The 99,599-nt window shown below is 52.5% G+C and carries 92 protein-coding genes, 2 tRNA genes and 1 riboswitch (1 of these 95 only partly in view); of the genes, 50 read left to right on the top strand and 44 right to left on the bottom strand.

Features of this window, described 5'->3' with window-relative positions:
- The first annotated feature begins 293 nt into the window (after positions 1-293).
- Both JWJ90_RS05750 and JWJ90_RS23900 read left to right on the top strand, forming a co-directional pair.
- Complete coding sequence (locus JWJ90_RS05750) at positions 294-1,019, top strand: SIMPL domain-containing protein (RefSeq protein ID WP_205226246.1); 726 nt, start codon at positions 294-296, stop codon at positions 1,017-1,019.
- 203 nt (positions 1,020-1,222) lie between these two features.
- A complete protein-coding gene (locus tag JWJ90_RS23900; RefSeq protein WP_205226245.1) occupies positions 1,223-1,807 on the top strand; it encodes a metal-dependent hydrolase in 585 nt (194 codons plus the stop codon).
- 166 nt (positions 1,808-1,973) lie between these two features.
- On the opposite strand, the gene JWJ90_RS05740 is transcribed toward JWJ90_RS23900, so the two are convergent.
- On the bottom strand, positions 1,974-2,954 hold the full coding sequence (locus JWJ90_RS05740) for a hydrolase (protein WP_205226244.1): 981 nt from the start codon (positions 2,952-2,954) through the stop codon (positions 1,974-1,976).
- Positions 2,955-3,115: 161 nt separating this feature from the next.
- Here JWJ90_RS05740 and JWJ90_RS05735 point away from each other — a divergent pair, with 161 nt between their 5' ends.
- On the top strand, positions 3,116-3,466 hold the full coding sequence (locus JWJ90_RS05735) for a DsrE family protein (RefSeq protein WP_205226243.1): 351 nt from the start codon (positions 3,116-3,118) through the stop codon (positions 3,464-3,466).
- 246 nt (positions 3,467-3,712) lie between these two features.
- On the opposite strand, the gene JWJ90_RS05730 is transcribed toward JWJ90_RS05735, so the two are convergent.
- The gene (locus JWJ90_RS05730) at positions 3,713-4,177 is read right to left on the bottom strand and encodes a CBS domain-containing protein (protein WP_205226242.1); all 465 of its coding nucleotides are present in this window, start codon (positions 4,175-4,177) and stop codon (positions 3,713-3,715) included.
- A 672-nt stretch (positions 4,178-4,849) separates the two neighbouring features.
- Here JWJ90_RS05730 and JWJ90_RS05725 point away from each other — a divergent pair.
- The 17 genes from JWJ90_RS05725 (at position 4,850) to JWJ90_RS05645 (ending at position 23,944) form a co-directional block, all read left to right on the top strand.
- On the top strand, positions 4,850-5,245 hold the full coding sequence (locus JWJ90_RS05725) for an OadG family transporter subunit (RefSeq protein ID WP_205226241.1): 396 nt from the start codon (positions 4,850-4,852) through the stop codon (positions 5,243-5,245).
- 35 nt (positions 5,246-5,280) lie between these two features.
- A complete protein-coding gene (locus JWJ90_RS05720; RefSeq protein ID WP_205226240.1) occupies positions 5,281-6,408 on the top strand; it encodes a sodium ion-translocating decarboxylase subunit beta in 1,128 nt (375 codons plus the stop codon).
- Between the two features lie 359 nt (positions 6,409-6,767).
- The gene (locus JWJ90_RS05715) at positions 6,768-8,321 is read left to right on the top strand and encodes an acyl-CoA carboxylase subunit beta (protein ID WP_240194764.1); all 1,554 of its coding nucleotides are present in this window, start codon (positions 6,768-6,770) and stop codon (positions 8,319-8,321) included.
- Positions 8,322-8,329: 8 nt separating this feature from the next.
- Positions 8,330-10,342, top strand: a complete 2,013-nt coding sequence (gene accC / locus JWJ90_RS05710; RefSeq protein WP_205226239.1) for an acetyl-CoA carboxylase biotin carboxylase subunit — start codon at positions 8,330-8,332, stop codon at positions 10,340-10,342.
- A gap of 189 nt (positions 10,343-10,531) precedes the next feature.
- Positions 10,532-10,714: riboswitch (cobalamin riboswitch) on the top strand.
- Between the two features lie 171 nt (positions 10,715-10,885).
- Entirely contained in the window at positions 10,886-11,785 is a 900-nt protein-coding gene (locus JWJ90_RS05705; RefSeq protein WP_205226238.1) for a sirohydrochlorin cobaltochelatase, read from the top strand.
- On the top strand, positions 11,785-12,825 hold the full coding sequence (locus JWJ90_RS05700; RefSeq protein ID WP_205226237.1) for a FecCD family ABC transporter permease: 1,041 nt from the start codon (positions 11,785-11,787) through the stop codon (positions 12,823-12,825). The genes JWJ90_RS05705 and JWJ90_RS05700 overlap by 1 nt, the downstream gene beginning before the upstream one ends.
- A complete protein-coding gene (locus tag JWJ90_RS05695; protein WP_338032292.1) occupies positions 12,815-13,621 on the top strand; it encodes a heme ABC transporter ATP-binding protein in 807 nt (268 codons plus the stop codon). The genes JWJ90_RS05700 and JWJ90_RS05695 overlap by 11 nt, the downstream gene beginning before the upstream one ends.
- A gap of 12 nt (positions 13,622-13,633) precedes the next feature.
- Positions 13,634-14,557: an ABC transporter substrate-binding protein gene (locus JWJ90_RS05690; protein ID WP_205226235.1), complete on the top strand. Its 924-nt coding sequence runs from the start codon at positions 13,634-13,636 to the stop codon at positions 14,555-14,557.
- Complete coding sequence (locus JWJ90_RS05685) at positions 14,554-15,897, top strand: cobyrinic acid a,c-diamide synthase CobB (protein ID WP_205226234.1); 1,344 nt, start codon at positions 14,554-14,556, stop codon at positions 15,895-15,897. The genes JWJ90_RS05690 and JWJ90_RS05685 overlap by 4 nt, the downstream gene beginning before the upstream one ends.
- A gap of 8 nt (positions 15,898-15,905) precedes the next feature.
- The gene (locus JWJ90_RS05680; protein ID WP_205226233.1) at positions 15,906-16,526 is read left to right on the top strand and encodes a precorrin-8X methylmutase; all 621 of its coding nucleotides are present in this window, start codon (positions 15,906-15,908) and stop codon (positions 16,524-16,526) included.
- Between the two features lie 7 nt (positions 16,527-16,533).
- Positions 16,534-17,622: a cobalt-precorrin-5B (C(1))-methyltransferase CbiD gene (gene cbiD, locus JWJ90_RS05675; protein ID WP_205226232.1), complete on the top strand. Its 1,089-nt coding sequence runs from the start codon at positions 16,534-16,536 to the stop codon at positions 17,620-17,622.
- Complete coding sequence (cbiE, locus tag JWJ90_RS05670) at positions 17,609-18,820, top strand: precorrin-6y C5,15-methyltransferase (decarboxylating) subunit CbiE (RefSeq protein ID WP_205226231.1); 1,212 nt, start codon at positions 17,609-17,611, stop codon at positions 18,818-18,820. The genes cbiD and cbiE overlap by 14 nt, the downstream gene beginning before the upstream one ends.
- Positions 18,817-19,605: a precorrin-2 C(20)-methyltransferase gene (gene cobI / locus JWJ90_RS05665; protein WP_205226230.1), complete on the top strand. Its 789-nt coding sequence runs from the start codon at positions 18,817-18,819 to the stop codon at positions 19,603-19,605. Before cbiE ends, cobI begins: the two co-directional genes overlap by 4 nt.
- Entirely contained in the window at positions 19,580-20,359 is a 780-nt protein-coding gene (gene cobM / locus JWJ90_RS05660; protein WP_205226229.1) for a precorrin-4 C(11)-methyltransferase, read from the top strand. Before cobI ends, cobM begins: the two co-directional genes overlap by 26 nt.
- The gene (locus tag JWJ90_RS05655) at positions 20,331-21,350 is read left to right on the top strand and encodes a cobalt-precorrin 5A hydrolase (protein WP_205226228.1); all 1,020 of its coding nucleotides are present in this window, start codon (positions 20,331-20,333) and stop codon (positions 21,348-21,350) included. Before cobM ends, JWJ90_RS05655 begins: the two co-directional genes overlap by 29 nt.
- A gap of 28 nt (positions 21,351-21,378) precedes the next feature.
- Positions 21,379-22,149 (top strand): precorrin-3B C(17)-methyltransferase, encoded by a 771-nt coding sequence (gene cobJ / locus JWJ90_RS05650; protein ID WP_205226227.1) that lies wholly within the window; start codon positions 21,379-21,381, stop codon positions 22,147-22,149.
- Between the two features lie 487 nt (positions 22,150-22,636).
- A complete protein-coding gene (locus JWJ90_RS05645) occupies positions 22,637-23,944 on the top strand; it encodes a helix-turn-helix domain-containing protein (protein ID WP_205226226.1) in 1,308 nt (435 codons plus the stop codon).
- Between the two features lie 84 nt (positions 23,945-24,028).
- On the opposite strand, the gene JWJ90_RS05640 is transcribed toward JWJ90_RS05645, so the two are convergent.
- The 3 genes from JWJ90_RS05640 to JWJ90_RS05630 all read right to left on the bottom strand — a co-directional run bounded on the left by JWJ90_RS05640 (position 24,029) and on the right by JWJ90_RS05630 (position 26,836).
- Entirely contained in the window at positions 24,029-25,666 is a 1,638-nt protein-coding gene (locus tag JWJ90_RS05640) for a glutamate synthase-related protein (protein WP_205226225.1), read from the bottom strand.
- Positions 25,667-25,865: 199 nt separating this feature from the next.
- Complete coding sequence (locus JWJ90_RS05635; RefSeq protein WP_205226224.1) at positions 25,866-26,597, bottom strand: GAF and ANTAR domain-containing protein; 732 nt, start codon at positions 26,595-26,597, stop codon at positions 25,866-25,868.
- Entirely contained in the window at positions 26,594-26,836 is a 243-nt protein-coding gene (locus tag JWJ90_RS05630; RefSeq protein WP_205226223.1) for a hypothetical protein, read from the bottom strand. The genes JWJ90_RS05635 and JWJ90_RS05630 overlap by 4 nt, the downstream gene beginning before the upstream one ends.
- Before the next feature lie 758 nt (positions 26,837-27,594).
- On the opposite strand from JWJ90_RS05630, the gene JWJ90_RS05625 reads away from it, so the two are divergent.
- The 5 genes from JWJ90_RS05625 to JWJ90_RS05605 all read left to right on the top strand — a co-directional run bounded on the left by JWJ90_RS05625 (position 27,595) and on the right by JWJ90_RS05605 (position 30,606).
- On the top strand, positions 27,595-28,356 hold the full coding sequence (locus JWJ90_RS05625; protein WP_205226222.1) for a DUF1538 domain-containing protein: 762 nt from the start codon (positions 27,595-27,597) through the stop codon (positions 28,354-28,356).
- A gap of 133 nt (positions 28,357-28,489) precedes the next feature.
- Entirely contained in the window at positions 28,490-29,287 is a 798-nt protein-coding gene (locus JWJ90_RS05620) for a DUF1538 domain-containing protein (RefSeq protein ID WP_205226221.1), read from the top strand.
- Complete coding sequence (locus tag JWJ90_RS05615) at positions 29,277-29,624, top strand: P-II family nitrogen regulator (RefSeq protein WP_205226220.1); 348 nt, start codon at positions 29,277-29,279, stop codon at positions 29,622-29,624. The genes JWJ90_RS05620 and JWJ90_RS05615 overlap by 11 nt, the downstream gene beginning before the upstream one ends.
- Positions 29,625-29,688: 64 nt before the next feature.
- Positions 29,689-30,096 (top strand): CBS domain-containing protein, encoded by a 408-nt coding sequence (locus JWJ90_RS05610; protein ID WP_205226219.1) that lies wholly within the window; start codon positions 29,689-29,691, stop codon positions 30,094-30,096.
- A gap of 162 nt (positions 30,097-30,258) precedes the next feature.
- Positions 30,259-30,606, top strand: coding sequence for a cupin domain-containing protein (locus JWJ90_RS05605; protein ID WP_205226218.1), 348 nt, complete (start codon positions 30,259-30,261; stop codon positions 30,604-30,606).
- A 201-nt stretch (positions 30,607-30,807) separates the two neighbouring features.
- On the opposite strand, the gene JWJ90_RS05600 is transcribed toward JWJ90_RS05605, so the two are convergent.
- The 28 genes from JWJ90_RS05600 to JWJ90_RS05465 all read right to left on the bottom strand — a co-directional run bounded on the left by JWJ90_RS05600 (position 30,808) and on the right by JWJ90_RS05465 (position 54,969).
- The gene (locus JWJ90_RS05600; RefSeq protein ID WP_205226217.1) at positions 30,808-32,010 is read right to left on the bottom strand and encodes an MFS transporter; all 1,203 of its coding nucleotides are present in this window, start codon (positions 32,008-32,010) and stop codon (positions 30,808-30,810) included.
- Positions 32,011-32,367: 357 nt separating this feature from the next.
- Complete coding sequence (locus JWJ90_RS05595) at positions 32,368-32,793, bottom strand: EutP/PduV family microcompartment system protein (RefSeq protein WP_205226216.1); 426 nt, start codon at positions 32,791-32,793, stop codon at positions 32,368-32,370.
- The gene (locus JWJ90_RS05590) at positions 32,793-33,347 is read right to left on the bottom strand and encodes a BMC domain-containing protein (protein ID WP_205226215.1); all 555 of its coding nucleotides are present in this window, start codon (positions 33,345-33,347) and stop codon (positions 32,793-32,795) included. Before JWJ90_RS05590 ends, JWJ90_RS05595 begins: the two co-directional genes overlap by 1 nt.
- Positions 33,348-33,362: 15 nt before the next feature.
- Positions 33,363-34,682, bottom strand: coding sequence for a 4Fe-4S dicluster domain-containing protein (locus JWJ90_RS05585; protein WP_205226214.1), 1,320 nt, complete (start codon positions 34,680-34,682; stop codon positions 33,363-33,365).
- Between the two features lie 56 nt (positions 34,683-34,738).
- A complete protein-coding gene (locus JWJ90_RS05580; RefSeq protein WP_205226213.1) occupies positions 34,739-35,206 on the bottom strand; it encodes a cupin domain-containing protein in 468 nt (155 codons plus the stop codon).
- The gene (locus JWJ90_RS05575; protein WP_205226212.1) at positions 35,206-35,574 is read right to left on the bottom strand and encodes a hypothetical protein; all 369 of its coding nucleotides are present in this window, start codon (positions 35,572-35,574) and stop codon (positions 35,206-35,208) included. The genes JWJ90_RS05580 and JWJ90_RS05575 overlap by 1 nt, the downstream gene beginning before the upstream one ends.
- An 18-nt stretch (positions 35,575-35,592) precedes the next feature.
- Positions 35,593-36,180, bottom strand: coding sequence for a BMC domain-containing protein (locus JWJ90_RS05570; protein ID WP_205226211.1), 588 nt, complete (start codon positions 36,178-36,180; stop codon positions 35,593-35,595).
- 17 nt (positions 36,181-36,197) lie between these two features.
- The gene (locus tag JWJ90_RS05565) at positions 36,198-36,464 is read right to left on the bottom strand and encodes a EutN/CcmL family microcompartment protein (RefSeq protein ID WP_205226210.1); all 267 of its coding nucleotides are present in this window, start codon (positions 36,462-36,464) and stop codon (positions 36,198-36,200) included.
- A 384-nt stretch (positions 36,465-36,848) separates the two neighbouring features.
- Positions 36,849-37,466, bottom strand: coding sequence for a hypothetical protein (locus JWJ90_RS05560; protein ID WP_205226209.1), 618 nt, complete (start codon positions 37,464-37,466; stop codon positions 36,849-36,851).
- Positions 37,444-38,148, bottom strand: a complete 705-nt coding sequence (pduL, locus tag JWJ90_RS05555) for a phosphate propanoyltransferase (RefSeq protein WP_205226208.1) — start codon at positions 38,146-38,148, stop codon at positions 37,444-37,446. Before pduL ends, JWJ90_RS05560 begins: the two co-directional genes overlap by 23 nt.
- Before the next feature lie 7 nt (positions 38,149-38,155).
- Positions 38,156-38,938, bottom strand: a complete 783-nt coding sequence (locus JWJ90_RS05550; RefSeq protein WP_205226207.1) for a hypothetical protein — start codon at positions 38,936-38,938, stop codon at positions 38,156-38,158.
- Between the two features lie 4 nt (positions 38,939-38,942).
- Positions 38,943-39,227, bottom strand: coding sequence for a BMC domain-containing protein (locus JWJ90_RS05545; protein WP_205226206.1), 285 nt, complete (start codon positions 39,225-39,227; stop codon positions 38,943-38,945).
- Between the two features lie 69 nt (positions 39,228-39,296).
- Entirely contained in the window at positions 39,297-40,745 is a 1,449-nt protein-coding gene (locus JWJ90_RS05540; protein WP_205226205.1) for an acetaldehyde dehydrogenase (acetylating), read from the bottom strand.
- Positions 40,746-40,883: 138 nt separating this feature from the next.
- Positions 40,884-41,423 carry a BMC domain-containing protein gene (locus tag JWJ90_RS05535; protein ID WP_240194763.1) on the bottom strand — a complete coding sequence of 180 codons (540 nt, stop codon included), beginning with the start codon at positions 41,421-41,423 and terminating at the stop codon, positions 40,884-40,886.
- Positions 41,413-42,066, bottom strand: coding sequence for an ethanolamine utilization microcompartment protein EutL (eutL, locus tag JWJ90_RS05530; RefSeq protein ID WP_205226204.1), 654 nt, complete (start codon positions 42,064-42,066; stop codon positions 41,413-41,415). Before eutL ends, JWJ90_RS05535 begins: the two co-directional genes overlap by 11 nt.
- A 9-nt stretch (positions 42,067-42,075) precedes the next feature.
- Entirely contained in the window at positions 42,076-42,996 is a 921-nt protein-coding gene (gene eutC / locus JWJ90_RS05525; RefSeq protein ID WP_205226203.1) for an ethanolamine ammonia-lyase subunit EutC, read from the bottom strand.
- 48 nt (positions 42,997-43,044) lie between these two features.
- Entirely contained in the window at positions 43,045-44,409 is a 1,365-nt protein-coding gene (locus JWJ90_RS05520; RefSeq protein ID WP_205226202.1) for an ethanolamine ammonia-lyase subunit EutB, read from the bottom strand.
- 107 nt (positions 44,410-44,516) lie between these two features.
- A complete protein-coding gene (gene eutA / locus JWJ90_RS05515; protein WP_205226201.1) occupies positions 44,517-45,956 on the bottom strand; it encodes an ethanolamine ammonia-lyase reactivating factor EutA in 1,440 nt (479 codons plus the stop codon).
- A gap of 211 nt (positions 45,957-46,167) precedes the next feature.
- Positions 46,168-47,628, bottom strand: a complete 1,461-nt coding sequence (locus JWJ90_RS05510; RefSeq protein ID WP_205226200.1) for a sensor histidine kinase — start codon at positions 47,626-47,628, stop codon at positions 46,168-46,170.
- A 4-nt stretch (positions 47,629-47,632) separates the two neighbouring features.
- Positions 47,633-48,205 carry an ANTAR domain-containing response regulator gene (locus JWJ90_RS05505; RefSeq protein ID WP_205226199.1) on the bottom strand — a complete coding sequence of 191 codons (573 nt, stop codon included), beginning with the start codon at positions 48,203-48,205 and terminating at the stop codon, positions 47,633-47,635.
- Positions 48,206-48,232: 27 nt separating this feature from the next.
- The gene (locus tag JWJ90_RS05500; RefSeq protein ID WP_205226198.1) at positions 48,233-48,574 is read right to left on the bottom strand and encodes a BMC domain-containing protein; all 342 of its coding nucleotides are present in this window, start codon (positions 48,572-48,574) and stop codon (positions 48,233-48,235) included.
- Positions 48,575-48,883: 309 nt separating this feature from the next.
- A complete protein-coding gene (gene eat / locus JWJ90_RS05495) occupies positions 48,884-50,386 on the bottom strand; it encodes an ethanolamine permease (protein ID WP_205226197.1) in 1,503 nt (500 codons plus the stop codon).
- Between the two features lie 460 nt (positions 50,387-50,846).
- Positions 50,847-50,932, bottom strand: a tRNA-Leu gene (locus JWJ90_RS05490).
- A 16-nt stretch (positions 50,933-50,948) separates the two neighbouring features.
- Positions 50,949-51,305 carry a preprotein translocase subunit SecG gene (secG, locus tag JWJ90_RS05485; protein ID WP_205226196.1) on the bottom strand — a complete coding sequence of 119 codons (357 nt, stop codon included), beginning with the start codon at positions 51,303-51,305 and terminating at the stop codon, positions 50,949-50,951.
- The gene (gene tpiA / locus JWJ90_RS05480) at positions 51,302-52,057 is read right to left on the bottom strand and encodes a triose-phosphate isomerase (RefSeq protein ID WP_205226195.1); all 756 of its coding nucleotides are present in this window, start codon (positions 52,055-52,057) and stop codon (positions 51,302-51,304) included. The genes secG and tpiA overlap by 4 nt, the downstream gene beginning before the upstream one ends.
- Before the next feature lie 66 nt (positions 52,058-52,123).
- On the bottom strand, positions 52,124-53,299 hold the full coding sequence (locus JWJ90_RS05475; RefSeq protein WP_205226194.1) for a phosphoglycerate kinase: 1,176 nt from the start codon (positions 53,297-53,299) through the stop codon (positions 52,124-52,126).
- Entirely contained in the window at positions 53,286-53,768 is a 483-nt protein-coding gene (gene rimI, locus JWJ90_RS05470; protein ID WP_205226193.1) for a ribosomal protein S18-alanine N-acetyltransferase, read from the bottom strand. Before rimI ends, JWJ90_RS05475 begins: the two co-directional genes overlap by 14 nt.
- The gene (locus tag JWJ90_RS05465; protein WP_205226192.1) at positions 53,749-54,969 is read right to left on the bottom strand and encodes a glyceraldehyde 3-phosphate dehydrogenase NAD-binding domain-containing protein; all 1,221 of its coding nucleotides are present in this window, start codon (positions 54,967-54,969) and stop codon (positions 53,749-53,751) included. The genes rimI and JWJ90_RS05465 overlap by 20 nt, the downstream gene beginning before the upstream one ends.
- Positions 54,970-55,284: 315 nt before the next feature.
- Here JWJ90_RS05465 and sfsA point away from each other — a divergent pair, with 315 nt between their 5' ends.
- Positions 55,285-55,983: a DNA/RNA nuclease SfsA gene (sfsA, locus tag JWJ90_RS05460; protein WP_205226191.1), complete on the top strand. Its 699-nt coding sequence runs from the start codon at positions 55,285-55,287 to the stop codon at positions 55,981-55,983.
- 10 nt (positions 55,984-55,993) lie between these two features.
- A complete protein-coding gene (queC, locus tag JWJ90_RS05455) occupies positions 55,994-56,689 on the top strand; it encodes a 7-cyano-7-deazaguanine synthase QueC (RefSeq protein ID WP_205226190.1) in 696 nt (231 codons plus the stop codon).
- A 220-nt stretch (positions 56,690-56,909) separates the two neighbouring features.
- Here the strand turns inward: queC and JWJ90_RS05450 are convergent, their stop codons facing one another.
- The 3 genes from JWJ90_RS05450 to lepB all read right to left on the bottom strand — a co-directional run bounded on the left by JWJ90_RS05450 (position 56,910) and on the right by lepB (position 59,904).
- The gene (locus tag JWJ90_RS05450; RefSeq protein ID WP_205226189.1) at positions 56,910-58,184 is read right to left on the bottom strand and encodes a dihydroorotase; all 1,275 of its coding nucleotides are present in this window, start codon (positions 58,182-58,184) and stop codon (positions 56,910-56,912) included.
- Positions 58,185-58,306: 122 nt separating this feature from the next.
- Positions 58,307-59,239, bottom strand: coding sequence for an aspartate carbamoyltransferase catalytic subunit (locus tag JWJ90_RS05445; protein ID WP_205226188.1), 933 nt, complete (start codon positions 59,237-59,239; stop codon positions 58,307-58,309).
- A gap of 14 nt (positions 59,240-59,253) precedes the next feature.
- The gene (lepB, locus tag JWJ90_RS05440; protein ID WP_338032291.1) at positions 59,254-59,904 is read right to left on the bottom strand and encodes a signal peptidase I; all 651 of its coding nucleotides are present in this window, start codon (positions 59,902-59,904) and stop codon (positions 59,254-59,256) included.
- Between the two features lie 371 nt (positions 59,905-60,275).
- Between lepB and JWJ90_RS05435 the strand changes: the two genes are divergently transcribed.
- Positions 60,276-62,168, top strand: coding sequence for a bifunctional metallophosphatase/5'-nucleotidase (locus tag JWJ90_RS05435; RefSeq protein ID WP_205226186.1), 1,893 nt, complete (start codon positions 60,276-60,278; stop codon positions 62,166-62,168).
- A 303-nt stretch (positions 62,169-62,471) separates the two neighbouring features.
- A complete protein-coding gene (locus JWJ90_RS05430; RefSeq protein ID WP_205226185.1) occupies positions 62,472-62,753 on the top strand; it encodes an integration host factor subunit alpha in 282 nt (93 codons plus the stop codon).
- 88 nt (positions 62,754-62,841) lie between these two features.
- Here JWJ90_RS05430 and JWJ90_RS05425 read toward each other — a convergent pair whose 3' ends face one another.
- A complete protein-coding gene (locus tag JWJ90_RS05425) occupies positions 62,842-63,276 on the bottom strand; it encodes a PilZ domain-containing protein (protein ID WP_205226184.1) in 435 nt (144 codons plus the stop codon).
- 419 nt (positions 63,277-63,695) lie between these two features.
- Here JWJ90_RS05425 and JWJ90_RS05420 point away from each other — a divergent pair, with 419 nt between their 5' ends.
- The 3 genes from JWJ90_RS05420 to JWJ90_RS05410 are packed head-to-tail and all read left to right on the top strand — an operon-like array spanning position 63,696 to position 68,872.
- Positions 63,696-64,595 (top strand): ABC transporter substrate-binding protein, encoded by a 900-nt coding sequence (locus tag JWJ90_RS05420; RefSeq protein ID WP_205226183.1) that lies wholly within the window; start codon positions 63,696-63,698, stop codon positions 64,593-64,595.
- A 30-nt stretch (positions 64,596-64,625) separates the two neighbouring features.
- Positions 64,626-67,925, top strand: a complete 3,300-nt coding sequence (locus tag JWJ90_RS05415) for a PAS domain-containing sensor histidine kinase (RefSeq protein WP_205226182.1) — start codon at positions 64,626-64,628, stop codon at positions 67,923-67,925.
- Positions 67,926-67,930: 5 nt separating this feature from the next.
- On the top strand, positions 67,931-68,872 hold the full coding sequence (locus tag JWJ90_RS05410) for a response regulator (protein ID WP_205226181.1): 942 nt from the start codon (positions 67,931-67,933) through the stop codon (positions 68,870-68,872).
- A gap of 264 nt (positions 68,873-69,136) precedes the next feature.
- Here the strand turns inward: JWJ90_RS05410 and JWJ90_RS05405 are convergent.
- Positions 69,137-69,234, bottom strand: a tRNA-Sec gene (locus JWJ90_RS05405).
- 207 nt (positions 69,235-69,441) lie between these two features.
- On the opposite strand from JWJ90_RS05405, the gene JWJ90_RS05400 reads away from it, so the two are divergent.
- A complete protein-coding gene (locus tag JWJ90_RS05400; RefSeq protein ID WP_205226180.1) occupies positions 69,442-69,801 on the top strand; it encodes a hypothetical protein in 360 nt (119 codons plus the stop codon).
- Positions 69,802-69,849: 48 nt separating this feature from the next.
- The gene (locus JWJ90_RS05395; RefSeq protein ID WP_205226179.1) at positions 69,850-70,767 is read left to right on the top strand and encodes an ABC transporter substrate-binding protein; all 918 of its coding nucleotides are present in this window, start codon (positions 69,850-69,852) and stop codon (positions 70,765-70,767) included.
- A gap of 146 nt (positions 70,768-70,913) precedes the next feature.
- Here JWJ90_RS05395 and JWJ90_RS05390 read toward each other — a convergent pair whose 3' ends face one another.
- Together JWJ90_RS05390 and JWJ90_RS05385 are read right to left on the bottom strand one after the other, a co-directional pair.
- A complete protein-coding gene (locus JWJ90_RS05390) occupies positions 70,914-71,858 on the bottom strand; it encodes an SPFH domain-containing protein (protein ID WP_205226178.1) in 945 nt (314 codons plus the stop codon).
- Positions 71,858-72,325, bottom strand: coding sequence for an NfeD family protein (locus JWJ90_RS05385; protein WP_240194762.1), 468 nt, complete (start codon positions 72,323-72,325; stop codon positions 71,858-71,860). Before JWJ90_RS05385 ends, JWJ90_RS05390 begins: the two co-directional genes overlap by 1 nt.
- Positions 72,326-72,965: 640 nt before the next feature.
- On the opposite strand from JWJ90_RS05385, the gene JWJ90_RS05380 reads away from it, so the two are divergent.
- From JWJ90_RS05380 to JWJ90_RS05350, 7 genes are all read left to right on the top strand, one after another.
- On the top strand, positions 72,966-74,801 hold the full coding sequence (locus tag JWJ90_RS05380) for a L,D-transpeptidase family protein (RefSeq protein ID WP_205226177.1): 1,836 nt from the start codon (positions 72,966-72,968) through the stop codon (positions 74,799-74,801).
- On the top strand, positions 74,782-74,979 hold the full coding sequence (locus JWJ90_RS05375; RefSeq protein ID WP_205226176.1) for a hypothetical protein: 198 nt from the start codon (positions 74,782-74,784) through the stop codon (positions 74,977-74,979). The genes JWJ90_RS05380 and JWJ90_RS05375 overlap by 20 nt, the downstream gene beginning before the upstream one ends.
- Before the next feature lie 80 nt (positions 74,980-75,059).
- Positions 75,060-76,013, top strand: coding sequence for a metal ABC transporter substrate-binding protein (locus tag JWJ90_RS05370; protein WP_205226175.1), 954 nt, complete (start codon positions 75,060-75,062; stop codon positions 76,011-76,013).
- A complete protein-coding gene (locus tag JWJ90_RS05365; RefSeq protein WP_205226174.1) occupies positions 76,000-76,827 on the top strand; it encodes a metal ABC transporter ATP-binding protein in 828 nt (275 codons plus the stop codon). Before JWJ90_RS05370 ends, JWJ90_RS05365 begins: the two co-directional genes overlap by 14 nt.
- The gene (locus tag JWJ90_RS05360) at positions 76,820-77,686 is read left to right on the top strand and encodes a metal ABC transporter permease (RefSeq protein WP_205226173.1); all 867 of its coding nucleotides are present in this window, start codon (positions 76,820-76,822) and stop codon (positions 77,684-77,686) included. The genes JWJ90_RS05365 and JWJ90_RS05360 overlap by 8 nt, the downstream gene beginning before the upstream one ends.
- A 319-nt stretch (positions 77,687-78,005) precedes the next feature.
- Positions 78,006-80,003 (top strand): methyl-accepting chemotaxis protein, encoded by a 1,998-nt coding sequence (locus tag JWJ90_RS05355; protein ID WP_205226172.1) that lies wholly within the window; start codon positions 78,006-78,008, stop codon positions 80,001-80,003.
- 31 nt (positions 80,004-80,034) lie between these two features.
- Positions 80,035-81,087 carry a DUF4424 family protein gene (locus JWJ90_RS05350; RefSeq protein ID WP_205226171.1) on the top strand — a complete coding sequence of 351 codons (1,053 nt, stop codon included), beginning with the start codon at positions 80,035-80,037 and terminating at the stop codon, positions 81,085-81,087.
- A gap of 147 nt (positions 81,088-81,234) precedes the next feature.
- Here JWJ90_RS05350 and JWJ90_RS05345 read toward each other — a convergent pair whose 3' ends face one another.
- The gene (locus tag JWJ90_RS05345) at positions 81,235-84,156 is read right to left on the bottom strand and encodes an ATP-binding protein (RefSeq protein WP_205226170.1); all 2,922 of its coding nucleotides are present in this window, start codon (positions 84,154-84,156) and stop codon (positions 81,235-81,237) included.
- Positions 84,157-84,790: 634 nt separating this feature from the next.
- Between JWJ90_RS05345 and JWJ90_RS05340 the strand changes: the two genes are divergently transcribed.
- The 9 genes from JWJ90_RS05340 (at position 84,791) to JWJ90_RS05300 (ending at position 96,543) form a co-directional block, all read left to right on the top strand.
- Positions 84,791-87,985 carry a hypothetical protein gene (locus JWJ90_RS05340; RefSeq protein WP_205226169.1) on the top strand — a complete coding sequence of 1,065 codons (3,195 nt, stop codon included), beginning with the start codon at positions 84,791-84,793 and terminating at the stop codon, positions 87,983-87,985.
- A 781-nt stretch (positions 87,986-88,766) separates the two neighbouring features.
- A complete protein-coding gene (locus tag JWJ90_RS05335; protein ID WP_205226168.1) occupies positions 88,767-89,249 on the top strand; it encodes an RrF2 family transcriptional regulator in 483 nt (160 codons plus the stop codon).
- A complete protein-coding gene (locus tag JWJ90_RS05330; protein ID WP_205226167.1) occupies positions 89,246-89,521 on the top strand; it encodes a DUF4492 domain-containing protein in 276 nt (91 codons plus the stop codon). Before JWJ90_RS05335 ends, JWJ90_RS05330 begins: the two co-directional genes overlap by 4 nt.
- A complete protein-coding gene (locus JWJ90_RS05325) occupies positions 89,518-91,056 on the top strand; it encodes a cytochrome ubiquinol oxidase subunit I (RefSeq protein ID WP_205226166.1) in 1,539 nt (512 codons plus the stop codon). The genes JWJ90_RS05330 and JWJ90_RS05325 overlap by 4 nt, the downstream gene beginning before the upstream one ends.
- A gap of 1 nt (position 91,057) precedes the next feature.
- Entirely contained in the window at positions 91,058-92,206 is a 1,149-nt protein-coding gene (locus JWJ90_RS05320; protein ID WP_205226165.1) for a cytochrome d ubiquinol oxidase subunit II, read from the top strand.
- Positions 92,207-92,743: 537 nt separating this feature from the next.
- Positions 92,744-93,967 carry a 3-deoxy-D-manno-octulosonic acid transferase gene (locus JWJ90_RS05315; protein ID WP_205226164.1) on the top strand — a complete coding sequence of 408 codons (1,224 nt, stop codon included), beginning with the start codon at positions 92,744-92,746 and terminating at the stop codon, positions 93,965-93,967.
- Complete coding sequence (kdsB, locus tag JWJ90_RS05310; RefSeq protein WP_205226163.1) at positions 93,964-94,707, top strand: 3-deoxy-manno-octulosonate cytidylyltransferase; 744 nt, start codon at positions 93,964-93,966, stop codon at positions 94,705-94,707. Before JWJ90_RS05315 ends, kdsB begins: the two co-directional genes overlap by 4 nt.
- 19 nt (positions 94,708-94,726) lie before the next feature.
- Complete coding sequence (locus tag JWJ90_RS05305) at positions 94,727-96,121, top strand: TolC family protein (RefSeq protein ID WP_205226162.1); 1,395 nt, start codon at positions 94,727-94,729, stop codon at positions 96,119-96,121.
- Positions 96,118-96,543 carry an acyl-CoA thioesterase gene (locus tag JWJ90_RS05300; protein ID WP_205226161.1) on the top strand — a complete coding sequence of 142 codons (426 nt, stop codon included), beginning with the start codon at positions 96,118-96,120 and terminating at the stop codon, positions 96,541-96,543. Before JWJ90_RS05305 ends, JWJ90_RS05300 begins: the two co-directional genes overlap by 4 nt.
- Positions 96,544-96,595: 52 nt before the next feature.
- On the opposite strand, the gene JWJ90_RS05295 is transcribed toward JWJ90_RS05300, so the two are convergent.
- The 3 genes from JWJ90_RS05295 to JWJ90_RS05285 all read right to left on the bottom strand — a co-directional run.
- On the bottom strand, positions 96,596-97,093 hold the full coding sequence (locus JWJ90_RS05295) for a TlpA disulfide reductase family protein (protein ID WP_205226160.1): 498 nt from the start codon (positions 97,091-97,093) through the stop codon (positions 96,596-96,598).
- A 75-nt stretch (positions 97,094-97,168) separates the two neighbouring features.
- Positions 97,169-97,870 carry a cytochrome c biogenesis protein CcdA gene (locus JWJ90_RS05290; RefSeq protein WP_205226159.1) on the bottom strand — a complete coding sequence of 234 codons (702 nt, stop codon included), beginning with the start codon at positions 97,868-97,870 and terminating at the stop codon, positions 97,169-97,171.
- Between the two features lie 260 nt (positions 97,871-98,130).
- Positions 98,131-99,599: the 3' portion of a hydantoinase/oxoprolinase family protein gene (locus JWJ90_RS05285; protein ID WP_205226158.1), read on the bottom strand. 166 nt of this gene lie beyond the right edge of the window; 1,469 of the gene's 1,635 nt are visible here — the last part of the coding sequence; its start codon lies off the right edge, out of view; it ends in the stop codon at positions 98,131-98,133.

The following is a 99,599-nucleotide window of genomic DNA, read 5'->3' as shown; positions in this document are numbered from 1 at the left end:
GCATAAGCAAGTTCCGTTATCAAGGTAACGGGGCAATTATATTTTCAAAGATCAGGTTTCTTGTCTGAAAAATGCGGGCAAGAACGGATGGATAAATGCGCCTAAAAAATACGATTTTTCGTTAATAATCCCAGAAAATGACCCGTTTGCTTCTGTTGCCGCATACTCATCATGAATTTGAGGCGATTTACGGACTACAAAGCAGCTTCCTGTGCCATTAGAGTGGGGCTCCGGGAATGGCTGGCCCGGAACCTAATTCAGGGCAGTAAAATAAAATTCATAGAGAGAAAATCATGAACAAAGAAACTCAAGGTGGTCTATTCTTTCTCGGCCTATTTGTAGCAATTGGGCTAGCGGTTTCTGGTTACTTTATTGGACAAACATTATACAACTCCAAGGTTGCTCTCAACACAGCCGAGGTTAAAGGATTAGCTGAAAGAAGAGTTAAAGCAGATAGAGTCAATTGGACAATAGCTTACACCGTATCTGGCAGCAAAAAAGAAGAGATACCAAACTTATACGAAAAAGCAGAAAAACATAAAGTAACAATTAAGAATCTACTTAAAGAAAATGGTTTCACGGAAGATGAGATTCAATCAGGAGTATTAAGGTATGAGTTTTTAGAATATCGAGATGAGAATCAAAAATTGGTAGATGAAACCCATAAATTAACGGGTACTATTAGCGTGGAATCAAATAATGTTGAACAAGTCAGTAAAGTACGAAGCAATGTTAACAAACTGATTTCAGAAGGAATCGATATTGAAAACAGAGATCCTCTCTATCATTTCACCAAATTAAATACAATAAAACCAGAAATGCTCAGCGAGGCTACCAAAAACGCACGTATTGCCGCCAACGAGTTTGCCAAAAACGCTAACGTCACTGTTGGTAAAATTAGAAGTGCGCGGCAAGGAAACTTTTTTGTACGTGACGCCGGAGAACAATATGGAGATACAGCCAAAATAGAAAAAGATGTCCGAGTTGTCACAACCATAACTTTCTATTTAAATGATTAATAAACATACATAATCAAGCGTTCGAGCTGACAAATACCACTGGCGGCAATCCTTACCATTGAAAGTTTGTCGGAATCTTCAAGTGGTACTTTGCCGCTCAACTTATCGCTATCCCGTTGCCACAGTAGGATGCGGGATCCCACGAGTATTGCATGAGATGACCACATGCTGCCCCTTTATGGATATTGAGAAGAAGGAAGATTATGTCGTCATTCGTCAGTCATTCAATAACGGGAGCCGCCATAGCGTTTCATGATCGTCAGCCGTTTACGCGGCCACTCCTCTGGTCGTGTTGGCTGATCGTGCTGGCCTGTTTCCCCGATAGCGAATACGGGGTACTCTGGCTGTTTGGAATCAATTTTTTCATACGGTTCACGCATTCCGTCGTCTTCTGTTCGCTTCTTCCGGCATGCACGCTTTTCTATCTTCTTCGATATACTCCTCGTCAGGGGCGCACAGAACGGATCATTCAGGTGTTTGGAGCCGCCTATTCTCACCTGGTTCTCGATCTCCTGGTTGGCGTGTATCCTCTTCCGCTGCTCTGGCCATTCACGGATGTCGGCATGACGCTTCCGTTTGGGGTTCTCCCAAGTGCTGGTAGACTGGTGTTGACTAATTATTACCTGTATCGCAACCTTTTCATTGAACTCGGTATTCTTCTCCCACTCTATTCGTTTTTGCTCTTTCGGCGCACGATCTGGGAGCATCGCTTGCGAATATGGCTCCTTGGAGGTCATCTTCTCATTTGGCTCCCCTGCCTTGCCTGGGGATTGCTGCTGGAGCGATAGACTCATAAGGAGGGAGGGGTGGCGTCTTTTAGGAAAAGAAAAACGTTACAGTCCATCATAGCTGTAGCAAACGCTCCATAAAGAAGAGATAGGAGGTGTTGTGGTAGGAGGGGAAAAGGACCAGACCACATATTTCACCGTCCCATTTTTCACGCGCGGCAAGTCATCACAAATTTCTCTGAAAAAACGCCGGGGCCAAGCGATCTATCAAACATTCCTTTGCTCCCGGCCTAGCCCCCTCGATAAAGCCGACATGCCCTCCATGCGCTTGAATGGCCAACTCTACCCCCGGTCCGACCTGTTCCTGCGTCGGGACGTTGTGCGGGTACATGAAGGGATCGTCCTGGCTGTGTAAAATCAGGGTGGGGACGGTGATATCTTTGAGATAGTGAATCGAGCTGCACTGGTGATAATAATCATCGGCCCCTTGAAACCCATTCAGCGGCGCGGTTATCTGCTCGTCATATTGCCAGAGCGTGTGAATTTTTTCCAAATCGACCTGAATGGGTGAAGGCGTCTCGGCAAATTTGCGCAGATACGAACGTTTCAATCGGTTCATCAGATAGCGCTGATATATGCGCGACGGCCCTTTTTCCAACCGCTTTGCCGCATCGCCCAGCACAAAGGGAACAGAGACCGCCATGGCTACCTGAACAAGTGCCTCAGATCCGTGTATCCCCAGATAACGCAGCAAAAGATTCCCCCCTAGAGAAAATCCCAGTGCGGCAAAAACAGGTCGGCCACTTGCCGCAAGTAAGGCCAGGACCTCAGCCAAATCCTCTGCTGCTCCGGAATGATACGTGCGAGAGAGACGATTGGGCTCGCCGCTGCATCCACGCAGAAACATAAAGACAGGTTGAAAACCGGCTTCGGCCAGGGTGGAGAGTACCGGTCGGGCATAATGGGAGCGCAGATTCCCCTCCAGGCCGTGTAGCATGAGAACGATGGGGCCTGTCGCCCTTTCAACCCAGGCAAGATCGATAAAGTCTCCATCCGCAAGCTCCAGCCGTTCCTCTCTAAACTCCAGCTGCGGAATTCGGCGAAAAAATTTTGGCCAGAGGGTTTGCAGGTGCGGGCTTTGCAGCCACCAGGGGGGAGAGAGCTGTCGTGGACGCTCCAGTCCTTCAATGTGGTCTTTGTGGCTCATCGTTCTGTTCTTCTTATATTTTTCACGTTGCCGAGCGGTATTATTCCTGTTTATTATCATAGGGTAATCACGGATACACCCGTGCAATTTATCCACGGACAGGCAATCCCCTTTCAGCCTGCCCATTTCCATAGGTTGAATGATCAGGAGGAGATACCAGCATGGCAAATTTTCTTTTTGTGTTGCGCGATAACCATTTCGAGAAAGCGACCCGTTGCTTTCAGTTCGCCAAAATCGCCCACTCCAAGGGGCATACCGTGAATCTCTTTTTCATCGACAGCGGTGTTGACTGGGCCATGAAAGATAAGGACGGTAGCGAAAAAACCGTGACCGGCGACTGTGTCAACGATTACCTGCCCTACCTGATCGAAAACGAAGTTCAGACCGGTATCTGTACCCCCTGCGCTAAAAATCGCCAGCTGGACGAAGCCAAATTTCACACCAACATGGCTCTGGACGGTGGTCCCCACCTGATTGATATGGCAGCGGAGGCCAAGGTCTTCAATTTTTAAGGGCTCTGTTGCTCAGTGCCGCACCATCACAAAGGATAAAAAAAAGCCGAAGACCTCATCTTGGTCTTCGGCTTTTTTTTATCCTTTTTTTGCGAAAAAGCTCTCCTTTCCCAACCCATTACCCGAATCCGTGACGGCGGGTGGTCACTGAACAACGCATCTTTTTAATAAGACAACGTATTTTTGCAAATTCATGTATTGTTCAGTTGCACCTGGCTCACTGATGAATGCTCACGGATTCAGGCCTTATTCAGCAAAGAGATGATAAAAAATATCCGACATATAAATCACGCCAACCAGGCGGCCATTATCCACTACGGAAATACGGCGGAGGTTATTTTTGATCAACCGGTCCAGCACCGACATAACAGGCTCATCCGGGGATACGCTCATTAAGTTGTCGTTCATGATATGCACCACTTTTTTGTGCTTGATCTCTTCGACGAACTTATCAAGGTCACCCCCCCAGTTTAAATCGTATCCGTCCACACCGTAATTCAAGTAGGAGGGGCGAAGGTGGTAGAGGATATAATACATGCTGGTGGTGCCCACCAATCCGTTGTCATAATCAACCACCATGAGGCTAACTGTTTTATGACCGGTTGGCCGCACCTTGGCGCTGAGAATTCGTTTAATCGCCTGCTCCACAGGAGCATCCATGTAAATGGTATCAAAATTTTTCGTCATAATGTCGCGGGCGAATAATTGCATGCATTCTCTCCTTTTACGAAAACGGATGGATAACTGGCAGATCTCTTTCTGCCCTCTTCAAAGCCGTAACCAGTGAAAACTCAACAAATAACTCAACAACACAGGCATAGCGGACAGGGCAATGTTCCCCTTTTATGCAAAGGAGAGGATATGCGCTCTACCACCACAAAACTTTCCAGGTTTCCGGCTACCTGAACGTAAACAGGCCGATACACCGCAGATTCGGTGCCTCGTGATCGCTTACAACTCTCCTGGTTTCCGCCTCGGCGAAGGGGTGGCTTTCTGTACCACATGTTCCCTATAGATTACTATGTTAAAGCGGAGAATTTGTAAAAAATCAATACCTCCCCTTCCTGGCTGTAAAGTCGCTGTTGTTTTCCTCTTGCATACCTTCTGCCATGCCCAATTTTCACAATCCCCCCAACGATTGAGGGTCAGGATGTTCCCCTTTTTCCGCTCTCATTCCATCCCCCTTCGAATTACAACATTTTACTCTGGAGCACCTGATATATAAGGGTAAGTCACAGTAAGCACAGAAGCATACCAATAACTAACAATTTGACTTTAGCTTAATTTTGTGTAATTAGAGGGTGCTGAATTCTCATCAGTGTTCTCAAATTCCTTGGCGTTCGCCGAGACCTAGAATAAATATTTGGCTGAAGGAGGTTTCAATTGATCGGGTTCGAAGCGATTTCACACCACAACGGCTGGGTCGCTGCTGCGACTGGTGCCTGTATCGTTTTTAGCGGCTTGATAACGTTATCCATTATCATATCTCAGCTGCATAAGCTGGTTGCCCTGCTTGACCGCCCCAAAACGAAAGTCGAGGTGGTTTCGGAAGAAAAACCGGTTCAACCCCAGTTGCCCGACTGTCCCACTGATGTGTCCCTGATTATTACCCGTTTTATGCCTCTTATCGAGGAATTAGATCCTGAATTTGAGCTGGCAGAGCTCTATATTCTTGCCAAGAAGTACCACGTCCCCCACCCCCACCTCTCGATTCGATCGCTTATCGAATCCGGCAAACTGCACCCCTTGGGTGACGGCATTTTCCGCTATAACGACTAAACTCGACCATTATTTAGAGAAAGGGGGTACTTTCCATGGATCTATTTTTTCAATTTCTCCACAATACCGGGTTCGGCCTTGCCGATTACCGCAACCTGATCATGATTGTGGTCGGTATTGTTCTTGTGTATCTTGCCATTGCCAAAAAATACGAGCCGCTGCTGCTCCTGCCCATTGGTTTTGGCGTTATTTTAGGCAACATTCCTTTTTTCAAGGGATTTGGTATTGGTATCTATGAGGCAAACTCTGTCTTGCACTACCTCTACTTTGGTGTGACCAGCGGGGTCTACCCCTCGATTATCTTCCTGGGGCTGGGCGCCATGACCGACTTTTCCTTTTTGCTGGCCAATCCCAAGTTGATGCTCTTGGGTGCTGCGGCCCAGATGGGTGTCTTTTTCACCTACCTCAGCGCATTGGGGCTGGGTTTTGATCCCTTTGAAGCCTCTTCCATCGCCATTATCGGTGGTGCCGACGGCCCTACCTCCATCTTCCTGACCGCTAAACTGGCTCCGCATCTCATTGGTCCGATCGCCATCGCTGCCTACTCCTACATGGCGCTGATTCCGATCATTCAGCCTCCGATCATGAAGCTCTTGGTTTCCAAAAAGGAAATGAGAATCAAGATGCCGGACATGCGCGAAGTCTCCAAAAAAGAACTGATCATCTTCCCGGTTGTCGGCATGATACTCTGTACCTTTCTTGCACCGGCCTCAATCCCGCTGCTTGGCCCCTTCTTCTTTGGAAACATCATGAAGGAGAGTGGTGTGGTTGATCGGTTGGCCAATACCGCACGAACGGCCATTATCGACACCGCCACTATTCTCGTTGGCCTGACAGTGGGTGCCTCCACTCAGGGGGATGTCTTCCTCAACCACAAATCGATCCTTATTTTTGCACTTGGCGCCGTAGCCTTCAGCATCGCCACGACCTCGGGGCTCTTGTTTGCAAAACTTATGAACCTCTTTCTCAAAGAAAAAATCAACCCGCTGCTCGGTGCCTCCGGTGTTTCCGCCGTTCCCGGCTCTGCCCGTGAGGTGCATCTGATGGGGCTTAAAGCCGATCCAAGCAACTACCTTTTGATGCATGCCATGGCCTGTAACTCCTCAGGTGTCATCGGCTCCGCCCTCTGCGCCGGTATTTTGTGGAGTTTTCTCATGGGGTGATATCCCCTGTGCTCGTCACAAGCTGGACGCATACTCCAATGGTCTGCCGGCTTTGATTTTTTTTGAGAGGCTGAGTTTTCTTATCCCCTAAACTTTTCGTCGTTCCCTAAAGGTTAACAGGAGCCATTCCTGTTAACCTTTATTTTTTTAGAGACTCCCCCTTTCCATCTGTGCTAGATTAATTATCTTGTGATCAACGGGTGCCTCCGCGCACATCTGCGGTTCATCCAACCGGGGAAATCGACCACCGACTCCATCCGTCGGGCCTGAGGTCGACGGACTATAGATACAAATCAGAGAATCTGACCGGTCTCTCTCCTGAGACAGGGGAAGATTCCGCCACCAGGTAACGGGATTATATGGATACACAATACCAGGCAACCTTGGAAACCCTAGAGCGGCTGCGGGCGGAATCCGTTTCCGCCGGCGGGGAAAAACAACTGGAAATGCAGCACAAGAAAGGCAAGCTGACTGCCAGGGAACGGCTCAACCTGCTGCTTGACGATGGCTCCTTTGAAGAGTTCGACGTACTCAAAATCAGTCGGGGTTCCAGTCTTGGCGGGGAAAAGAGTTACCTTGGTGACGGCGTCGTTACTGGCCATGGCTCCATTGATGGCCGCGAGGTTTTTGTTTTCAGCCAGGATTTCACTGTTCTCGGCGGGTCATTGGGCGAGGCCCATGCCCAGAAAATATGCAAGGTCATGGACCTGGCCATGAAGGTGGGGGCGCCCATCATTGGCCTGAGCGACTCGGGTGGTGCCCGCATTCAAGAAGGTGTGGATGCCCTGGGCTCTTACGGTGAAATCTTTCATCGCAACGTCCGCTCCTCCGGTGTCATCCCGCAGATCTCTTGCATCATGGGGCCCTGTGCCGGTGGTGCTGTCTACAGCCCCTCGATCACCGACTTTGTTTTCATGGTGGAAGACTCCTCCTACATGTTCGTCACCGGGCCAAGCGTGGTCAAGACCGTCACCCACCAGGACATCACCTCCGAGGATCTCGGTGGTGCCAGTGTCCATGCCTCCAAAAGCGGTGTGGCCCATTTCACGGTGCATAACGATGTCCTGGCCCTGCGCGAGGTGCGACGGCTGATCAGCTACCTGCCCTCAAACAATAAACTGCGCTCTCCCATCCTTGATTTGAGCGACGCCCCGGATCGTACCGACCCGGCCCTGGATTTCCTGGTACCGACCAACTCGACCCAGTCCTACGACATGAACGTCCTGATCCACTCCATCCTTGATGGGGCGGAGTTCATGGAGGTGCATGCCGGTTTTGCCCGCAACATCATCTGCGGCTTTGGTCGTCTTGGCGGTCACACAGTCGGTCTGGTGGCCAATCAGCCCGCAGTACTCGCCGGTGTGCTGGACAACGACGCCTCCTACAAAGCGGGACGTTTCGTCCGCTTCTGCGATGCCTTCAACATCCCCCTGATCACCCTGGTCGATGTCCCCGGCTTTATGCCCGGCCCGGATCAGGAGCACGGCGGTATCATCCGCCACGGCGCCAAGCTGCTCTACGCCTTTACCGAGGCCACAGTCCCGCGCATCTCGGTCATCATCCGCAAGGCCTACGGCGGCGCCTACCTGGTTATGAACTCCAAGCACATCCACTGCGATGTCAACTACGCCTGGCCCACCGCCGAAATCGCGGTCATGGGGCCCAAAGGGGCGGCCGAGGTTATCCACAGAAAAGAAATCGCTTCTGCCGATGACCCGGAAACCGTGCTGAACGAAAAGATGGAAGAGTACAAGCAAACCTTTGCCAACCCCTTCCTGGCAGCCAAACGGGGCTATATCGACGATGTTATCTTTCCCCGGGACACCCGCTCGCATCTTATTCGCACCCTGCAGATGCTGGACTCCAAAAAAGTCCAAGGCCCGGATCGTAAACACGGAAATATTCCCCTCTGAGGTAGGCTATGTTTGATAAAATTCTTATCGCCAACCGTGGCGAAATCGCTGTTCGTATCATCCGTACCTGTAACCGGTTGGGGATCAATACGGTTGCCGTCTATTCCGATGCGGATAGCCGCAGTCTCCACCGGCACCTGGCAGACGAGGCAGTGCATATCGGAGCATCCCAGTCGCAAAAATCCTATCTGGATATCGACAAACTCATCGCTGCCGCCAAGAAAACAGGCGCCCAGGCCATTCACCCGGGTTATGGCTTCCTCTCGGAAAAGGCTGACTTTGCCAAGGCCATTGAGCAAGCAGGCCTGGTCTTGATTGGCCCCTCCGCTGAGGCCATCGACGTCATGGGAGACAAGATCACCTCCAAGGAACTGGCCAAGAACGCAGGCGTTCCGGTCATTCCCGGACACATCGACGCGGTCAAGGACGAGGAAGAAGCCATCAGGCTGGCCGATGAAATCGGTTACCCGATCCTGCTCAAACCCGCAGCCGGTGGTGGCGGTAAAGGCATGCGCATTGTCCGCCAAGCCGAAGACATGAAAGATGCCCTGGCCGCCAGCCGCAAGGAAACCCAAAAGGCTTTTAACGATACCCGGGTCTTTGTCGAGCGCTATATCGAGCAGCCACGCCATATCGAAATCCAGGTTCTGGCCGACAGCCACGGTAATGTGGTGCATCTGGGAGAGCGTGAATGCTCTATCCAGCGCCGTTACCAGAAGGTGATTGAAGAATCACCCTCGCCTGCGGTTTCAACGGAACTGCGCGCACGCATGGGGCAGGCCGCCTGTGATCTTGCCCGCAAGGCAGGCTATTACAACGCAGGGACCGTGGAATTTGTGCTCGATACCCACCAGAACTTTTATTTTCTGGAGATGAACACCCGCCTGCAGGTTGAGCACCCGGTGACCGAGTTGGTCACGGGCATGGATTTGGTGGAATGGCAGCTGCGCATCGCCAGCGGCGAGATCCTCCCCTTTAAGCAGGAAAACATCCGCTTCAACGGCTGGGCCATTGAGGCTCGTATCTGTGCCGAAGATCCAGGCCGGGGTTTCATCCCTTCAACCGGCATGATCACCCGCTATTATGCACCGCGCGGCACCGGTACCCGGGTTGATTCGGGCGTCAACATCGGCTCGAAGATTGATGTCTATTACGACTCCATGCTAGCCAAGGTCATCTGCCACGGCAAAACCCGCGAAGATGCGCGGCGCAGTCTGATCGAGGCGCTGAACGGGTATCATATTGAAGGCGTATCCACCAATATTGACTTTGCCACCAGTGTGCTCTGTCTGCCCGAGTTTGCCGAGGGCAACATGTCCACCGGTTTCATTGAGCAGCATTTTGATGGAGGTGTCTCCAAACGTTCACCAGCGGTGCACTCCATGCGCCTGGCAGCACTGGTCGCCGGGTTGATTTACCATACCCGTGAGGTCGCGGTCCGTGAATCCATGCGCCATATGGTCTCCAACATTGGTGGTGAGAGAAAACTTGACCACCAGCCCCAGTATATGATCCGCTGCGAGGAGGATAACTTTGAAGTTGTCCTCGAAGAACCGCCGGTCTCGGGAAAGACCTGCTCTATCCGGGTGGACGGCAATCTCTATGAGGTCGAAATTCCCCATTTCGAGTTTTTCCGCAGGCGGCTGAAACTGGTGATCAACGGTCAGGTCTACCGATTCCGCATCCAGCTGGACACATCCTTTCTCTGGGTTTCCTTTAACGGTATGTCCCGCCTGTTTGAGGTCTACACACCTAAAGAGTGGGCCATGATGAGCTTTATGCCACATAAGGCATCCGCTGCGCTCAACAATGTTCTGCTCTGCCCCATGCCGGGGCTGGTTGTTGATGCCCTGGTCCAGAAGGGCGATCGCGTTTTCCGGGGGCAGAACCTGGTTATCCTGGAATCCATGAAGATGGAAAGTGGTGTCGGCTCACCCATTGATGGCGTTATTGCCGAGGTCTGCGTGGAAAAAGGCCAGGCGGTCGAGGCAGACCAGGTCCTGGTGAAATTTGAGAAATAGGTGTGCTCTACAAACAACAGATAGCTCAACCGGCTCCAAGCCCTTCAAATACCGTCCCGGTATTTGAAGGGCTTGTGCTTTTTCCCTCCCCCCCTCCAGTCCTTTCCTTCTTTCTCCTTGCTCTCTGCCCTGTTTTCCTGAAGAGCGGTGAATCACGGCTTGACTTCACCGAATGCGGCAGGTACCATATCGCCGCACAAGAGTTTAGGTGTCCGTTGATTCGGATGAAAAGGGAATCCGGTTTATAAGCCGGAACGGGCCCACCGCTGTAGCCGGGGACGAATTCCGCTCAAACGCCACTGTTTTTTACGGGAAGGCGCGGAAGGAGGGGGAACCGGGAGTCAGAAGACCTGCCTGAACACAGTACCTGATCCAGTTCGGCAACTCGATCAGGAACCGATTCCAGTGGTAAACAAGGGACATCCTGGATCATGAACATGATCCGGGATTTTTTGTTTACGGATCAGGCGGGTATGGTATCCGGTACCTATACAGGGCCGCAGGGCAGAGTTCTCCCCCATCTCACTCACTGGAGGCATGCAGGTGCAGCGTAACAAGACAGCAATCGTTCTGGCCATGTTCGGGACCACGGTAGAATCGGCCCTGCAGGATCTTTTGGCCATCCATAGGGAGGTGAAAGCGACTTATCCGCAACCTCCTGTTAAAATAGCCTTTACCTCGAATCAGATTCGGCGCAAATGGCATAAACGGGCAGCGGATTCCTCCTACCTCGCAGCCCACCCCGAAATTCCAGAGGAAATTCTCCAAGTCCAGGGCATACTCGCCACCATTGCCAATCTTCAGGACCAGGGCTATCTTTGCCAGGTGGTCCAGCCGACCCATATCGCTCCAGCCGAAGAATTCCATGACCTTGCAGCCTACGTACGCGGGCTCTGCTCCATTCGCACCATGAAACCCCGCTGGCAGCCCTTTGAAACCATTGGACTGGGCCGCCCCCTACTGGGGACCTACAGCCTCAAATACAGTTATGCTGATGATATCCGTCGTACGGCCAAGGCGCTGGCGGCAGACGCGGCGCTGGCAAAACGACATGACGCGGCCCTTGTCTACATGGGCCACGGCAACGAGCATTTCCCCTCCGGTGGGCTCTACCTGGAGTTTGCCGCCCAGATGCGAAGCCTCTACCCCGATGTGCTCACCCTGATCGGTACGGTCGAGGGCTTTCCCAGCCTTGACGATGTTATCGAAAATTTACGCCAGCACAATATCAACAAAGTCCTTCTCAAGCCCTTTCTTATTGTCGCTGGCGATCATGCCATCAATGATCTGGTCGGCGAGGAAGAAGACTCCTGGATATCGATTCTGCGGGCGCAGGGATTTCAAGTCAGCGCCGAAATCAAGGGGCTTGGCCCCCAGGTGGCTTCACTCTTTGTGGAACATCTTGCCCAGGCTGCTGCCGAGGCGGGAGTGGAGCTGCCCTGATGATGTTGCCCCGCCGATCCGTGCTCTTTCTGCCTCTGATCGCAACTCTGATTTTTGCCATTGCCCTCTCGGCAACGCTTGGCTTTCTTCAGGTTTCCATCCCTGATGTTTTTACCATTATCTGGTTCAAGCTGATCGGCCAGTCGCAGCCCGAAAGTGTTGACGCCGTCGCAGCCACGGTGGTTGCCGATGTGCGCATGCCCCGTATCCTCTGCTCGGTTTTGGTGGGGGGGTTGCTCGGTGTCAGTGGCGCTATCTTTCAGGCAATATTGCTCAACCCGCTTGCTGACTCGTATACGCTGGGGATTTCCACCGGAGCTGCCTTTGGCGCATCCCTGGTGATTGTGTTGCAGATCTTTGGGCTCAACCTGCCCACCGGCGCCTCGATTCCGGTCTTTGCCTTTTTTGGGGGCGCGGCCACATTGGGTGTGGTCTTGTACCTGGCGGCAGGTGACCGACGCCTTTCCTCAACCAGCCTTATTCTCGCAGGTGTTATTGTTTCGGCAATTCTCTCTGCAGCCATCGGCTTTCTCAAATTTCTCGCTGATGAACAGGTGGGCCTGATTATCTTCTGGCTCATGGGCAGCCTGGCCGGTTCCTCCTGGAGCAGCCTGGCCCTGCTGGTACCCACCGCACTTTTCGGGACTCTGGTCGGTGTCTATTACAGCCGGGATCTCAACATTATGGCAACCGGTGACCGAGCCGCCACCTCACTGGGGATTAACACCGTTCGCCTGCGCACAATTTTACTGACCGTCTCCACCCTTATGACGGCTCTTGCGGTCTCGGTTTCGGGGATCATCGGGTTTGTCGGCCTCATTGTGCCCCACATGCTCCGCCATATGGTGGGGCCGGATAACCGCTTGCTTATCCCCCTCTCATTTTTTACCGGTGGCCTCTTGCTGCTCGTTGCCGATACCCTGACTCGGGCTATCTTGCCTGTCGAGGTCCCCATCGGCGTGTTGACCGCCCTGCTTGGCGGCCCCTTTTTCTGTATCCTTTTTAAAAAACGGCAACAGGATGGCAAGAGTGATTTCTGAAAATCAGGATATTCTCTGGCGGCTTACAGACGTTGCCTTCGGCTACAACGGCACATCTGTGCTGGAGACAATCAATCTTGAGCTCCGACGAGGTTACAGTTACGGCATCCTCGGTCCCAATGGCAGCGGCAAGACCACCCTGCTCGACCTCATGGGGGGATTACTCACACCAGACAGGGGAACAATTGACTTTTTGGACCAACCGCTTCCATCCTGGACCAAAAAAAAATTGGCCCAAAAGCTGGCCCTGGTACCTCAGGAATTTACGGTCCGCTTTGGCTATCCGGTGCGGGAAGTGGTGGAGATGGGGCTGCATCCGCACCTCCATCGTTTTGCCGCCCCCAACGAGCAAGATCAAACAATCATCGATGAGGCTCTGCGCCTCACAGGAATCAGCCATTTGGCCAAACGACCGGTCACCCGCCTCTCCGGTGGGGAAAAGCAACGCGTGGCCGTGGCCCGGGCACTCGCGCAAAAGCCCCAGGTCCTTCTGCTGGATGAGGCAACCTCCAACCTGGATATCCACCATAGCCTGGAAATCCTCCACCTGATCCGTTCCCGCTTTGAGAAGCAGGGCTTGCAGGTGGTGGCTGTGATGCACGATCTCAACCTGGCCTCGTTCTTCTGTGATCAGCTGATTTTTTTGAAACAAGGCAAAATCATCTGCCAGGGACCGACGAGAGAGGTGCTGACTCCAGAAAACATTAAGCAAGTCTACGGCGTTGAAGCCGAGGTCCGCCCCAACCCCTTTACCAACTGTCGGCAGGTCAGCTTTCGCCTGCCCATGACCCCCTGATATAGAGTACGTATGCGTCTTTCATCTTTTGCATCCTGCCTTTGCCTGTCCCTGCTGCTTGTTGCCCAGCTCGCGACCGCGGCATCAATTACCGACACTGAAAACCGGACTATTGTTTTTAATCAACCGTTCAAACGCATCATCTCTCTCTATTCGGCCCACACCACCAACCTGCTGCAACTGGGTCTGAAAAAAGAAATCATCGGCTGCAGCCCCAGTGACCACCAGTTACCCGGCTGCCCTAAGGTCCGCTTCCAGGACGACCCGGAACGCCTCCTGGCCCTCTCACCTGATCTGGTATTGATTCGGCCCATGATCAGTCGCGCCTACCCCAATCTGGTGCGTATCTTGGAAAGGCATAATGTACGCGTGGTTTCCCTGCAACCCACCCAGGCTAAGGAGCTCTACCAGTACTGGCGCGACCTGGGCATCCTGACCGGCCATGAACAACAGGCCGAGGCCATGGTCACCACCTTTACCGATCGCTTGAAAGCGCTCCAGAGCCAACTGCGCCTCATCCCCAAAAATCGGCGCAAACATGTGTATTTTGAGTCGATGCATAGCCAAATGAAGACCTTTGCCCCCACCTCCATGGCCATCTTTGTCCTGGAATCTGCCGGCGGCGTCAACGTGGCAACGGATGCCGATCGAATGCGGCAGACCAATATTGCAGCCTACGGCAAAGAACGCATCCTGGCCAAAGCCAACGACATTGATCTCTACCTGGCCCAGACCGGCCGAATGAACCCGGTCCGCGTGGATGACATTATCCATGAGCCAGGGTTCTCGGTGATCAAGGCGGTTCGTGATGGCCAGGTTTTTCTGGTCGCCGAGGAGATGGTCTCCCGCCCGACCCTGGAATTACTTGACGGCATTGCTTTCGTCAAATCGCTGCTCTATCCCGATTACGCCCAAAAGGGGATTATACGCCTATGAGCTTTCCTGCCCTGCTCATCGCCGGAACCCACTCTGGTTGCGGCAAGACCACCCTGACCCTGGGTGTGATGGCGGCGCTTGCCCGCCGGGGCCTTGCGGTCCAACCGTTTAAGTGCGGCCCGGATTTCATTGATCCCAGCCTCCACCAGATGGTGACCGGTCAGATCTCACGTAACCTGGATGTGCGTATGTGCGGTGCTGATTTTGTCCGCCGCAGCTTTGCTAAAAATGGGACCGGTTGTGACTGTGCGGTGATTGAAGGGGTCATGGGACTCTTCGATGGAGGTGAAGGCTCAGCTGCGCACCTAGCCAAGACCTTGGAGCTGCCCGTCTTTCTGGTGATTGATGTCCGCTCTGCGGCGGAAAGCGTGGCCGCGGTCGCCCATGGTTTCGCCACCCTTGATCCCAACCTGCGACTGGCTGGTGTCATCTGTAACCGGGTGGGCTCAGACAAACACCGTAAGATGATCGCTGATGCCATTGAAACCTACTGCGATGTGCCGGTGCTGGGTTTTCTGCCCCGCAACGAGTCGGTCTCCATCCCATCCCGCCACCTTGGTCTGCACATGGGCGAAGAACATCCGCTCAAAGGTGAGGGGCTTGAACAGTTAGTCAGTCTCATCGAGGAGCATGTGGATCTGGATCAGATGCTCAACATTGCCAGGGAGCGACCAAAAAAAGTTCAAAGTGATTCTCACGGCCCCCTGGTGAAGCGAGGGACACCGGTGCGGATTGGCGTGGCCCGGGATGCAGCCTTCTGTTTCTACTATGAGGATAATCTTGATCTGCTCAGGGAGGCCGGAGCTGAGCTCATCTTTTTCAGCCCCCTGCAAGATGAATGCTTCCCCCCAGATATCCAGGGACTCTATCTTGGCGGCGGATATCCAGAGCTGCATGCGGATACAATCAGTAAAAATGTGCAGCTACGCGAAAAAATACTGGCCTTTGCCCGGGCTGGCAATCCTGTATACGCCGAGTGTGGCGGATTCATGTACTTGTGCAAGTCGATCACAAACCAGGAGGGGGCTGAATTTCCCATGGTCGGGCTCTACCCTTTCAGCGCCCGCATGCAGCCAAGGCTCCGCAGCCTGGGGTACCGGCAACCCATGGTCGAAGCAGACTGCCTGCTTGCACCACGAGGAACGATCCTCCATGGGCATGAATTTCATTACTCCACCATCGAAGAAGGAGCTTCCGCTCCGGTGGCCTACCATCTGGCCGATGGCCGTGGTGAGGGCTTTCTTATAGACAACACTCTGGCAGGTTACATCCATCTGCACTGGGGGCGAACGCCGCAAGCCGCCGCCCGCTTTGTCCAGGCCTGCCGCCAACCACGCTGAGAACACCTATGGTTACCCTGCAAAAAGTCGCACCACTAGAGATCGAGGCCGAGAGTTTTCGCATCATCGAGCGGGAACTCGGCCCCACCAGCTTTTCCCCCGAAGAGTTCGCCCTTGTCCGCCGCTCTATCCACGCCACCGGCGACTTCAGTTTTGCCGAAAATATTCGCTTTCATCCCAAAGCGATAGAAGCTGGCCTGCAAGCCCTTCGCAGTGGCAAAAACATCCTCATCGACGTCAATATGGGGGCCAGTGGTATCTCCAAAGGTTTGCTCGCCAAATTTGGCGGCAAGGTCATCTGCAAGGTGGCGGAAGAGGCAACAATAGCCAAGGCCAAGGCAGAAGGCACCACCCGATCCGATGCGGCCATGGCATTGAGCGTCAACGACAACATCGGTATCGTTGCGGTGGGCAATGCGCCCACGGCCCTGTTAAAGATCATGGAGCTGATCGAACAGGGCAGTTTTGCACCAGATCTGGTCATCGGGGTTCCGGTTGGCTTTGTCAATGCTGCAGAGTCCAAAGACATTCTGATCGAAAAGGACTTCCCTTACATCACCGCTCTTGGCCGCAAAGGCGGCACCCCTGTAGCGGTGGCCATGGTGAATGCCCTGCTGCGACTGGCCTGACATCGTCATGGCTCCCCCACGTGAAAAACCGCTTCGCAGCGGCTTCACCACCGGTGCCTGTGCCGCAGCCGCGGCCAAGGCCGCAGTGCGCTGCCTGCTTGGCCATAAGGACGATTCGGTCGAGATTCTCTTTCCCGATGAATCCCGCCACAGCTTTGCGCTCTGCCGCCTGCAGCGCACAGAAGGTGGCGGCGCCATGGCCACGGTGGTCAAGGATGCAGGGGATGATCCCGATGTCACCAATGGCGCTGAAATTGGGGCGCAAGTCCGCTGGAGCGATGATGGGAGCAAAGAAAGCATATACCTGGTGAACGGCCCGGGCGTTGGCCGGGTAACCAAACCTGGCCTGCCGATTGCAGTGGGTGAACCGGCAATTAACCCGGTCCCCCGCAAAATGATTATCGAGGCCGTTGCCGAGGCTCTTGAGGAATGTCCTCAAGAGCCCAGACCGCTTGAAGTGCAGATTTTTGTCCGCGACGGTGAAATCCTGGCGGAAAAAACGCTTAACCGTCGTCTCGGTGTTTTAGGCGGCATCTCCATTCTGGGAACCACCGGCATTGTCCGCCCCATCTCGGCCAAGGCCTGGACAGACACTATTGACGCATCCATGCAGGTCGCGCGGGCCGCTGGCTTGGATGAGGTCATTCTCGCCACCGGCCGTACCTCTGAGGCTGCCGTCCAATCCTACCTGGGGCTTGCCGAAGAATCCCAGGTCATGATGGGAGATTATCTTAAGTATGCCCTGAAGGCTGCCGGCCGCCATGGCTTTCGGAAAATCCATTTGGCCGAAATGTGGGCAAAGCTGGTCAAAGCTGCCCTGGGTGTTCCCCAAACCCATGTCCGAAATGGCGCACTGGAAACCCATCATGCGGCTGATCTGCTTGCCTCGCTGGGGCTGGAAGAAGAAACAAGCAAAAAACTCCACACGGCCAATACTGCCCGTGAAATCTATGATTATCTACTCAAAATGAAGCGTAACGACCTCATCGCGGCAGTCAGCCAGCAGGCAAAAATCCAGGCCGAACAGTGGTCCGGGCTCCCTGTATCGGTCTATCTTGTGAGTTCTGAAGAGGGAGTCGTCCATGTCACGCATTGAACTCATCGGGGTCAGCGGCCAGTCACTCACGGCTGAACAGTGGCCAATTCTGCGCCGCTGCGCGACCATCATCCTCTCCAGACGCCACCGCCCCCTGGTCAACGGACTGATTTGTCCCATGATTGATATCTCTCCGGTGGCCGAGATGATTCCCAAATTGGCCGAGGCCCTCAAAGGCGGTGATGTTGCGCTGCTCGCCAGTGGTGACCCCCTTTTCTATGGCATCGGCCGCACCCTTATCAGGGAATTTGGCCCGGAGCGCATTCGCATTCACCCTGCGCTCTCGGCAGTCCAGCTTGCCTGCGCCCGCTTTCGGACCACTTGGGACGACCTCACCATTATCAGCCTGCACGGACGCAACCTTCGGGATATTCCCGGTCGTCTGCTGCAACACCAGCGGGTTCTGCTCTTCACCGACAACAAAAACAGTCCCGATTCCATTGCGGCCAGCATTCTGGCTACCCTGGAGGCCTGTGATGATCAGGAGCGTATCGCAGGCATTACCCTGCGGGTTGCGGAAAACTTAGGTCTTTCTGAAGAGTATATTACCCAAGGAAGCCTGGCTGAAATTGCCGGAAAACAGTTTGCCCCACTGAACATGATGCTCATGGAACAGACCTCGATGGTCCGCCATGATTGTGTCTTTGGACTCCGGGAAGAGGAAATCCAACACTCTCGGGGCCTGATCACCAAAAGTGAAGTCCGGGCAGCAACCCTCCACCAGCTCCGCTTGCCGCCCGAGGGGGTGCTTTGGGATATTGGCGGAGGCTCGGGCTCGGTCTCCCTGGAGGCCGCACGGCTCTGCCCGGAACTTTCGATCTATACCATCGAGAAAAAGGAAGAAGAGCAGGCTAACATTCGGGCAAATATCCGCACCTTTGGTACCTACACCATGCATCTGGTCAGCGGTGAGGCCCCCGAGGCAATCGCTGACTTACCCACGCCGGATCGCATCTTTATCGGTGGCAGCGGCAAACGGCTCCCCGCCATTATCGAAGCAGCGGTTGAGCGTCTCCCCCAAGGAGGCCGCATTGTCATCAACGCAGTGCTTGAACAGACCCGCAGCACCGCCCTGCGTTGCCTCGCGCAACAGGGCCTTACGCTCACAACCAGTACCCTGGCAGTGACGCGCAGCTCTTCTGCGGACAGCGAACCTCAAACTTTTAACCCCATAACCCTTATAACAGGCGACAAATGAACAGCGAATCTCCCACCTCATCAACCGGGCACCTTTATCTGGTCGGCGTTGGTCCCGGCGACCCGGAACTGATGACCTACAAAGCTGTCCGTATACTCACCAAGGCCAAGGTTTGGGCTGTGCCCACAGCCAAAAAAAATGGGCCGAGCAGTGCCCAGCGAATCGCGGAACAGATCGTTCCCGAGGGGGAACGCACTATCCTTCCTCTCCACTTCATCATGAAAAAGGTCTATCTGGGCCAGGAAACAGACGATCAGCAGCTCAGTGCCTGGCAGCAGGCTGCCGATGATGTGATCGTACAGCTTGACCAGGGGAAAGATGTCGCCTTTCCCACCCTGGGCGATGCCACCCTCTACTCCACCGCCTTTTATCTGCTGGCGATCATTCAGGAACAACGACCGGACATTGGGGTCACCGTTGTACCAGGCATCACCGCCATGGCCGCCTGCGCCGCTTCCCAGTCCTACCCGCTGGCTCTGGGTAACGACGTGCTGGCCGTGGTCCCGGCTGCCTTTGAAGATAATCGCTTACGCGAGATTCTCACCACTCTGGATGCAGTGGTGTTAATGAAAGTCCACAAGCGTATTGATGCGCTGGTTGACCTGATTGAAGAGTTGGGCCTGCTTGACGCAGCTATACTGATCGAGCGTTCCGGCATGCCTGAAGAACGAGTATTTACCGATATCCGTGAAACCCGGGGGCAGAAGCTGCACTACTTCTCCACCATGGTTATCCGCAAAAAAAAGGTACAGGTGTCCCATGCAAACAGCGCAATCGCAGCCTGAGTCCGGCTGTCATTCAGTCGTCTTTCTTGGCGCCGGCCCCGGTGATCCGGAGCTGATAACACTGAAAGGTCGTCGCCTTCTCGATGAGGCCGATGTGATCGTCTACGCCGGGAGTCTGGTCAATGTGGCCCTGCTTGATGGCGTCAAGGCGGCCTGCCACGACTCCGCAAGCCTTGATCTGGAGGGCATCATGGCCCTGCTTGCCGAGGGCTACAAACAGGGCAAGAAAGTCGTCCGTCTCCACACCGGCGACCCAGCCATCTACGGAGCCATTCGCGAGCAGATGCAGTGGCTCGATGCACGCCAGATCCCCTATGAGGTGATTCCCGGTGTGAGTTCCGCCTTTGCCAGTGCAGCAGCCCTGCAGGTAGAGCTGACAGTTCCCGAGGTCACCCAGACGGTTATTTTCACCCGCCAGGCCGGACGAACCCCGGTGCCGGAACGGGAATCGCTGCAAAAACTGGCCGCTATCCAGGCCAGTATGTGTATCTTCTTAAGTGTCTCGCTGATCGAGACCGTGGTCAACGACCTGATCGCCGGTGGTTACGCCCCTGAAACGCCTATCGCCGTTGTGGAAAAGGCGAGCTGGCCGGATCAGCAGATCGTGCGGGGCAGGCTCAATACGATCGCTGCTCTCATCCAAGAATCAGCCATTCGAAAAACCGCGATGATTGTGGTGGGACCTGCCCTTGGAGAAGACTCCACCATCGCCTCCAAACTCTACGATGCCGCCTTCAGCCACGAGTACCGCTGATTCCATCGGTGCGCCCTCTCCTCGCCTGGCCATTCTAGCCCTCAGCCAGGGAGGCTGCAGACTGGGCCAGGAACTTGCCTCGAAGCTCGGTGGTGATTTTTTTGCCTGCAAAGGGCGTCTGGCCAAACAGATGGGAACAGTCTGGAAGGAATACGATCAGATCATCTGTATTATGGCCACCGGCATTGTGGTGCGCACCATTGCGCCGCTGATCAAGGACAAATACCAGGATCCTGCCATCGTGGTCTGTGACGAGCTGGGCCGCTTTGCCATCTCGTTGATCTCCGGGCACCTGGGTGGGGCAAACGCCTTGGCCGAGCAGGTAGCTGCAGCCACGGGTGGGCAACCAGTCCTAACCACCGCCTCGGATGTGCTGGGAAAAACCGCGCTTGATCTCTGGTGCCGGGACCGAGGCTTCCTGGTCGCCGATAAAGCACTCTTCACACGCGCCATGGGAAAACTGGTCGACCGGGGTGTTCTCCATGTCTGGAGCCCCTATCCTCTGGGGACTCTGCCCAAAGATCTGCACCGGGTGGAGGAACCTGCTCAGGCAGATCTCATAATTGATTGCCGGGCAGAATATGGAACAAGCAAGGCCCTGCTCATCCCCAAAACGCTGGTGGTCGGCACGGGTTGCAACCGGGGCACACCCGCAGAGTTGATCATTCAGGTCATCCATAAATCCTGTGAAGAGCATGGACTCCTGCCCCAGGCCATTGCTCGCCTTGCCTCCATTGATCTCAAGCAGGATGAAATCGGTCTTCTTGCCGCTGCCCGGGAGTTGGGCCTGGAGATTGATTTTTACAGCAAAGACCAGCTCAACGGCGTGGAAGAGGTCTCCACTTCGGCAGCGGTACTCAAAGCGACCGGAGCCAAGGGAGTGGCCGAACCGGCGGCTCTGCTCAGCGCCGGAGACGGAGCCCACCTGCTGGTCCCGAAAATGAAATGGGTTGATGCCACCACCGCCATCGCGGAGCGGGCTACCCTCTGACGATAACTTTACAAGGAAATCAAATACCATGACAACAGGACAGGAGAGTGGAACCGGTTCTCTGATAGTGGTCGGGCTTGGCCCCGGCGCAAACGATCTCATGGCACCGCGGGCTCTGCGGGCATTGACCGACGCAGAGATCGTGCTCGGTTATCGCACCTATCTCGACTTGGTTCGCGATTGCCTGGGGCCAGAGACCGAGGTTATTTCCTCCTCCATGATGCAGGAGATCGATCGCTGCCGCAAGGCCCTGGAGCTGGCCCAAACCGGTAAGCGAGTGGCCCTGGTTTGTGGCGGCGACCCTGGCATCTATGCCATGGCCGGGCTCGTCTATGAGCTGGCCAAAACAGAAGAGGCCACCGTCCCCATCGATATCATTCCCGGCATCGCCGCGCTCAACTCCTGCGCAGCCATTCTGGGAGCCCCTTTGATGCATGACTTTGCCGCCATCAGCCTCTCGGACCTAATGACCCCCTGGGAGCTGATCGAAAAACGACTGGAGGCGGTTGCCCCGGCTGATTTTGTGGTGGTGATCTACAACCCCAAGTCCAAGAAACGTACCGACCAGATTGTCCGCGCCCGTGAGATCATGCTGGCAAGCCGCTCTCCCCAAACTCCGGTTGGTATCGTCAGTGGCGCAACCCGCGAGCACGAACAGGTACGCCTGACAACCCTGGAAAAGATGCTCGATGAAGAAATCGGCATGCAGACCACGGTTATCATCGGCAACTCCCAGACCTTTGTCTGGAAAGACAAGATGATCACACCCCGCGGCTACAGCAAAAAGTACGGGTTATAAACACCGCCGCATTATCTTTTTTGCGCCCAACACAGGGACACAGGGGCAAGCTCTTCCCGGTGTCCCTGGGCTGTCCCAGTTTCGTCCTATTTCTTCCAGTTTTCCCGTACAACCCGATCCGAACAAAAAGGGTGTTGCCAACGCCTTGCGGGTCTCTTCTTGTTTTTTTCACTCAAGCTCAGTAAACATCAAGCGCCATGAGATTGGGAGAAAAAGAAACTCTTCAACTTTCCCTGCTCCCAGGCAGAATACATCGCTGCCAGAGCAGCGGCTCTAGCTGATCATCAAGCCCCCTCAAAATACTGGCTCGTCCCCTTGCATATGCGACGCAATCTGTGTTTATAAAAGGAATTGCTCTGGGGGAACGAGATTCTACTAAACTTCTAGCCCCCTCTTGTTTGGGAAAGCCCAACAGTACTTTTTACATTGTCTTCCCAAAAGCACGACAGGCACTCGCTCTCCCCTTTTTACCGGAACACGTACAAGCATGGACCAAATAAAAAAACGGGTCTCCTCCGGGGTAGACCAGCTCGACAAGCTGCTCGGCAATCTGTTCATCGGCGATAATGTCCTCTGGTACGAGGATGCAGGCAGTTTTTCCTCAGCCTTCTGCTTGCATTTCATTCGCCAGTCATTGGCAGAAAAAAAGCCGGTGATCTATGTCAGCTTCGATCGCTCCCCTAAAAACGTGGTGACCTTTCTCGGATCTCTGGCTGAAAATCAAAACTTTACCATTCTCGACTGCTTTACCAACGGTAAGGGCGACAACTCAGAGGTCTTCAATAAATTCTATGAAAAGGATGGGGCGCAGTGGCCGTATCAGGTGGTCAAGGTCAATGCCCCAGACCATCCGACCCAGGTGAGTGAGGCGATCTACGGTTTACACTCCACGCTTTCCGGGGATACCCGTTTCATTCTCGACAGTCTGACCGGCATGCAGGACCTCTGGGGCGGTGAGGAGCAGGTCACGAAATTCTACGCCCGCACCTGTCCCCGGCTGTACGAGTTGGACACCATCGCCTATTGGATTGTTGAAAAAAGTGCCCACTCGAATCGTCTTAAGGCCAACATTAATAAAATTGCCCAGGTTGTGATTGATTTATCCGTCAAAAACGACAAATCACTGTTCAAAATACTCAAGGCGGAGAAACGCACCTCTCCGTTCATCAACAAGGCACAGGCCTTTACCTGTGAACAAGGCGAGATCAACTTTGACATATCGCGTGATTTTCCGGACCGGTTTGACCTGGGCGGACGAATCAGGGCTGTACGACAGCAACAGGGATTGTCACAAAAAGAGCTGGCAAAGAGGGCAAGCATGACCCCCAGCAGTATCTCCCAGATTGAAAAGAACCTGATATCGCCCTCTATTCCCGCCCTCTTCCGCCTGGCGGAAGGTCTGGCAGTCAGCATCACTACATTTTTTGAGGGAGCGTCTCCCCAGCAGGGAAACTGTGTATTTTCCGGAAACGATGGGGTGGGAGTGGCCTTTGCCAAGGGAATCAAGGGAACGATCACCGGGCAACGGTTGCTGCCACCGGATATTGGCGATACGGTTGCCGATCCCTACCTCCTCCGGATTGAGCCGGGACGAAAACTCACCGGGCATTTCTTCAATCACAAGGGTGAGGAGGCTGGATATCTCCTCCAAGGATCGCTGGCGCTTTTGGTCGACGGGCAATCTCGGGAGGCGCATGCCGGGGATCTGATTTACCTGCGCAAAGATATGCCGGAACAGTGGGAGAATATTGGAGAGACGACGGTAGAACTTCTGTGGATAAAGCTGCGGGGATGATGACTCCGGCGGGCGGGAAAAATTCTGCCCGCCGGAAACTAAGTGCTCCTGTCGAAAGAGAGGGAGCACAGGAAGACGACGCTCTCAGGTCATCAAGATCTTCCTTGCGCTCTCGTCTCGTGAATCGGTCATGTAGGTGATACCGGTTTCACGTGCGGTTTCTCGGTTTCCGGCAAAGATGTCGCCGCGACCGATCGTGCTCAACTGAAACTTTCTCGCCCCCGCCATGAGCTGCTGCAGACCGCAGGCGAGCTTGTCCGCCATGGTCCACATCGCAATCGCGCCATAGGGGATATTTTTCATCTCCTCGCGACCGACCTTCTTCTCCAGATCATAATAGGAGGCAAAGATGGCCTCGGGTGAAGTGCCCATGGCGCTGATGCTCGTCGGCAGTTTGTCCCAATTGCCGTTCAGGCGCTCCCGACGCTCGGGATGCAACGCCCCCTCGATGTTGGCTCCGAGGAAACCAGGGATCATGAGACCGCGTCCCATGCAGATCAGCTTGGTAAATGGCGCCCCCATGGCCAATCCTTTGAAAATCGAATCCTCCAAGGCAAATCCACCGGCAAAGGAGAGATCCACCACACGTTTTCCCTGAGCGGCAAGAAAGGAAGCATACTCATAGGCCTTGGAATGAAGATGTATTGAAGGTACGCCCCAACTCTGCATCATGTTCCAGGGGCTCATGCCGGTGCCGCCGCCAGAACCGTCTATGGTCAGCAGGTCAAGACCGGCCTCTGAGGCGAACTTAATCGCCATGGCCAGCTCCTCCATACCGTAGGATCCGGTTTTAAGAGAAATCCGCTTGAATCCGATCTTGCGCAGGTAATCCACCGACTTCATAAAATCTTCACGCACGAGATCAACCGTTGCCAGATCGGTTCCCCCGAGGCGACTGTGACGGGCAAAGGATTTGATCGCGCCTTTTTCAAAGGCCATCTGCACTTCCGGCAGGGTAGGATCAGGGTCAACGATGTAGCCGCGGTTCTTGAGAAACTGGGCGTAGTTGATACTCGCGACCTGAATTTCGCCACCGATATCTTTGGCCCCCTGCCCCCACTTCAACTCAACGATACAACGCTCACCGTATTTTTCGACCACATACTCGGCGACACCGTTGCGGGTGTCCTCCACGTTCAGTTGAACGATAATCGCACCGTAGCCATCAAAATAACGCAAATAAGTATCGATACGACGGTCCAACTCAGGCGCTTTGATAATGCGTCCGTTCTTGATCTCAGCGGCTTTATCCACACCGACCACGTTCTCGCCGACCACGATCGGGATCCCGACCAACGAACCGCCGACCGCAAAAGAATCCCAATATTTTGCCGCGATAAAGGTCGACCCGAGCGCTCCGGTCATCAAAGGAAGACGGCTCTTGGTTTTGACCGTATTGCCGAATTCGGTGGTTAAATCAACATTGGGAAAAATACAGTTATTGGGATTGCTGGAAAGCCCCTGCGCCATACCGTGGGCTCCGTAGGCATAGCCCTGGATGCGCAACGAATTATAGGAAACGCCAACATGAGTAGTGTTGTTGGCCCCGGCGGTCACCACACCAAAATCCCGGGGGTAGAGCAATTTCCGCCCGACCAGGCTGGATTTCCAGGTCTCGCATTGCCCTTTGCAATCAGCTCGGCACAGTGTGCACAGGCCGGATTCCGCAGGATTCCCTCTATTGATGGTACCAAGGACATCATTATTTTTTGAAAATCGCATAGTTCTCCCTCATCTGATACTTGAAGAGTGCTTCGGCAAAAAAAAAACGCCTATCCCCTTGAAAACCAGGGGACAGACGCCATTGTCCGAATATTCGTCACCATATGCTGGACACGCCGTTGTGGCCAACACACGAGAGGAAATTTATTATAAATTAATCAATGCGTCAATAAATAATTTTCACTGAAAATATTACTTGTCAGCCACACAGTTCTATGGAGAGCAGAACAGCCTCTGCGATCTCAAGGACGCTTCGCCTTCCATCCATACTCTGCTTCCGCAGCCAGCGATAGGCCTCGTCTCCATTGACGTTCAACCGCTCCATAACGATTTCTTTTGCGCGCTCAATAGTCTTGCGAGACTTAAGTTCCTCCTCGATCAAACGGGTACGGACAACAAGTTCACTGGTATGGATGGCCAGAGCCGCCTGGTTGGCAACAGCCGATAACAGGTTGAGATCCGTGGAAGAAAACTCATGGGCCTTTGACGTGAAGCAGTTGAGTACGCCGACCACCTTGCGTTTTTTCCCAAGCAACGGCACCCCGGCCATGGACACCAGCCCCAGCTTCTTGGCCATTTTCTTTTCTTTGAAAATTTCGCATTGAAGTACATCGGCAATGACCAGCGGCTGGCTGGTGGAGTTCACATGACCTACCACCCCCTCACCCATTCCCAAGGTCCGATCAATCATGTATTCCGCTTCAATGGCCTGGGTGGCCTTGAGGCGCAGTACCGGTGGCTGAACATCCTCATCGATCAACCATAACGAGCAGATATCCACCCCGGTGACCCGTGCCACCACCATCACCATCAATTTAAACACGTCTTCTAAAAACAGATCCGAAGTAACGGCCCTGCTGATATCGGTCAACGCTTTTATATAGTGATCATAACTTGGCAAATCGTATTCTATTTCCTGGGGTGCACTCATTGCACTTCAGCCTGCTTGAGGTACTCCATACCCTTGCGAGTAATAAGGCAAAGGCGATGCTCCATGTTACTTTGGATCACCCCCATATCATTCATCACCTTAATCAGGAGCACGGTTTCCGGCATACTTATCTGCAACCGATGGGCGATGGCATCAGAACGCACCGGTTCTGGTTGGGGATTGCGGAGATTCAGCGAGAGCATCTGGAGAATTTGCAACTTTTTGCGACCAAGAGACATGGGAAACCTCAGAGATGGATTTACCTGTACAGGAGAGACGTTTCTCAGATAGAAGCCTGGTACCGCCGCTCACCAATGGACAGCTTTTCTCTTAGCGATTCACAGTTCTCTTTGCAAGAAAAATTTATTCTAAATTAATCATTGTGCAAATAAATTATTTTAAATAAATAACCGGCTTGTAAAAAACTTCACCAAGGCCTCACACGCCACTTTGGATGACTCCGCAGTGGCCCGGCCCCGAGCGGTCCCCTGTTGGCGTCAACACCAAGGCATGGCAGATTTGCCAAGAACAACACTCATGCCACCGACTTTGTTTGCAAAAATTCACAAAACCTGTACAATGACATCCCGTAACAGAATGACATGTTTCGTCCTCCTCCGGTTCAATTTTCCTCAACGAGAGCGTTCCGCTCCGGTTGCTTTTTTTGTGCCAGGCAACAGAGGCGCCTTGAATAGTTGCTTTTACTGCCAAGCTCTCTCGGCCTCGCCGGGCAGGCTCACCTTGGCCGCATAAGCCATTCTTCAAGCCATCCTCGACAGCGCTTGGCGTTTTAGAATAAAGGGAATCTTAAATAATTGCTTTTTCTTCCAATCCCGGCGTCACGCTTAAAATTTTATCCTCGGAATATCACATATATGCCTGCGGTAAAATTTTGCGCAATCCTTGGCCTTGATTGAAAAATCTAATTATTCAAGACACCCTAAAAAGAAGCCACTACTCCGTTTTTTTCGCCCCTTTGAACCGTTCTGCCCTAGCGATGCAATTAAAAGCCCACAAAATTTTTCTCGCCAACGCAGCCTATATCACCAAAAAACTGCGAGCAGCCTCTGCCGATCTGCTGCCCATTGTCTTGGTCATAGGCCTGTTCCAGTTTGTCATTATCCGTAAACCACTCCCCAACCTGGGGGACATTCTCATGGGAACCGGACTGGTCGTTATTGGTCTGAGTATGTTTATTGAAGGGCTGGAAAGGGCTCTCTTTCCCCTGGGCGAGGGCATGGCCCATGCACTTACCCGCAAAGGCAGCCTGTTCTGGCTCTTGATTTTCAGTTTTGCCATCGGCTTCTCAACCACCGTTGCCGAACCGGCCCTCATAGCCATTGCCAAAGAGGCGGCCGACATTGCCGTTACCGGGGGCCTGCTTGAAGATACGCCCAAGACCAAAAATCTCTACAGCCTGGGGCTTCGCATGACGGTCGCCTTTTCAGTCGGCTTTGCCATCCTCCTAGGCGTAATGCGCATTTTGAAAAACTGGCCGCTGCATTATCTGATTATAGGCGGCTACTGCGTGGTCATGGCACTGACCTTAGTTGCCCCCGAGGAAATCATCGGCATTGCCTACGACTCCGGCGGAGTGACCACCTCAACGATCACCGTCCCCCTGGTCACCGCACTGGGCGTTGGCCTGGCCACCGTTATCCGTGGACGCAATCCTCTCACCGACGGGTTTGGTATGATCGCCTTTGCCTCCCTTTTGCCTATGATGTTTGTCATGGGCTATGGGTTGGTCGTCTTTTAACCTCGGTCCACTGCAACCGGTGCATCCGATAGAGCCCCTCGGATTCTGGCCTGCATTGTACTCATCCCCATGACAGACATTTTGTTACAGCCTCACCACCTGATTGCACCGTGGTTGCAGGCGGAGATTTAGCATGGACTATCTGCATCATTTTGGAAAAGACTTTCTTTCGACCTGCCGGGACCTGCTGCCCATTGTCCTCTTATTCGGTTTTTTCCAGACAGTTGTCATCAAAAAGCCCATTCCCCATCTACGCAATATTTTGGTTGGGACGCTCTATGTGGTCATCGGCTTGACCTTTTTCCTGCTTGGTCTGGAAAAAGCGCTCTTTCCCCTGGGAAAAATCATGGCAAGCCAGTTGGCCGACCCGACCTTTCTCCAAGGCAGTCAAGCAAGCATCGACCTCACTGATTGGACTAACTACGGCTGGATCTATCTTTTTGCAGCCCTGATTGGTTTTGCCACCACCATTGCCGAGCCTTCGCTCATTGCCATTGCCCTGAAAGCGGCCGAGGTCTCCAGCGGCGGCATTAATGCCTGGGCTCTGCGCATATCCGTTGCCGTTGGCGTCGCCGTGGGGATCAGCCTGGGCACCTTGCGGATAGTCACCGGCACGCCCCTTTACTTGTATATCCTGGCCGGGTATATCGTGGTATTATTCCAGACCTGTTTTGCTCCCAAATCAATTCTGGCCATTGCCTATGATTCCGGCGGCGTTACCACGTCCACGGTGACCGTCCCCATTGTCGCGGCTCTTGGCCTCGGGCTGGCGGCAATGGTTCCCGGCAGAAATCCGGCCATTGACGGCTTTGGTCTTATTGCCTTTGCCAGCCTTTTTCCGATCATAGCCGTTCTGGGCTACGGCCAGTATGCCCTGTGGATGGTCTCACGAACCAAGAAACACTACCAGGAGCCAACTCATGAAGTTTAAAATCATCCTCGCCTCGGTCAAAACAGATATCACCGACGCCGTGGTCGATGCCGCCAAGGATGCCGGTGCCACCGGGGCAACCATCATCCCGGCACGCGGCACCGGAATGCGTGAGGCCAAGACCTTCTTCGGTCTTACTCTGGAGGCACCAACGGATATCATCTTGTTACTGCTTGAAGAACATATTGTCCGCCCCGTGCTGGATGCCATCTCCACGGCAGGACAATTTGACAAGCCCGGCACGGGTATTGCTTTTGTTCTTCCGGTCGAGTCGGTCATTGGCCTGGAAAGCCAACTGGAAAAATTTAAGGAAGAGGTGCGAAAGCAGTACTTTTAGGCAAACGACAGGGCGGGCAACCGCAGACCAAACCTTTTTTTATCAATTCCATAAGAGAACAGCCATGACAGCAACAGAGAAGATCATTCGTGGACGTGATGTGATGAACCCCAACATCATCGCCATTGACGGTATGGCCACGGTCAAAGAGGCCGCAGCCATGATGCGTGATGCCAGGGTGCATAGCCTCTTGGTCAAAAAACGCAACGAAGATGATGCCTGGGGCCTACTCTCCGTCCAGGACATTATCAACGGCGTCCTTATTCCCGGCAAAAAAGCAGACGAGGTCAATGTCTACGAGATCATGGCCAAACCAGCTTTGTCGGTCCCCGCGGACATGGACATTCGCTACATTGCCCGCCTGCTGCACCGTGTAGGCATGCGCCGGGCGCCGGTTGAAGACAAGGGAGAGTTGGTGGGCATGGTGACCCTCAGCTCCCTGGTCCTCGATTGCGATCTGTTCCTTCGCTAACACACTCGTTTATACACAGTCTGCCATTGTAGTACTTTTTCTTCACTTGGGAGAGGGAGAGAAACATCGCAACGCCATCATGGCACTGGCAACAAAAGGACGGAGACCATCTGTACCAATGTACGATCCCCCTCCATGGTTGGTCGCAGCAGAAAAAGCTCTATGCGTGAAAAAGAATATTTTTTTGAGGAAGGCTGCTTCATAACGGAGCTGCACAACTCTCTGGACGATCCCCAGGTCTCTGTGGCCCGGGCGCGGGTTCGCCCCGGAGAGACAACCCGCTGGCATCGACTCGAGGGAATTTGCGAGCGCTATCTGATTCTTGAAGGGATAGGCCAAGCTGAAATCGGTAATGCGTCACCACAACAGGTCATGCCCGGAGAGACTATCCACATCCCACCGGGAGCCCGGCAACGCATCACCAACACGGGAACGAGTGATCTTATCTTTCTTGCGGTGTGTACGCCTCGTTTTGTTCCGGAGGCGTATAAAGATCTTGAAGTAGATTAAAGGGAATCTTGAATAATTGCTTTTTCTGCCAATCTCTGCGTCATACTCAAAATTTTATCCTCGGAATATCAACTATATGCCTGCGGTAAAATTTTTCACAATCCTTGACCTTGATTGAAAAATCTAATTACTCAAGACACCCTAAAGTGTGAGCGCTCACTTCTCAGCAGTCAATATTTCGTTTCAAAATGGCTAGTTACTCTATATCTCATTATAACGAGGGATCTTCTGAGGAGAGCCGTAAATCACGGTAAAGAAAAACAAGGCCACAATAATAATCGCCCCCGTGACCACAAAGCCACGATGGAAGCCGTAGTTGTGGATAACCATGCCCATGCCGATAGCACAGCACAACATTCCTGCATAGACACAGGTATTGTAGCAGCCCATGGCCAGCCCCCGAATGTGTCCGGGAACAGAGTCGGCAATGAGAGCGCAGATAACAGTAAAGGCGACGCCCATGCTCAAGCCCATGGCAGAGGAAGCACAGAGCAGGGTAACCAGGGAATGGCAAAGGGAGAAGGACGCATTGGCCAGGGCAAAAAAGAACAAACCACCGCTGACAAGCAGTCGGCGATCGCGGATTCTATCACAGAGCCATCCCGCGGGAATCCTGGCGACGGCATTGGCGAGCGCCTGAACCGCACAGACAATCCCCACGGCCACGGTTGGCAGCCCCAGACTACGCACATAGAGTGGGACAAAGGTAATAAACATACCAAAGCCCATGCAGGCTCCAACCGTCACCAACAGACAGGCGAGCAAACGCCGGTTCTTTGCCAGTTGCCGCAGGGTGGTCAAAAAATCACTTGTCGGTGCAGCCCGGCGTAAATGACGGGGCGGATCCGGCAGGCGGAAAAAGGTGACCACCATCATCATCGCAATCATGCAACCGGAACAGACGAAGACCGCTCGAAAGCCGATCAGGCCACCTAAAAAGCCACCGGCTGCTGGCCCCAGGGTCATGCCGCAGTAAAGGGCCATGGTGTACCAGCCAAAGGCATTCCCCAGAGCCTCTGGCGGTGTGATATCAGCAACATAGGACATCAAGGTCGGCGTCACCGCGGCCATGCCCACCCCAAAAAAGAGGTAAATGACTCCCATCTGTAGAGGCGTCTGCGAGATGGTCAGCAGGAGCGAGGAGCTTGCAAGAAGTATCAAGCCCACTAAGAGGGGACGACGTCGCCCGATCTTATCGGAGAGCAGACCGGATGGAATGGAGAGCAGCCCAGCCATACACATGAAGGCGCTGTTGATCCAGCCGACCTGGACCGTATCCGCCCCCAGCGAGACCGCAAAGAGGGGGACCACAGGGATACGCATAAACGAGCCGAGGAAACAAAAAAAAGCAATGATGCAGGTAGTCAGCAGAAGGCGACCTGCCGATGGGAGTGTTTGGGGCATAACAGTTTCGACAAACAACAACGCCGCAGCCCACCAGAAGCGATGGACCGCGGCTTCGTTAGAAAGTAACAAAGGATCGTAAGGGGGGCCGTTTTACTGGTGCGAGACAAGTTCAGCGGCAGGCTGACCCACCTGCTCAAAATGGGCTGGCTTCTGTTGCACATCATCGACTGCCCGCAGGCCCACGAAAACCAGAGGTGTCAGGGAAAAAAATCGCTACTATAGCGCTCTCCACCAAAAGATGAAACCTGAATCCGTGGCAGCGGATGGTTACCCAACGACGTATTTTTCTCAAGCGGTGAAGATTGTTAAAAAATATCGTTTGCTTCAGCGTTACCCTCTGTCACGGATTCAAAGTCAGTCTTGCAGCAAACTCAACAGTTGATCAATCCCCTGCTGAGAGACGGCGCTGGTCGAGAAAATGGTCTCCACACCGGCCATCTTGAGAAATTTCTCGGCCCGGGCTGGCTCGATTTGATCCGCATCGTTCTTGGTGATTATACCAATGACCGGTTTATTGAACATGGCCGCAAATTTGGGAGGGAAGATACTCTTTTTGCGGGTCCCATCCTGAATAAAGCCGATGATATCGGCCTTATTGGCGGAGACCAGAAGAGCTGAATAATACATTCGGTTTTCCGCGAACTCGCCGGGCGTATCCACCACACATCCGGAGAATTTAACCGCCTGGGTCTTCAGGTAGGCGATCGCCTGGCCGTTGAGGGCCTGGGTCAGCGAGGTTTTCCCAGAGCCTGTCTGCCCGACAAACATGATTTTCTTCATCAGATAAATTCTTTGAGCACTTCAGGTGTTGCTGCGGGGATAATCACGCGGTTGACCAGCAGCCCGGATTCTCTGATCGCATCTGTTGCCGCATCCACCGCCGCCTGGATTGCAGCGGTGTCCCCCAGGGCGAGAAAATATCCCTTGCCGCCAATGGCCATGGACACGTGAACCCGGAGCAGGAGGATATTTGCGGCCTTGACCGCTGCATCAGCCGCCTCAATGATCGGGGTTGCCGCAAAGGTCTCGACAATTCCCAGAGAACGGTAGCTGCACTCAGAGGCGTCTACACTGCCGGAGAGCGCTGCAAAGACCTGGGGATCGACATTGGCGATATGCAGCGATTCGATGAGAAAGCCTCTCGAGACCACCTTTCCTGTCTCAAGTGCTGCCTCCACGGCGGAGACACTGCCTCCGATGACGACAATGAACTTCCCCGAACAGATAGTGCGAGCGATCAAAATGTGCACATCAGCTGCCTTGAGCATGGCATCCTCTGCCTCATAGCCACTGGCAATGCTGGATAATTCTAAAATTCCTATGGAATGGGCCATGTGTTACATCCTTAATTATTCGGAATATGCAAGCGTGAGCGTGATAGCCTGATCATCAACCTCGCTGACCTGTCCAGCCAGCGGTGCGTGGATCTCGGCGCCCAAGGCGTCTCCCACGGTTGCAATCTTTTGTCCCTGCTGGACCTGATCACCAACGCTGACCACCGGGGTTGCGGGTGCACCGATATGCTGGCGCAGGAGTAGGCGCAGCGTTTGTGGCGCAAACTGATGCTCGCTGAGATCACCACTGTCGGGAAATAGGTCCAGATTCAGCATCCGTTTTAGCCGTTTGGAGGGTGTCTTGCGGTAGGGGGCTAGGGGATGGGGTTCGTTCTCAAGCGCTCCCTGATACTGTATTTTCTTTGTCAGGGCTTTTGCCCGATTGTTGATGCACACCTGTGAGGGAAAGAGCCCCTCCGGACAGGAAACAAAGGAGCAGAGATTGCACTGACAGCAGTACAGGGCATGGGTCTGGATCTCGTTCTCCCCTGCTCCGTCCTGGTGAAACACCAGCGAACGCATGGCCTTGTGTGGTTGAATAGGATGCCCCAGGAGGTATCGAGGACAAAGCTCGGTGCAGATGGTGCACTGATCGCAGGCGGCCTTACCGATTTGATTGACCCGCTTTTCACTGGCCATGATGCGGTATTTTTGAATTAAAACATGATCCTGGGGAAAAACAAGCAGACCTGCCGTGGTCTTGGTGACCGGCAGGGAAAGATCCTCCACAATCTTGCCCATCATGGGGCCGCCCTCGATGATGGTGAAATCTCTGATCGTAGGGCAGGCATAGTCTATGATTTCCTGAAAGGAGATCCCCAAAGGCACCTCGAAGGTCTGGCGTTTTTCAACAGCACCGCCCACATTGAGAAACTTTGTTGTCACCGGACGGGCCGTGCCGATATTGTAGAGCGACTCCACATTACTGACCACAATCCCCCGTGAGATGGGGAGGGCGCCGGGTCCGATGATGACACCGGTTGTCTCCCTGATCAGGGTCAGCTCATCACCGGCAGGATAAAAATCATCCACCGGGCAGAGCTCGACCTGAACGGGCAAACGTTCGTTTAAGTGCGCAATCAGCCCCGTATGCTTTTTCTTGATGCCGATGATCCCTTTGCTGGCGGAGACCAGCCCCATCAGGGTTTGCAGCCCTTGAAAAAACAGGTCGGTTGCATGCAGTAAAAGCTGCTTGTCCTTATGCAAAAGGGGCTCGCACTCCGCAGCATTGACCAGAACGATTTCCGCCTGGGACTGCGCTTTGACATAGGTGGGAAACCCGGCACCACCGGCACCGACCACCCCGTTTTCTTTCATCTGTTGAACAGTATTCATGAGAATGCTCAGGGAAGTTTATCTGTTAGCGCATGCTTAGGGCCAACCCAAACTTCCTACTGCTGCTCCTCCCAGTTGGCTGGATAGGTGACATAAATGAACTTTGCGTAGTCGGGGACGGAAAATTCAATGGGCGTATTCTTGGGAATCAGGACCAGCTCCCCCTTGTTGGCGGTAATGGTCTTGCCGTTGACCACAATGGACAGGCTGCCTTCAAGGACAATATCGATCTCATCGTAATTTAGGGTCCAGGCAAAGGTGGAACCATCCATCTCCATGACGCCGCAGCCAAGCCGTGGGCTCTCAGCAAGTGTGAAGACATCCTTTAAAAAAACCTTGTCCCCTGCCTTGCCGGTATCAAAGGGTTCGGGTTGCACTGAACCGACCTTGACCGCAGTCACACCGGAGAGCGGTTCTTTCTCGGTTTGGATAGCCGCCCCGCATGTTTGGCCAGGTGATTCAGCCAAGGTGGCAACCACGACCTCACGCACGATCTTTTCAATAAGAGCTTTATCAATCTGCATCAGACATTCTCCTTCTTTGCACCATCGACTTCCACCTGTAATCGGGCTAGGACCTCAAGCGTAATCCTTTGAATGGTCTGGGGATCTTCCAGGCTGTACTCTTTTTTCAGGAGGGTCACTATTTTCTGTACCAGGACACCATCGTTCAGGCATTCACCGCTTGGCGAAGGCTCTGACGAACTGTTTGCGGCGGGACAAGCGTTGGTTGGCTGTTCTGCTCGGGCTGCATAGCTCAAACGAAGACCGCGCCTGGAAAGCAGATCCTTGACCCCCGGCGTGAGGATCATTGTGGAATCGACAACGAAACTCTTTTGCCCCTCCTCGAGAAAGGACGAAATATTTTGGCTATTTATCAGTGTTTTTGCCATATTGTATGTTTTTCTCCATTAGAGTAATGGCGGCCCACTCGGCTGCATTCCCACCAGGCTCGCTACGGTTATCTCTTCGGGTCGGGCGATCACACTCTGGTCGACAAGCTGATTTCCCAGGGTCTGCGCTGCCAGGGCAACCGCCTCGTCAACCTGGGCAAGGGTGCCGGAAAAGACCATAAATGATTTGCCGTTAATCCCCTGGGCCACTGCAAGTCGGGCAAGCATGACATCCGCCCCCTTGAGGGCTTTGTCTGCCGCAGCGATTCCCGAGGCCGCCCGGCGACTCTCCACCACTCCCAGAGAGAACCCCGGTTCAGGGAACTGGCGATTCTGGAGGGCCTGGAGCAGTTCTGGGGCAATCCGGGGGAGAACAAACCAGTCAAGCAGACTCGCATCGGACGCAACGGCTGCTAAGGCTGCCTCAACGCTCGACTGCGCCCCTCCTATTCGAATCAAAAAACGTCCGGAGCAAATGGGCCCGGCCTTATAGAGCTCAACCTCTGCGGCCTTGAGCAGCAGATCGAGCAGGCGGGCACCTGCGGCGATGGTCTTGACTTCAACCAGCCCGAGGGTATCAAGCCCCTTACGTGTAAGCAGACTCACCGTTGAGTACCGGTCATTTAGGGTATGTCGACCTGATCGATAATGCCCACAATGGAGGCATCAACCGGAACCGCCCCCTTACCGAGGGCCTGACGTGCGGAGGAACCGGTGGTCACAAGCACGGTTTCCCCTATACCGGCCCCCACCTGATCGGCTGCAATGAGACAGGGCCGCTGTTCACCACTGACCGGATCAACAGGTTGCACCACCATGAGCTTGAGCCCGTTGAGACTCTCTTCTTTGCGGGTTGCCCAGACATTGCCCACGACATTGCCAACAATCATTGTTCAGCCTCCTCAGGCCGGTTTTGTGTATATGATTACCACTGACAATGAGCTGAAGGGCATCTTGCATAATTGCTTTTTCTGCCAATCTCGGCGTCACGCGAAAAATTTTATCCTCGGAATATCTTGTATATGCCTGCGGTAAAATTGTTCGCAATCCTTGATCTTGATTGAAAAATCTAATTATTCAAGACACCCTGAAGTACAAACAGACTCTTCCTCGCTGCTGCTTCTCAGATGGAACCGGCAAAGATTATCTATCATCCTTGCCCTGTCGCGGGCATGGCCCGTCTCCTACAGCCCCTCGGTTTTCCTCGAACTTGTAGGAGCGGGCCATGCCCGCGACAAATAGTGCAGCTACGGTTCAGTGGTCATTACATTGCTTCAAGTTCTATGAATCGTTACTTCCAGTGCCTTAGCTCTATCCTGCGCTAGCCCGGTGACGATGGCGCCTGGGGCGAGCTGAGCCACCTTCACCCCTTCGTGAGCCATCCGCTCCACATCATTCTCGGTGACCAGATGTCCCTGATGCATAATCTTTTCTCGAACCGCTGCCCTGCGGGTCACCAGGCCAAAGGCTTCAAGCTGCTTGCGCTGGCTGGCATAAAGTTGCCAGAGCGCATGGGGTGCCGTCTGCTCAAAGGCGGTATAGGCGAAGTCCACCACCTCAACCCGCTTACCTGAAAGCAGCAGGTTCAAAATCAACTGCCCCAGTTCATCGCTGGCCTTCCCCAGGGCCAGATCCATCATGGTATTGATGGAGAGCTGGGGGACAATGTATCCCTGATACTCTGCGAGCATCTGGCTCTGCCAGCACTCAGCCTGATCGTCGAGATAGCGTACTTCGGCCGCCGGGGGAAGAAGTCGGCTCATCTGCAACTCGTCGACATGCTGCTGTCTGGAAAGAATCAGATACCTCTCTTCAGCAGCATCCGCCGTGCCCCCGGTTACTTCCAAAAGCACGCGACGAACGATGCGCTCAATGGATTGGTTGTCCATCATGACACTGCTCCTGGGGTTTCGGCAGCACTATGGTACAGGTGGTACCGGGACCACAACCACAGCCATTTGCCTCATCGGCATCGATATGTAAGGCCAGTTTGAAACTCTCATGGACACGCACCAGGACATCGCGAAAGACCGCTGGCCGTTTTCCCCGCATGTGGACGGCAACAAATTCTTTATCCCTGACTCGCAGGCGGCTGGCATCTTCGGGTGACATATGTATATGCCGCCCCGCCACAATAACCCCCTGTTCCAGGGGGATAATTGTCTTTCCTGAGGAAAGCAGAATCCCCGGTGTTCCTGCGATATCGCCGGACTGACGGATGGGTACATCCAGCCCAAGTAGACGGGCATCGGTGAGCGAAATCTCCACCTGGGACTGCTCCCTTGAGGGGCCAAGGACCGCCACATTGTCCATCACGCCCTTGAGGCCAATCAGCCGAACCCGTTCCTTGCAGAGAAACTGCCCGGGCTGGGAGAGTTCCCGCAGCGGCGTCAGCGGTGCTCCGAAGAGCGCCACCACATCCGCCTGGGAAAGATGGACATGACGGGCAGATATCTCCACGGGGATAGGCATCTCCTCTCCCTGATTCTCCACCAGTTCCGGTTCTCCCTGGCGCAACTGGGACAAGGCTGCCAGGACCTGCTCTACTATCTGTTCTCGTTGAATCTCTTGCATTGCCCTCTCATTTATTTCTGGGTGGCTCTGGAGAGTAGTAATCGGCCTGTTCTCGAATCATGAGAATATAGATGGCCGAGCTCATTCGGTTCAGAGCCTGGAGAATGTCTGTTCTCCCGGTTGTAAATTCCTGCCTGAAAGCCGCAACCGCAGCGGTTTCCACCTCACGTACCCGACTGCGCAGATCATTGAGAGCAAGCAGCATCGGCCCCATGGAAACAGCAGGGGTGATATGGTCAACCCCATAGTGTTTCTGTGGATAATGCGAGTGTTGGCGCAGCTCATCGGGGCTGAGGGAAAAGATCGTCTGTTTTTCCAGAGGAAAATCGAGAACATCGACCTTCATAATCTGCCGACACCAGCCCAGCACCTCTTCAAGATCTGCACACAACCCGCCAAGTTTCTTTTCCAGTGCCAGCCCCTGCACCAGAAGAATGCAGGATTGGAGGCTATCGAGCTTCCCCCGAAAGACAATCCGGGGATGATCTTTGGCTATGAGTCTATTGCCGGAGAGATGGGTCATATACTCCGGCTTCTCCATAAACCCTCCCCCATCAAGGGCCGAGACATACCTGGCTTTCGGCTCCTCCACCGGCAATTCCGGTGAACTGACAGGTTGAGGCTCCGGCGGGGACGGCACCGAAGCCTCGGGGGAGATGATTTTGACCTGACGCTCGTGGAGGAAACTGGCAGCTGAAGGTGTCACTATCTGACCAGGCTCGGGCTGAAAATGGTTCAGCTCACCTCTCCTGAACAGCTCCCGCAGGACTGCTTCAGTGACCACCTTCATGGTTTCAGCCTTCCAGCTTCGGCAGAATCATTTCCACATCGCTGTGGGGTCTGGGGATAACATGCACAGAAACCAGCTCGCCAACGCGGTCGGCTGCTGCTGCACCTGCATCGGTTGCGGCCTTGACCGCGCCGACATCGCCACGAACAGTCACAGTCACCAGACCAGAGCCCACCTGGGTTCTGCCCATCAGGGTGACATTTGCAGCCTTAACCATGGCATCGGCCGCCTCAACTGCACCGATAAAACCTCTTGTTTCCACCATTCCTAATGCGTTCAGTGATGACATTGTGCTTCCTCTCTATGTATTGATGGCCGGATAGCGGCCGATTATGGGTTGGTTGAATGCTGATGTGTTTTATTTGTTCGCAAGCTGGGCCAGCACCAGCTCGGTAATCCGTTTCACTTCATCCTCCAGCTCCTGCTCTTGTGGGGCAGCGCAGGCAGAAGGAACGGCTGGGCAGTAGGCTCCGGTATCGTAGGCCAGATGCCGCAGATTCAACAGATGCATGGGGCCGACATTATCGGAGGTGGAGCTACCTCCCACGGTGCCGCAACCCAAGGTAAAGGAAGGCGGCAGATTGGTGCTGATGCCGACAGCTCCTTGGGTTGAGGGAGTGTTGACCAGCAGACGGGAGACCGGTTTTCTGAGGGCAAACTCACGAATAACAGCCTCATCCTGGGAGTGAAGAGCCAGGGAATGCCCGATACCACCGTTTTTGAGCAGGGCATGACAGAGCTCACAGGCATCCTCCCAGGTTTCGACCACATAAAAACCGATAAGCGCGGTCAGCTTCTCCTTGGAAAAGGGGTACTGGCGTCCCACGCCTTTTTCCCGATACGCCAGGACTTTGGTTCCTGCCGGAATCTCGATCTTGGCTAGATCTGCCAGATATTGGGCATCCCGGCCGACGATGGCGGGATTCATGCTGCCATCGGCACGCTCCATGATGGGCCGCACCCGAGCCACCTGCTCTTCAGTGAGGAAATAGCCGCCCTGACAGACAAACTCGCGGGCGACCTGGGCTTCAATCACGGCCTCGGTGACAATGGACTGCTCTGAGGCGCAAACGGTGCCATTATCAAAGGTCTTTGAAGCCATAATTTTGCTGATGGCCTCTTTGATATTGGCGCTGCGCTCGATAAAGGCAGGGACATTGCCCGCCCCCACACCCAGCGCCGGTGTTCCTGAGCTGTAGGCCGCCTTGACCATGGCCGGGCCGCCGGTGGCCAGGATAAGATCGGCCTGACGCATCAACTCACCGGTACCCTGAATGGTGGGGATGCTCATCATGTTCACCAGATCAGCCGGTGCGCCCTGTGCCTGCAGCGCCTCCTGAATGACCTCGATGGTTTTACTGATACAACGCAGGGCTGAAGGATGGGGGCTGATAACAATCGCGTTGCCCGCCTTCAGGGCTATCAGAGATTTATAAAGCGTGGTTGAGGTGGGGTTGGTCGAGGGGACCAGAGCCGCAACCACACCTGCAGGTGTGGCAATTTCAAGCATTTTCTTGGCAGGATCCTCATGGACGATGCCAATGGTTTTCATGGGCAGGATGTTGGCCAAGAGATCACGGGTGGCCAGGAGATTCTTTGCTCTCTTATCCTCCCATTTTCCAAAGCCGGTCTCCTCCACTGCCATCTTGGCCAGGGCTTCGGCATGCTTCATCCCGTTTTCGGCCACCGCCCTGATCAGGTCATCCACCTGCTCCTGGGAAAGCTGACTCAGGTAGGCCTGCGCTTCTCGCGCGCCTCGCACAAGCGAGCGGGCCTCCTGCAGGGAAAGTAAATCTTTATCCACCATTCGTTCCTCTTATTCGTTGCTTTAGCCCGGATTGCTCATCAGTTTCTGTTAAAATTTCGAGTAACGTTCTGTCGTTGCAGATGACTGCTTTCGTGTCGTCTTCTCAAATTGAGACAAAATGTTCATGAGAAATTCGGGTCAGGGCTTTTGGACAAAAGGTCGCAAAAGCTCTATCAATTCTTCTTTGCGGGCAAATTTGATCTTCTGCCGGGACAGGGAAAACCCATCAAACGATCTGGCCAGACGCCGCAAGCGGGTAACACTCATCGCCTGGAGATCAATGTCCTCCTCACCGTTTTGGGGAGCAGACATGGCTTCGGGAGCCTTTTCCTGCGGCTCCTCTTCAGCTGCATCCACAGGTGATGAAGCGATTAATGCAACCGGACAAACAATGCGGCCAAGCCCTTCACCGGTCCGGGCAATGGCCGTATGGGAATGCACCTCACCCAACCGGGCCGCCGCCACTCGAGCTGCGGCAACCGCCACCTGGACGGAAGAGACATCTCCAACTAGCTGGATACTGACTAGTCCACTACCGATGCATTCCAACCCAAGCAACCGGACATCGGCAGTTTTCAGGGCAGTATCCGCCGCCTCAATGGCAGGAGTCAGACCGATAGTTTCCACCAGGCCCAGGGCTGTATTCTCCAAGGGATTCATTGCATGCTCAGAGGCCATGTGGCCGCTCGGCAACGGCAAGAACCGCCTCGGCAAAGGCATCACAGGCCGCCTTGCAGGCAGACTGACTTCCGGTCAGCAGGCCACCGCCAAAGTTGGTCTCGGTGGGCGGACCGTAAAAGGTCACCATGCGCACGTCAGCTGCCTTCAACGCCGCATCCAGGGCAAAGACCGCCTCCAGGGGCGGGGCCACCAGGTAGGCCAGGGATTCACCTTCGGCGATTCCATTGGCCTCGGAGAGGTAGGTTCCGGTCCGGGAGATGCAATGGGCAAAGTAGGCGATGGAATCGTCCTCATTAGCCGAGTAAAAGCAAGCCTCGTTCTCCACATAATGGACAGCCGCGTCGATCCCCGCCCGCACCTCTGCTGGATCAGTCCCGGAAATAATCCCGATGAACTCACCCGCCAGCTTGGTGGAAGCATTGGCCGCTCCACCGTAAAACGATTTGGCATAGGCCACGTTGACCGCAGCTTTTTTGGTGGCCTCGTCAAGGGCGCTATAGCCCACATCATCACAGTCGGTGGTGAGAATGCCAACGGAGCGATGCCCCTGCGGCAACCCGAGTTCTTTAATCAGTGCCCTATCCGCGTTGGGAAGAATACGGATACTCAGCACATTGGCGCGCAGCGCGTCACCTTTCATAGCTCACTCCTAGAGTTTCAGGTTCAGGCCGGAAGCCTTTTGTTCAAGCATCTTTTTGACCACACCGGCGATATGAGCCCCGGCTTCCACTGCAGGCGTACCGCCCTTGTGAATGTTGGAGATCACGGTACGATTGGACTCGGGCTGGGCGGTGCTGGACTCGTAGGCCATGTAGCAGGACATGGACTCACCGGTGGCCAATCCGGGCCGCTCTCCGATCAAAAGAACCGTGATCTTAGGAGTGATCAATTCAGAGATCACATCCATGGAGGGCACCCGGCCATAGCGGAGGAAAAAAAGTGGGTTGGGTTCAATCCCCATCCCTTTGAGCCCCTGGACAAGTGCGCGGTAGGTATCCATGGCGTTGGTTTCCACGGCGGTGGAACTGAGGCCATCGGCGATATATATCTGGACCGTTGCGTTTTCGGGGCAGATTGCCTGCAGCTTTTTGCCCTGGTCTTCCGGCAGTTTTCTGCCTAAATCCGGGCGGGTGAGGAATTCATCCTTATCCCGGCAGCAGCTTTGAATGGTTTCCACACCGATGGAGGCGAGAAATTCATCGGAGACATCGGTGAAAACCGCATCCTGGGCCACAGCATGATCAGCCCGAAAGCGCAACAGCGAGCGGGTCAGGGGCCGGGGGCCACAGTGCCAGATGCCGAGTCTGGCAGGGGTGGTCTCTTTGAGTTTCAGATACATCTCCGGGTTATTTGCCCCAGGCACCAGCAACTCTTTTCTCAAATCGACCGCGGCCAGATCCTCCAGAAAGCTCTCTTCTTCCGGGGGCTGATTGTTCTGCGAGGCAGCGGTTGTGGCGGTCATCGTCTCTGCAGGAGCCATATGGCTCCCGCCCCCTACCCCCTCCGCTCCGGGGCTCAAGGTCTTGATGACCTCATCAATGATGGATTTTATCTGTTGTTCGGAAATCACTGTTCACTCCGTTCTTGGCTGCAGGGTGTTGCAGCAGCAGGTTAACATTTACCGGATAAAGGTAGAGGCGTCCCCGGCCAGCTGCCCCAGACGGCCGTTCTCCATAAAGCCCATTTTTTCAAGCCACTGCTCAAATTCTCTTACCGGATGAAGGCCTAAAAGTTGCCTGAGACTGGAGGCATCGTGATACCCGGTGCACTGGTAATTGAGCATGATGTCATCGCCCTGGGGGATCCCCATGAAATAGGTGCAGCCTGCTGTGGAAAGCAACATGGCCAGATTTTCGATGTCATTCTGGTCGGTTTTCATATGATTGGTGTAACAGGCGTCCACCCCCATGGGCAGACCGGTAAGCTTACCCATGAAATGATCTTCCAGCCCGGCCCGGGTAACCTGCTTGGCGTCATAGAGGTATTCGGGGCCGATAAAGCCAACTACGGTATTCACCAGAAAGGGTTGGAACTTTTTGGCAAATCCGTAACACCTGGCCTCCATGGTGACCTGGTCTACTCCGTGATGGGCGTCGGAGGAGAGTTCCGAGCCCTGGCCGGTCTCAAAGTAGAGCACGTTAGGTCCGGTGGAGGTACCTTCCCGCAAGACCAGATCGCGGGCCTCTGCCATGAGCGCTCCATCCAGGCCAAAAGCCTTGTTGCCTTTTTCGGAGCCAGCGATACTTTGAAAAATCAGATCGGCTGGCGCCCCCTGGCGTACAGCGTCCATCTGCGTGGTCACATGGGCGAGCACGCAAATCTGCGTGGGGATCTCGTAGGTTTCCTTGATCTCCTGAAACATACGCAGAACGGTTGCCACCGAATCTACACTGTCATTGACCGGGTTGAGACCGATCACCGCATCGCCCACACCGTAACTCAACCCCTCAAAGGTGGAGATACGGATGCCATCCGGATCATCGGTGGTATGGTTGGGCTGGAGACGAAATCCAAGGGTGCCCTTATGGCCGATGGTGGTGTTGCAGTGAGCCAACACTTCGATCTTGTTGGCAGCGTAGACCAGATCCAGGTTGGACATGAGCTTGGTCACGCCTGCGATCATCTCTGAGGTCAGTCCCCGGGAAACCCGGCCGATGGAGCGACAATCGGCCTGATCCGAGAGCAGCCACTCGCGAAACTCCGCCAGGGTCCAGTTCTTGATGCCCGCATAAATTTTTTCATTCACCTGATCCTGAATGATGCGGGTTACCTCGTCTTGTTCATAGGGAACAGCTGGATGATTACGCAGGTCAGCAAGGGTCAGGTTGCTTAAGACCTCCTTGGCCGCGATCATTTCGGTCAACGAGGATGCTGCCAGCCCCGCAAGTTGATCCCCGGATTTTTCTTCATTGGCCTTGGCCAGAACGTCATTCACGTCCTTGAAGGAATAGAGGGTGCCAAACAGTTTTGTTTTCAGTCGCATTATTGTGTCCTTAACCTTCCAAGTTGCAATTCTCCTGACCCAGTGAGATTCATCACTGCCTCAGTTTCATTGTTCAGTGGCCACCCGCCGTCACGGATTCAGGATTCTCAGTATCCCAAGGCCAGCGTCTTGACGATGACCGGTACAACATTTCCATGGGCGACCGGGGTACCGATATCGATATAGTCCCCCTGATTAACAGCGATCGCGTCAATACAGACAATCAGGCGAGTTGGGCCGGTAATCGCCTGAAGCGCCTGGCCCAAGGCTTTAGCCAGATCATTTTCCACGACCACAACCAAGGGGACTCCAGGCTCAAGCCGTGGCCCCATGGCCCGGATAATGGCCCCTGCTATTTCCTGGATTGCATCAAATCCAGGAGCCTTGGGACCTCGGAAAGCAAGTGCAGGAACCTGCTGCTCCTCTTCCAGGGCGAACCAATGCAGCTTCTTGCCAATGGCCTGCTCCCAATCCCAGTAGGGAAGCGCTTCCTCTTCTGCCGAGAATTTCAATACCGGCAGATTTTGTAGAGGAAGGGCCTGGCTGGCATAACTGATGGTGGAACCGGAGATGCTGGTGGTATGCGAACCAGCTCCAACCACCGTTGCCCGAATGGTCTGCTCTGCCTCCACAATCTGATACCGCTTGCCAATTGCTGATTGTGCCAGAGCTCGTCCCAGGTACACTCCCAGGTCCCCAAAGATGAGTGGATTTTCGTAGGGAGTGGAATTTTCCTGGTTCATACACTCAGCGACACCACCGGAAAAACTGATGTAATCGATTGCATAATCCAAAGAGAGCAACCTATCGGTGGCCATGATCCGGGTCAGTTCTGTAGCGGGCTCGCAACCAAGAACCTGTGCAAGAATTGTCGCCATGGCTTCAGCCAGCCCCTGCATCTGCTGTGTTGAAAGCGGTTGCATCTGACTCAACGACAGCCCCAGGTGTTGCGCCAGCTGCCCAACCTTGTGGGAAGAGTAACTTACGCATCCCTTCTCGTTGAATTTGACCAGACGTCCGCCGATATCCATGCAGCAGGTATCGATCACCTCACCGTTTTTAAACACCGCGATATTTGTGGTACCGCCACCAATGTCCAGATTGGCAACAACTGCTCCTCGCTCCCTGGACAGCGCATCGGCGTGAGCGCCTTTACCGGCGATAATCGACTCCAGTGCAGGTCCTGCGGTGGCCACAACAAACTCTCCGGCCAGACCGGACAGGGTCTTCAGCACCTCGCTGGCATTGGATTTTCGTGCGGTTTCGCCTGTGATAATTACCGCTCCGGTATCCACATGTTCAGGTGTCATGCCTGCTCTTTTGTATTCCGCCTCAACAATTGCGCGCACTGCTGGACTGTCGATCTCAGTAGCGCTCAAAAGGGGCGTCTGATGCACTTCACTGGTAAAGATCACCTCTTTGGCCATGATCTTGATCTGGGGAACCGAGACAAGGGAGGCCATATTTTTCAGAATCAATCGACTGAAGACCAACTGGGTGGTTGAGGTGCCTATATCGATGCCGACGCTTACAATGGTGTCTTCCATCGCTATCTTTCCTTCCCCGTTGTCATTACCGGGATCATGTCTGCGCATGGGCAAAGCAAAAAAAAAGCCTTAATTCAAAAGGGTAAAGTGCTCCCTTTCAAATTAAGGCTTCGTTGCCTGTGGAATGCTCTGTACGCCGTTGTACAAAGCAGATCGCTACTCTTATGGCTTACAATCCGTGCACCCATCTCTGCACGGATGCAGGTTTTATTTAATGGGTATTACAGTGCATTGTATTGGTGATAAAATCAAAAAAGACGCTGGTTCCTTTGTGGCTGGTATCAACATGCAGAGTCCCCCCGAGTTTATCCGTTACCAACTGCTGAACAATGGTCGAGCCAAGGGAGTTGCCGCTACTGATCTTGTTTTCATCATAGCCAATACCGTCGTCGGTTATACTGATGTTCGAACAGGTTGTGCCTTTTCGGATCTCAACGGTAATCAAACCTTGTTCTCGTCCTTCAAATGCGTATTTAAGGCAGTTTTGAATAATCTCATTGACCACCAACCCTATAGAGGTGGCGATATCTGAATTGGTTTTGATGACGTCACCGACCACGCGAATTCGAATATCCCGATTGGCGGAAAGACTATGTTGGGTCACACTGGTCAGAATTCGTTTCACCATATCGAGCAAGTCGATATCATCCATGCCGTTTTGGGCTAAAATTTCATGCGTTGCTGCTATGCTGAGCACCCTGCTGATACTCTTGTTAAACGCCTGCTGCGCCGTAGCATCATTGATACGGCGGGATTGCAGACGAAGCAAACTGGCTATTGTTTGCAGGTTATTCTTGACCCTGTGATGAATCTCCTGCAACGCGACCGACTTAAGTATCAACTCTTTTTCTTTTTCAGTAACGGCAGTTTCATCTGACATCAACATGACAACCCCTGTAGGAAGTGGATTGGACGAACTATACATAGGGGTATACTTAACATTCAACACCAGACCGGCGACATTTATCCCCGGAGAAACAATTTGTTTTTGCTCAAGGATATCTTCAAAAAAAATATTCTCCAAAGCCAGGTCAGAAAAGTGCAGATCTTCGAGCAAATTTTTGTAACCTAATTTTTTGTAGATGGCCTGGGCAACCGGGTTGGTAAAAACGCAGAGCCCCTCCTGGTTGAAGAGGATTATTCCATCGGTTACATGATAGGGAATGCCCTGCTCCCGTGAGAGCATGGACATCAAGGTTTCCGCCAACTGTTCGGTTGTTTTGGAAAGGACCGATATATGCTGCTTGGTCTGCACCGCTTTGGTCACATCCGTTTCCGCAATCAGACAGGCCACAACGTCCCCCTGCCCATTTTTTATGGGGGAAACATTTTGGCGGACATCTCTGTCTTCCTGGGTCTTTGCGAGCATATCCTGGGTGGGCATGCCCACATCCAGGGTTCGCAGGGCCGCAGGTTCGTTGATTCTTTGGGCAAATTCCCCCACCACCGAGTGCTGGTAGAGGGTTTTCCCACTCGATGGCCTGGCCTGAGCAACGACGATGGCGACATCCTTATCGTGCGTCTTACAATCAATAAAGACATCAGCATTCATCAGATCGGCAACGGTATTAAGCGTTACCGCGACCTCATGAATACTGGCCACATCTTCAGCACTGAGCGCGGTATGCTCCCGGCACAACTGCTCGATTCTTTTTTTCTCGGCCTCAGTCATACAATTATCTGTGATTAAGCAGAATGATCTCGGCAATATCCTGCATGGGGCGGCGTTTATCCATCCCCAATTTCCGGATCATCTGAAAGGCTTCTTCTTCGCCGATGTTATGCTCTTTCATAAGCACGCCTTTGGCCTTTTCGATCATGGCCCGGGCTTCGAGGCGTTTCTTGGTCTGCTCGATCTCTTTTTGTTTTTGTGACAGCTCTTCCCCTCGGGCAATGCCGACCTCAATCATGGGGATAAGAGCCTCTTCCTTGATGGGTTTGACCACATAGCCCACCACACCGGAATTTTTGGCCTGATCTATAAATTCCATACTGGAATAGGCGGTGATCAGGAGGATTGCCTTGGCATGCTGTTCTTCATGGATAATATGCGCCGCCTTCAATCCATCGAGCAGGGGCATTTTGATATCCAGCAATACAACATCAGGGTTGAGTTTTTTACAGAGTTCAATGGCATCAAAGCCATCTGAAGCCTCTCCAACCACCTCGTACCCGGCATGGAGCAGGATTTCCCGAATATCCATACGTGTAATGGGTTCATCATCGGCAATGACAATCCTGTATCCCATACTTCCTTCCCTCTCTTTCCCCAGTTCTCAGGACCTGGTTGTTGGCACAACGGTAAAATGCAGATTTATGGAAAAATAATGGGACACCTCTCCCACAGCTGCCTCCACACTGGAAACATCGCCGGTCATCACCAGTGAGCCACCAAACCGGTCAACAAAGGCGAGACCGACACTTGCCGCCTTGGTCGCAACATCAGCGGCGATGATAACAGCCTCTCCAGGGGTGATCGTCAAAATACCAATGGCATCACACTCGCCCTCAATACCAATCTGCTCGCAAACCAACGTGGAGGGCCGGGCAATGACATGGGCCAGGGTTAACTGGGTTCCTGGGACATATTCCTGGATGAAGCGTTGTTTTTCGTCCATTGTGCTTTCTGGTGCTTCCCTCAGTGTATCCGCCTGAATCTGCGGATACGTTGAGATTTATAGTCAGTCTTTTCTACCAGGTCAAGCCGGAGGCGCCCCATGGACGCTCCCGGCTTGACTGACTCGATGAGAAGCGAGGTTATGAGATTAGGGAATCTTGAATAATTGCTTTTTCTGCCAATCTCGGCGTCTTGCTGAGAATTTTATTCTCGGAGGTAAGCGAAGACTCCGATATCAGTCATATACCTGCGGTAAAATTATCAGCAATCCTTGACCTTGATTGAAAAATCTAATTATTCAAGACACCCATTAGTTCAATCCCTCTTCTGCAGCTGAAATAGCAGCGAACTCCTCTTCAGGCGCATTGGCAATCAGATGCCTGCGGCTATAGAGCAGGAAGTAGAGCAGAAAAGCAGCGTAGATGAGCGCTGCGATACAGGTCATCTTGGCATTGGCCAGAAAGCAGGCCACAAAAGCAAAGCAGCCAAGAATGACACTGATCCCTGAAGTGAATTTACCGCCAGGAGTCTTATAAGGACGCTTCAAGTCCGGCTCTTTAATTCGCAGCACAAAATGTGAGGCAGTCATGAGAACATAGGAGATAGAAGCGCCAAAGACCGCAATGACCAGAAGGCTGTCGCCGTCAACCACCAGTGAGAGAAGAAAACCAAGGATGCCGATGGCCATCAGTGCCACATAGGGAGTCTTTCTGTGGCCGGTCAGGGAGAGAAAGGTTGGCAGATACCCCGCACGGGACAGGGCGAAAAACTGCCGGGATGCTCCGTAAATGAGGGAAAAGAAGCTGGCAACCAGCCCGGCCAGGCCGACAACGTTAATCAGCCGGGAAACAAAGGTCGGACCACCATAGGCATTGGGTGACTGGATCGCACCAATGAGTGGATCTGCAGCATCTTTAATCAGGTTGGCAGAAGATCCTGCCGGGCCAAAAACGAGAATAAGACCGGCAAAAATCAACAGGGTTACCATGGCGGTGATAATCGCCTTGGGCATGTCTTTGGTCGGATCCTCGCACTCCTCAGCCGCCAGGGGGATACCCTCAACACCGAGGAAAAACCACATACCAAAAGGCAGTGCTGCCCAGACGCCCATCCACCCATAGGGAAGAAAGGTGCTGGCTCCAGCAACATTTTCTTTCGGAGCAATGTCAAAGAGATTGGCAGGCTCGAAATGGGGAATCATGGAAAGAATGAAGGCTACAAGGGCTGCAACGGCAATGACGGTGATGATCATACACAGGGTGAGCGCCTCACCCACACCAAAGAGATGAACACCAACAAAGAGAACATAGAAGAGCATCTTGGTGATCCAGGTTCCGCCAAGCGTCATGGTCACAACATCCTGCATACTTACAGGCACATAGACCATGAGCGAACCATCAGGCCCAAAGAGTGATGTACAGTAGCCCGCAATAAAACAGACGATCGCCGCCGGTGCGATACAGTATTCAAAAAGAATACCGACACCGGTCATGTAGCCGCCCAGAGGGCCAAAGGCGCGGCGGGCAAAGCCGTAACCGCCACCTGCTGAAGGGATAATTGTGGAGAGTTCCGCCTCGGAGAGCACCATGGAGGTATACATAACCGCCATCAGGACGGTGGCGACAAGAAGACCACCCCACCCTGCTTTTTCGATACCAAAGTTCCAACCGGCAAAATCGCCGGAGATTACGTAGGCCACACCAAGGAAAGAGAGAAGAATCCAGCCCGCGGCACCTTTCTTCAGCTCCCGCTGTTCAAAATAATTTTCGCCTGTGCTCGCAATGGCCCCAGACTGAGTTTTTTGACCTGCCATATTTTTCCTTCAAATAATTGTAATTTGGGCACCTTGAGGATTTCCCGCAGGACACCAACAGTAGGAAATTTTCAGCTTCACAGAAACCTTTCTCGTCGCGGACCGGTCAACATCACAAAAGAAAGGCTCCCTACCACCACACGTTGTGGCACCCAACCTTCCGGGGCTGCGGGTGGATTCAGAGGAACAAAGCGCAAAAAAAAAGCTTGCAGCCAATAATCCCGTTAAGGATTATCCGACAGCAAGCTCCGTTGTTTGCTCGAGTCTCGTACGCCGTTGTACGAGTACATTTCGTTTATTTCGGCATGGTAGCTAGCACATCTTTGAACAAAGCGCAATATTTTTTTGTACCAGCTGGGTTGTTCATTCAATGATCCCCTTTGGCTGGAGAGAATAGTTCCATAGGCTCAAAGCAAAAAAAATCCCGTAATCTTTACAGATTACGGGATTTTTTCAAAAATGGTGCCGAAGGCGAGACTCGAACTCGCACGACCGTGGGCCACTACCCCCTCAAGATAGCGTGTCTACCAGTTCCACCACTTCGGCAACAACTTTATGTTTTTTACTGCTGCGGAGCTGCCGGGGCAGGCTCTACGGCCGGCTCAGTCGCCGGCAAGGGAACAGTGATGGGTGCCTCAGTGGCAGGAATCTGCTGTTCTACCTGGACATCTTTCATCAGCGAGCCAGAACTCTGATTGGCCGAGAGGTAGGCCAAGGTGATGGAGGTGCCCATAAATATAATTGCTGCAAAGGTCGTAATTTTATTGAGCAACGGAATAGGTCCTTCCGTACCAAATACTGACTGGTTGGAACCGCCAAAAGAGGCTCCAATGTCCGCACCTTTCCCCTGCTGCAACAAGACAATGCAGATTAAAAAGAAACAGACTATTACGTGGGCTACAATCAGTATAGTGGTCATTGGAATTGAATTATCCGGTCAAACGATTCGGCCTTTAATGCGGCTCCACCGACAAGCGCACCATCAATATCGGGCTGCGCCATCAGCTCATCAATGTTTTCGGGTTTAACCGAGCCACCATACAGTATTCTCACTGCTGTGGCAACATTTTTTTCAAAAATACTCTCTAAAAGCTGACGAATAAAGGCGTGTACCTCTTGCGCCTGCTCCTTAGTTGCCGTCTTTCCTGTGCCGATGGCCCATACCGGTTCATAGGCAATAACCACCTGCTGCATCTGCTCGGTATCAACACCGGCCAACCCGTGCCGAATCTGGGCTTCAAGAACACTAAACGTCTTGCCAGCCTCACGTTCGCTTAAGGTTTCACCGATGCAGAGGATGGGCAAGATAGCACCATTTAATGCTCCATGCAAGCGCCGATTGATCATGGCACTATCTTCTCCAAAGACATGTCTTCTTTCAGAGTGACCGATGATGGCAACGCTCACGCCAATATCCTTGAGCATAGGGGCAGATATCTCGCCGGTAAAGGCGCCTTCCTTCTCCCAGGCTATGTTTTGCGCACCAACCAGAACACCGGTTTCCTGAACAGCCGTACAGACAGCAGCAAGTGAGGTGAATGCGGGAGCGATCATGACATCCCGATCAGCACAGGCGGCAGCAGACTGTGCCACGGCCTTTGCCAGGGCGACAGCCTCATCCTGCGTAAGATACATCTTCCAGTTTCCGGCTATTAACGGACGTCTTTGCATAAGCAAACCTCCTGGTTCAATATTGGTTAGCTGTACATTTTTTGCAACGAATCATGCATGTTACATTTAACCAAGCGCATCAACCCCCGGCAAGGTTTTCCCTTCCATCAGCTGCAGAAATGCACCTCCGCCGGTGGACATATAGGAGATATTGGCCGCCTCTCCCGAGAGGGCGATCGCCGCGTTGGAATCGCCACCTCCGGTAATCGAGAGGGCATGGGCTGAGGCTACGGCATGGGCAAGCGCCATGGTGCCCCGGGCAAAGGCATCCATCTCAAAGGCTCCCATGGGGCCGTTCCAGACAATGGTTTTGGCATCAGCAAGCACTTCACAGAAACAGAGCACCGAAGCTGGACCGATATCAAGGGCCATCCAGTTTTCTGGGATATCCTGAATGGTGACCTGCTTGCTGACCGCATCTGGGGCAAACTGATCGGCTGCAATCACATCCACCGGCAGGTACACTTTCACGTTTTTGGCTTTCGCCTGCTTGAGCAGCTCATCGGCTGTTTCAAGCAGTTCGTCTTCCACCTTGGACGCGCCCACCGCATAGCCCTGGCTTTTTAAGAAGGTGTTGGCCATGGCACCGCCGATAATCATCTTATCGACCCGCTCTAGCATATTGCGCAGGGCTTCAAGCTTACCGGAGACCTTGGCCCCACCAACGATAGCGACCAGAGGCCGCTGGGGCGTATCAATGCAGCGATGAAAGTATTCGATTTCCTTTTGCAGCAGAAAACCTGCTCCCTTTTCCTCTACACAGGAGGCCACCCCGGCAACAGAGGCATGGGCACGATGGGAAACGGCAAAGGCATCGTTGATATAGACCTCGGCAAGACTTGCCAGCTGCTCGGAGAAGGCAGGATCGTTTTTTTGCTCCTCGGGATGAAAACGCAGGTTTTCAAGCATCAGCACCTGACCGTTTTCAAGTTGAGAAACCGCCTGGACCACTTCCGGGCCAACACAATCGGGAGCCAACGGCACAGGTCGTTCAAGCAGTTTCCCCAGATAATCCGCCACAGGCCCCAGTGAATATTTATCCACCCGCTCCCCTTTGGGCCGGCCACGGTGACTGCAGAGAATTACCTTGGCGTTCTCCTCGAGCAGATAGTGGAGCGTGGGTAAAACTGTACGAATGCGCAGATCATCGGTAATCTCACCGGCCTCATTCATGGGCACGTTGAAATCCACGCGAATCAGCACCCTCTTTCCTTTCAAATCAAGATCTTTAAGCGTTTTCATGCCCTTCCCCGTTTAATTCTTTCATATCCCGTTGCAGCAGAACTGCATCTTCGACAGGCCCGCAGTAGTATTTTTTTCGCCGACCGACCTGGCTAAAACCAAGGGTCGCATACAACTGCCGTGCCGCCTTGTTGGAATCCCGCACCTCAAGCAAACAGGTGCACACACCATTTTGTTCAAGATACTGTAACGACCAGTCCATCAGGCTGCGGGCGAGCCCCTGCCGTTGTCGTTCAGGGGCGATCACCAGATGCAACAGTTCACTCTCGGGTGGAGAGGTCCGAAAAAAGGCGTAGCCCACAACTGCGCCAGCTACTTCAATCACCCAGCCAGATCCATTTTTGGCAGCAAGTTCTGCCGCAAGCTGCGAATCCGTCCAGGGGGCGGCCATGCCTCGTTGTTCGATGGCAACAATCGAATCAAGGTCACCTGCCTGAGCCGGACGAATATCAGACCATGCTTTCTGCAACAGAAACAGTCAACTCACCCAGCATATTGGTGTAGCTGCCCAACTCATTGTCGTACCAGCCGTAGATAACCGCCTGAGTCACAGGCACATCAATAACAGGTGGCACGGTACCAGGCTCAAAGCGGCAGTTGGGAATGTTCTGCAGGTTAACCCGAATCGAAGCGGTGCGGGTATGAATCTCGGTGGATTCAATCACGGTGGCCGCACTGGGCATGCCTATAATATCCGAAGAGACATTCTGTTCCTTGGAGAACTCCAGGTAGGGACTGGTTTTACTGTACTCTTCGTAAATGGAGTTGAGCAGGCTGCGTTTGATGGGATTATCGATCTCATCCTGCAGATTGAGCACCAGGACAATCAACGAGCCGGTGGAGGTGGGGATACGTACCGACTCAGCGATAAAACCAATGGATTTCATCTCCGGAATAACCAGGCCAAGCGCCTTGGCTGCACCGGTGGTAGTGAGGATGATGTTGTTGAGAATCGAGCGATTTTTCCGCAGATCTCCGGCTCCGGTTGCAGGCAGACGATCAAGGACCTGCTGGGAGCCGGTGGCAGCATGCACAGTCACCATGGAGGCAGAGAGCATACGATCGGCACCGAAGTGATCCAACAACGGCTTGATCATGTAAGACAGACAGGTGGTTGTACAGGACGCCGCTGAAATGATGGAGTGTTTGGAAGGATTGTAATCATCATCATTAATGCCCATAACCGTGGTTACGGCATCATCGGGCATGTCCAGCCCTTTGGCCTTAATCTTAAAGGGGGCCGAGACCATAACTTTTTCCGCACCGGCCTGGAGATGGCCGCGCACCGAGCCCTTGCCTTCGGAGGGATCGGCCGTAGGATCCTTGAACACACCGGTACTATCGACAACCAGACGAACCTGATTGCCTTTCCAGTCGATATCTTTGGGATTACGGTCTTTGCGCAAAAAGGTGACCGGTATACCGTTGATGGTCATGGTCCCCTTTTCTTCGTTGAGATTCTCTATAACCCGACCGCCCTTATGCCCGTGGAGATAGGTGCTCAAACGGCCGTAAGAGGAGTCCTTCTCAATGGAAGCTGCGATATCGTGCAGTCCGGAACCAACCTGCCGCCCCAGATTGACCACGATCTCCGAAAAATATTGACGGGAGACATGGTTCCAGAGGGTAAGTTTGCCGATGCGTCCAAGACCATTGAGCCCGAGTTTCATAAGGGTTTCTCCTTTACGATTGGATTATGGGAGAGAACTTGTTATATGCCGAAGGAAGCTAGGTAAAAAATTGAGGACAAAGATCTGCACTCGCTTTTTGCTTCAACCGCCGGATAGAACAAAATATCAGTAAAAAAGGTGTCAAGCGGCACTCCTCGCTCCTGCCCCCGGCAAGATACCGCCGCATTGTACTGAATTATTTAAAATACAATACTTGTTCGGGAATTACCAGTCCCACGCCACATCTTAGTGGTTTTTCCCCATTTAATATATCCAAAAAACATACCCTTAGCCTCCTCCTGCATTGCACCTGTCATGTTGCTGCCCGATTCCTGCCAAATTGCCACGCTCATCAAACGCTACAAACGTTTTTTAGCAGATGTTACCTTGAAAGACGGCACCACCATGACCGTTCACTGCCCAAACTCCGGCTCCATGCGGGGCTGTGCTACGCCAGGCAGCCCTGTGGTTATCAGCCGTTCGGATAATCCCAAACGCAAATATCCCTGGAGCCTGGAAATGGTTCAGGAACAAGGTGTCTGGATCGGTATTCATACCGGCCGCACAAACCATCTCGTCCATGAAGCGCTCAAAGCCGGAGTCATTACAGAGTTTGGCCACATTACCGAAATTCGTCCGGAGGTGAAGGTCTCAAGCAAAAGCCGCCTCGACTTTCTCATTGAAAGCGACCTGGGCAGATCCTATTTGGAAGTGAAGAATTGCTCGCTGGCCGAAGATGGCATAGCCTACTTTCCAGATGCTATCACCAGTCGTGGTGCCAAACACATTCAGGAATTGCTGCTCCTGGCCGAGCAAGGTTTCGGTGCTGCTGTGCTCTTTTGTGTTCAACGTAGTGATGCAAGCCGGTGTACGCCAGCAGCACATATTGATCCGGTCTATGCCCAGGCCGTGGCAGCGGCCAGTAAACAAGGTGTTCGTTTTTTAGCCTACCAGGCAGAGGTCACGCCGAAGGAAATTACCATCCGCCATCCTCTTCCATTTTTTATTATTTAATCGTGATGCTATGAATACTCGACAAGCAGTGGTGCTGCTCAGTGGCGGTCTTGACTCGACTACCGTGCTGGCGATTGCCCAATCCCAGGGATTCACCTGTAACTGCCTCAGCTTTTCCTATGGCCAGCGCCAGGAGATTGAACTTGAACGTGCGCGCGCCATCGCCCAGAGAGCTGGCGTTGCCAACCACCTGGTTCTTAGGGTGGACCTGGATGCCATTGGCGGCTCAGCCCTGACAGCGGATATCGAGGTTCCCAAAGATCGTCCTTATGCCACCATGGAAGAGGAGATTCCGGTGACCTATGTTCCCGGACGCAATATTCTCTTCCTGGCCCATGCCCTCTCCTGGGCCGAGGTGTTGGGGGCTTCTGATATTTTTCTTGGAATTAACGCGGTGGACTACAGCGGCTACCCCGACTGCCGCCCGGAGTTTTTGCAGGCCTTTGCAACCATGGCAAACCTGGGGACCAAGGCGGGAGCAACCGGAGAGGGATTTCGCTTCCACGCCCCGCTTATTGAGTTGAGCAAAAAAGAAATAATAGAAAAAGGGATGAAACTGGGTGTCGATTACAGCAAAACGCACAGCTGCTACGATCCCATCGAGGGAAAGGCCTGTGGCCGCTGTGATGCCTGCCGCCTTCGGTTGCAGGGGTTCAGCGAGGCCGGGCTGACTGATCCGGCCCCCTATGCAGGGAATCTTGAATAATTGCTTTTTCTGCCAATCCCGCGGAGTCTGGCGCTTACCTCGTCACGCTTAAAATTTTATCCTCGGAGGTAAGCGAAGACTCCGATATCCTTTATATGCCTGCGGTAAAATTTTGCGCAATCCTCGGAGTCTGCGCTTACCTGGCCTTGATTGAAAAATCTAATTATTCAAGACACCCTGTAATCCGTGACGACGGGCGCTCACGGATTCATACAAGGTATTAGCTTAAGATGTTGTAACGAATATCCCCACTCACCATGGTCATGACCGCCCTTCCCTGGAGCTTCCAACCCAAGAAGGGTGTGTTACGGCTCTTGGAGACCACCTGATCGGCACTGTAGGTAAAGGTGCACTCCGGGTCTATCAGGGTGATATCCGCAACCATGCCGGGAGTGAGCGCACCACCGGGAAGCCCGAGAATACGCGCCGGATTCGCTGACATCAGAGCAATCAAACGGCTCGGGTCGAGTACTTTCTCGCGCACCAAAGCAAGTCCCAACGGGAGCGAAGTCTCCAGGCCGATAATACCGTTGGCCGCATGATCAAACTCCACTTCCTTCTCTAAGATAGAATGCGGTGCATGGTCTGTGGCAATGACATCCAGGGTTCCGTCGCCAAGGGCGGTGCGGATGGCCTCGCGATCCGCCGCTGAACGCAGGGGCGGGTTCATCTTGGTGTTGGTGTCATACCCTTCCACCGCCTCATCCGTCAGGGTAAAATAATGCGGTGCCGTCTCTGCGCTCACTCGCACCCCACGTGCCTTGGCCGCTCGAATCAGATCAAGCGACATGGCTGTACTTACATGGGCGATATGGACCGGCGTTCCCGTGATTTCCGCCAGGGCTATTTCCCGGTAAACCATGATCGATTCCGCAGCGGTCGGTATTCCTTTAAGCCCTAGGCGGGTGGCGACAGGGCCTTCATTCATCACGCCGGTGCTGAGCGAGGCCTCCTCACTGTGGGAAATGACAGGCAGCTTAAAGTTGGATGCATATTCAAGGGCTCTGCGCATCAACTGGCTGTCGCGCACCGGATGGCCATCATCGCTCACTGCAACCGCTCCCGCGGCCTGCATCTCACCAAGTTCAGCCAACTGCTGCCCACTGGAACCTAAACTGATAGCCCCTACCGGATAAACGCGCACAGCCGCCTCGGCCGCTTGCGCACGGATCATCGCTGTGATGGCAGCGTTGTCATTCACCGGTTTCGTATTGGGCATACAGGCGACTGCGGTGAACCCACCGCTGGCGGCAGCCTGAGCTCCTGTGAGAATATCCTCTTTATACTCCTCACCCGGCTCCCGCAGATGAACATGCATATCGATCAAACCGGGAACGACCCAGCAGCCACCGGCATCGATAACCGGCGTATCCGCCGGCAAATCTGCAGCCGATTCGACAAGGGCTCCGTCCCTGATCAGCAGCTCACCGATCCGGTCAACCCCATTGACCGGATCAATGATACGCCCGTTTACAATGCGCCAGGTTGTGCTCATTGGTTTCTTGCCTCAAAAGTTACTCAAATCATGAAAGGTTTGCGTTCGTACAGGCGCTCTTTTCGTCGGGATCTCTCAGACCATCACAAAACGCAAAAAACTGCCGTTGCTCAGCGTGTAGCTCAGGAATTCCCCATCACCAGATAGAGAAGCGCCATGCGCACTGCCACACCGTTTGTCACCTGATCCAAAATGACGGACTGTGTGCCATCGGCAACATCGGGGGGTAACTCCACTCCCCGATTCACTGGGCCCGGATGCATCACCAGCGCATCTGGTTTAGCCAGGGAGAGGATCTTGCGGGAGATGCCGAACTGGCGGGAATACTCACGCAGCGATGGCAGCAAAGGATCGTTTTGCCTTTCACGCTGGATGCGCAGGGTCATAACCACATCCGCATCACGCACAGCCTCTTCAAGCGAGGGACTGACGATGGCGCCCAACTGCTCGATTCCCTGAGGGATAAGGGTCGCAGGGCCATGGAGGTGGACATCTGAGCCCATGCGGGTGAATCCAATAACATCCGAACGCGCCACCCTGCTATGGGTGATATCCCCTATAATGGCGATCTTTAATCCACTGAGGGTACCACGATGTTCTTTTACCGTCATCATATCCAGCAATCCCTGGGAGGGATGCTCATGGGCGCCGTCACCGGCATTGACCACCGCCGCCTTGACATGCTTGCTCAGCAGCAGTGGCGCTCCAGAGCAGGAATGGCGGATAATAATAATGTCGGGATGCATGGCCGAGATATTGCGGGCCGTATCCACCAGCGTTTCCCCTTTGGTGGTGGAGCTGGTGGAAGCGCTGATATTAAAGGTATCCGCACTCATCCGCTTTGCCGCGACCTCGAAACTCAGACGGGTACGGGTGGAGGGCTCAAAAAACAGATTGATAATCGTGTGGCCGCGCAGAGTCGGCACCTTTTTAATCGGCCGATCCGAAATCTCTTTAAACGAATCCGCAGTATTGAGAATATGGCTGATATCCTCAGCAGAGAGCTGCTCTATCCCCAGGATATGGCGGTGCGCAAAATAGTAGCCGGTTGACATGGTGCCTCCGGTGATCAGTGAACGATGTCGCCAATTCGACCCCAACGGATGGATTGGAGCCGGTCCAACGAAAACAGGGGTAAGTCCACATCCCAGGACCAGTAAATAGCCCAGGCCTTTCCGCGAACCGCACTGAGATCAACAAAACCCCAAAAGCGGCCGTCGTAGGAGTTATCCCGGTTGTCCCCCATACAAAAAATCTTGTGCTCCGGCACCTTGACCGGCCCATAATTGTCGCGGGTATCCATACTTGCAGGATGAATCAAGGGGTCACGGAAGACGCCGTGTTTATCCTCAAAGGGCTTACCGTTGATGAATATTTTTTTATCGCGGATTTCCACGGTATCACCGGCGACCGCGATCACCCGCTTGATGTAGTCAAGTGATGGGTCCTTGGGATACTGAAAGACAACTATATCGTTGGGTTCGGGATCGGTAATGGAGATCAGGGTCGTCCCGGTAAAGGGCATTTTCACCCCATAGATAAACTTACTCACCAGGAGATGATCTCCGATCTGCAGGGTCGGCAGCATGGAACCGGAGGGAATTTTAAACGCCTGCACGATAAAGGTACGAATAAAGAGAGCCAGGAGGACTGCAATAATAATTGCTTCGACGTTCTCCCGTACAACTGATTTCTTGGACTGCTGGGAATGACTTGCCACGGAGGTGCCTGTAGGTATGGGGGCAGGAGAAAACAACCAGTCTTGTTTGCAAGGAGATGCAAAAAGACATACTCGCAACATAACCCATTGTTATTACATTGCGTTTTTGGTAAATTTCGGTGACCGATCAGGGCCACCAAATTTGGCCAAGGCTACCCGAAGGATCAATAAAATTCAAGCAGGTTTTAGCACCAATGACCAGCAAATACTTTTAGGCGGTTTGAGCGCTTTGCGTATACAATATTTCATCTGCTCTTTGGGGCCTGGCCCCTCTGTCATGGCATTATTTTACCCGCGACAAAAATACTGTACCCAGCTTCTTCGAAAACGCCTTTTGCAGAAGTATTTTTCCTCAAAACCCCCTGCACCCGATGAAACTCCGACAGACTCGCTCACCTCGTATCAACAGGCAGTTCTCTCTGCCCTTTCTGGCCATCATCCTTTGCTTGTGTCTTGCTGGTTGCAGCAGTCTATTCAAGCCTCAGCCAGATTTTTCTCTTACCATGCTCCACATCAACGATCACCATTCACACCTGGACGCAGAACAGGCCAAACTCCTTCTGTTGACCGGAGATAAACGAGAGCTGATCAGTCTGGAACGGGGTGGCTTTCCACGGGTGACCACGGCCATGCATAAATTGACGGCCCAGTCAGACAATGTCATCAAGATGCATAGTGGTGACGCCAGCACAGGTGACCTCTACTTTACCCTGAGTGAAGGCAAGGCGGATAGTGCGCTGATGAATACGGTCTGCTTTGACAGTTTTATTCTCGGTAACCATGAGTTTGACAACACCGATGCGGGAGTCAAAAAACTGATGGGCTACCTGCACAGCGAGACCTGCCACACACCTATGCTCAGTGCCAATGTACGTTTTGGCACCAGTTCGCCCCTGCATGACGCCAAGCCCCCCGAGGCCATCCTGCCCTCCGTGGTTTTGGAACGAAACGGCGAAAAAATCGGGATCATAGGCCTGACCGTTTCCGGAAAGACAAAACATTCCTCCCAGCCCGACCCGGACACGATATTTCTCGACGAGGCCCAGAGTGCGCAGGAGGAGATCGACAAACTCACAAAACTGGGGGTGAATAAGATCATCCTCTCGACCCACATTGGCTACCAGCGAGATCAGGAACTTGCCGCAAAACTCTCGGGAGTTGACGTTATCATCGGTGGAGATTCCCACTCACTGCTTGGTCCGGAGACATTGACGCAATATGGCCTCACCCCTGAAGGGCCTTACCCCACACAGACCGTCGATCGCGACGGCAACCAAGTCTGCATTACCCAGGCCTGGCAGTACAGTTATGTGGTTGGCGAACTCAACGTCACCTTCGATCCCTATGGACAGGTGAAGAGCTGTGACGGCACCCCCTGGCTGCTCATTGGTAATCAGTTCAGCCACGCAGATGGTCAGCCACTTTCCCCTCAAGAAGAGGCAGCGGTTCGGAAGGATATTTCCCAATCGGGCTTTCTTCGCATCACCACACCGGATGCCAAGGCTACCGCAATCCTAGCTCCTTATAAAAAGGAGAAAGAGGCTCTGGGCGACAAGGTGATTGCCCAGGCAGATCAAAATCTCTGTCTGCGACGGGTGCCAGGGGCCAAGCGGGACACCTCCCGCTCCACTCTGGGGGATGTCTGCAATCAGAACCCACGGGTCAACGCGCATGGGGGTGATGTGCAGCAACTTGTGGCCGAGGCATTTCTTCATCAGGGACGCAGGTTTTTTGAGGCAGACCTATCGCTGCAAAACGGAGGCGGGGTCCGGATCGACCTTTCTCCCGGACCGATCACGGTCAAAGATATCTATACGGTGCTCCCGTTTAAAAACACTCTGGTCCAACTCAATGCGACCGGACAGGAAATTAAAGATACCCTGGAAGATGCGGTGGAGGGCGTCGTCGGCCCCAATCAAAACACCGGCAGCTATCCCTATGCCGGGGGCTTGCGCTGGCAGATCGACCTGAATCAGCCCAAGGGAAGTCGGATTAGCCAACTGGAAATTCGAGAAAAAGACGGCAGCTACGCCCCCTTTGAACTTGAGCGGACCTACAAGGTGGTGACCATCTCTTATCTGGCCGATGGCAACGATTCCTTCACCACACTGAAAAGCATCACCGGATCGAGGCGAATTGATGTCGGCCTTGACTATGCAGAGGCCTTTCTCGCCTATATAGACAGTCTGCCTGGAACCACGAAAGTCATTGCTCCACTTAAAGAGGCGCAATACTCCACGCAAAATTTTATAGATACGCCTTGAGAGGTCGCTCTCTTGCATATTGAGATATTTCCCTCCTCAGCCTGTCAATTTGAGAGAGGGACGCAGTGTCAAGAAGAGAGGCTGTTCACAACTCTCTTCTTTTTTTATTTGAATTCAAGGAGGTTACAACGATTTTTTTTCGCAATCCAAAATGGCGCATCACTTGCCACAGGGGGTCTGAGAATACATTCCTGAATCTGTGACGACGGGTGGATATTGAACAACGCATCTTTTGGGTCACCGGCCGTCACGGATTCAGGACATTGCCAATTGACTGGTTGTACAACACGCAAGGAGGATTCCATGACCATCACCAAAGCTGATCTTGTCCGCCAAATTTACCATTCGCATCCCGAGATGACCAAAATGCGCTCGACCCGGGCAGTGGAACTCTTCCTCAGCCTGGCCAAAAACTCTCTTATCTCAGGGGAGCATCTTCTTTTAAGTGGGTTTGGTAAGTTCAAAATCAAAGACAAGCGTCTGCGCCGAGGAAGAAATCCGCAAACCGGTGAGGAATTGATGCTTGATGCACGGCGGGTGGTCACTTTTAAGCCGTCAGGAAAACTCCGCTCAAAGGTAAACTAGACAGAATACTTGTGGGGAAACGGAGAGTCAGCAGTGAACAAGTGGCCTTGAGGCCTCTTGTTCACTGAGATCCCCCAAATGAGGGGAATCAGTAGGCGTGACGGAAAACCTTTGATGCATACAATCCCCCGATAAACTCTCCTATCTTGGGATCCAGGTCAACAAACTGTATGCCTAATTTATACCCCTGCTCCAGGTGTTGCACGTGTCGCACCTGCCCTTTAGCTAACACACGGACTGTATTTAAAATAAATCCAATCTTGAGGGCTTGTCCCTGATCAAGAGATGTATTCAGCAGTACGGCAGCACCTCCCGTACTGAGATCAAGGAGCGTCCCTTGAAGCACTCGTTGCACAGTTGCCACCTTCACAGGGATCTCATTGACCTCGAACAGTTGCCCCATATCATTGAGATCAAGACGAACAAAGGCCCGTTTATCTCGGACATTCTTTTTTTCATAGTCCCAATCTACTTCTAATCCTTCCAGGGAAGGAATCGAATCCCAATTCACCTTTTTCTCCATGGGGGACTCCTCCAAAATTATGACTGAATCCGTGAGCATTCATCAGGGCGTCGGGTGCAACTGGACAATACATGATTTTGTAAAAATACGTCGTCTTATTAAAAGGATGCGTTGTTCAGTAACAACCCGCCGTCACGGATTTGGGTATGAGGCTTGTTTTTTTACCAGTGTATATCTTTCTTCATAATATCATAAAATTCTCACAACGACTAACAATAATTATTCCTAACAGGGCTTTCAATTCTCCGCCTAACCTAAATTTGCTCAAGCATGGGAGTTGCTTTGAAGGTCCTCGCCTCCAAGCAAAGAATCGAACCTTTTGAAGTAAAATAGGCCCCCAACCCTGTTCATCAGGAAGGTCGCATGCTACCATGTTTTCACCACTCCAAGAGAAGTATACTCCAAAGGAGGAGACACCGATGAAAAGGTTATTCACTGCTTTACCCCTGCTGCTCACCCTCATAACGTTCTCACTCAGCGTAGGCTTGGCCAGAGACCTCAAAGACATTCAGAGAGAGGGTGTTCTTCGACACCTTGGAGTTCCTTATGCGAATTTTGTCGCCGCTGCAAACCATGGTCTGGACGTGGAACTCATGCGTCTGTTTGCAGAAAAACTCGGTGTCCGCTACGAGTATGTACAAACAGACTGGAAAAACGTTATCAGCGAGCTTACGGGCAAACTGTACACTGTACATGGAAATGACGTCCATCTCACAGGCAGTATGCCCATCAAAGGCGATGTTATAGCCAATGGCCTCACCATCCTGCCCTGGAGAAAAGCACTGCTTGATTACTCTGCCCCCACCTTTCCCACACAGGTCTGGTTGATCGCCGCTGCCAATTCCTCCTTGCAGCCCATTACCCCCAGCGGTGACATCGAGAAAGATATCGTAGAGACAAAGGCCCTGCTCGCAGACAAAACCGTCCTGGGCATCAGCGGCACCTGTCTTGACCCACAACTCTATAAACTTCAAGCTGTTAATGCCAAGCCTATTCTCTTCGCCGGCACCCTCAACCAGCTTGCCCCGGCAATATTGCAAGGCGAAGCCGACACATCCCTGCTTGATGTCGCCGATGCCCTGGTGGCTCTTGTAAAATGGCCTGGTCAGGTTAAAATTTTAGGCCCCGTCTCCAAGCAACAGGTTATGGGCGTGGGATTTCGTAAAGAGTCGCCGGAACTCCAAAAAGCATTTGCCCAATTTTACGAGGATCTCAAAAAAGATGGCACCTATGCTGCTCTGGTAAAAAAATACTACCCCGATGTTTTTTCTTACTATCCCCATTTTTTTCACGATGTGCCCCCTGTTGAGGGCCAATAAGGCCACCTTTCGCACCGGTCTTCCATGCCCTTGAAAAAAAGCTCATCCGCCAGCCTTCTCTCTCTTCTGGCCTTGACCTGCATGGCCGCTGTTATCAGCGGCCTGATCATTGTCAATTATGTTGCCCAAAATTCCTTGCATCATGCAAACCTTGAGCGATTCCAGCAGAACCTCGAGGACCGGGCACGCAGCCTGGAGTATTTTTTCAGTGAACGGGAAAATGATATCCGCTCACTGGCTGGCTCCACGACTGTGACCAGCTTTTTTGTCAACCGAGCCCTAGGCATGACTATGGCCTATGGTCTACGGGCAAGCCTCAACAACATCAGCCGACATTTCCACGAAAAGGTCGAAAACAGCCTTCTGGGAAACACTGCCATCTATTCATCCTTACTGCTGATTGCAAGCAACGGTGAGATCATGGTGCAGTGGCCAGCCACTTCAAGCCGTTGGAAACGCACAACCACCGACCTGAGTCTGTTTGAAAAAAATACGGTTGCCATTACCAACCAGGGGAACGGGTTGATTCATTTTACCTGCCCGGTATTTGTCAACAATCAGATCCAGGGATTTGTCCAGGGAGTGCTGCAATACCGGACCTTTGTCAACTACCTGCTGCGCGACCTGCCCGGAAGCCTGATTATTACCCACAACAAGAGCATTGCCTATCACACCTTCACCAGGGGCACACCGACACCTGCGCTATTCATGCCGCTCATAGATACACACGAATCTCCAATTCTTATCGAACAGCCCCAACTGGGCCTCCAAAATTCGGAAGCAGCAACAAACGATAAGTCGACACTCTTTTTTGCAGCCATCCCAGCCTACGCCATGAAGTTGCTTGTTCTTGAAGATGGCAGCGTACTCAATCAGCAGCGAAGTCAATTTTATTCATTTGCCAGCCTGATAGTTCTCTCTCTGGCGGCGTTTATCTCTGCCGCCTTTATTTTTCGTGCTGGTGCCAAACGCCTGATCCTGGAGACATCCCTTCAGGAAGCAAACATACGGGAACGTGCCGTTGCTGAAAAAAAAGAAGAATTGGAACTGGTGTTGGAGGGAGCCCAGTTGGGAACCTGGAGTTGGAACCCACTGGACAACCAGGTCGAATGTAATGAGCGTTACTGGTCCATGCTCGGATACTCTTTGGGCGATGAACCGGACCATCTTAATGACTGGATACAACTCCTCCACCCAGAGGACGCTGAGGATGTGGTCACAGCCCTTACCTCACATGCCGCCGGCAAATCCCCCGTTTTTTCGGCAGAATACCGCATGCGCCATAAAAACGGCACCTGGGTCTGGATCCAGGATATCGCCAAGGTCGTGCAAAAAGATTCTCAGGGAAACGCGTTACGGGCCTTTGGCATTCATCAGGATATCACCCAGCATAAGCAGGCTGTTGCTCTTCAGGGAAAAGCCAAACAAGAATCCGATGCAATTATCCGCGACTTTCTTGATACCCTTATCGTCGTCAATACCTACCTCACCATCATTCGTGTCAACCAGGCCACCTGTGATCTGCTGGGCTATGACGAAAAAGAACTTTTAGGCCGCAAGGTTACAGAGATTTTTCACGATACCCCTGAGCATGTCCAACAGGCTTTTGCCTTTTACACCACAGAAAGCGAGATCAACCTGCTCACGCCCCAGGAACGGCGCAATGTTGAACTCTGCTACCGTCACAAAAACGGTGACCGCCTGCCCATGTCGTTTAATATCAAGCTCCTGAAAAACGATGAAGGGAACATCACCGGCGTTGTGGCCGGGGCCAAGGACATATCGCATCTCCGCAGGGCCATGGATAAAATCGGAGAGCAGAAGGAGTACATTGAAACCCTGTTTGACATCATTCCCAGTGGTCTTGTCGCCCTCTCTCCCGAGCTGCAGATCGTGGAGAGCAATCGGGCCTTTCGTCAGCTGGTCGAGACCTGGGCCAATCATTTTGCTATCCCCGTAGAAGAATGCGAACAGCGATTCATTGACCAAATGACCAGCGCTCAACAGGAGCAAGACTCCTTCACTATTGCAATGCAGCAAGGCCATTTCAGAGGTTATTTTCGCTGCAATGCGGTTTTCATTGCTGTGCTTCAGGGTGTCGCTTCGGTAATGTCGATTGAGGATATAACCGATGAACGTCAGGCCGAGGAGGAACGACGTCTGCTGGCAACCGTGATTGAGCAGACCGGGGACTCGATCTATATCTCCTCCATTGAAGAGCTTGTTGAGTATGTCAACCCGGCGGCGATTCACAACAGCGGCTACAGCGAGGAAGAACTGATCGGTGAACCACCGTTAATATTCCGTGACGAGCAGGTTGATGTGAAGATCAAAGATGAGCTGCGTCAAGCTATGAACGAGGGCAAGGCATGGAACGGCCGTTTCAACACGCATCGTAAGGATGGCACGATGATGGAAGAGGACGCCACAGTCTCACCGGTACGTAATGATGCAGGGGAACTCACCCATTTCGTCGCCATCAAGCGCGATGTCACCGAACTTTCCAACCTGCAGCGTCAACTGCTCCAGGCCCAAAAACTTGAGGCCATCGGCCAGCTCGCTGCCGGTATTGCCCATGAGCTCAACACACCGATGCAGTATGTGCAAAATAATGTTTCCTTTTTTAAGCAGTCGTTTGATGAGTTACAGCCACTGCTCGCTGCTCTGGAAAAAATAGAACCAGCGGCTATGCCCTCTCCGGCTAGAGAGGAGCTGGCAGACCAGGATCTTGAATTTCTTTTGGAAGAAGTGCCTACCAGCATACAAGAGACGCTTGATGGTATTGATCGTGTGGCTAAAATCGTTGCGGCCATGAAAGAATTCAGTCATCCAGGTGTCCAGGAACGAGAAGCGACCGATCTCAACCATACCATTGAAAATACACTTATTGTCTGCCGTAATGAGTACAAATACGACGCCGAGCTGCAGACCGATTTTGACGAGGCTCTCCCTTTGGTCCCCTGTTTTCCGGATCAGTTCAACCAGGTCATCTTAAACCTTATTATCAATGCGACCCATGCAATCCAGATGCGCAAAGCCGTGGAACCTGAACTCTCCGGGCTCATAACCGTTACCACCCGCTCCCTGGGCAGTTGGGTTGAAATTCTGGTTACAGACAACGGCACAGGAATTCCTGGGAAGGTCAAAGCACGAATTTTTGACCCGTTCTTTACCACCAAGGAGGTTGGAAAAGGGACCGGTCAGGGACTGACCATTGCCCATGACATCATGGTGAACAAACATGATGGAGAAATCACATTCCACTCTATTCCGGGTGAGGGGACGACGTTCGCTCTTCGACTTCCTCTCAAGCCCAAGCAGGCCAGCTAAAAACCATGCAGACCAGAATTCTTCTCATTGACGACGACTCGAATCTGCTGCAAACCATGCAACGCAGCTTACGTAAAGATTTTGAGGTCCACACCGCAACAAGTGGTCAGCAAGGGCTTGACCTACTCCGCCAACAGGGGCCGTTTGCCGTACTTGTCTCGGATTTGAAGATGCCCCAAATGGATGGTATTGAGGTACTCAGGCTCGCCCATAAAATCAGCCCGGAGACAGTCAGAATTCTCCTCACCGGCTATACGGACCAGGAAACTGCCATCAAAGCCACCAACACAGGAAAAGTATTCCGTTTTTTAACCAAACCCTGTGAAACACAAACATTGATGACGACCCTGCAAGAAGCAACCCTGCATTATCGCATGCTCCAGGCCAAACAGGACCTAATAGAAGAGACTCTGGTCGGTGCGGTTGGCCTGCTTTCGCAAATTCTTGGTCAGGTGACCCCAGAGGCCCTGGCGACAACAAACAGATTGAAACGTTACAGCCTGCACATTGCACGAGAATCAGAATATCAGGAACTCTGGCTCGTTGAAATGGCTGCGATGCTTTCCCATATTGGTTGCCTGAGCATCCCCCCTGCGGTCCTGCATACATACAACACAGGCAACACACTTTCTCCCGAAGAAATCGCTATGCTTGCCGCACATCCAGGAGAGGCGCTTGCCCTTCTCCGTCAGGTATCGGGCTTTGAGGAGGTCTCAAAAATCATTATGCTGGCCTATGGAACCATGACGGAGATTTCCCCTCTCCCCGTTTCTGAAAAGGAAACGCGGACTACCGTGGGAGGCCGTATTCTGCAGACCGCCATGATTCTGGACAACCATCTGATGGCAGGTTTATCAGCTCAGCAGGCCCTGGAGCAGATGGTCCATGATGACCGGCTTGATCAAAAACTGGTGGCGGCCTGCCGGAGCTATCCCCTGAATCTGTGACAACAGAGGGAACGCATCAACTCCGTCTTTTGAACATCAGTCCAATAAGACCTTCGAAAGAAAAAATGAGCCGGCGTCGTCCAGGTTTATACTGCAATTCCCAAAGAGTGCGAATGCACGGCAACGCTCCGTCGTCGGTGAGCAAGGGCAAGATGAACCGGAATTGGTTTTTTTCTTGACAAATTCAGGGGAAAAGAAGATTGACAGCTGAAAAAGAATCAGGCTAGAATAGAGCGGCAAGAGGTCTTGAAAACACTCAAGAAATGGCGGAAGTGCATGGGAATCGAACCCACCTACCGGGTTATTCGCCCGGCACACCGGATTTGAAGTCCGGGAGAGCCACCAGTGCCCTTTCCACTTCCGTTGGAGAAGATCTTTACCTCGCAAAAAAAAACGGATTTCCGTTGGCCACAAAGAGAAAGATGCTGAGATTGTTTCCCTCAATCTTCTTCAGTGGTTGCGAAAGCATGATTAATATTTAATATTTATTCGCTCATAACACAACTGTTTGTTGCCATCAAGATTTAAATCGGGCTTCGGCCCCCAACAGCACACACCTCGATTTTTCCATGGAATGTGAGACTTTAATTCGCCTGATCAAGGACTGGTACCTTCGGGTGAAACAAGAAACCATGGCTCCGGCCCGCATGATGCAGTTCGTTGACCAACATGTCAAAACCTGCAAGGTCTGCCAGGAGGATTTGCTTCTCTCCGATGAGGTTGAGAAAATTCGTGAATTCGTTCTTCCGGAATCCAAAATCCCCAAAGCGGTTCGAGCCGCCGATGAATCCACTCCTGACATTTCTCCCGCCGAGGATGAATACGAAGAGGATGAAAAGTACATCGACGACAATGACGATGATCTGGATGGTGACGAAGACATTGACGATGACAAAAGTAACAACATCAACAACGACGACGTCCTCTAATCCTGCTCCGAACATCGCTTTTTTACTGATCCCTTTCTTGGGGGAGTGATGTACCCGATAAAAAAACTGCGCCATTTGGTGCCCAAAACGAGGCCACGTCTAGGCCTCGTTTTTTTATTCCTTCTTGTTTTTGCATCCCCACTCTGGGGTGGAGAACGACAGTCCCTCCATGCCCCTGCACGGGTTGTTTCACTCAGCCCCCTGCTCACCGAAAATATCTTTCTTCTTGGCGCGGGTGAGCGGCTGGTTGGCGATACGGTGTATTGCCAACGACCTGAGGCCGCACGGTTTCTTGAAAAAATCGGGTCTGTGCAGGAGTTGAGTATTGAGAAAATTGTCAGCCTCCGCCCTGAACTGGTGCTGTCCATCAATCTCAACCCACGGCAACAGATACAAAAGCTGCGCGAGCTGGGACTTCGCGTCGAAGTTTTTGGCCAACCGGCCTCCTTTACCGATATCTGCGCCCAATTTCACCGACTCGGAGAACTCCTTGGCCTTCAGCCACAGGCCGAGGCAATTATAGCCCAGGCGCAAGCACAGGTGGAGACCATCCGCCTTGCCGTAAACGACCTTCCAAAGATCAGGGTCTTTCTCCAGGTGGGAGCCAGCCCCCTTTTCTCCTCTGTCAAAAACTCCTTTACCCATGACTTTATAGAACTCGCCGGCGGCATCAACATAGCCGGAGACCAGCGCATGGGAACAATGAAGACCGAGCAGGTCATCGCCCTCAATCCACAGGTCATTATCATTGCGGTCATGGGCTCGGAAAATGGCATAGGTGCTCAGGAAAAAGAACGCTGGCTCCAGTTTGCAACGATCGATGCAGTGCGGGACCAACGGGTCTATCCGCTCAACCCGGATCTGGTCTGCAGTCCCTCGCCGCTCACTTTTGCCGACACCCTGTTGACGTTTGCCCGCTTGATCCATCCTGAAGCGATTATCAATCTTCCCCCTGCAAAAAACTGAATCCTGAAACAGTGAGCACCGCTTTCACGGATTCACGGTTCAAGGAAAAGGACCAGCACTGTTTCGTCGTGCTGATCCCCCCCAAAAAAAACCCGCTGCCCTAAAGAAGAGCCAGCGGGTTAAAAAGAATGGGGAGTTGCTCCCTCTCAGGCAGCTTGTGTGTGTTTTTGCACCGTTTTGGTTCGTTCCAAGGTGGTCAGGGCTGTGGCAACAACCGACGAAACATCCGTCAGGTTGGCCGGAAGAATCATGGTGTTGCCCTCTTTAGCCAGTTTACCAAACTGTTCGATATACTTTTTAGCCACATCCAGATTGGCGGCATCCTGCCCGCCGGTGGCACTTAAGGATTCAGCCACACGGCGAATTCCCTCACCAGTGGCTTCTGCAACTTTCAATATCTCCTGGGCCTGGCCTTCGGCTTCATTAATGCGCCGCATTTTTTCACCTTCTGAGCGGGCAATAGCCTCGGCCCGGGCACCTTCAGCCCGGTTGATCATTGACTGGCGTTCACCTTCTGACTTGGCAATTTCGGCCCGCTTTTCCCTCTCGGCTCGCATCTGTTTTTCCATGGCATCCAGAACACTCCGTGGTGGCTGAATATCCTTAATTTCATAGCGCAGCACCTTAACACCCCAGTTTTGAGAGGCTTCATCAAGGGCGTCCACAACCTGCTGATTCAAGGTCTCACGAGCCTCAAAGGTATTATCCAGGTTGATTTTTCCTATGGCTGAACGCAAGCTCGTCTGTGCCAGCTGTGTTACCGCATAGTGATAATTTTCAATACCATAGGCAGAAAGACGGGAGTTAATGACCTGCATATAGAGACAGCCATCAATTTCCATGGTGACATTATCTGCTGTTATACAGGTTTGGGCAGGTATATCGATGGACTCCTCTTTGAGACTTCGCTTATAGGCTACCTTGTCCAAGAAGGGCACCAGGAGATGGAACCCCGCTTCAAGGGTTGTTCTATATTTGCCCAATCGCTCAATCACATATTCATACTGTTGGGAAACCACCACCGCCGTCTTCAGCAATATGATAATCACAAAGCCCACAAGCGCTAAAACTCCAACTAAAAAACTATCCATCATCCTTCTCCTTGTGTATCTATTGGCCCGACCATAATGGTCAGATTTTGTTTCTCAAGAACACGAACGACCGTCCCCTTAGGAAGGGGAGTTAGAGCACTTGCCTGCCAGAAGGAACCTCGGTATTTTACTTTTCCCAACGCAGGAGGCAGAATATCCTCAATGACCTCAGCGGTTCCATCCGGCGGCAAAGGAGTATCCATAGCATCACGCTCCAGAGTACGGCCGAGGAATACTTTTTTTAAGGTAGAACGAAGCAGAATAAGACAGAGCAAACTGGCCCCAAGAAAGATGAGCAACTGCGACGCCAGGCTCATGGGCATAAAATAGAGCACAAGTGCGGCACACCAGGCACCAATGCCAAAGAAAAAAACGATTAACCCCGGAAGAAGCAGCTCTAGCCCCAAAAAGACCAAACCGGAAAGAAACCAAAGTAATACTGGTGATACCTCAGTAAGCACCATCATTCACTCCTCTTCAAAACAATTTTCGATGGTAACCGGAACTCTTCAGGTTTTTCCGTGATCGGTTACAAAATTCCTGTTCAGAGCATAAGGCAAAAACTAAAGAAGTCCCAAGAAAGAATTGAGCCGAGATAAAAAAAATCTCCTGAATCAGTGATGGCGGGTGCCCACCGAGAAACGAAACTGGCGCCCCGATGAATGCTCCCGGATTCAGGAAAATTTTTGTATGCTCTTGCAGAAGAGGATGGCGCGATTTTTTGAGCGAAAGAAGAGCAGGAAAATTTTTTTATTCAAAAATTTGTATATCTTCTTGTCTTTATCGTCGTAGTTCCTTAAAAATGAATTCAATGTTTGAGTTTCATTCTTCTTTTTATGGGGAATCAGAGAAATTTGTTGTCTTCACATGGTTCTGACAGACAAGCAGGTAAAACAGGTCGGTGCGATTTTCTTGCCAATCAAACAGAGAACCAGAGTTTGGCCCGGTCACCCACGGTAACGATTCTGGATCAACAATAACAATCCCGTCTTTTTTTCAGGGTCATCCCGAAAGCGGCATATTTTGTTCCGAGGTTTACCACCTGTTGTGAACCAAAAGGAAACAACCACTCAGGAACCCATCAGTCTAGATTCAGGAATATTTCCCATGCTGTCGTCAAGTCCCGCCGGACGCTGTACTCACTCTATACTGGCAGTGCTGTTGCTTGCTGTCATCTCTCTTCCCTTAGCTGCGCCCTTGATGGCGGAGGAAAGCGAACCGGTTTCTCCTGCGGAGGAGTTACCTGTCAACGTTTTGCCTGAACAGCAGCTGATTCAACAACGTCTGGAACAGTTGTACTATGGGGGACAAAAGAGCAACGAAGAGATGACGCTCTACTCTACGGCGTACCTGCTCGATCTGTATAGAAAAAACAACTTCGCCCCCCTTTGGACCAATCAGGATAATATCACCCAGCTCCTCGCTGCCATTATCAATGCCAGAGAGGAGGGCTTTATCCCCGATGACTATCATCTGAAGACGATCAGCAGAAACTATTTCGACCCGCAGGAAATGAGCTCGACAGCTCAGCGAGTCCAAAACGACCTGCTCCTCTCAGATGCCTTTATTCTTCTAGGCCAGCACAAGCGCTACGGAAAAGTCGACCCCAGCCAGGTCGACGAAAAACACAACCTGGAATCCACCGCCCCCCGCATATCACCTGTTGAGGGGAGCCTCAAAGCGCTGCAAACCGGGACGGTGCGCTCCTTTCTTGACCAACTCTCCCCGCATCACCAGGCCTACGTGGCTCTGAAGGAGGCGCTCAGCACGTATAAAGGAATCGCTGGCAGAGGCGGCTGGCCACAGATCCCCGGTGGCCCTTCCCTCCGGCCGGGGATGCAGGATAGCCGGGTTCCGCTTATCCAGGAACGGCTCGTTACGAGCGGTGATTATCTCGAGATACCCGACAGTGAAAACGTGCTCTACGACGACTCGCTGGTGGCAGCGGTGAAGTCATTTCAAAAGCGCCACCACCTGGGCATTGATGGTGTCATAGGCCCCAGAACCCTGGCGGCGATGAATATCACCGTAGAACAACGCATTAAGCAAATTCGGGTGAATCTGGAACGAACCCGGTGGATCATCCATGATCTCCCCAGTTCCAGCCTGATTGTTGATATCGCCGGCTTTATGCTCCAGTACTACCACAACAATCAACAGATATGGACCAGCAAGGTCATGGTGGGCAAACCCTACCACCAGACACCCATTTTTCGCTCGGCCATTACCTACCTGGTACTCAACCCGACCTGGACCATTCCACCGGATATTATTAAAAACGAAACTATCCGTAGTATCGTCAATGATCCGGAATTCCTTGCAAAAGATCACTTGCGCGTTCTGGATTACGAAGGCAATGAAATTGATCCGGAAACTATTGACTGGGAAGGATATAAGGGAAAATATCTTCCCTACCTTATTCGGCAGACCCCAGGCTTTTACAACGCGCTGGGGCGAATAAAATTTATGTTCCCCAACCCGTATCATGTGTACCTACATGATACGCCGTCTAAAAGTCTCTTTGGCAGAACCCGCCGCGCCTTCAGTCATGGCTGTATCCGCGTACAAAACCCCCTTGATCTTGGCCACCAGATCCTTGCCAACGATCCGGGCAATCCTGTAACACCAGAAAAAATGGATAGGATTTTAGCCTCAGGCAAAACCACGACCATTATTCTTAAACAGCCCCTGCCGATTTATCTGATGTATCTCACCTCCAATGTCAGTGACGGTAAGGTCATGTTTAAAGCGGATCTTTATAATCGCGATGACAGTATCCTCAAAGCACTGAATAGCCCACCCTTTCCTTTAAAATTGACGACCCAGCTGCCAGAGGCGAAAAAGCAGCCTCAAAAACGCCAGACGCAGATCAACAAACCTCTGGGAAAGGTGCACAGCAACCCAAACAACACGGACACCTCCTATGCGCAAAATACCCTGTGAACTGACTTTGGGAAACGGCGGCGACATTGTCGTCATGGTGGAACTCGATGATGCAGGCACGCTGAAAGTTCCGCGACATGCCACCTACGGCACCTTTGAGGAGGGGGTCTTATCCTACCGCATTATGCGTCCGGAGGATGCGGCCTGCGTCCAGCAGGAAATCTGGGTAGAAAAATAACGTCAGTCCCGGACATCTTTTTTACTCCTCTTCCTCCCCACAACTTCATCAAGCAAGAGCAAACCGAAAGGGAGTTTCTCATGCGCCACATATTTTTTTCATTACTTTTCGCCCTTTTTTTCACCATCCTGGTCAGCCCGGTCTCCGCACTGGCAGCCAAAACAATACACGTTTTGGCAAGTACCTTTCCCATCTACCAGATCACCCGCAATGTCACCTTAGGCGTTGACGGGGTCGAACTTGATCTAATGATTCCTGCCGGGCTCGGTTGCCCCCATGACTATGCGCTCACACCGCAAGACATGCACAAGCTGGCCAAAGCCGATCTGCTGGTGATCAATGGTTTGGGCATGGAGGAATTTCTTGGAGCACCGCTCAAAAAAGCCAATGCCGGGCTCCAGATTATAGACAGTTCCAAGGGCATCACCCCGCTGCCCATGCGTGAGGTGGAGCACGACGAGGTCCATGATGCCCACGAAGTCCAGCACGAGACGGGGCACCACCATCATGGCAGCCCCAATCCCCACCTCTTTGCCAGCCCGGCCATGGCAGCACTGATCGCTGAAAACATTGCCCAGGACCTGGCGATCAAATACCCGGAAAAGGCCGAGCAAATCCGGACAAACGGGACAGCATACAGCAAAAAAATGCGTACCCTGGCTCACAAGATGAAACAAACAGGCAGTACGCTACGCAACAACCGTATTGTGACCCAACATGGCGTTTTTGATTATCTGGCCCGAGACATGGGCCTTGAGGTGGTCGCGGTGGTACAGGCCCATGCCGGGCAGAATCCATCGGCTTCCGAAATGCTGTCTATTGTTTCCATCATCAAAAGCTCCAAGGCCGGAGCCATTTTTACGGAACCTCAGTATCCTGAGGCTATCGGAAGAACACTCGCCCGGGAAGCGGGAATCAAATCCGCACGTCTTGATCCCGCGGCCACCGGCCCGGAGCTGGCACCGATTGACTACTACCAGCAGATTATGCAGGCCAACCTCAAAACCCTGGTGGACACCCTTGGCAGCCGTTAATCCGCTTCCACTCTATCAACCTGCAGCCGATGAGGTTGAGACGGCGATCCGTTTTAAGGAGGTGACCGTTGAACGTGGTGGTATTTCCATCCTTGATTCGGTCAGCGCCAACGCCCCCAAAGGCAGCTGCACCGCCATCATCGGCCCCAACGGCGCGGGAAAGACCACCCTGCTTATGGCTCTTTTAGGTGAAATTGGCTATCAGGGGGCTATTGTGCTTGGCAATGGAAAGCAACCACTCCGTATAGGCTACGTTCCCCAGCGCCTCTCCTTTGACCGAGGTATGCCGCTTACGGTTAGCGAATTTCTTGCCATGGGCTTTCAAAAAAAGCCCCTCTGGTTTGGGATTATCCCAAAAATTCAGGACAACTCCCGAAGGATTTTAGCCCAGGTTAAAGCGGAGCATCTGGCGACACGTAAGATCGGCGCCCTTTCCGGTGGTGAACTCCAGAGGGTACTTCTGGCCCTGGCCCTGAGACAGGATCCTGACCTGCTTGTCTTGGATGAGCCATCCGCGGGGGTTGATTTTCGTGGCGAACTGATCTTCTGCGAACTCCTGGATAAACTGCGTGTCAGCAAAGGTTTTACGCAACTGATGGTGAGTCATGACCTGGCAACGGTAACCCATCACGCCACCCACGTCATCTGTCTCAACCGGAAGGTTGCCGCCGAGGGGCCACCGCAATTAACCCTGACTCCAGAAAACCTGACTGCCATTTTCGGCATGCATATGGGCCTGGTCCGCTCCCGCTCCATGCCAGAAAATCGGGTTGTCTGTTCTGCCCCCTGCTGCCAGGGGAAATGCAATGATTGATCTCTCCCCACTGTACGCCCTGGTTGGTCAATGGCTGCCCTTTGACTGTTTGCAGGCCAGATTCATGCAGCAGGCCTTTATTGGTCTGTTGCTGCTATCGCCTATGGCGGCAGTGATGGGCATCATGGTGGTCAACTTTCGCATGGCCTTTTTTGCCGATGCCATCAGTCATTCCGCCTTTGCCGGTGTCGCTCTTGGCCTACTTTTCGCGGTTGATCCCAACTGGTCCATGCCCGCCTTTGGCTTGCTGGTCGGTTTGGGGATCATGATCATGCAGCGGAGTTCAGGATTATCCAACGATACGGTCATTGGAGTCTTTTTCTCGGCCATGGTGGCCTTTGGCCTGGCGATTGTCAGCCGGGACCGATCGCTTGCCCGAGATCTGCAACGCTTTTTATATGGTGACATTCTCACCATCTCCGATGGCCAGATTATTTTTCTTATCCTCCTCTTCATTGTCCTGATTGGATTTCAGATCAAGAGTTATAATCACCTCCTTTACATTGGCCTCAACCCGACCCTGGCCAAGGCACACCGCATTCGAGTCGCCTTGCATCAGTATATTTTCACCGCCCTTCTCTCACTGATTGTCATGTTTGCGGTCCAGGCCATGGGCGTGCTGCTCGTCACAGCCATGCTCATTGTACCAGCTGCAGCCGCACGTAACCTGGCTGGCTCTGCAGGTTCCATGTTCTGGTGGGCCCTGGGTATCAGCCTGAGTTCTTCGCTAAGCGGATTACTGCTCTCTGCCCAGCCATGGGCACGAACCGCCACCGGGGCCACTATTATTCTCATAGCCTGTGGTTGGTTTCTTCTCAGCTTGCTTCCGGCAGCTCTACGGCGGGAACGTAGAGAGTAACCCCCCTTCCGCTCCATCCACCTTCTCAATCAGGGGCTCATGGTAAGCCCCTTTCTCCCATCGAAAATCAGGCAAGCCTCCCCTGCATCACTGCAGCCGCCAATCCTCTCTCTTTCTCCGTGCCTCTGTGTCGCTGGCCATAAACCACTCTGTGGCGGATCACCGCACGCTTCGATATCTCCTATAACGAAAATAGATTGTGCACTACCAGCGTTTGACAAATCATAGCGCCCGCATATATGATTTTTTTAGTTTACCAATGTCAGGCCAACGAGGCACATATCCGCTCAAGCACCGCACAACAGAAGAGGATGCTGCAATGCGAATTAAATCAATAAGAATAAAATTATTGATCGGTGGTTTTCTCATTATCCTGGTCCCTATGGTCTTAACGATGTTCATCAGCAATAATAAAGCCACGAGGGTACTGACCGAAAACTCAAAAGAGTACGCCCGCTCCATGGCCATCAAGCTGGCAGAGGAGGTCACACTGATCCTCAACGGTGCAAAACACGCTGTGGCCATCCTCACAAACGACACACAGCTCGTTGACCTGATGCAGAATCTCAATCAGGTGGACAGTGTGACCCACGACAAGGATATCGCCATCCTCCAGAACAAGGTCGAAAAAGTCTCCACCGCCTTCAAGCGCACCTACCCTGACCTTTATATTGCCAATGCCCAAGGGGATATTGTGGCCGCCATGTTTGGCGACAAAACCTCATTCGGCAAAATCAACATCAATGACCGCGGTTACTTCAAACAAATCAAACAGGAGAAAACGGTTGTCCTCAGTGATCCGATTCGCTCCAAGGTCGATGGCACAAGCGTTGTTGTCGCGGCAGGGCCCATTCTCGCTGACAATGGTGATTTTCTAGGAATTCTTGGGGTGACTATTCGTGCGGAAGGGATTACTTCAATCGTCACTCGAGAAAAATCGGGAAACACCGGTTACGCATTTATGGTGAATTCCCAGGGCATCATCATTGCCCACCCGAACAAGGAGCTGGAACTCAAGCTCGATATCAAAACGCTCAAAGGGATGGATCAGATCACCCAGGCCATGCTGGCCGGGAAATCCGGGGTGCTTGACTATTACTATTCAGGAATGGATAAGATCGCCGGTTTTGCTCCCGTTTCGCTCCGGGGCTGGTCCGTTGCCTACAGTAAATCAGCCGATGAATTTCTTGAGGCTGCGGCCTCCATGCGGCATCAATCGTTCCTCCTTTTGGCTGCGTCCCTGTTGCTCGTAGCGATCGTCATTCTCTTTGCTTCGCAGACAATCGTCACCCCTATCAATAAAGCCGTCATGGGCCTCCGTGATATCGCGGAAGGAACAGGCAACCTGACAACCCGGCTTGATGTCAACTCAGGCGACGAAATCGAAGAATTAGCCAACTGCTTCAACACCTTTGTAAAAAAGTTACACAATCTGGTCAGCGAAATAACGACGAGTCTCTCCTCATTGCGTCATTCAGCCGATGATTTCACCTCGGTCTCCGAACAGATGTCCATCAGTTCAGACGATGTTTCAAACAGATCGAGCACAGTTGCCTCCGCTGCAGAACAAATGAGCACCAACATGCATACGGTTGCAGCAGCATCAGAAGAAGCGGCCACCAATGTAACGATCGTTGCCACAGCAACAGAGGAAATCAATTCCAAAGTCAATGAGATAGCCGACAATACCTCCAAGGCGCGGCAGATAGCACACAAAGCGGTGACAAAGACCGACAGCGCCTCAAGTCGCATCAATCAACTGGGAGGTGCGGCCCAGGAAATCAGCAAGGTCACCGAAACCATCACGGAAATTTCCGAACAAACCAATCTGCTCGCCCTGAACGCGACCATTGAAGCGGCTCGGGCCGGTGAAGCGGGCAAAGGATTTGCCGTCGTTGCCAATGAAATCAAAGAATTGGCCAAGCAAACCGCCGAGGCGACGCTGGAAATCAGGGAGCGGATCAGCGCAATTCAATCATCGACCGGCATGACCGTCACGGAAATACAGGAAATCAGTGTTATCATTAATGATGTCAACGAGATTGTCACAACCATAGCGACAGCGGTTGAGGAACAATCCACATCGACAAGCGACATCACCGCAAATGTGCACCAGGCGGCTCAGGGCATTGCCGAGGTCAACACCAATGTCGGCCAGAGTTCAACAGTGGCCATGGAAATTTCCCAGGAAATAAAAGAAGTGAGTCAGATTTCCAGTCACTTACGGGAAAACAGCGCCCACGTCAACCAGCAAGCAGAAGAACTTTTGAGCTTAGTCGATCAGCTCCAAGGCATCGTCAATCTTTTTAAATTGTAATACCGCGCTGTACTCAGAACTCAGGAAAACCATGACAAGACGACAGATACTTCCCCTTATTTTTTGGCTGTGCCTACTGCCGGTGTCCTGTTTCGCCAATGATGGCTTCGGTGGGCTGACAGCCACCGGCCTTCAGTTTGGTCACACAGATGCAGTGCGCATGGTTCGCGAGGACCTCTTTCTCAGTGCCGACAAAGTGGTGGTCCGCTATCTTTTTCATAATGACGCCACCTCAGGCCTCAAGGGGGAGGTGATTTTCCCTCTCCCCCCGATCTCACTCAATGAGCTCTATTCTTCAGGATTTTCTCTGAACCAAAGCAGCCTCCACTCTTCAAACCCTGTGGACTTCACCGTCCGGGTGAATGGGATGCCCATCCCTGTTCGCACTGAACGCAGGGCTATTCTCGAGCCCCCCTACGATAAACGGCAAAAAGGCGGGGACCGATATGATACCCCAGGAGAAGACGTCACCGCTGTACTCAACGAACTTGGCATACCACTCTCACCCGACCCGCAAGAAATTACGCCCATCCTTGCAAAGCTCTCTCTCCCGCAAAAGCAACGTTTGCAGCGCCTCGGGCTGGTGGAAATGTACTCGGGAAATCCGCCTCTTGCACTCTGGTCCATCGTGCTCAACTATCACTGGACACAATGGTTCCCACCGGGAAAAGACATGCAGATAGAGCACAGCTATAATCCGGCGCCACCTGGAGGCATCTTTGTCTGGCCGGCAAAGGAGAGCGATCTTGCTCCCTATCAGCAAAAGCAGATCGAGCAGTACTGCATTGATCCCCCCACGCGCAGGGGGATCGTCAAACGGCTGTATAGTTCTCAAAACAGTGGATCTCTCGGGAACGGAATGGCGATTTACCTTGACTATATTCTCACCACGGCAAATACCTGGCACGGCCCCATCGGCACCTTTCATCTCACCATAGACAAGGGATCGCCAGACAACATCCTCTCCCTCTGCCTGAACGGCATTAAAAAAACAGGCCCAACGCGCTTTGAACTCACGCGCACTCATTTTCGTCCCCAGCGCGATCTGCACCTGCTCTTTGTGGCACCACTTGCCGCCTACTGAGCGTTGTGTGCAACTCTTCAAGCCTGAGTGCGGGGATCTCGCACGGATACCCCTGCAATCGAATGCAGGGGCGAAGAGAGGCTGTTGTCTGTGAAGTCCCTCCCTTATGAAAGGACACCGCTCACTTGCTGCACAACAAGGAGACTCTCAACGACCCGTAAAAATTTCCTGCACTTTTTCTACCAAGGCAGTCGGGCGGAATGGCTTTGAAATAAAATCTATCCCGGCATCAAGCACGCCGCGAGAGGCGATCACGTTTTCTGTATACCCCGACATATAGAGCACCTTCAGCCCGGGAATCATTTTTTTCGCTTCAGTGTACAACGCTTTGCCATTCATCATCGGCATAACCACATCGGTCAGCAAGAGATCGCTGTCAGCCGCCTTTTCTCGCAGCTGCTCAAGGCACTCATGCCCACTTGCAGCCTCATAGACCGTATATCCCGAGCGCCTGAGTATATCCACCGCCAATTCGCGCACCATTTCATTATCTTCAACCACCATGATGCACCCACTGTTATCGCGCTCTATCTCCGCTTCCAGCTTTGGAAGAGGCTGTACCTCTCCTCCCTGCTTCACGACCGGAAAATAAATTTTAAATGTGGTCCCCTCACCGGGTTCACTGTAAACCCAAATATGTCCGCCATGCTGCTTCACAATGCCATAGCTCGTGGCCAAGCCAAGTCCGGTTCCCTGACTATCCTCCTTGGTCGTGAAGAAAGGTTGAAAAATCTGGCCCCGAACCTCCTGGCTCATTCCGCAACCGGTATCGCTCACCGAGAGCTGGACATGGGGACCAGGACGGACATCGGCATGGCTGTCCGCATAGTCCTGGTCCAGCTCAACCGTCTCGGTTTCCAGCAGAATGCTGCCGCCATCGGGCATGGCATCCTGCGCATTGACCACCAGATTCATGAGAACCTGTTCAATTTGCCCCACATCCATGCGAACAGACGGCAGCGGAGCAGACAGTTCAAGTTCAATCGCAATATCCTCACGGATTGTTCGCCGCAGTAAGGGAACAAAGGCCTGGACGGTCTGATTGATGTCCGCATTCTCCATGAACAGGGTCTGCTTGCGGCCAAAGGCGAGCAGTTGTCGTACCAGATCACGTGCCCTGAGCGCTGCCTGATGGACCGTCTCAATATATCCGTAGTGGGTGCTTCCAGCCTCGAGTTCTGTCTGCAAAACCTCACTGTACCCAAGAATGGGGCTCAACAGATTATTGAGGTCATGGGCAACACCGCCGGCAAGACGTCCGACGGACTCAAGTTTTTGGGCCTGTAACAGCTGTTCCTGTAGACGCTCTTTCTGCTCCTGGGCTTTTCGCCGATAACTGACATCCTGCACAATGGAATAGAGGCGCTCCTGACCACCAATACGAATCGGGCCGGAAATGACCTCTACATCGCAGATTGAGCCATCAGCTTTACAATGGCGAAAGGAGAAGACATGGCGTTCAGTTTCCTGCGCCTCTTGCATGGCTGATGCAATTTCATCGGACGCCAGTGCGTTTATTTCGCTGATTTTCTTCTGCAGCAATTGCTCCCGACTCCAGCCATAAAATTTGACCGCTGCGGGATTGGCGTCCACCACCTCCCCACTCTCGGGGTTGACCAGCAGCATCACCGCGTGATTATTTTGAAACAGGCTGCGGTAACGCGATTCGCTCTCACGAATCTCAGCCTCAGCTCGTTTACGCTCTGTAATATCCTGTATGATACCGAAGACTTTATTCGCCTCTGCGTTATATTCTGCCTGAGAGCGAATATCGAGAAGAACGCCGTCTGCCGGTCGACGAATTTGAAATTCGACATCATAGGGAATGCCGTCCTGAACCAGCTCCTTGAGGGCACGATTCAGCGTTGACCGATACTGAAGAAGAGGAATCCCTTGAATTTCATCAATGGTCCAAGTTTCATTACTGACCCCATAAATATGGCGGGCAGAGGGTGAGGCCCAAACCATTTTGCTCGAAAAATCAAACTCCCAACACCCCATATTGGCCATGGTTTCAGCCCGCTCCAAGAGGTTGGTCGTGCGTAAAATATGGGCCTCAATACGACGCTGTTCAACCTCTGTTTTCAGGGCAAGCTTATACTGCTCCTTACGGGCACGCATCCACATCATGGCAAGAACGGTGGTCAGCACAACGACCACACCAACAATGAGCACCTCAATATAGATTGCTTGCACCCGCCACTCAGACAAGACCTCCTTGGTATCGACCTTGGAGATCATAAACCAGTTAGTTCCTTGCACAGGATATCCCACAGCCACCACCGGAACACTGCGGTAATCAAGGCCACTGACGACCCCACGCTGGCCTTGAAGCACTCTGGCGGCTGGAAGCTCTGGTTGGTTGAGCGGCAAACGCAGGGTCAGTCCACTTTCTCGTTGGTGCCTGAGTTCACTGAGGAAGACAACCTCCTCGCCGATACGTTGCACCAGAAGGGTTTCGGCACTCCTACTCTCAACCGGCCAGCTCTGGAGCATGGGATAGAGAAAGGTTGAGGCATCAATTCTCAGAAGAAGCGTGCCGACATGGACATCTGCACCGTGACTCCGCTTAAAAAACGGGCTGATAACATCTTGGTGGGGGGGGAGGACCGAAAATTTATGTAGATCGGAGAGGAGGACCTTTTTCAGACGGACAGCTGTCGTGATCTGTTTTTGTATCTCTTCATTCACCAATGGATGCTGAGTTAAACTCAGCCGAATAGTCCCTGTGGAATCGAGCAGTATTATATCGGAGTACTGATAATTTTTCTGCAGGGATTGAAACCAACCGAGCAACTCTGTCGTCATCTCCGCGGCAGGTTTACTCAACCATTCCGCGATCATATCAGAAACGAATGGGGCTGCAACCGTCACTTGCGCATCGCCTAAACGCTCGGATCGCCACTGTTGAATCTGGCGAATTTTCAGTTGGGCAATGCTTTCGAGCTGATCAGTCACCTGATGACGGATCTGCTCTTTTTCATGCTGCAGAAACCAACTTCCCCCAAAAAAGACCACAACGAGAAGGACGAAGTACACGATCAACCATTTGCGGGGCAAGACTAGCATGTGTTTTTGCTCCATGGGCGGTTCAAGCACGAACATCCCTGAGACAGGCAGAGAATTCGCAACATTTATATTAATATTTTATTGTAAAATCGAGTAAATATACAAGTGAGAAAGCTCTTAGATTCAGGATTATCCCTGAGACAACCTGTGGAATTATCCACAGTCAGTCACTGACGTACTCCCTGTTCCATCCCGGCGTCAACAGATTCTGCAAGCACAACAACGATTTCCAGAATTTATTCTGCTGCAGCAGGCAAAAATTCTCACCAAGACCGAGCCAGGTGCAATGCTACGCCTTTTCCTTTTTAATCGAGCGAGTATAATAGGTTTCCTGAATCCGTGACGGCGGGTGAAACTGAACAATACATGGATTTGTATAAGAATCTTTGTAGGGTGTCTTGAATAATGAGATTTTTCAATCAAGGCCAGGTAAGCGCAGACTCCGCGGGATTGGCAGAAAAAGCAATTATTCAAGATGCCCTGTATTATTAAAAGGGTACACTGTTCAGTGACCATCCGCCGTCACGGATTCAGGAGGTTATTTAACTGCATTTCCATACATGCCTCCATCTCCTGGACTTTTTGTCCAGAGGACTGCATTTCTTTTTTTCAACCTGCCAAGTGGAGCTAAGGGATGAGCCAAAAAACATCGCGACTTTTTTTTGACAGCAACGATTACAAGCTGCTCAATATCGTCAACGATGTCCTCAAAAGAAACGCCCGTCCCCGGTCTCTGAGTTCGCTCATGGCCACGGCGCTCCATCCCCATGGCATCAAAGAGATGGCAGCGCCCACCGGTCTGCGCATCGCCTACGCCATTGTCAGCTTGCTCGGCTCTCTGGAAGCCGGTAAGGCCGGGGACCGCATCATGGCGCTTCGCAGCCTGCGCGATGAAGTTTTCAGCTCTGCCACAACCTTTTATCACAAAAACACCGCCCGCGTGCTGATGCAGATTATGAAGGAGCTGGTGCGCAGCCAGGGCGATGAACTCAAGCAACTCAAGCTGGCCCATGATTTCCGCATGGCCTATACCGGAAAACCGCGCCTGGTTCGGGAACAGCTGGCCAAATACCACCTGCTGGAAATGCCTGAGGCCTGGAATCAGTTTGCCTTTGATGATCATGTGCATGACGCCAATACCAAGGGACGTAAATCACCAACCCATCTGCTGATGGATGCCTGGATCAAAGGTATCCGTCAAATAACGGTGGTCTATTACAACCACGTCGAGCCCGAAGTTGTGGAAGAACTCCTGGAGGCGGGGGCTATCTTAGATATCCATGTGCGCATAGGCATCGAACTTTCCGCCTGCTTTCGGGAAAAATTTGTCCGCATTATCTGGGAACTGGAAGGTTTTTTTGACAAAGACAATCTCCTCCAGTTTCTTGAGCAGGAGAGTGTGACGGAGCTGATGCGTGAGGGACGGGCTGTCTCAGACTATCAGCAAGAGTATGTCACAGATGTTCTGGAGGCCTTGAATAACCGGCACCGACACGTCCTCGACCAGGAGCTGGAACTACAAAGTGCACCTTTCCAGCCGGAAGATTTTGCTACCTTTGTGGGAAGCGGTCAGCCTTCACTGCTTCATCTGGCGAAATTTATACAACAGTACTACCACCAACTCCTTGATGCCAAAGTCGCCCGGATTTACGAGCAGCACCCCCAGGACAGCCAGACTCGCCAGGAGCTTCTTGCAACATGCGCCCAGAAGATGCAGTCGCTTGGCCTGGAGGCACTTATCGGACGTTTTCTTCAACCCATCAAAAACCCCTCACTGCATAACCCTTTCATTCCCCAGGAAGAGGGCATGCCTGCATTGTTGACGCTCTCCCCCCAAGCCTTGCTCAGCAAGTTGGGGACCATGCTCTCGACCTCCCGCTTTACTTTAAACCTAAGCAACCTCACCATTCAGGATACCCTGGAACTGCTCTATCTTTGCCATGGCCGCATCACCCATATTGAATCCTTTAACTTAAAAGACGCTTTCCATGGCATGACCGCCCTTGCCTCCTCCAAGGGCAGCGGCTTTGCCGGTGAAGCGGTTGATATCACAAGCCCCGATCGCAACTATGAGCTCATCAACGCCCTGCAAAAAGCGCTGAACGAAGATAACGTGATCGCACTCAAAAGAATCATTCGCACCATTATCTGGGATTTTGAGCAAACGCGAGTTTTGGCAGAAAAACAATGCGATCAGATCGAGCAGAAGGGGGGAAGCGCAGAGGAACAACAGCGATGCGCAAGCGAACGAGAAGCCGCCAATCAACGAAAGATGGCACTGTTGGATATTCTTTTTGACCTGGAATCTTTCCATAATTTTTACAATAAACGCTACCTGGGCTCTCGCATTGGGACCGGCTCAACCGGCCAGTCCCAGTTGCAGTACGGTATGGGACTGATCTGTCTGGACACCCTGCCGGAGCGGGCCATCGCCCAGGTCCTCAAAGACCGCAAAGCGGGTCATCGTAGCCTGATTCCGGTGACTGCACGGATGCTCAAACACCTGCACCAACGTGTTTGTGAGCCGGTTACCGCAACCTGGAAACAACGGTTTCTTGCAAAAATCCCCGGCTGGAACCAACGCCATGTGATCGACTCGCAGGACTGGTCACTGGATCGCTTTGAAATTCATCCCGGAACAGAAGGCAATGTTGTCCCCCTGGGAGGAATTCGTCGCCTTCCGAGAGTCAACATTCATCCACAGAAAAAGCAGCACCAGGAAACCATTGAAAAGCCTTTTCGCTACCTCAACACCCATCTGCAGAATACGCTTAAGGTGCTTGGAGGGTTTATTCCGGCCTTTCTCACCTTTGTCCTGACGAAAGACTGGTGGGTGCTGGCCTACTGCGGCGCCTTTATCTGGTTTGGTATCACAGGTGGAAGAAACATTATTCAGTCCATCCTTGGCGGCGGAGGGCTGAAACGCTCCCCACTGCTTCCCTGGAATTCCCTGGTAAGCTGGAGTCGGATCGCCGACTCGCTCTTTTTCACCGGTTTTTCCGTCCCCCTGCTTGATTACCTGGTCAAAACCCTGCTTTTGCAGCAACAACTGGGCATCACCACCTCCACCAGCCCCATTCTTCTCTACTCGGTGATGGCTCTGGCCAATGGCATATACATTTCCACCCATAATATTCTGCGTGGACTCCCCCGCAGCGCGGCTATTGGCAATTTCTTTCGCTCCATTCTCTCCATTCCCCTGGCCCTTGTCTTCAATGAGGCATTGAGTGTAACGCTACATATGGCCATGGTTCCCGGTGTTGAGGCCGGGTTGCAAAAATGGGCGGCTATTATTTCCAAGCTGGCCTCGGACTGCGTGGCAGCGGTCATTGAAGGGCTGGCAGACAGGCAAAGTAACATTCGGATGCGCATGGCCGATTACCAGGCCAAAATATCCCAACTTTTCTCTGTGTTTGCCCGTCTGGACATGCTTTTCCCGGAAGAGGACGTCCTTGATCTTCTCCAGTCCCCTAAATCCCTGATTAAAGCCATGAGCGAGGAGGCTCAGGATCTTAAAAAAGTGTTTATCATCAACGCCCTGGACCTAATGTACATCTGGATGTACAAACCACGCGCCCGTAAGGCCCTGCAACGCATCGCTCTGTCCATGTCCACAGAGGAGTGGCTTATTTTTTATCGCTCCCAGCTGATTCTTAAACGTGACCGGGAAATATCCCAGGTCTTTGTCGATGGCCTCGTTGGGCGAAAATTTGCTCCGGCGCTCTCTTTTTACCTAGATCGCAGCGATACGTATCTGCTTGAAATGCTGGAAATGGGGATGCAACGCGACCGTATTCTTCAAAAACAAGGCCATTCCCAGAGCGCCTGAACGTGCCTTTCAGCGAAAGGCTTCACCCAAGTCCATTGTTTTTACCCTGAATCCGTGAGCATTCATCAGTGCGTCAGTTTCGTTGTTTGTGGCATGCCGATTAAATTAAAGGGTGTCTTGAATAATTAGATTTTTCAATCAAGGTCAAGTCATGCAAAAAATTTTACCGCAGGCATATACATGATATCGGAGTCTTCGCTTACCTCCGAGGATAAAATTTTTCGCATAACGCAGAGATTGGCAGAAAAAGCAATTATTCAAGATTCCCTAAACTTTATCGGCTTGTTACGAACAATGAAGGTGGCGTTGCTGGTGGATGCCCCAAAAGGCGGCGGGTGAAACTGAACAATACATGAATTTGTTTAAAATTCTTCGCCCCTTTAAAAGGATACGTTGTTCAGTGCTCATCCGCCGTCACGGATTCAGGTTTACGCTCTTTCTTAACCTTTTATTTTTTAACTACTTTTTGCTGAGAATTTTCCACTTTTAATATTGACAGCCGTTCTCAATTAAAATATATGGGACCATATTAATCTTATTTATCCCTTTACTTTTACCTGAATCCGTGAGCATTCATCGGTACGTCAGATTTGTAGTTTATAACATGCCGATTAAAGTAAACTTTATCGGTGTGTTACAAGCAATGAAGATGGCGAGCTGATAGATGCACCAAAGGGCGGCGGGTGAAACTAAATAACAAGATATTTTTTTAAAACTTATTCTTATCAAAATGATACGATGTTCAGTGACCACCAGCCGTCACGGATTCAGGTTTTGATTTATGCGCTTAACTCGAGCTGCCGAATACGCCATACGCTGCATTATTTATCTCAGTCGCCGTGGTCGAGGTGTCCTGACCAGTCGTCAGGAAATTGCCGCCCAGGCCGATATCCCCATCCATTTTCTGGCAAAGATTGCCCAGGACCTTGCCAAAGCCGGACTGATTGAAATCCGCCAGGGAGCAAAAGGTGGTTTTCTCCTGAGCAAACTGCCTGCCGCCATCACCCTTTTGGATGTCGTGGAAACCATGATCGGCGAGATATACCTAAACGACTGCATTGCCCGCCCTGCCGGGTGTAAGCGAAGTTACCACTGCGCCGTGCATCGCGTCTGGCTGGATGCACGTGATCAGTTGCGCGACACGCTGCGCCGAGTCACCTTTGACCAACTGATTACAGATACGTCCTGCCTACCCTATCCAAAGTCCATGCTCGAATCCAAGCCACTGGAAACCAATACTTCCGCTCGAGGTGACCTGCAATGAGTACATCCCCGCATGCAGCCCCTGGCCTGATTCTTCGTGTTTTCCATTTTTACCGGGATGGATTTCGCCAGATGACCGTGGGGCGCACGCTCTGGAAAATTATTGCCCTTAAACTCTTTGTCATGTTTGCCGTTTTGAAATTCTTTTTCTTCCCCAATTTTCTGGCAACTGAGTTTACAACTGATTCCCAACGGGCCGACCATGTCATCAACAATCTGACTCGGTCTGTCCAAAGAAATGTAACAACCCCCGTTAAAGGAGAGAAACTATGATCGAAAACCTGGACCTCGGCATGGTCAACTGGGCTCGAGCCCAGTTTGCCCTCACCGCGATGTACCACTGGCTTTTTGTGCCCCTGACTCTGGGCATCACCTGGATCATTGCCTTTTATCACTCTATCTATGTGAAAACAGGCAGTGAAGAGTGGAAGCGGCTGACAAAATTCTGGATGAAGCTTTTTGGTGTCAACTTCGCCATCGGCGTGGCCACCGGTATCATCATGGAGTTTGAGTTTGGCACCAACTGGTCAAACTACTCCTGGATGGTCGGTGATATCTTTGGCGCACCACTCGCCATTGAAGGTATCTTTGCCTTCTTTATCGAGGCGACCTTCTTTGCCGTCATGTTTTTTGGCTGGAACCGTGTCTCTAAAAGATTTCATCTCTTCTCCACCTGGATGGTTGCTGTTGGTTCCAACCTCTCTGCCGTCTGGATTCTGGTGGCCAACGCCTGGATGCAATACCCTGTTGGCCAGGCCTTCAACCCGGATACCGCCCGCTTCGAAATGCAGAATTTTGCTGAGGTGGCATTTTCCCCCTACGCGGTGAATAAGTTTGTCCATGCCACAAGTTCGTCCATGCTGATGGCAGCTCTGTTCATCATCTCGATCTCGTCCTATTATCTGTTGCGCAAGCGCCACATCATGATGGCCAAACGTTCCATCGCTGTAGCGGCAATTATTGGTCTGATAGCCTCTGTCTTCACCATCTTCAACGGTGATGAGTCCGCCTATGAGATTGCCCAGGTGCAGCCAATGAAACTCGCTGCCTTCGAGGGGCTCTACGAAGGTGAAACCAATGCTGGCCTGGTTGCCTTTGGCCTCATCAACAGAGACAAAAAAGTCTTTGATACCCAGGACCCCTTTGTAGGATTTCACCTCAAGATTCCTGCCGTTCTCTCGCTTATGGCTAACCGTTCTTTTGGTTCCTTTGTTCCGGGTATGAAAGATCTGGTGTATGGCAACAGTGAGCAGGGGATTCTGGGGGCTGCTCAGAAAATGGAACGCGGACAAAACGCAATCGACAGCCTGAATGCCTACAAACAGTCCCAGAAAGACGGTGACGCTGAAGCGGCTGCAAACCACCTGACGGCCTTCAACGAAAACAAAGAGTTCCTGGGCTATGGTTATCTCACCAAACCCGAGGAAGCTGTTCCCCCGGTCGCCTTGAGCTTTAACGCCTTCCACATCATGGTTGCCCTGGGTACCCTCTTCCCCATCATTTTCATTGGCTATCTCTACTTCAGTATGAAAGGAAAACTGGAAGAGAAAAAGTGGCTTCTTGGTTTTGGTACCATCACCTATTTCCTGGGCATGATTGCATCCCAGGCCGGTTGGGTTCTGGCTGAAGTTGGTCGTCAACCCTGGGCTATTCAGGATCTGCTGCCTGTCACTGTTGCCCGCACCAACCTGACCAGTGGTACCGTCCAAACCACCTTTTATATGTTCCTGATCCTCTTTACCCTGCTGCTCATTGCCGAGATCAGTATCATGGTAAAACAGATCAACATCGGACCGGAGGAAAACTAAGATGATTGAAAATCTGGATTATGTAACCCTGCAGCACCTCTGGTGGCTGCTCTGTTCCGTGGTCGGGTCGCTGTTTCTCTTTCTTAACTTTGTCCAGGGAGGGCAGAGCCTCCTCTGGCAGGTGGCCAAAACCCAGACGGAAAAAGATCTGGTGATTAACTCGCTTGGCCGCAAATGGGAGCTGACCTTTACCACTCTGGTTCTCTTTGGTGGAGCGCTGTTTGCCTCCTTTCCCAAATTCTACTCCACCTCCTTTGGTGGCGCCTACTGGGTGTGGATCGCGATCCTCTTTACCTTTATTATCCAGGCGGTGAGCTACGAGTTTCGCCGCAAACCTTGGAATATTCTGGGCAGCCTGGTCTACGAGGGCTTCCTTTTCATTAATGGTGTGGTGGGCATTCTCCTTATCGGTGCAGCGGTTGGTACCTTTTTCACCGGCTCCAACTTTCAACTCGATGGCAACAACTTCGTCACCTGGACCCATCCCTTCCGTGGCCTGGAAGCAGCTCTCAGCCTCTCACTCTCATCTATTTTCAATATCGCCATGGGGCTGTTTCTGGTCTTTAATGCCCGCACCCTGGGATCGATGTATCTGATCAACAATATCGAGTTGGGTGAGGTTCCGGATATGGAGCCCCGCCTGCGCAAGGCCTGTTTGCAGAACCTGATTCTCTCCCTGCCCTTCTGTCTGATCATAGTTGGTTCGCTGTTGTTCATGCGCGGCTACGGCATCAACGATCAGGGCGCCATTGAGGTGGTCAGCTTTAAATACTTTTTTAACCTGCTGGCAAATCCCTGGCTGCTCCTCCTGCTGCTTGCTGGCCTGGCTCTGGTTATTTATGGCGCCTGGAATACTGCAAAAACAACCACAACCAAAGGCATCTGGTTTGGTGGCCTGGGCACCGTTTTCATTGGCCTTTGCGTCTTGCTGCTGCCCGCCTATAACAACACGGCCTTTTATCCGTCCAAGGTGGATCTGCAGTCCAGCCTGACCATTTACAACGCCTCCTCCAGCCCCTACACGCTGAAGGTCATGACCTATGTCGCCCTGGGGATCCCCTTTGTTCTGGCCTATATCGCCTACGTCTGGTGGTCAATGAACCGGACCAAAATTAAAATTGAGGATACTGGCGATCGGGCTGCGTATTAATTTTAGGGAATTTTGAATAATTGTTTTTTCTGCCAATCTCTGCGTCATGCTCAAAATTTTATCCTCGGAATATCAACTATATGCCTGTGGTAAAATTTTTCACAATCCTTGACCTTGATTGAAAAATCTAATTATTCAAGACACCCTTTATCCTGTTGACCACATCTGGAGAGCTCTCCTCTCCAGGTGGCCAAACTTAGATGAGGTACAAGCTATGAGTATCATGAGTATCGTTCTCTGTGTTTCCTGGGTAGCGGTTCTCGCCGTTTCCTTCTTTGTGTCGGTTTCGGTGCTGAAAAAACTCAATCTCTATTAAAATCGCCTCAACGCGATAAGTAACTGGGGGGAGGTGAACCGATTGGTTTTCCTCCCTTTTTTTGTTGTTGTAAAGATTTCCACGACAGGCTAGGTTTTGTAAATAGTATTCACTTACCAAGGAAAAACCTGTCTCTTCCTGTTTATATGGCCAATCCTTTATCGATTTTTTATACTCTTCTTTGGGCCTGCGTACGCCCGCTTCTCCACAAGAGTCCACGTATGACTCTTGGCTGGGAGGAACGGACACTAACAAAACCACTTCCCGGTCCGGTCGATATCTGGATTCAGTCCGCCTCCGGTGGCGAATCTATGCTCAGTGGTATGGTACTGACCCAGTTAGCCAAGGCCACCAAAGCCGATACTCCACTCTCCATCCTGGCAACCGCAGGAACAAAGCAGGGAATTGATAGCCTCCACAAGGTCTGGGGACAACTCGACAGTACTACTCAATCCGCTCTTCAGCTCACAATCAGATATTTTCCCCTTGATGCCCCAGCTACAATGGCCAGAGCCTTTGCCGCCACCCGCCCGCAGCTCGCAGTGATCGTAGAAACTGAACTCTGGCCAGGCTATTTCATGGCCGCCCAACAGGCCCAGGTTCCAGTACTTCTCATAAATGGCCGCATGTCAGAAAAAAGCTTCAGGAGCTACCGACTTTTTCGCACTTTTTTCATGCAGTATGGTCCCAAACGCGTATTGGCTATATCCGAAGAGGACCGCTCACGTTTTGCCTATCTGCTTGGCCCAGAGCGCGTTACCACGCTCAACAACCTGAAATTTGATCGTATTCATCCCAAAGAACTGTCTTCAACTGCCCCCACACACCACCCTCTGCTCGCAGAACCTAGCCCTTTTATTGTGCTGGGCTCCATTCGCCAAAAAGAAAAAGCAAAAATTCTTGCGACCATTTATGCTATCCTGCAGGAACGCAAAGATATTGTTATCGGTTTATTTCCCAAGCATATTGAATGGGCCGATGACTGGGTTGCATCACTTGCACAGCAAGGGATCTCTGCGCAAAAACGCTCAACAACCAAAACACCTGCTCCTCCATGCTCGGTTCTTGTCTGGGATACCTTTGGTGAACTGGCAGAGACCTATCAATATGCCGATGCCGCCTTTGTCGGAGGTTCTCTTGTTTCCCAGGGGGGACAAAATTTTCTTGAACCACTGGCTTTTGGGGTACCAACAATCATTGGGCCTCATTGGGATAATTTTTCCTGGGTTGGCCGCGATATAGTGAAGAGTGGATTGGTGAGAGAGGTGAGCGATGAGGTTGAACTGAGCCGGGTATTGCTTTCAGCTCTCAAGAGGCCAAGTTCTCGCGATGCAACACTTGCTCTGGTCCGTGACTATCTCCACCCACGCCAGGGGGGAACAAACGTAGTCTGTAAAGAAATTCTATCAATACTTTCAAGTACAACAAAGAGAATGCACGCATGAGTTCACCCGTCTGTTACGGCATCATTCCGGCCCGCTATCAATCGCATCGGTTCCCGGGAAAACCGCTTGTGGATATTCTTGGTAAACCCATGTTTTACCGCGTCTACGAACGGGCAATCAGTTGCAGCAAATTACAACAGGTCTGGCTGGCAACAGATGACCAGCGCATCTTCGATGCAGCGACAAAGCTCAATGTTCCTGTTGTCATGACTTCCGTTGACCACCATAGCGGATCCGATAGAATCAAAGAGGCGGCGGAACAACTCAAACTGGACGATGAAGCGGTTATTGTGAATATACAGGGTGATGAACCCGCACTTGACCCTTCGATGCTCACAGAACTGGTAGCTCCCTTTGATGATGCCTCTACACAGGTCACGACCCTTGCCCGAGTCATTGACGCTCAAGAGGCTGAAAATCCCGATCGGGTCAAGGTCGTCCGCTCGAATCGTGGGCATGCCCTCTACTTTTCCCGATCAAAAGTACCGTATATTCGTGACGAGGAACATTCGCAAACAGACTATTATCTGCACATCGGTATCTATGCGTACCGTTTTTCAGTGTTGAAAGCCTTTACCTTACTCCCTCCGAGTCCACTTGAAGATATCGAAAAACTTGAACAGCTTCGGCTTCTGGAAGCGGGAATAAACATTCATGTAGTCATGACGAACTATACTGGATTTGGTGTTGACCGCCCTGAAGATGTAGAACAAATTATCAAGCAGTTACAACAGCAATAAGGCCCCCCTGGAGGCAATCATGCATCGCATCATTCTGACCCTTTTTTTTGTCAGTACCTGTTTGTCCATACACCTCGGTTTTGCCCAGGTAGAGCCTCGGTCACCGGACCTTTCCCAGCTAACCATTCTAACAATGCGCACGGCCCAAGAGGTTGCCCTCAGCAAAAATCCCAACATGGCTGCGGCCCGGACTCGAATCGAACAAGCCAGGGCCCGTGTACGCCAGGCAACAGCTGCCTGGTGGCCCAGTTTGGACCTCAGCGCAGGTGCGGCTCGTCAACGGCTCTCCAATAATCAACATGCCTATAACCAACTTCTCTCCCAGCGCTTGGGCCCAACCGCCTCTACCGATCAGAACCTGGAAAATTACAGTGCCGGTCTGCAGGCGACCTGGGTCCTCTTTGATGGTTTTTACCGGAACTTCAGAGAAAAGCAGGCAAGCTTCGATGAAAACTCCAATCGAGCTGCCATGGCGGACAGTCAGCGGCTGCTGATCAACTCCGTGGCCGAGGCCTTTCTCAACGCGCAGCTGGCCCAGACCAAAATAGATATTGCCCAGGCCGATAAGACCTTTTATCTGCGACAGCTTGAAGATGCGCAAAACCGATTTGATGTTGGGGCTGGGCCCTGGGGCGATGTGCTCAACATCAAGGTACAGGTCAACTCGGCCAAAACCTCCCTGATCGGTGCTCAACGTGAATTTGAGGCCGCAGGGTACGGACTGGCAGCCCTTATGGGAATTGACGATGCCGCCCTTCCCTCTCAGCTGCGCCTGCAATCGCTGGATAAGCAATGCCCCATTAAAAGCAACACCGAAGAAGTCAGCACACTGATCACCGAGGCACTCGCCCAGCGCCCTGATATTCGTCAACTCGAGGCAATGGTTAAGCAGGCGGATGCGGCGCAAGGGATGGCCAAGGCTCCGCTGTATCCGAAGGTGCAGATAGCCGGAGCCCTGGAAGGTGAACGTGAAGGAGATAGCGGGCTTGACAGCAATGATTTTGGTCATACCCTGGGGATCAATATGAGCTGGAACCTCTACGCCGGTGGAGCGGATAAGGCACGCATGATAGAGACCGAGCAGGCCAAACGGGAGGCGATCTATACCCTGGCGGGACTGCGCAACTCGGTTGCAGCGGAAATCAGGCAGGATCTGGCCCTTCTGCAGGCCGCAGAAGAGCAGGTACGCCTCCAGCGGGAAACCGTGAAACTGGTTCAGGAAAACAGAGATCTGGCAAAAAACGAATATGAGGCAGGCGAGGCCTCGCTGGTTCGGCTGAATGAGGCACAGCGGGATCTCACAGCGACCCACGGTCGTTATGCCCAGGCCCTGGTCTCCTATCAACTGCAGAGACAACGACTCCAGGCTGCAACAGGTCGCAACCTGGCCAACCTCACGCTCAGTTCAAAATGAAAGGGTTTGGTACAACCACACTGGTCGTTCCGGAATCGGCCATTGATGTCAATGGTCATGTGAACAATGTTCAGTATGTGCAGTGGATGCAGGATGCGGCCATGAACCATTCAGCAAGCCTGGGTTGGGCCACGGAACGCTTTTTGAGCCTGGGCAAGACCTGGATTATTCGCTCACACAGTATTGAGTACTACCACTCAGCCTATGCAGGTCAAACCATCGAAGTGCTTACCTGGGTGGCTCATTTTCAGAAAATCCGGTCTCTGAGAAAGTACAAGTTCATTCGTCCAGAAGACGGGGTTGTCCTGGCGAAGGCGGAAACGCTTTTCATCTTCTGTGATCTGAAGACGGGCCGCCCCATTACCATCCCGCCTGAGGTACAAGAGGCTTACCCGATTATCGATCCTGCTGATGAACCATAAAAAATAGGGGCGAGACCATGTCGTATTTTCTTTTCCCTCGTTTCTCCCAGGATTACTCCGCGCTCAACCTCGCGAAATTCTCCTGACTGATATCCGGGGTCATGAAATTGCGAAAACGGACCACTCCATGTTTGTCCGCCAGGACAATGGTGGGCACACCGATGAGGTTGTATTTGGCAGTCACCTGACCATTGGTATCAAAATACGAGGGATAGGCCATCTTGTTCTTCTGGGCAAACTTTCGAGCCTTCTCCACTGAATCGTTGTAGCCCACATTGACCCCAACAACCTCCAGCCCCTGGCTTTTGTATTTTTCCACCTGGCTGTTGATTTTTGGTACCTCAGCCCGGCAACTGGGGCACCAGGAAGCCCAGAAGACCAGCATCACCGGTTTGGCGCCAATACTCTGTGTCAGATCGATCGGATTTCCGTTGAGGTCAGTCCCTTGAAAGGGAATTAGCTGTTGCCCCTCCTGCACAGCCCAGAGAGAGGAAGGAAGGAAAAGAAAGCAAAAGATCAGGAGCAAGGCCTTGAGTGGGGATCGTTTCATAACTGTTTTGACTCTTTTATTCTGTGGTTTCCCAGTACGTAACTGTGTCTGTGGTAACGATGACCTGATGCAGGATTAAAAGAAGAGCTTTCCTGCCTGCACAAAAAAGTATTCCGCCAGCCCAATCATCAACAAGCCCATCCCTTTCTTAATTTTGACCATCCAGGCGCCGGAACGGGGAATGGAGGTCAGTATACTTGAAAAGGTGCCTACGCCAAGGAGCAGCGCTCCCATACCCAGGGAAAAGGCAAACAGCAGCAGGCCTCCTGCAAGGAGGCTGTTGTGCGTTGAAGCGGTATAGGCAAGCAGGGTCCCCAATACCGGTGTTGTGCAGGGCCCTGCAACCAGAGCAGAAGAAATACCTGCCAGAAAAATCCCCCCCAACCCCAACCGTTTTGCCCCGATACGTGCCGCGAAGGTTGGCAGTGCGAACACATCCAGCATCCCCAGGCCAAAGAGCAAGATAACATTCCCCACCACAAGAAAGGTCCAGGGGCTGGAGTTGATAGCCCCGAAGAATCGCCCGGTAGCCGCAGCAAAGACGCCCAAGGCAGCGTAGGTCAGGGCCATTCCCACCACATAGGTGAAGGATAAACCAAACCCTCGCCAGCGGGATCCGCCAACATTGGCATGACCTATAACACCAGCGGTTATAGGAATCATCGGATAGACGCAGGGGGTCAGACTGGCCAAAATTCCGCCCAAAAAGGCGATAACCACCGAGACAATCAGCGAGGATTGGAGGTAGATGTCAAACTGGCTGAGAAGAAACTCCATTGGACAGGCTCCAGGTACTTTTGAGAGTATTTCTCAAAAAGAATAACCAATGTCCGGCTGATGTAAAGGAAAAACTCGTAAGCGATCACGGGGCACCGAATCTGCGGTGTTATTGGCCTGTTTACGTACGGTGTACGCTGCACAGGCCGATGCCTAGCATCCCGTCACCTCGCAATCGCTTACTGGTCGAAGATAGGGAGCTTTCGACGCTTGCCCCCAGGTTGGTTACAAAAATTCTTGCTCCCCTGTTTCCAATCCTATCAGTTGGTCTTGTTTTCTCCGATAAGTGCTGCCCCAATGGCATTGCCCACCTCGCAATACTCGGGAAACTGCACGGTGGTTCCCAGCCGTTTGGCGATCCCCGGCAGAAAACTACGGGCAGCGGCACCAATACCTATCAAGGGGACCTTCAACGCAAATTTGACCGAGAACAGCTCATTGTCACGCCGGTTAAGAAACGGTGTGCTTTGATCCCCCTGCCAGACCGTCCGCCCCAGATATTTCAGCAAGATGGTTTCAATGGCATCCTCGGTTACTTCGATCACCTGCTGGCAGAACTCCTCCACGCTTATCCCCAGGGTCTTTGCAAGCACTGCAGCACCGGCCCGACTGGCCTCTTTATTCCCGATATCAATGTGCCCCAGAGCATGCAGGGCATCGGTGGGTGTAAAACCGACCAGCACCAGTTGTTGGAGAAACATCAAGCGCTCCAGTCGCTTTTCAAGCACAATACCGCCGACACTGGTTTTTTCACCAATGAGACTGGGAGAGCAGGGACCGTTTTCGGCCAGGAAACGCAAAATCGGATCAGCGACAACGATATCCGGGTCAAGTCCAGGCACCGGAACCACCAGCTGTTCGTCAAGGCCAAGCTGTAGCCAGGTGGCAGGATCCGGGAGGTCAAGTGTCATCGCCAGAGGCTGGACCCGCGTTTTTTTCAGCTCAGGATGCCCGTCAACGCAGATGAGATGGCTGTCACCACCGGCACCTGCGGTGTACATATCGACCGCCTCCACATGAGTCCGCCACTGGCCGATGACACAGCCCTCTTTATTGAGCAATGGCTCACCATCTTTAAGTAGACAGACATCGGTGGTCGTGCCCCCGACATCAACCACCAGCGCTGTACTGACACTGTCTCCGGCACCAAAGCGTGCCGTGGCCGCCGGACCACTGGCCATGGTCACTGCTGCCTGATCAGCGATGGTATCAAGCGGTTCCCCTTGACCATTCCCGCAGATAATCGTCACCGGGCACTCCAGACCGACACCGAGCATAGAACGCTGAATGGAGGCCAGGAAATCCACCATAAGGGGCATGAGCTTGGCGTGCAGACAGGCAGTCGCCGAGCGTTCCAGCATACCGGGATGCTCAGAGACCAGGTGGGAGCAGAAGACTGGCTTACCCCCGTCTATCATCTTGATCGCCTCCTGGGTCACCAGCTCATGGGCGGGGTTTTTAATGGACATGGCCCCACAGACGGCATAACTGTCGACTTCTTTGGCGAGACCGGGAATGGTGTCAATCAGGGTCTCGATATCCAGGGGTTCATCTTCATCGCCGGTGATGGTATGGCCGCCTTTGACAAAGATATTGGCCACAACCGGTAATTTGAAATGGCGCACATAGCCAAGAACAAAGAGACCGACACGGGCTCCACGCCCCTCAACCACCGCGTTGGTTGCCAGGGTGGTGGAGACCGAAAGCCGGGAAACTTCACTGGGCTGCA

Source organism: Desulfobulbus rhabdoformis, assembly GCF_016919065.1.
GTDB lineage: Bacteria > Desulfobacterota > Desulfobulbia > Desulfobulbales > Desulfobulbaceae > Desulfobulbus > Desulfobulbus rhabdoformis.
Note: the sequence above shows the minus strand (reverse complement) of the source record. Positions and strands in the feature narration are given on the sequence as shown.

Coding starts and splice junctions, on each gene's coding strand:
- JWJ90_RS05750 (WP_205226246.1), top strand. CDS start 294: ATGAACAAAGAAACTCAAGGTGGTCTATTCTTTCTCGGCCTATTTGTA.
- JWJ90_RS23900 (WP_205226245.1), top strand. CDS start 1,223: ATGTCGTCATTCGTCAGTCATTCAATAACGGGAGCCGCCATAGCGTTT.
- JWJ90_RS05740 (WP_205226244.1), bottom strand. CDS start 2,954: ATGAGCCACAAAGACCACATTGAAGGACTGGAGCGTCCACGACAGCTC.
- JWJ90_RS05735 (WP_205226243.1), top strand. CDS start 3,116: ATGGCAAATTTTCTTTTTGTGTTGCGCGATAACCATTTCGAGAAAGCG.
- JWJ90_RS05730 (WP_205226242.1), bottom strand. CDS start 4,177: ATGCAATTATTCGCCCGCGACATTATGACGAAAAATTTTGATACCATT.
- JWJ90_RS05720 (WP_205226240.1), top strand. CDS start 5,281: ATGGATCTATTTTTTCAATTTCTCCACAATACCGGGTTCGGCCTTGCC.
- JWJ90_RS05715 (WP_240194764.1), top strand. CDS start 6,768: ATGGATACACAATACCAGGCAACCTTGGAAACCCTAGAGCGGCTGCGG.
- accC (WP_205226239.1), top strand. CDS start 8,330: ATGTTTGATAAAATTCTTATCGCCAACCGTGGCGAAATCGCTGTTCGT.
- JWJ90_RS05700 (WP_205226237.1), top strand. CDS start 11,785: ATGATGTTGCCCCGCCGATCCGTGCTCTTTCTGCCTCTGATCGCAACT.
- JWJ90_RS05690 (WP_205226235.1), top strand. CDS start 13,634: ATGCGTCTTTCATCTTTTGCATCCTGCCTTTGCCTGTCCCTGCTGCTT.
- JWJ90_RS05685 (WP_205226234.1), top strand. CDS start 14,554: ATGAGCTTTCCTGCCCTGCTCATCGCCGGAACCCACTCTGGTTGCGGC.
- JWJ90_RS05680 (WP_205226233.1), top strand. CDS start 15,906: ATGGTTACCCTGCAAAAAGTCGCACCACTAGAGATCGAGGCCGAGAGT.
- cbiD (WP_205226232.1), top strand. CDS start 16,534: ATGGCTCCCCCACGTGAAAAACCGCTTCGCAGCGGCTTCACCACCGGT.
- cbiE (WP_205226231.1), top strand. CDS start 17,609: ATGTCACGCATTGAACTCATCGGGGTCAGCGGCCAGTCACTCACGGCT.
- cobI (WP_205226230.1), top strand. CDS start 18,817: ATGAACAGCGAATCTCCCACCTCATCAACCGGGCACCTTTATCTGGTC.
- cobM (WP_205226229.1), top strand. CDS start 19,580: ATGCAAACAGCGCAATCGCAGCCTGAGTCCGGCTGTCATTCAGTCGTC.
- JWJ90_RS05655 (WP_205226228.1), top strand. CDS start 20,331: ATGCCGCCTTCAGCCACGAGTACCGCTGATTCCATCGGTGCGCCCTCT.
- cobJ (WP_205226227.1), top strand. CDS start 21,379: ATGACAACAGGACAGGAGAGTGGAACCGGTTCTCTGATAGTGGTCGGG.
- JWJ90_RS05645 (WP_205226226.1), top strand. CDS start 22,637: ATGGACCAAATAAAAAAACGGGTCTCCTCCGGGGTAGACCAGCTCGAC.
- JWJ90_RS05640 (WP_205226225.1), bottom strand. CDS start 25,666: ATGCGATTTTCAAAAAATAATGATGTCCTTGGTACCATCAATAGAGGG.
- JWJ90_RS05635 (WP_205226224.1), bottom strand. CDS start 26,597: ATGAGTGCACCCCAGGAAATAGAATACGATTTGCCAAGTTATGATCAC.
- JWJ90_RS05630 (WP_205226223.1), bottom strand. CDS start 26,836: ATGTCTCTTGGTCGCAAAAAGTTGCAAATTCTCCAGATGCTCTCGCTG.
- JWJ90_RS05625 (WP_205226222.1), top strand. CDS start 27,595: ATGCAATTAAAAGCCCACAAAATTTTTCTCGCCAACGCAGCCTATATC.
- JWJ90_RS05620 (WP_205226221.1), top strand. CDS start 28,490: ATGGACTATCTGCATCATTTTGGAAAAGACTTTCTTTCGACCTGCCGG.
- JWJ90_RS05615 (WP_205226220.1), top strand. CDS start 29,277: ATGAAGTTTAAAATCATCCTCGCCTCGGTCAAAACAGATATCACCGAC.
- JWJ90_RS05610 (WP_205226219.1), top strand. CDS start 29,689: ATGACAGCAACAGAGAAGATCATTCGTGGACGTGATGTGATGAACCCC.
- JWJ90_RS05605 (WP_205226218.1), top strand. CDS start 30,259: ATGCGTGAAAAAGAATATTTTTTTGAGGAAGGCTGCTTCATAACGGAG.
- JWJ90_RS05600 (WP_205226217.1), bottom strand. CDS start 32,010: ATGCCCCAAACACTCCCATCGGCAGGTCGCCTTCTGCTGACTACCTGC.
- JWJ90_RS05595 (WP_205226216.1), bottom strand. CDS start 32,793: ATGAAGAAAATCATGTTTGTCGGGCAGACAGGCTCTGGGAAAACCTCG.
- JWJ90_RS05590 (WP_205226215.1), bottom strand. CDS start 33,347: ATGGCCCATTCCATAGGAATTTTAGAATTATCCAGCATTGCCAGTGGC.
- JWJ90_RS05585 (WP_205226214.1), bottom strand. CDS start 34,682: ATGAATACTGTTCAACAGATGAAAGAAAACGGGGTGGTCGGTGCCGGT.
- JWJ90_RS05580 (WP_205226213.1), bottom strand. CDS start 35,206: ATGCAGATTGATAAAGCTCTTATTGAAAAGATCGTGCGTGAGGTCGTG.
- JWJ90_RS05575 (WP_205226212.1), bottom strand. CDS start 35,574: ATGGCAAAAACACTGATAAATAGCCAAAATATTTCGTCCTTTCTCGAG.
- JWJ90_RS05565 (WP_205226210.1), bottom strand. CDS start 36,464: ATGATTGTTGGCAATGTCGTGGGCAATGTCTGGGCAACCCGCAAAGAA.
- JWJ90_RS05560 (WP_205226209.1), bottom strand. CDS start 37,466: ATGATGGACAACCAATCCATTGAGCGCATCGTTCGTCGCGTGCTTTTG.
- pduL (WP_205226208.1), bottom strand. CDS start 38,148: ATGCAAGAGATTCAACGAGAACAGATAGTAGAGCAGGTCCTGGCAGCC.
- JWJ90_RS05550 (WP_205226207.1), bottom strand. CDS start 38,938: ATGAAGGTGGTCACTGAAGCAGTCCTGCGGGAGCTGTTCAGGAGAGGT.
- JWJ90_RS05545 (WP_205226206.1), bottom strand. CDS start 39,227: ATGTCATCACTGAACGCATTAGGAATGGTGGAAACAAGAGGTTTTATC.
- JWJ90_RS05540 (WP_205226205.1), bottom strand. CDS start 40,745: ATGGTGGATAAAGATTTACTTTCCCTGCAGGAGGCCCGCTCGCTTGTG.
- JWJ90_RS05535 (WP_240194763.1), bottom strand. CDS start 41,423: ATGGCCTCTGAGCATGCAATGAATCCCTTGGAGAATACAGCCCTGGGC.
- eutL (WP_205226204.1), bottom strand. CDS start 42,066: ATGAAAGGTGACGCGCTGCGCGCCAATGTGCTGAGTATCCGTATTCTT.
- JWJ90_RS05520 (WP_205226202.1), bottom strand. CDS start 44,409: ATGCGACTGAAAACAAAACTGTTTGGCACCCTCTATTCCTTCAAGGAC.
- eutA (WP_205226201.1), bottom strand. CDS start 45,956: ATGGAAGACACCATTGTAAGCGTCGGCATCGATATAGGCACCTCAACC.
- JWJ90_RS05510 (WP_205226200.1), bottom strand. CDS start 47,628: ATGACTGAGGCCGAGAAAAAAAGAATCGAGCAGTTGTGCCGGGAGCAT.
- JWJ90_RS05505 (WP_205226199.1), bottom strand. CDS start 48,205: ATGGGATACAGGATTGTCATTGCCGATGATGAACCCATTACACGTATG.
- JWJ90_RS05500 (WP_205226198.1), bottom strand. CDS start 48,574: ATGGACGAAAAACAACGCTTCATCCAGGAATATGTCCCAGGAACCCAG.
- eat (WP_205226197.1), bottom strand. CDS start 50,386: ATGGCAGGTCAAAAAACTCAGTCTGGGGCCATTGCGAGCACAGGCGAA.
- secG (WP_205226196.1), bottom strand. CDS start 51,305: ATGACCACTATACTGATTGTAGCCCACGTAATAGTCTGTTTCTTTTTA.
- tpiA (WP_205226195.1), bottom strand. CDS start 52,057: ATGCAAAGACGTCCGTTAATAGCCGGAAACTGGAAGATGTATCTTACG.
- JWJ90_RS05475 (WP_205226194.1), bottom strand. CDS start 53,299: ATGAAAACGCTTAAAGATCTTGATTTGAAAGGAAAGAGGGTGCTGATT.
- JWJ90_RS05465 (WP_205226192.1), bottom strand. CDS start 54,969: ATGAAACTCGGGCTCAATGGTCTTGGACGCATCGGCAAACTTACCCTC.
- sfsA (WP_205226191.1), top strand. CDS start 55,285: ATGTTGCTGCCCGATTCCTGCCAAATTGCCACGCTCATCAAACGCTAC.
- queC (WP_205226190.1), top strand. CDS start 55,994: ATGAATACTCGACAAGCAGTGGTGCTGCTCAGTGGCGGTCTTGACTCG.
- JWJ90_RS05450 (WP_205226189.1), bottom strand. CDS start 58,184: ATGAGCACAACCTGGCGCATTGTAAACGGGCGTATCATTGATCCGGTC.
- JWJ90_RS05445 (WP_205226188.1), bottom strand. CDS start 59,239: ATGTCAACCGGCTACTATTTTGCGCACCGCCATATCCTGGGGATAGAG.
- JWJ90_RS05435 (WP_205226186.1), top strand. CDS start 60,276: ATGAAACTCCGACAGACTCGCTCACCTCGTATCAACAGGCAGTTCTCT.
- JWJ90_RS05430 (WP_205226185.1), top strand. CDS start 62,472: ATGACCATCACCAAAGCTGATCTTGTCCGCCAAATTTACCATTCGCAT.
- JWJ90_RS05425 (WP_205226184.1), bottom strand. CDS start 63,276: ATGGAGAAAAAGGTGAATTGGGATTCGATTCCTTCCCTGGAAGGATTA.
- JWJ90_RS05420 (WP_205226183.1), top strand. CDS start 63,696: ATGAAAAGGTTATTCACTGCTTTACCCCTGCTGCTCACCCTCATAACG.
- JWJ90_RS05410 (WP_205226181.1), top strand. CDS start 67,931: ATGCAGACCAGAATTCTTCTCATTGACGACGACTCGAATCTGCTGCAA.
- JWJ90_RS05400 (WP_205226180.1), top strand. CDS start 69,442: ATGGAATGTGAGACTTTAATTCGCCTGATCAAGGACTGGTACCTTCGG.
- JWJ90_RS05395 (WP_205226179.1), top strand. CDS start 69,850: ATGTACCCGATAAAAAAACTGCGCCATTTGGTGCCCAAAACGAGGCCA.
- JWJ90_RS05390 (WP_205226178.1), bottom strand. CDS start 71,858: ATGGATAGTTTTTTAGTTGGAGTTTTAGCGCTTGTGGGCTTTGTGATT.
- JWJ90_RS05385 (WP_240194762.1), bottom strand. CDS start 72,325: ATGATGGTGCTTACTGAGGTATCACCAGTATTACTTTGGTTTCTTTCC.
- JWJ90_RS05380 (WP_205226177.1), top strand. CDS start 72,966: ATGCTGTCGTCAAGTCCCGCCGGACGCTGTACTCACTCTATACTGGCA.
- JWJ90_RS05375 (WP_205226176.1), top strand. CDS start 74,782: ATGCGCAAAATACCCTGTGAACTGACTTTGGGAAACGGCGGCGACATT.
- JWJ90_RS05370 (WP_205226175.1), top strand. CDS start 75,060: ATGCGCCACATATTTTTTTCATTACTTTTCGCCCTTTTTTTCACCATC.
- JWJ90_RS05360 (WP_205226173.1), top strand. CDS start 76,820: ATGATTGATCTCTCCCCACTGTACGCCCTGGTTGGTCAATGGCTGCCC.
- JWJ90_RS05355 (WP_205226172.1), top strand. CDS start 78,006: ATGCGAATTAAATCAATAAGAATAAAATTATTGATCGGTGGTTTTCTC.
- JWJ90_RS05350 (WP_205226171.1), top strand. CDS start 80,035: ATGACAAGACGACAGATACTTCCCCTTATTTTTTGGCTGTGCCTACTG.
- JWJ90_RS05345 (WP_205226170.1), bottom strand. CDS start 84,156: ATGCTAGTCTTGCCCCGCAAATGGTTGATCGTGTACTTCGTCCTTCTC.
- JWJ90_RS05340 (WP_205226169.1), top strand. CDS start 84,791: ATGAGCCAAAAAACATCGCGACTTTTTTTTGACAGCAACGATTACAAG.
- JWJ90_RS05335 (WP_205226168.1), top strand. CDS start 88,767: ATGCGCTTAACTCGAGCTGCCGAATACGCCATACGCTGCATTATTTAT.
- JWJ90_RS05330 (WP_205226167.1), top strand. CDS start 89,246: ATGAGTACATCCCCGCATGCAGCCCCTGGCCTGATTCTTCGTGTTTTC.
- JWJ90_RS05325 (WP_205226166.1), top strand. CDS start 89,518: ATGATCGAAAACCTGGACCTCGGCATGGTCAACTGGGCTCGAGCCCAG.
- JWJ90_RS05320 (WP_205226165.1), top strand. CDS start 91,058: ATGATTGAAAATCTGGATTATGTAACCCTGCAGCACCTCTGGTGGCTG.
- JWJ90_RS05315 (WP_205226164.1), top strand. CDS start 92,744: ATGACTCTTGGCTGGGAGGAACGGACACTAACAAAACCACTTCCCGGT.
- kdsB (WP_205226163.1), top strand. CDS start 93,964: ATGAGTTCACCCGTCTGTTACGGCATCATTCCGGCCCGCTATCAATCG.
- JWJ90_RS05305 (WP_205226162.1), top strand. CDS start 94,727: ATGCATCGCATCATTCTGACCCTTTTTTTTGTCAGTACCTGTTTGTCC.
- JWJ90_RS05300 (WP_205226161.1), top strand. CDS start 96,118: ATGAAAGGGTTTGGTACAACCACACTGGTCGTTCCGGAATCGGCCATT.
- JWJ90_RS05295 (WP_205226160.1), bottom strand. CDS start 97,093: ATGAAACGATCCCCACTCAAGGCCTTGCTCCTGATCTTTTGCTTTCTT.
- JWJ90_RS05290 (WP_205226159.1), bottom strand. CDS start 97,870: ATGGAGTTTCTTCTCAGCCAGTTTGACATCTACCTCCAATCCTCGCTG.